The organism is Micromonospora marina, assembly GCF_900091565.1.
GTDB classification, from domain to species: domain Bacteria; phylum Actinomycetota; class Actinomycetes; order Mycobacteriales; family Micromonosporaceae; genus Micromonospora; species Micromonospora marina.
Genome location: NZ_FMCV01000001.1, coordinates 114,864 through 227,705, shown reverse-complemented (window position 1 = coordinate 227,705; position 112,842 = coordinate 114,864). Strand labels below are relative to the sequence as shown.

The 112,842-nt window shown below is 73.3% G+C and carries 103 protein-coding genes, 2 tRNA genes and 1 pseudogene (2 of these 106 running past the window's edge); 59 read left to right on the top strand and 47 right to left on the bottom strand.

Annotated elements, in window-relative coordinates:
- On the top strand, positions 1-256 hold the 3' portion of the coding sequence (locus GA0070215_RS01030) for a hypothetical protein (protein ID WP_244166823.1). It extends 86 nt beyond the left edge of the window; only the last 256 of its 342 coding nucleotides appear in the window; the start codon falls outside the window, past its left edge; it ends in the stop codon at positions 254-256.
- A gap of 108 nt (positions 257-364) precedes the next feature.
- Here GA0070215_RS01030 and valS read toward each other — a convergent pair whose 3' ends face one another.
- The 5 genes from valS to GA0070215_RS01005 form a co-directional block, all read right to left on the bottom strand.
- Positions 365-2,929, bottom strand: a complete 2,565-nt coding sequence (gene valS / locus GA0070215_RS01025) for a valine--tRNA ligase (protein ID WP_091040978.1) — start codon at positions 2,927-2,929, stop codon at positions 365-367.
- A 68-nt stretch (positions 2,930-2,997) separates the two neighbouring features.
- The gene (locus GA0070215_RS01020; RefSeq protein ID WP_244166836.1) at positions 2,998-4,830 is read right to left on the bottom strand and encodes an ABC transporter ATP-binding protein; all 1,833 of its coding nucleotides are present in this window, start codon (positions 4,828-4,830) and stop codon (positions 2,998-3,000) included.
- A 140-nt stretch (positions 4,831-4,970) separates the two neighbouring features.
- Positions 4,971-6,791 carry an ABC transporter ATP-binding protein gene (locus tag GA0070215_RS01015; RefSeq protein WP_091040973.1) on the bottom strand — a complete coding sequence of 607 codons (1,821 nt, stop codon included), beginning with the start codon at positions 6,789-6,791 and terminating at the stop codon, positions 4,971-4,973.
- A 37-nt stretch (positions 6,792-6,828) separates the two neighbouring features.
- A complete protein-coding gene (locus GA0070215_RS01010; RefSeq protein WP_091040970.1) occupies positions 6,829-7,341 on the bottom strand; it encodes a methylated-DNA--[protein]-cysteine S-methyltransferase in 513 nt (170 codons plus the stop codon).
- Positions 7,338-8,789 (bottom strand): AlkA N-terminal domain-containing protein, encoded by a 1,452-nt coding sequence (locus GA0070215_RS01005; RefSeq protein ID WP_091040968.1) that lies wholly within the window; start codon positions 8,787-8,789, stop codon positions 7,338-7,340. Before GA0070215_RS01005 ends, GA0070215_RS01010 begins: the two co-directional genes overlap by 4 nt.
- 242 nt (positions 8,790-9,031) lie before the next feature.
- On the opposite strand from GA0070215_RS01005, the gene GA0070215_RS28790 reads away from it, so the two are divergent.
- Positions 9,032-9,496 (top strand): hypothetical protein, encoded by a 465-nt coding sequence (locus GA0070215_RS28790; RefSeq protein ID WP_231394717.1) that lies wholly within the window; start codon positions 9,032-9,034, stop codon positions 9,494-9,496.
- A 149-nt stretch (positions 9,497-9,645) separates the two neighbouring features.
- Here GA0070215_RS28790 and GA0070215_RS28785 read toward each other — a convergent pair.
- Positions 9,646-10,467, bottom strand: a pseudogene (locus tag GA0070215_RS28785) (EamA family transporter); the annotation flags it as partial.
- A gap of 93 nt (positions 10,468-10,560) precedes the next feature.
- On the opposite strand from GA0070215_RS28785, the gene GA0070215_RS00995 reads away from it, so the two are divergent.
- The 3 genes from GA0070215_RS00995 to ychF are packed head-to-tail and all read left to right on the top strand — an operon-like array spanning position 10,561 to position 12,994.
- The gene (locus tag GA0070215_RS00995) at positions 10,561-11,073 is read left to right on the top strand and encodes a MarR family winged helix-turn-helix transcriptional regulator (RefSeq protein WP_091040964.1); all 513 of its coding nucleotides are present in this window, start codon (positions 10,561-10,563) and stop codon (positions 11,071-11,073) included.
- A gap of 30 nt (positions 11,074-11,103) precedes the next feature.
- The gene (locus GA0070215_RS00990; protein WP_091040962.1) at positions 11,104-11,850 is read left to right on the top strand and encodes a Type 1 glutamine amidotransferase-like domain-containing protein; all 747 of its coding nucleotides are present in this window, start codon (positions 11,104-11,106) and stop codon (positions 11,848-11,850) included.
- Between the two features lie 58 nt (positions 11,851-11,908).
- Positions 11,909-12,994: a redox-regulated ATPase YchF gene (ychF, locus tag GA0070215_RS00985; protein ID WP_018784691.1), complete on the top strand. Its 1,086-nt coding sequence runs from the start codon at positions 11,909-11,911 to the stop codon at positions 12,992-12,994.
- Positions 12,995-13,238: 244 nt separating this feature from the next.
- On the opposite strand, the gene GA0070215_RS00980 is transcribed toward ychF, so the two are convergent.
- The 5 genes from GA0070215_RS00980 to GA0070215_RS00960 form a co-directional block, all read right to left on the bottom strand.
- Positions 13,239-13,730, bottom strand: coding sequence for a GNAT family N-acetyltransferase (locus GA0070215_RS00980; protein ID WP_018784692.1), 492 nt, complete (start codon positions 13,728-13,730; stop codon positions 13,239-13,241).
- Between the two features lie 132 nt (positions 13,731-13,862).
- The gene (locus GA0070215_RS00975; protein ID WP_091040960.1) at positions 13,863-14,591 is read right to left on the bottom strand and encodes a class I SAM-dependent methyltransferase; all 729 of its coding nucleotides are present in this window, start codon (positions 14,589-14,591) and stop codon (positions 13,863-13,865) included.
- 207 nt (positions 14,592-14,798) lie between these two features.
- Positions 14,799-15,509, bottom strand: a complete 711-nt coding sequence (locus GA0070215_RS00970) for a SanA/YdcF family protein (protein ID WP_091040958.1) — start codon at positions 15,507-15,509, stop codon at positions 14,799-14,801.
- A gap of 23 nt (positions 15,510-15,532) precedes the next feature.
- On the bottom strand, positions 15,533-15,895 hold the full coding sequence (locus GA0070215_RS00965) for a PH domain-containing protein (RefSeq protein WP_018784695.1): 363 nt from the start codon (positions 15,893-15,895) through the stop codon (positions 15,533-15,535).
- 32 nt (positions 15,896-15,927) lie between these two features.
- Positions 15,928-16,236 carry a 4a-hydroxytetrahydrobiopterin dehydratase gene (locus GA0070215_RS00960; protein WP_018784696.1) on the bottom strand — a complete coding sequence of 103 codons (309 nt, stop codon included), beginning with the start codon at positions 16,234-16,236 and terminating at the stop codon, positions 15,928-15,930.
- A gap of 184 nt (positions 16,237-16,420) precedes the next feature.
- Here GA0070215_RS00960 and GA0070215_RS00955 point away from each other — a divergent pair, with 184 nt between their 5' ends.
- Positions 16,421-16,861: a (deoxy)nucleoside triphosphate pyrophosphohydrolase gene (locus tag GA0070215_RS00955; RefSeq protein ID WP_196806675.1), complete on the top strand. Its 441-nt coding sequence runs from the start codon at positions 16,421-16,423 to the stop codon at positions 16,859-16,861.
- A gap of 107 nt (positions 16,862-16,968) precedes the next feature.
- On the opposite strand, the gene GA0070215_RS00950 is transcribed toward GA0070215_RS00955, so the two are convergent.
- From GA0070215_RS00950 to GA0070215_RS00925, 6 genes are all read right to left on the bottom strand, one after another.
- Positions 16,969-18,075 (bottom strand): succinate dehydrogenase/fumarate reductase iron-sulfur subunit, encoded by a 1,107-nt coding sequence (locus tag GA0070215_RS00950; RefSeq protein WP_018784698.1) that lies wholly within the window; start codon positions 18,073-18,075, stop codon positions 16,969-16,971.
- A complete protein-coding gene (locus tag GA0070215_RS00945) occupies positions 18,075-19,988 on the bottom strand; it encodes a fumarate reductase/succinate dehydrogenase flavoprotein subunit (protein WP_091040956.1) in 1,914 nt (637 codons plus the stop codon). The genes GA0070215_RS00950 and GA0070215_RS00945 overlap by 1 nt, the downstream gene beginning before the upstream one ends.
- 10 nt (positions 19,989-19,998) lie before the next feature.
- Positions 19,999-20,820, bottom strand: a complete 822-nt coding sequence (locus GA0070215_RS00940; RefSeq protein WP_026267706.1) for a hypothetical protein — start codon at positions 20,818-20,820, stop codon at positions 19,999-20,001.
- A 227-nt stretch (positions 20,821-21,047) separates the two neighbouring features.
- The gene (locus GA0070215_RS00935) at positions 21,048-22,466 is read right to left on the bottom strand and encodes a TldD/PmbA family protein (RefSeq protein WP_018784701.1); all 1,419 of its coding nucleotides are present in this window, start codon (positions 22,464-22,466) and stop codon (positions 21,048-21,050) included.
- Between the two features lie 76 nt (positions 22,467-22,542).
- On the bottom strand, positions 22,543-23,979 hold the full coding sequence (locus GA0070215_RS00930) for a TldD/PmbA family protein (protein ID WP_091040954.1): 1,437 nt from the start codon (positions 23,977-23,979) through the stop codon (positions 22,543-22,545).
- Positions 23,980-24,130: 151 nt separating this feature from the next.
- The gene (locus GA0070215_RS00925; RefSeq protein WP_091040952.1) at positions 24,131-24,679 is read right to left on the bottom strand and encodes a Uma2 family endonuclease; all 549 of its coding nucleotides are present in this window, start codon (positions 24,677-24,679) and stop codon (positions 24,131-24,133) included.
- A gap of 240 nt (positions 24,680-24,919) precedes the next feature.
- On the opposite strand from GA0070215_RS00925, the gene GA0070215_RS00920 reads away from it, so the two are divergent.
- The 5 genes from GA0070215_RS00920 to GA0070215_RS00900 all read left to right on the top strand — a co-directional run bounded on the left by GA0070215_RS00920 (position 24,920) and on the right by GA0070215_RS00900 (position 30,895).
- The gene (locus tag GA0070215_RS00920) at positions 24,920-26,023 is read left to right on the top strand and encodes an ABC transporter ATP-binding protein (RefSeq protein WP_091040950.1); all 1,104 of its coding nucleotides are present in this window, start codon (positions 24,920-24,922) and stop codon (positions 26,021-26,023) included.
- Positions 26,020-27,042 carry an ABC transporter ATP-binding protein gene (locus GA0070215_RS00915; RefSeq protein WP_091040948.1) on the top strand — a complete coding sequence of 341 codons (1,023 nt, stop codon included), beginning with the start codon at positions 26,020-26,022 and terminating at the stop codon, positions 27,040-27,042. The genes GA0070215_RS00920 and GA0070215_RS00915 overlap by 4 nt, the downstream gene beginning before the upstream one ends.
- Positions 27,039-28,046 (top strand): ABC transporter permease, encoded by a 1,008-nt coding sequence (locus tag GA0070215_RS00910; protein WP_091040946.1) that lies wholly within the window; start codon positions 27,039-27,041, stop codon positions 28,044-28,046. Before GA0070215_RS00915 ends, GA0070215_RS00910 begins: the two co-directional genes overlap by 4 nt.
- A gap of 11 nt (positions 28,047-28,057) precedes the next feature.
- Positions 28,058-29,044, top strand: coding sequence for an ABC transporter permease (locus GA0070215_RS00905; RefSeq protein WP_091040944.1), 987 nt, complete (start codon positions 28,058-28,060; stop codon positions 29,042-29,044).
- 108 nt (positions 29,045-29,152) lie between these two features.
- A complete protein-coding gene (locus tag GA0070215_RS00900) occupies positions 29,153-30,895 on the top strand; it encodes an ABC transporter substrate-binding protein (RefSeq protein ID WP_091040943.1) in 1,743 nt (580 codons plus the stop codon).
- Positions 30,896-30,982: 87 nt separating this feature from the next.
- On the opposite strand, the gene GA0070215_RS00895 is transcribed toward GA0070215_RS00900, so the two are convergent.
- A complete protein-coding gene (locus GA0070215_RS00895; protein WP_091040941.1) occupies positions 30,983-33,127 on the bottom strand; it encodes a S9 family peptidase in 2,145 nt (714 codons plus the stop codon).
- An 85-nt stretch (positions 33,128-33,212) separates the two neighbouring features.
- Between GA0070215_RS00895 and mshB the strand changes: the two genes are divergently transcribed.
- From mshB to GA0070215_RS00880, 3 genes are all read left to right on the top strand, one after another.
- Positions 33,213-34,136 (top strand): N-acetyl-1-D-myo-inositol-2-amino-2-deoxy-alpha-D-glucopyranoside deacetylase, encoded by a 924-nt coding sequence (gene mshB / locus GA0070215_RS00890; protein WP_026267709.1) that lies wholly within the window; start codon positions 33,213-33,215, stop codon positions 34,134-34,136.
- A 17-nt stretch (positions 34,137-34,153) separates the two neighbouring features.
- Positions 34,154-34,627, top strand: coding sequence for a hypothetical protein (locus tag GA0070215_RS00885; RefSeq protein ID WP_244166822.1), 474 nt, complete (start codon positions 34,154-34,156; stop codon positions 34,625-34,627).
- A gap of 86 nt (positions 34,628-34,713) precedes the next feature.
- Entirely contained in the window at positions 34,714-35,178 is a 465-nt protein-coding gene (locus GA0070215_RS00880) for a hypothetical protein (protein WP_026267711.1), read from the top strand.
- Positions 35,179-35,189: 11 nt separating this feature from the next.
- Here the strand turns inward: GA0070215_RS00880 and GA0070215_RS00875 are convergent, their stop codons facing one another.
- Positions 35,190-36,221: a GNAT family N-acetyltransferase gene (locus GA0070215_RS00875; protein ID WP_091040937.1), complete on the bottom strand. Its 1,032-nt coding sequence runs from the start codon at positions 36,219-36,221 to the stop codon at positions 35,190-35,192.
- Positions 36,222-36,300: 79 nt separating this feature from the next.
- Here GA0070215_RS00875 and fdxA point away from each other — a divergent pair, with 79 nt between their 5' ends.
- The 5 genes from fdxA to GA0070215_RS00850 are packed head-to-tail and all read left to right on the top strand — an operon-like array spanning position 36,301 to position 40,048.
- The gene (gene fdxA, locus GA0070215_RS00870; RefSeq protein WP_007464872.1) at positions 36,301-36,627 is read left to right on the top strand and encodes a ferredoxin; all 327 of its coding nucleotides are present in this window, start codon (positions 36,301-36,303) and stop codon (positions 36,625-36,627) included.
- The gene (dapC, locus tag GA0070215_RS00865; RefSeq protein WP_036345218.1) at positions 36,624-37,733 is read left to right on the top strand and encodes a succinyldiaminopimelate transaminase; all 1,110 of its coding nucleotides are present in this window, start codon (positions 36,624-36,626) and stop codon (positions 37,731-37,733) included. Before fdxA ends, dapC begins: the two co-directional genes overlap by 4 nt.
- A gap of 1 nt (position 37,734) precedes the next feature.
- A complete protein-coding gene (locus GA0070215_RS00860) occupies positions 37,735-38,751 on the top strand; it encodes a prephenate dehydrogenase (protein ID WP_018784715.1) in 1,017 nt (338 codons plus the stop codon).
- Positions 38,752-38,756: 5 nt separating this feature from the next.
- Positions 38,757-39,398, top strand: coding sequence for an SIMPL domain-containing protein (locus GA0070215_RS00855; RefSeq protein ID WP_091040934.1), 642 nt, complete (start codon positions 38,757-38,759; stop codon positions 39,396-39,398).
- The gene (locus tag GA0070215_RS00850) at positions 39,398-40,048 is read left to right on the top strand and encodes a nucleoside/nucleotide kinase family protein (RefSeq protein ID WP_018784717.1); all 651 of its coding nucleotides are present in this window, start codon (positions 39,398-39,400) and stop codon (positions 40,046-40,048) included. Before GA0070215_RS00855 ends, GA0070215_RS00850 begins: the two co-directional genes overlap by 1 nt.
- A 4-nt stretch (positions 40,049-40,052) precedes the next feature.
- On the opposite strand, the gene GA0070215_RS00845 is transcribed toward GA0070215_RS00850, so the two are convergent.
- Both GA0070215_RS00845 and GA0070215_RS00840 read right to left on the bottom strand, forming a co-directional pair.
- Positions 40,053-42,638, bottom strand: coding sequence for a hypothetical protein (locus GA0070215_RS00845; RefSeq protein ID WP_091040932.1), 2,586 nt, complete (start codon positions 42,636-42,638; stop codon positions 40,053-40,055).
- Between the two features lie 91 nt (positions 42,639-42,729).
- Entirely contained in the window at positions 42,730-43,287 is a 558-nt protein-coding gene (locus GA0070215_RS00840; protein ID WP_091040929.1) for a sugar O-acetyltransferase, read from the bottom strand.
- A 140-nt stretch (positions 43,288-43,427) separates the two neighbouring features.
- Here GA0070215_RS00840 and GA0070215_RS00835 point away from each other — a divergent pair, with 140 nt between their 5' ends.
- Positions 43,428-46,766 (top strand): S8 family serine peptidase, encoded by a 3,339-nt coding sequence (locus GA0070215_RS00835; protein WP_091040927.1) that lies wholly within the window; start codon positions 43,428-43,430, stop codon positions 46,764-46,766.
- A 58-nt stretch (positions 46,767-46,824) separates the two neighbouring features.
- Here the strand turns inward: GA0070215_RS00835 and dapD are convergent, their stop codons facing one another.
- Positions 46,825-47,784, bottom strand: coding sequence for a 2,3,4,5-tetrahydropyridine-2,6-dicarboxylate N-succinyltransferase (gene dapD / locus GA0070215_RS00830; RefSeq protein WP_026267713.1), 960 nt, complete (start codon positions 47,782-47,784; stop codon positions 46,825-46,827).
- A 103-nt stretch (positions 47,785-47,887) separates the two neighbouring features.
- Here dapD and dapE point away from each other — a divergent pair, with 103 nt between their 5' ends.
- Positions 47,888-48,961, top strand: coding sequence for a succinyl-diaminopimelate desuccinylase (gene dapE / locus GA0070215_RS00825; RefSeq protein ID WP_091040925.1), 1,074 nt, complete (start codon positions 47,888-47,890; stop codon positions 48,959-48,961).
- A gap of 48 nt (positions 48,962-49,009) precedes the next feature.
- On the opposite strand, the gene GA0070215_RS28320 is transcribed toward dapE, so the two are convergent.
- Positions 49,010-49,171: a hypothetical protein gene (locus GA0070215_RS28320; protein WP_167361468.1), complete on the bottom strand. Its 162-nt coding sequence runs from the start codon at positions 49,169-49,171 to the stop codon at positions 49,010-49,012.
- A gap of 172 nt (positions 49,172-49,343) precedes the next feature.
- Between GA0070215_RS28320 and GA0070215_RS00820 the strand changes: the two genes are divergently transcribed.
- The 10 genes from GA0070215_RS00820 to nudC all read left to right on the top strand — a co-directional run bounded on the left by GA0070215_RS00820 (position 49,344) and on the right by nudC (position 63,722).
- The gene (locus GA0070215_RS00820) at positions 49,344-50,207 is read left to right on the top strand and encodes an LOG family protein (protein WP_091040923.1); all 864 of its coding nucleotides are present in this window, start codon (positions 49,344-49,346) and stop codon (positions 50,205-50,207) included.
- Positions 50,208-50,210: 3 nt separating this feature from the next.
- Entirely contained in the window at positions 50,211-50,756 is a 546-nt protein-coding gene (locus GA0070215_RS00815; RefSeq protein WP_091040921.1) for an LOG family protein, read from the top strand.
- 186 nt (positions 50,757-50,942) lie between these two features.
- Complete coding sequence (locus GA0070215_RS00810; RefSeq protein WP_208600269.1) at positions 50,943-54,464, top strand: ATP-dependent helicase; 3,522 nt, start codon at positions 50,943-50,945, stop codon at positions 54,462-54,464.
- Positions 54,461-57,859 carry an ATP-dependent helicase gene (locus GA0070215_RS00805; RefSeq protein ID WP_091040919.1) on the top strand — a complete coding sequence of 1,133 codons (3,399 nt, stop codon included), beginning with the start codon at positions 54,461-54,463 and terminating at the stop codon, positions 57,857-57,859. The genes GA0070215_RS00810 and GA0070215_RS00805 overlap by 4 nt, the downstream gene beginning before the upstream one ends.
- 204 nt (positions 57,860-58,063) lie before the next feature.
- Positions 58,064-58,267: a transcription antiterminator/RNA stability regulator CspE gene (cspE, locus tag GA0070215_RS00800; RefSeq protein ID WP_013288421.1), complete on the top strand. Its 204-nt coding sequence runs from the start codon at positions 58,064-58,066 to the stop codon at positions 58,265-58,267.
- Between the two features lie 179 nt (positions 58,268-58,446).
- Entirely contained in the window at positions 58,447-59,700 is a 1,254-nt protein-coding gene (locus GA0070215_RS00795; protein ID WP_018784729.1) for a DEAD/DEAH box helicase, read from the top strand.
- Positions 59,701-59,841: 141 nt separating this feature from the next.
- Entirely contained in the window at positions 59,842-60,120 is a 279-nt protein-coding gene (locus GA0070215_RS28780) for a hypothetical protein (protein ID WP_231394718.1), read from the top strand.
- Between the two features lie 10 nt (positions 60,121-60,130).
- A complete protein-coding gene (locus GA0070215_RS00785) occupies positions 60,131-61,441 on the top strand; it encodes a M16 family metallopeptidase (RefSeq protein ID WP_091040917.1) in 1,311 nt (436 codons plus the stop codon).
- Positions 61,438-62,778, top strand: a complete 1,341-nt coding sequence (locus GA0070215_RS00780; protein WP_018784731.1) for a M16 family metallopeptidase — start codon at positions 61,438-61,440, stop codon at positions 62,776-62,778. Before GA0070215_RS00785 ends, GA0070215_RS00780 begins: the two co-directional genes overlap by 4 nt.
- Positions 62,775-63,722 (top strand): NAD(+) diphosphatase, encoded by a 948-nt coding sequence (nudC, locus tag GA0070215_RS00775; RefSeq protein WP_091040915.1) that lies wholly within the window; start codon positions 62,775-62,777, stop codon positions 63,720-63,722. The genes GA0070215_RS00780 and nudC overlap by 4 nt, the downstream gene beginning before the upstream one ends.
- Positions 63,723-63,823: 101 nt before the next feature.
- Here the strand turns inward: nudC and GA0070215_RS00770 are convergent, their stop codons facing one another.
- The 3 genes from GA0070215_RS00770 to GA0070215_RS00760 all read right to left on the bottom strand — a co-directional run bounded on the left by GA0070215_RS00770 (position 63,824) and on the right by GA0070215_RS00760 (position 65,582).
- Complete coding sequence (locus GA0070215_RS00770; protein WP_018784733.1) at positions 63,824-64,093, bottom strand: hypothetical protein; 270 nt, start codon at positions 64,091-64,093, stop codon at positions 63,824-63,826.
- Positions 64,094-64,290: 197 nt separating this feature from the next.
- Positions 64,291-64,530 (bottom strand): DUF397 domain-containing protein, encoded by a 240-nt coding sequence (locus GA0070215_RS00765; RefSeq protein WP_013288410.1) that lies wholly within the window; start codon positions 64,528-64,530, stop codon positions 64,291-64,293.
- Positions 64,531-64,601: 71 nt separating this feature from the next.
- The gene (locus GA0070215_RS00760; protein WP_018784734.1) at positions 64,602-65,582 is read right to left on the bottom strand and encodes a helix-turn-helix domain-containing protein; all 981 of its coding nucleotides are present in this window, start codon (positions 65,580-65,582) and stop codon (positions 64,602-64,604) included.
- Between the two features lie 203 nt (positions 65,583-65,785).
- Here GA0070215_RS00760 and GA0070215_RS00755 point away from each other — a divergent pair, with 203 nt between their 5' ends.
- Positions 65,786-67,039 carry an MFS transporter gene (locus tag GA0070215_RS00755; RefSeq protein ID WP_091040913.1) on the top strand — a complete coding sequence of 418 codons (1,254 nt, stop codon included), beginning with the start codon at positions 65,786-65,788 and terminating at the stop codon, positions 67,037-67,039.
- A gap of 58 nt (positions 67,040-67,097) precedes the next feature.
- On the opposite strand, the gene GA0070215_RS00750 is transcribed toward GA0070215_RS00755, so the two are convergent.
- Positions 67,098-67,340: a mycoredoxin gene (locus tag GA0070215_RS00750; RefSeq protein ID WP_018784736.1), complete on the bottom strand. Its 243-nt coding sequence runs from the start codon at positions 67,338-67,340 to the stop codon at positions 67,098-67,100.
- 90 nt (positions 67,341-67,430) lie between these two features.
- Between GA0070215_RS00750 and GA0070215_RS00745 the strand changes: the two genes are divergently transcribed.
- The 3 genes from GA0070215_RS00745 (at position 67,431) to GA0070215_RS00735 (ending at position 70,436) form a co-directional block, all read left to right on the top strand.
- Entirely contained in the window at positions 67,431-69,554 is a 2,124-nt protein-coding gene (locus tag GA0070215_RS00745) for an ATP-dependent DNA helicase UvrD2 (protein ID WP_091040911.1), read from the top strand.
- Positions 69,555-69,683: 129 nt separating this feature from the next.
- Entirely contained in the window at positions 69,684-69,938 is a 255-nt protein-coding gene (locus GA0070215_RS00740; RefSeq protein ID WP_018784738.1) for a hypothetical protein, read from the top strand.
- 132 nt (positions 69,939-70,070) lie between these two features.
- Positions 70,071-70,436 carry a WhiB family transcriptional regulator gene (locus GA0070215_RS00735; RefSeq protein WP_026267714.1) on the top strand — a complete coding sequence of 122 codons (366 nt, stop codon included), beginning with the start codon at positions 70,071-70,073 and terminating at the stop codon, positions 70,434-70,436.
- Positions 70,437-70,758: 322 nt separating this feature from the next.
- Here the strand turns inward: GA0070215_RS00735 and GA0070215_RS00730 are convergent, their stop codons facing one another.
- The 3 genes from GA0070215_RS00730 to GA0070215_RS00720 form a co-directional block, all read right to left on the bottom strand.
- Positions 70,759-72,105: an ABC1 kinase family protein gene (locus tag GA0070215_RS00730; protein WP_091040909.1), complete on the bottom strand. Its 1,347-nt coding sequence runs from the start codon at positions 72,103-72,105 to the stop codon at positions 70,759-70,761.
- 10 nt (positions 72,106-72,115) lie between these two features.
- Positions 72,116-73,228: a hypothetical protein gene (locus tag GA0070215_RS00725; protein WP_141708145.1), complete on the bottom strand. Its 1,113-nt coding sequence runs from the start codon at positions 73,226-73,228 to the stop codon at positions 72,116-72,118.
- Between the two features lie 178 nt (positions 73,229-73,406).
- Positions 73,407-73,574, bottom strand: coding sequence for a DUF5679 domain-containing protein (locus GA0070215_RS00720; protein WP_007464795.1), 168 nt, complete (start codon positions 73,572-73,574; stop codon positions 73,407-73,409).
- Between the two features lie 475 nt (positions 73,575-74,049).
- On the opposite strand from GA0070215_RS00720, the gene GA0070215_RS00715 reads away from it, so the two are divergent.
- On the top strand, positions 74,050-74,571 hold the full coding sequence (locus GA0070215_RS00715) for a M48 metallopeptidase family protein (RefSeq protein WP_091040904.1): 522 nt from the start codon (positions 74,050-74,052) through the stop codon (positions 74,569-74,571).
- A 74-nt stretch (positions 74,572-74,645) separates the two neighbouring features.
- Entirely contained in the window at positions 74,646-75,251 is a 606-nt protein-coding gene (locus GA0070215_RS00710; RefSeq protein ID WP_091040903.1) for a hypothetical protein, read from the top strand.
- 183 nt (positions 75,252-75,434) lie between these two features.
- Here the strand turns inward: GA0070215_RS00710 and GA0070215_RS00705 are convergent, their stop codons facing one another.
- Positions 75,435-76,706 carry a zinc-dependent metalloprotease gene (locus GA0070215_RS00705; protein WP_081635901.1) on the bottom strand — a complete coding sequence of 424 codons (1,272 nt, stop codon included), beginning with the start codon at positions 76,704-76,706 and terminating at the stop codon, positions 75,435-75,437.
- A gap of 115 nt (positions 76,707-76,821) precedes the next feature.
- On the opposite strand from GA0070215_RS00705, the gene GA0070215_RS00700 reads away from it, so the two are divergent.
- From GA0070215_RS00700 to GA0070215_RS00675, 6 genes are all read left to right on the top strand, one after another.
- Positions 76,822-77,835, top strand: coding sequence for a YlbL family protein (locus tag GA0070215_RS00700; protein ID WP_208600256.1), 1,014 nt, complete (start codon positions 76,822-76,824; stop codon positions 77,833-77,835).
- A 127-nt stretch (positions 77,836-77,962) separates the two neighbouring features.
- Entirely contained in the window at positions 77,963-80,947 is a 2,985-nt protein-coding gene (locus GA0070215_RS00695) for a UPF0182 family membrane protein (protein ID WP_231394719.1), read from the top strand.
- A 145-nt stretch (positions 80,948-81,092) separates the two neighbouring features.
- Positions 81,093-81,602, top strand: a complete 510-nt coding sequence (locus GA0070215_RS00690) for a SigE family RNA polymerase sigma factor (protein WP_091040900.1) — start codon at positions 81,093-81,095, stop codon at positions 81,600-81,602.
- Positions 81,592-82,518: a hypothetical protein gene (locus GA0070215_RS00685; protein WP_091040898.1), complete on the top strand. Its 927-nt coding sequence runs from the start codon at positions 81,592-81,594 to the stop codon at positions 82,516-82,518. The genes GA0070215_RS00690 and GA0070215_RS00685 overlap by 11 nt, the downstream gene beginning before the upstream one ends.
- A gap of 50 nt (positions 82,519-82,568) precedes the next feature.
- A tRNA-Met gene (locus GA0070215_RS00680) sits at positions 82,569-82,642 on the top strand.
- Between the two features lie 115 nt (positions 82,643-82,757).
- Positions 82,758-82,834: transfer RNA gene (locus tag GA0070215_RS00675), tRNA-Met, on the top strand.
- 38 nt (positions 82,835-82,872) lie between these two features.
- Here the strand turns inward: GA0070215_RS00675 and GA0070215_RS00670 are convergent.
- Together GA0070215_RS00670 and GA0070215_RS00665 are read right to left on the bottom strand one after the other, a co-directional pair.
- Positions 82,873-83,448 (bottom strand): TetR/AcrR family transcriptional regulator, encoded by a 576-nt coding sequence (locus GA0070215_RS00670; protein WP_026267717.1) that lies wholly within the window; start codon positions 83,446-83,448, stop codon positions 82,873-82,875.
- Positions 83,435-84,967, bottom strand: a complete 1,533-nt coding sequence (locus GA0070215_RS00665) for an MFS transporter (RefSeq protein WP_091040896.1) — start codon at positions 84,965-84,967, stop codon at positions 83,435-83,437. Before GA0070215_RS00665 ends, GA0070215_RS00670 begins: the two co-directional genes overlap by 14 nt.
- Positions 84,968-85,069: 102 nt before the next feature.
- Here GA0070215_RS00665 and GA0070215_RS00660 point away from each other — a divergent pair, with 102 nt between their 5' ends.
- Positions 85,070-85,318 (top strand): hypothetical protein, encoded by a 249-nt coding sequence (locus GA0070215_RS00660; protein ID WP_018784751.1) that lies wholly within the window; start codon positions 85,070-85,072, stop codon positions 85,316-85,318.
- Between the two features lie 41 nt (positions 85,319-85,359).
- On the opposite strand, the gene GA0070215_RS00655 is transcribed toward GA0070215_RS00660, so the two are convergent.
- Positions 85,360-86,685 carry an ABC transporter substrate-binding protein gene (locus GA0070215_RS00655; RefSeq protein ID WP_018784752.1) on the bottom strand — a complete coding sequence of 442 codons (1,326 nt, stop codon included), beginning with the start codon at positions 86,683-86,685 and terminating at the stop codon, positions 85,360-85,362.
- 123 nt (positions 86,686-86,808) lie between these two features.
- Here GA0070215_RS00655 and GA0070215_RS00650 point away from each other — a divergent pair, with 123 nt between their 5' ends.
- Positions 86,809-87,642, top strand: a complete 834-nt coding sequence (locus tag GA0070215_RS00650) for a phosphoribosylaminoimidazolesuccinocarboxamide synthase (protein WP_018784753.1) — start codon at positions 86,809-86,811, stop codon at positions 87,640-87,642.
- 3 nt (positions 87,643-87,645) lie between these two features.
- Here GA0070215_RS00650 and glpK read toward each other — a convergent pair whose 3' ends face one another.
- Entirely contained in the window at positions 87,646-89,130 is a 1,485-nt protein-coding gene (glpK, locus tag GA0070215_RS00645) for a glycerol kinase GlpK (protein WP_026267719.1), read from the bottom strand.
- 64 nt (positions 89,131-89,194) lie between these two features.
- Between glpK and GA0070215_RS00640 the strand changes: the two genes are divergently transcribed.
- Positions 89,195-90,133, top strand: a complete 939-nt coding sequence (locus GA0070215_RS00640) for a ribose-phosphate diphosphokinase (protein WP_091040894.1) — start codon at positions 89,195-89,197, stop codon at positions 90,131-90,133.
- 6 nt (positions 90,134-90,139) lie between these two features.
- Here the strand turns inward: GA0070215_RS00640 and GA0070215_RS00635 are convergent, their stop codons facing one another.
- Positions 90,140-90,607: an ATP-binding protein gene (locus GA0070215_RS00635; RefSeq protein WP_091040892.1), complete on the bottom strand. Its 468-nt coding sequence runs from the start codon at positions 90,605-90,607 to the stop codon at positions 90,140-90,142.
- 115 nt (positions 90,608-90,722) lie between these two features.
- Between GA0070215_RS00635 and macS the strand changes: the two genes are divergently transcribed.
- The gene (gene macS / locus GA0070215_RS00630) at positions 90,723-91,844 is read left to right on the top strand and encodes a MacS family sensor histidine kinase (RefSeq protein ID WP_026267722.1); all 1,122 of its coding nucleotides are present in this window, start codon (positions 90,723-90,725) and stop codon (positions 91,842-91,844) included.
- 11 nt (positions 91,845-91,855) lie between these two features.
- Positions 91,856-92,488, top strand: coding sequence for a response regulator (locus GA0070215_RS00625; protein WP_208600268.1), 633 nt, complete (start codon positions 91,856-91,858; stop codon positions 92,486-92,488).
- Between the two features lie 4 nt (positions 92,489-92,492).
- On the opposite strand, the gene GA0070215_RS00620 is transcribed toward GA0070215_RS00625, so the two are convergent.
- The 3 genes from GA0070215_RS00620 to GA0070215_RS00610 all read right to left on the bottom strand — a co-directional run bounded on the left by GA0070215_RS00620 (position 92,493) and on the right by GA0070215_RS00610 (position 94,872).
- Entirely contained in the window at positions 92,493-93,065 is a 573-nt protein-coding gene (locus GA0070215_RS00620; RefSeq protein WP_091040888.1) for a DUF5709 domain-containing protein, read from the bottom strand.
- A gap of 80 nt (positions 93,066-93,145) precedes the next feature.
- The gene (locus tag GA0070215_RS00615) at positions 93,146-93,817 is read right to left on the bottom strand and encodes an ATP-binding protein (protein ID WP_091041326.1); all 672 of its coding nucleotides are present in this window, start codon (positions 93,815-93,817) and stop codon (positions 93,146-93,148) included.
- Between the two features lie 56 nt (positions 93,818-93,873).
- A complete protein-coding gene (locus GA0070215_RS00610) occupies positions 93,874-94,872 on the bottom strand; it encodes an SDR family oxidoreductase (protein ID WP_091040885.1) in 999 nt (332 codons plus the stop codon).
- Positions 94,873-95,064: 192 nt separating this feature from the next.
- Between GA0070215_RS00610 and GA0070215_RS00605 the strand changes: the two genes are divergently transcribed.
- Entirely contained in the window at positions 95,065-96,333 is a 1,269-nt protein-coding gene (locus GA0070215_RS00605; RefSeq protein WP_091040883.1) for a glycosyltransferase, read from the top strand.
- On the opposite strand, the gene GA0070215_RS00600 is transcribed toward GA0070215_RS00605, so the two are convergent.
- The 4 genes from GA0070215_RS00600 to aroA form a co-directional block, all read right to left on the bottom strand.
- Positions 96,216-97,181: a hypothetical protein gene (locus GA0070215_RS00600; protein ID WP_208600267.1), complete on the bottom strand. Its 966-nt coding sequence runs from the start codon at positions 97,179-97,181 to the stop codon at positions 96,216-96,218. The genes GA0070215_RS00605 and GA0070215_RS00600 overlap by 118 nt on opposite strands.
- A 60-nt stretch (positions 97,182-97,241) precedes the next feature.
- Positions 97,242-98,060, bottom strand: a complete 819-nt coding sequence (gene hisN / locus GA0070215_RS00595; RefSeq protein WP_018784764.1) for a histidinol-phosphatase — start codon at positions 98,058-98,060, stop codon at positions 97,242-97,244.
- A 54-nt stretch (positions 98,061-98,114) separates the two neighbouring features.
- A complete protein-coding gene (gene rsgA, locus GA0070215_RS00590; protein WP_091040881.1) occupies positions 98,115-99,050 on the bottom strand; it encodes a ribosome small subunit-dependent GTPase A in 936 nt (311 codons plus the stop codon).
- 162 nt (positions 99,051-99,212) lie between these two features.
- On the bottom strand, positions 99,213-100,514 hold the full coding sequence (aroA, locus tag GA0070215_RS00585) for a 3-phosphoshikimate 1-carboxyvinyltransferase (RefSeq protein ID WP_091041323.1): 1,302 nt from the start codon (positions 100,512-100,514) through the stop codon (positions 99,213-99,215).
- A gap of 102 nt (positions 100,515-100,616) precedes the next feature.
- Between aroA and GA0070215_RS00580 the strand changes: the two genes are divergently transcribed.
- From GA0070215_RS00580 to rsrA, 5 genes are all read left to right on the top strand, one after another.
- Positions 100,617-101,324, top strand: coding sequence for an SOS response-associated peptidase (locus GA0070215_RS00580; RefSeq protein ID WP_018784767.1), 708 nt, complete (start codon positions 100,617-100,619; stop codon positions 101,322-101,324).
- Between the two features lie 214 nt (positions 101,325-101,538).
- On the top strand, positions 101,539-101,931 hold the full coding sequence (locus GA0070215_RS00575) for a WhiB family transcriptional regulator (protein ID WP_013288375.1): 393 nt from the start codon (positions 101,539-101,541) through the stop codon (positions 101,929-101,931).
- Positions 101,932-102,029: 98 nt separating this feature from the next.
- Positions 102,030-102,641, top strand: coding sequence for an alpha/beta hydrolase family protein (locus GA0070215_RS00570; RefSeq protein ID WP_026267728.1), 612 nt, complete (start codon positions 102,030-102,032; stop codon positions 102,639-102,641).
- 228 nt (positions 102,642-102,869) lie between these two features.
- Positions 102,870-103,679, top strand: coding sequence for a sigma-70 family RNA polymerase sigma factor (locus tag GA0070215_RS00565; RefSeq protein WP_018784770.1), 810 nt, complete (start codon positions 102,870-102,872; stop codon positions 103,677-103,679).
- A 2-nt stretch (positions 103,680-103,681) separates the two neighbouring features.
- The gene (gene rsrA / locus GA0070215_RS00560) at positions 103,682-103,969 is read left to right on the top strand and encodes a mycothiol system anti-sigma-R factor (protein WP_026267729.1); all 288 of its coding nucleotides are present in this window, start codon (positions 103,682-103,684) and stop codon (positions 103,967-103,969) included.
- An 82-nt stretch (positions 103,970-104,051) separates the two neighbouring features.
- On the opposite strand, the gene GA0070215_RS29770 is transcribed toward rsrA, so the two are convergent.
- On the bottom strand, positions 104,052-104,126 hold the full coding sequence (locus tag GA0070215_RS29770) for a 50S ribosomal protein bL37 (RefSeq protein ID WP_369752275.1): 75 nt from the start codon (positions 104,124-104,126) through the stop codon (positions 104,052-104,054).
- 232 nt (positions 104,127-104,358) lie between these two features.
- Between GA0070215_RS29770 and GA0070215_RS00555 the strand changes: the two genes are divergently transcribed.
- Together GA0070215_RS00555 and GA0070215_RS00550 are read left to right on the top strand one after the other, a co-directional pair.
- Positions 104,359-104,574, top strand: coding sequence for a biotin/lipoyl-binding carrier protein (locus GA0070215_RS00555; RefSeq protein ID WP_018784772.1), 216 nt, complete (start codon positions 104,359-104,361; stop codon positions 104,572-104,574).
- The gene (locus tag GA0070215_RS00550; protein WP_091040879.1) at positions 104,571-105,083 is read left to right on the top strand and encodes a GNAT family N-acetyltransferase; all 513 of its coding nucleotides are present in this window, start codon (positions 104,571-104,573) and stop codon (positions 105,081-105,083) included. Before GA0070215_RS00555 ends, GA0070215_RS00550 begins: the two co-directional genes overlap by 4 nt.
- 51 nt (positions 105,084-105,134) lie before the next feature.
- On the opposite strand, the gene GA0070215_RS00545 is transcribed toward GA0070215_RS00550, so the two are convergent.
- Positions 105,135-105,710, bottom strand: a complete 576-nt coding sequence (locus GA0070215_RS00545; protein WP_018784774.1) for a TetR/AcrR family transcriptional regulator — start codon at positions 105,708-105,710, stop codon at positions 105,135-105,137.
- A 118-nt stretch (positions 105,711-105,828) separates the two neighbouring features.
- Here GA0070215_RS00545 and GA0070215_RS00540 point away from each other — a divergent pair, with 118 nt between their 5' ends.
- Positions 105,829-107,418: an MDR family MFS transporter gene (locus GA0070215_RS00540; protein ID WP_091040876.1), complete on the top strand. Its 1,590-nt coding sequence runs from the start codon at positions 105,829-105,831 to the stop codon at positions 107,416-107,418.
- Between the two features lie 198 nt (positions 107,419-107,616).
- On the opposite strand, the gene GA0070215_RS00535 is transcribed toward GA0070215_RS00540, so the two are convergent.
- Entirely contained in the window at positions 107,617-109,218 is a 1,602-nt protein-coding gene (locus GA0070215_RS00535) for a tetratricopeptide repeat protein (protein ID WP_091040874.1), read from the bottom strand.
- A 185-nt stretch (positions 109,219-109,403) separates the two neighbouring features.
- Between GA0070215_RS00535 and GA0070215_RS00530 the strand changes: the two genes are divergently transcribed.
- Both GA0070215_RS00530 and GA0070215_RS00525 read left to right on the top strand, forming a co-directional pair.
- Entirely contained in the window at positions 109,404-110,432 is a 1,029-nt protein-coding gene (locus tag GA0070215_RS00530) for an SIS domain-containing protein (RefSeq protein ID WP_091040871.1), read from the top strand.
- Between the two features lie 25 nt (positions 110,433-110,457).
- Positions 110,458-112,020 (top strand): PAS domain-containing sensor histidine kinase, encoded by a 1,563-nt coding sequence (locus GA0070215_RS00525; RefSeq protein ID WP_091040868.1) that lies wholly within the window; start codon positions 110,458-110,460, stop codon positions 112,018-112,020.
- Here the strand turns inward: GA0070215_RS00525 and GA0070215_RS00520 are convergent.
- Positions 111,995-112,842 carry the end of a glycosyltransferase family 39 protein gene (locus GA0070215_RS00520; RefSeq protein ID WP_091040867.1) on the bottom strand. The gene runs 979 nt beyond the window's last position, so the window shows 848 of its 1,827 coding nt (coding positions 980-1,827); the start codon falls outside the window, past its right edge; the stop codon is at positions 111,995-111,997. The two genes, GA0070215_RS00525 and GA0070215_RS00520, sit on opposite strands and share 26 nt — an antisense overlap.

Here is a 112,842-nt window from a genome sequence, read left to right as displayed (position 1 = left end):
GGCTGCCCTCAAGGAGGTGGCCGAGGCGGAGAAGATCGGCCCGCCGGCCGGCCACTCGGCAGTCAGCGCCCAGTACACGGCCGGCGCGGCCACGCTCTACACGCACGCCTTCACCGGCAGCGACGAGGTGAACGGCGCGGTGAAGGGGGTCGCCGCCGCCATGACCGACCTCGCCGACAGTTGGGCCAGGGCGCCGGACAAGGCGGATCTCACCGCCGCCCGGGACAAGCTCAAGGCGGCGTGCGCGGCCGACTGAGGCACGTATCCGAAGGGCCGGCCCGGCCGGCCCTTCGGGGCGTTAACAAGGGCCCCTTCTACAACGCCAGGCGTTAAGAAGGGGCCCTTCCTTACACCGGGGCGGCGGTCAGAACGCGCAGGCGATGACCAGTTCGGTGGTGCGGTCGGGCAGCAGGTCCAGCTTCGCGATCCGGCCCGCCGACCGCAGGTCGTCGGCGACGTCGCCCAGCCGGTCGAGCACCGCCGCCGGTCCGAGCGCCTCGGCCAGCGGCACGTCCGCCTTCATCGAAAGCTTCCGCTCCGATTTTGCGCGGCGCACCTGACCCAGCGCGTCCGTCGCCAACCGCAGCAGTTCCGGGTCGCCCGGCGCCGCCATCGCGCGGCCCACCTCGTACGTGGTGGGCCAGGGGGAGCGGTGCACCGAGCCGTACCGCCACCACGACCAGACCTCCTCGGTGACGAACGGCAGCACCGGCGCGAACAGGCGCAACTGCACCGACAGCGCGGTCGCCAGCGCCGCCCGGGCCGAGTCGGCCGCCGCCCCGGAGCCGTAGGCGCGCTCCTTCACCAACTCGATGTAGTCGTCGCAGAACCGCCAGAAGAACGCCTCGCTGGCCATCAGTGCGGCCGTGTGGTCGTACGCGTCGAAGGCGGTGGTCGCGGTCGCGACCACGCCGGACAGTTCGGCGAGCATCGCGGTGTCCAGCGGTTGGGTCGCCGCGGCCCGCAGCGCGTCGGCGGCACCCAGCCCGAGCGCGAACCGCGACGCGTTGAGCAGCTTGGTGGCCAGCCGGCGGCCCACCTTGACCTGGGCCGGGTCGAAGGCGAGGTCCATGCCCGGCTTGCCGTTGGCGGCCCAGTAGCGGACCGCGTCGGACCCGTTGCTCTCCAGCAGCGCCATCGGCGTGACCACGTTGCCCTTGGACTTCGACATCTTCTTGCGGTCCGGGTCGAGGATCCAGCCGGACAGCACCGCCGTGTGCCACGGCAGCGCGCCGTGCTCCAGGTGGGACCGGGCCACCGTGGCGAACAGCCAGGTCCGGATGATGTCGTGCCCCTGCGGGCGCAGGTCCATCGGGAAGACCCGGGCGAACAGGTCCGGGTCGGTCTCCCAGCCGCCGACGATCTGCGGCGTCAGCGACGAGGTGGCCCAGGTGTCCAGCACGTCCGGGTCGCCGGTGAAACCACCCGGCTCGCCGCGCTGCGACTCCTCGTATCCGGGCGGCGGCTCGCTCGTCGGATCGATCGGGAGCATCGCCTCGTCCGGTGTGAGAGGGTGGGACCAGTCCGGCTCGCCAGCGTCGTCGAGCCGGTACCACACCGGCACCGGCACGCCGAAGAACCGCTGCCGGCTGACCAGCCAGTCGCCGGTGAGGCCACCCACCCAGTGCTCGTACCGGTGCCGCATGTGCTCCGGCACCCAGCGTAGCTCCCGCCCCCGGGCCAGCAGTTCCTCGCGCAGGCCGGCGTCCCGTCCGCCGTTGCGCAGATACCACTGCCGGGTCGAGACGATCTCCAGCGGCCGGTCGCCGCGCTCGTAGAACTTCACCGGGTGGGTGATCGGCCGCGGCTCGCCGACCAGGTCGCCCGCGTCGGCCAGCAGTTCCACGAGCGTCCGCCGGGCGCCGTTGACGGTCTGCCCGGCCAGCACCGCGTAGGGCTCCGCCGGCACGCCGGCCGGCGGTTCCGGCAGCAGGCGGCCGTCCCGGCCGATCACCACGCGGGTGTCCAGCCGCAGCTCACGCCACCAGGTCACGTCGGCCAGGTCACCGAACGTGCAGACCATCGCGATGCCCGTGCCCTTGGCCGGGTCCGCCAGCGGGTGCGCGCGCACCGGCACCTCGACCCCGAACACCGGGGTACGCGCAGCCGCGCCGACCAGGTCCGCGTACCGCTCGTCGTCGGGGTGGCAGACGAGCGCCACGCAGGCCGGCAGCAGTTCCGGGCGGGTGGTGTCGATCAGCACCTCGCGGCCGTCCGGACCGGTGAACCGCAGCCGGTGGTACGCGCCGGGCCGCTCCCGGTCCTCCAGCTCCGCCTGCGCGACGGCGGTCCCGTACCCGACGTCCCACAGCGTCGGCGCCTCGGCCTGGTACGCCTCGCCCCGCGCCAGGTTGCGCAGGAAGGCGCGTTGGCTGGCCGCGCGGGCCGCCGACCCGATCGTGGTGTACGTCAGCGACCAGTCCACCGACAGCCCGAGCCGCCGCCACAGCGCCTCGAACGCCTTCTCGTCCTCGACGGTGAGCAGTTCGCACAGCTCGATGAAGTTGCGCCGGGAGATCGGTGTCGGGTTCTTCCGGGCCGCGTCGTTCACCGGCGCGGCCGGCGGGCGCCAGTCGCTGTCGTACGGCAGCGCCGGGTCGGGACGCACGCCGTATACGTTCTGCACCCGGCGTTCGGTGGGCAGCCCGTTGTCGTCCCAGCCCATCGGGTAGAACACGGTGCGCCCGCGCATCCGCTGGAACCGGGCCACCGTGTCGGTGTGCGTGTACGAGAAGACGTGCCCCATGTGCAGCTCGCCCGACACGGTCGGCGGGGGAGTGTCGATCGCGTACACGTCCGACCGCTCCTTCGTCCGGTCGAACGCGTACGTGCCGTCGGACTGCCAGCGGCGGGCCCAGGTCTCCTCGAGGCCGTCCAGGCTCGGACGCTCGGGGACGCCGCCGCGGACGCTCCTCGTCGTGTCGGTCATCAGCCGATGGTAGGCAGCCCGCCCGCCCCACTCCACGACTTTCCCCACCGCCGCGCAGGGAGGGAGAGTCACAGCAGCGAGTCGCGCCACTGGCGGTGCAGGGCGGCGTAGCGGCCGTCGGCGGCGATCAGTTCGGCCGGCGGGCCGTCCTCCACGATCCGGCCGTCGTCGAGCACCAGCACCCGGTCGGCGATCTCCACTGTGGAGAGCCGGTGGGCGATCACCAACGCGGTACGGTCGCGCAGCACGTTGTGCAGCGCCCGCTGCACCAGCCGTTCGGTGGGCACGTCGAGCGACGAGGTCGCCTCGTCCAGGATCAGCACCCGTGGGTCGGCGAGGAACGCCCGGGCGAACGCGACGAGTTGCCGCTGCCCGGCGGAGAGCCGGCCGCCGCGGCGGTGCACGTCGGTGGCGTACCCGTCGGGCAGCGCGGCGATGAAGTCGTGCGCGCCGATCGCCCGCGCGGCCGCGACCACCGTCTCGTCGTCGGCGTCGGGCCGGCCGAACCTGATGTTGTCGGCCACGGATCCGCTGAACAGGTGGGTCTCCTGGGTCACCAGCACCACCGCCCGGCGCAGCTCGGCGTCGGCGAGATCGCGCAGGTCCACTCCGTCCAGACGGACCGCGCCCGCGTCCGGGTCGTGGAAGCGGGCCAGCAGCTTCGCGACTGTGGACTTTCCGGCCCCGGTCGGCCCGATCAACGCGACGGTCTGCCCGGGCGGCACGGTCAGGTCCAGGCCGGACAGGATCGGCGTCCCGCGGCGGTAGCCGAAGCCGACAGCGTGGAAGGTGACCGCCCCGCGCGACGGCCCGGCCGGCAGCGGCACCGGCCGCTCCGGTTCGGCCACCGCGGGCCGCTCGTCCAGCACCCCGGCCAGCTTCTCCAGCGCGGCGGTCGCCGACTGGAGCGAGTTGTAGAACTGGCTCAGCTCCTCCATCGGCTCGAAGAACCGGCGCAGGTAGAGCAGGAACGCGGCGAGCACGCCCACCTCCACGCCGCCGCCCAGCACCCGCCAGCCGCCGTACCCGAGCACCACCGCCGTGGTCAGGTTGCCGATCAGCCGGATGCCCGGTGAGTAGATCGCGATCAGCCGGAACGCGCGCAGGCTGGAGCGCCGGTAGTCGTCGTTGACGGTGGCGAAGATGCGGTCGTTGCGCTCCTCGCGCCGGTACGCCTGCACGGCCCGGATGCCGCGCAGCGACTCGACGAAGTGCACGATGACCAGCGCCACCGCCTCCCGGGTGCGCCGGTACGCCCCGGCCGAGGCGCGGGCGAACCAGCGGGACAGCACGAACAGGAACGGGAACGCGAGCAGCGTCACCGCGGCCAGTGGCAGATCCAGCCAGAGCAGGATGCCCGCCACCGACAGCACTGACAGCCCGGCCATCACCAGTTTGTCGATGCCGCCGTCGACCAGCTCGGCGATCGACTCCAGGTCGCTGGTCAGCCGGGACACCATCCGCCCGGACGTGTAGCGCTCGTGGAACCCGACGTCGAGGCGGAGGAAGTGCCCGTACACCCGGCGGCGCAGGTCCAGCAGGACGGCCTGGCCGATCCGGGCGGCGAGGGTGAGGAACGCGCGCCGGGCCGCGTACTCGACTGCGGTGGCGACCACGAACGCGACGGCGACGGCGATCAGTGGGCCGGGGTCGCCGCCCCGCAGCGGGCCGATGCCCCGGTCGATGCCGAGCATGACCAGGTACGGCCCGGACATGGCGGCGGCGTTCTGGGCCAGCAGCAACGCCACCGCCAGCCCGAGCGCCCGGCGGTGCGGGCGCAGCAGTCGCCGCAGCAGGAGCCGGCTGCGGGTACGCAGCCGGGTCACCGCCGCGGGGGACGAGTCCTCGGCCCGGCTGCGGTCGGCGTCCGGATCGGTGGCCCGTCCCCGCCAGTGGGACAGGTCCGCACCGCCGTCGTCGTGCGCGCCGGTCGTCGCGTGGCCGCCCGGTGGGGCCGGGTCACCGCTGCCGCCGCGCGCGCCGGTCGTGCCGGAGCCGTTCGGCGCGTCGCGGGGCCGGGGTACCCGCGGCGCGCGGCCGGTCACGACCGCACCAGGCCGACGCCGTCGCTTCGTCGCTCCGGCTCGGCGGACAGCACCGCCCGGTAGGCGGGCACCCGCGCCAGCAGCTCCGAGTGGGTGCCGACGGCGACGATCCGGCCGTCGTCCAGCAGCGCCACCCGGTCCGCCAGGGCCACCGTCGAGGGGCGGTGCGCCACCAGCAGGGTCGTGGTGGCGGTGTCCCGCAGCACCCGGCGCAGGGCCGCCTCGACGAGCGCCTCGGTGTGCACGTCGAGCGCGGAGAGCGGGTCGTCGAGCACCAGCACCGCGGGCCGACCGAGCACCGCACGCGCCAGCGCGAGGCGCTGCCGCTGCCCGCCGGACAGCGACAGCCCCTGCTCACCCACCCGGGTGGCCAGCCCCCAGGGCAGCTCGTACGCGAACTCCGCCTGGGCCAGCGCCAGCGCGGCCCGGACCTCGTCCTCGCCCGCGTCCGGCCGCCCCAGGGTGAGGTTCTCCCAGACCGACATGGAGAACAGCGTCGGTTCCTCGAACGCCACGGCGACCAGCCGGCGCAACGACTCCAGCCGCAGGTCACGCACGTCGTGCCCGTCGAGCGTGATCCGGCCGCGCGTCACCTCGTGCAGCCGGGGGACGAGCGACAGCAGCGTGCTCTTGCCGCAGCCGGTGACGCCGACCAGCGCCATCGTCTCGCCCGCCTCGACGGTCAGGTTCAGGTCGCTCAGCACCGGCGCGGACGTGCCGGGGTAGCGGAAGCCGACCCCCTCGAAGCGGAGCCGGCCACGTACCTCGCCCCGGGCGAGCGGCCGGGCGTGCGGAGCGTCCACGATGGTCGGCGGCGTGTCCAGGACCTCCTGGATCCGGTCGGCGGCGGTCGCCGCCTCCTGGCCGTTGGCGATGATCCAGCCCAGCGACTGCACCGGCCAGATCAGCATGAGCTGGAGACTGACGAACGCGACCAGCGCCCCGATGGACAGCACACCGTCGGCGACCGCCGCGGCGCCGGCCACCAGGACCGCGCCGAGTGTCAGGTTCGGCACCAGGTCGAACAGCGCGGAGGTACGCGCCAGCAGCCGGGCCTTGCCGATCCCGGTGTCGTGCAGCCGGCGCGCGCCGACGGTGAACCGGGCCGCCAGTTCCGGCCCCCGCCCGTACGCCCGCATGGTGCGCAACCCCAGCGCGGTCTCCTCGACCAGCGTGGCGACGTCGCCCTGCTGATCCTGCATCCGGCGCGACGCGGCGTGGTAGTGGCGGGCGAAGCGGCGGCTGATCAGGAACAGCGGTACGGCGCTCGCCGCGACCAGCAGCCCCAGCCACTGGTGCAGCCGGATCAGCAGCGCCACCACCGCCGCGTAGGTGACCAGGTTGAGCACCAGGAACAGCAGCCCGAAGGAGAGGAACCGCCGGATCACCGAGAGGTCGCTGGTGATCCGGGACAGCAACTGGCCGGACTGCCAGCGGTCGTGGAAGCCGGCCGGAAGCCGTTGCAGGTGGGCGTAGATGTCGGCGCGGATGGCGGCTTCCATGCCCACCGAGGACGACGACTGCGTCCAGCGGCGGATGAAGATGAGGACCGCCTCGGCCACGCCGAGCAGCAGTGCCAGGGCGCCGAGCCGGACCAGCCCGGCCTCGTCGTGCCGGGCCACCGGCCCGTCGACCACCCGCTGCACCACCAGCGGAACGGCCAGGCTGGCCGCGGTGGCCGCCAGCGCCGCGATCAGCAGCCAGGCGAACTCCATCGCGTACGGGCGCAGGTAGGGCCGCAGCCGCCAGAGGTTGCGCAGCGGCTGGGACCGGGCGTCGGTATGCGCCGCGGGGTTGCCGTCGCTGGACGCGGGCACTACCCGACGGTAGCCGCCGGGGGTGACAGTCCGGCTGTCAGCTAGCCGTCACCCGTCCCTCATGCCCGAGAAGCCACTTCTTCACGTCCAACCCCCAGCGGTATCCGCCGAGCGAGCCGTCGGTGCGCAGCACCCGGTGGCAGGGCACGAACAGCGCGGCGGCGTTGCGCGCGCAGGCCGCCGCGGCGGCCCGGATCGCCGCGGGTCGCCCGGCCAGCGCGGCGAACCCGGTGTAGGTGACCGGGCCGCCGGGCTTCACGTCGCGCAGCACCTGCCAGGCGTGCGTCAGAAAGAGGCCGCCGCTGTGCTGCTCGACCGGCACCGCGTCGATCGCGGCCAGGTCGCCGTCCAGGTAGGCCCGCACGGCCGCGGTCACCGGACCGAGGTCGGCCCGTTCCCGCGGTGCGCCGCGCAGGCTCGGGTGGATCAACGGCAGCAGAGCGGCCGGGTCGGCGGTGAAGCCCGCCGCGCGTACCGCCCCGGTCGGGCCGGCGAGCACGCTCAACGGGCCGGCGGGTGTGCCGATGACGGTGCTGTCCACAGTGCTCATGCTGCTCTCCAGAGTCGGATGGTCGCGTACGACCGCCAGGGGCGCCAGTGGCCGGCGTACGCGGACAGGGTCTTCGGGTCGTCGGACAGGCCGAGCGCTGCTGCGCCGCGGCGTACGCCCAGGTCGGTGGTGAGGGCGACATCGGGGTCGCCGAGTGCGCGCATGGCCAGGTAGCCGGTGGTCCAGGGGCCGACGCCGGGCACCGCGGCCAGGAGCCGGACCGCCTCCTCCCGGTCGCCGCCGGGTTCCAGGTCGAGTTCGCCGCCGGCGACCGCGCGGGCGAGCGCCCGGAGCGTCTCGCGGCGTGCCGCCGGCATCCGGAACGCCGTGTCGGGCGCCGCGAGCAGCTCCGCCGGGCCGGGGAAGGCCACCAGGCCGTCCGCCGGGTCGTCGGCACCCGCCCCGCTCGCGGTTCGGGTGGCGGCGAGCAGGCGGGTGAGCGTGGTCCGCGCCGAGGCCAGCGAGACCTGCTGGGTGGTGACGGCGCGGACGGCCAGCTCGAAACCGTCGACCGCGTGCGGCAGCCGGACGCCGGGTTCGGCCGCGACGGCCGGGGCCAGTGCCGGGTCGGCGGCCAGTGTGGCGTCCACCGCGACCGGGTCGGCGTCCAGGTCGAGCAGGCGGCGGCAGCGGGCCACCGCGGGGGCCAGGTCGCGCATGTCGGCCAGCCGCAGCGTGGCGTCGATGTGGCCGTCGGCGGGGGTCAGCGCCACCGTGGCGGGACCGTGCGGCAGGCGCAGCCCACGGTGGTAGGTGCCGTCGCGGACCACCTCGACGCCGGGTAGCGCGCGCAGCGCGAGGAAGTCCAGCAGCGCGCCCGCGTGCAGCGGGGGCCGGTGTGCCAGCCGCAGCGAGAGCGTGCCCGCACCGGTGGTCGCCGCCGGGTCACGCCGGCCGGTCCGCAGCTCGGAGGGTGTGCCGCCGTAGACCTCGCGGACCGTGTCGTTGAACTGCCGGACGCTGCCGAACCCGGCGGCGAAGGCCACGTCGGCCAGGCCGAGGCCGGTGGTCTCGATCAGGAGCCGGGCGGTCTGCGCGCGCTGGGCCCGGGCCAGTGCCAGCGGACCGGCGCCCAGTTCGGCCCGGAGCATCCGGTGCAGGTGCCGTTCGGTGTAGCCCAGCCGGGTGGCCAGCCCGGGCACCCCGTCCCGGTCCACCACGCCGTCGGCGATCAGGCGCATGGCGCGGCCGACCAGGTCGGCCCGGACGTCCCACTGGGGTGAGCCCGGTGCCGCGTCCGGCCGGCACCGGCGGCACGCCCGCAGCCCGGCCCCCTGGGCGGCGGCGGCGGACGGGAAGAACCGGACGTTCCGCCGCTTCGGCGTCATCGCCGGACAGGACGGCCGGCAGTAGATCCCGGTCGACGTCACGCCGGTGTAGAACCAGCCGTCGAACCGCGGGTCGCGGCTGTCGACGGCTCGATAGCACCGCTCGAAGTCCAGCTCCATGCCACGATCCTGCCTCGCAGCTCCCGGGCGCGGCTGGCGGGATTCGGACATGACGTGCGGCGGTCGCGCCAGCCCGGGGAAGTGGCGGTGTCCCGGGCCCCGGGACACCGCCACTCCGCCGAGGTGGCGTGGATCATGGCCGACGGACCCGAGAAAGTGTCGTAAGTGGTCGGTAGCGTCCCGCCACCAACTCAAGAAGAGGTGCGGGGCATGGCGAGCGTGGCCGGGCGGGGTGTCCACTGATGCGATCGGGGCGGGCACCGTTGGACGCCGCGGTGGTGGAGGGCTTCTACGAGCGGATGCGGGTGGTGGCGCCGGCCGCGTACGGCGCGATCGAGCGCGACCGGGCAGGTGACCCCGGTCGCCCCTTCGCGGACACCGCCTGCGGGCGGCTGGCCGGTTCGCTCGACCCGGACGGGCTGCGCGCGCTCGGCATGTGGGCGCACCACTGGTGCATGCGCTTCTACGACGACGACACCCGGGTCGGCCTGCGGCTGGTCCGCGAGATCGCCGCCCGCTCGGGCCTGGGCTGGACCGCCGACGAGGTGCGCTGGCTGCTCGACCGGTCGTACGCGGCCGGTCCCGCCGCCGCGCACCGGTTCACGCTGCCGCTCGCGGCTGCGGCGCAGCTACCGGCCGGTGTGCTGCCCGAGGGCATCGCCGCCGACGCGTGGCCGGACGACTGGCGCCGGCTGCGGGCCGGCTGACCGCGCCGCCATCCGACCGACGCGTGGCCGGCCGGTGCCGCCGTCGGGCCGCCCGAACCGGCCCGCGTGCCGGTCGCCGTCGGCGCGTCCGCGTCGCCGCCCGGCTGCGGGCGCGACGATCGGTCCGGCATCTGGGCGAGCACCATGGCCCCCACTGCCACCGCGAACCCGGTGAGCTGGACCGGGTCGAGTGCCTGGCCGAGCACCGCCCAGCCGAGCGCCGCCGCGGTGAGCGGGCTGAGCGCGCCGAGCACCGACACCCGGGACACCGGCAGTCGCGCCGCGCCCCGGAACCACAGCACGTACGCCAGCGCGGTGCCGGCCAGCCCGAGCCACGCGTACCCGAGAAGTGCCGGTCCGTCGGGCACTGGTGGCGCGCCCTCGACGGCGGCGGCGACCGGCGCGATCATCAGGCCACCGGCGACGAGCTGCCAGCTCGTCACGGCGAGGACGCCCACTCCGGGCGGCCGGCCCCAGCGGCGGGTGAGCACCAGCCCGGCGGCCATCGTCACGGCCCCGGCCAGGCCGGCGGCGACGCCGAGCGGGTCGAGGCCGGCGCCCGGACGCAGCACCACGAGGGCCACGCCGAGCGGCGCGGCCACGGCGGCGGCCAGCGCCGGCCGGGTGGGGCGGTCGCGGAGCAGCGCGACGGTCAGGACCGCCACCAGGAGCGGTTGCGCGGCGCCGAGGACGGCGGCGGTGCCGCCGGGGAGCCGGTACGCGGCGAGGAACAGCAGCGGGAAGAACACCCCGATGTTCAGCGCGCCGAGCACTGCGGCTCGACCCCACCAGCGGCCGTGTGGTCGTCGGTGGGTCAGGGCGAGCAGCAGCAGACCGGCCGGCAGGGCGCGGATCGCCCCGGCCCAGAGCGGCCGGTCCGGGGGAAGGAATTCGGCGGTGACCAGGTAGGTGGTGCCCCAGGTGATCGGTGCGGCGGCGGTGAGCGCGACGTCGGTCCAGCGGGGGTTCACGGCGGCCCCTTTCTCGTTCCTAAGTATCTTAGCGCTAAGCTAATCAGGCCCGAGCGAAAAGGGGAAGTGGGACGTGCGGCACAATCGGCAGCCGTGACAGGCGACGAGGTGGACGCGATCGTCGAGCAGTGGCGGCGGGAACGACCAGGTATGCGGCCCGAGCCGATGGCCGTGTTCGGCCGCATCTACCGGCTGGCCCGGCTGGTCGGCGACGACCAGGAGAAGGCGTACGCGGGCTGGGGCATCGGCCGGGGCGAGTTCGACGTGCTCGCAGCGCTGCGGCGCTCCGGATCGCCGTACACGCTGGCGCCGAAGGCACTCGCCGCCTCGCTGATGCTCACCTCCGGCGGCATGACCGGGCGGCTCGACCGCCTGGAACGAGCGGGCCTGGTGCGGCGCTCGCCGGACCCGGCCGACCGGCGGGCGCTGCGGGTCACCCTCACCGACACCGGCCGCCGGGTGGTCGAGGAGTCGGCCGAGGCCGGGCTCGCGGTGCAGCGGCGGATCCTCGACGCGCTGCCGCCCGCCGACCGGGACCGGCTGGCCGATCTGCTACGCGCGTTGCTCGCCGCGGCCGAGGCCGGGCCCGCGGATCCGGCACAATGATCGGCACCGCCACCGCCCGGAAGGACAACCGTGCCCGCCACCGAACCGACGATCGTCGCCACCAGCATGGGATTCGCCAGCCGTCGCCGTGGCCCCTGGGACGCGCGGCCCAGCGCCCTGTTCGACCTGATGGCCGACCTGGCCGGGGCCGGTGACGCGCCCCGCGTCTGCTACCTCGGCCAGGCCACCGGCGACCAGCCGACCGGGTTCACCGTCTTCTACGGCGCCTTCGCCGGCACCCGGTTCCGCGCCTCCCACCTGGCGCTCTACCCGATGCCGAACGTCGAGGACATCCGCGCGCACCTGCTCGCGCAGGACATCGTCTGGGTCGGCGGCGGCAGCGTGGCGAACCTCTGCGCGGTCTGGCGGGTGCACGGCCTGCCGGAGATCCTGCACGAGTGCTGGCAGGCCGGCGTGGTGCTCGGCGGGGTCTCCGCCGGCTCGATCTGCTGGCACACCGGCGGCGCCACCGACAGCTACGGCCCGGCGCTGCGACCCTTCACCGAAGGGCTGGGCTGGCTCCCGTACGGCAACGGCGTGCACTACGACAGCGAGGAGCAGCGCCGTCCGCTGATGCACCGGCTGGTCGCCGACGGCACGCTGCCGGCGAGCCACTGCACCGACGACGGGGTGGGGCTGATCTACCGGGGCACCCGGCTGGCCGAGGCGGTGGCGGACCGTCCCGGCGTGGCCGCGTACGAGCTGGTCCGCGCCGAGGACGGCACCGCCCGGGAGACCCGGATCGAGCCGCGCCTGCTGTCCGCCGCGTCGCAGTGACCGGCGTCGCGGACCTGCCTGCCCGGCGTGAGCGGCGAACCGCGTAAGCTGGTTCGTCGTGAGTCTCACCATCGGCATCGTCGGCCTGCCCAACGTGGGCAAGAGCACCCTGTTCAACGCGCTGACCAAGAACGACGTGCTCGCCGCGAACTACCCGTTCGCCACCATCGAGCCGAACGTCGGCGTGGTCGGGCTGCCCGACGAGCGGCTGGCCAAGCTGGCCGAGATCTTCTCCTCGCAGAAGGTGCTGCCGGCGCCGGTCTCGTTCGTCGACATCGCCGGCCTGGTCCGGGGCGCGTCCAAGGGGCAGGGCCGGGGCAACGCGTTCCTCGCCAACATCCGCGACGCCTCGGCGATCTGCCAGGTGGTGCGCGCGTTCTCCGACCCGAACGTGGTGCACGTCGACGGCAAGGTCTCCCCGGCCGACGACATCGAGACGATCAACACCGAGCTGATCCTCGCCGACATCCAGACGCTGGAGAAGGCGCTGCCCCGGCTGGAGAAGGAGGCCAAGCTCCGCAAGGACCGGGCCGCCGCGGTCGAGGCGGCCAAGAAGGCGGTCGAGGTCCTCGACAACGGCGTGACCCTGTACGCGGGCGCCGCCGCCGCGAAGGTCGAGCTGGAACACCTGCGTGAGCTGCACCTGCTCACCACCAAGCCGTTCCTCTACGTCTTCAACGTGGACGAGGCTGAGCTGGGCAACGAGGAGTTCCTCGACGAGCTGCGCGGCCTGGTCGCGCCCGCCGAGGCGATCTTCATGGACGCCAAGATCGAGTCCGAGCTGGTGGACCTGCCCGAGGACGAGGCCCGCGAGCTGCTGGAGTCGATCGGGCAGTCCGAGCCCGGCCTGAACCAGCTCGTCCGGGTGGGTTTCCGGACGCTCGGGCTCCAGACGTACCTGACGGCCGGCCCCAAGGAGGCGCGGGCCTGGACCGTCCCGGTCGGCGCGACCGCGCCGGAGGCCGCCGGGGTGATCCACAGCGACTTCCAGCGCGGCTTCATCAAGGCCGAGGTGGTCTCCTACGACGACCTGGTCGAGGCCGGATCGATGGCGGCGGCCAAGGCCGCCGGCAAGGTCCGGATCGAGGGCAAGGAGTACGTCATGCAGGACGGCGACGTGGTGGAGTTCCGCTTCAACGTCTGACACCCGAGCTGGGCTATTTGGGGAAGATGAGCACGAGCAACGCCGGACGCCCATGGACCGCGGTGGACCCTACCGCCGCTCACGGCCCCTGAGTCACGAGCGATGAGCCCCTCTGCAAGCGACGCCGCCTTGGTGCGCCGTCACCTGGTCGGCGCCTGATCAACCCGGTGATCAAGGGGTTTACGTCATCCGGACCGCGCCGACCGGACACAAACTCCTTGATCATCGGAACCGGACCCGGGGGTCAGATCCTGGGGCTGCGGCGTTCGATCAAGGTGACGTCCCGCCAGGTGCCGTGGTGGCGGCCCACCCGCTCGCGGGTGCCGACCACCCGGAAGCCGCACGTGGCGTGCAGCGCGAGACTCGCGGTGTTCTCCGGGAACACGCCGGACTGGATGGTCCAGATCCCGGCCGCCTCGGTGGAGGCGATCAGCGCGTCCAGCAGCAACCGGCCGACGCCGCGCCCGCGCGCCTGCGGGTGCACGTAGACGGAGTGCTCCACCACGCCGGCGTAGACGCAGCGGTCCGATACCGCCGAGCAGGCCACCCAGCCGAGCACCGCACCCGTCTCGTCGAGCGCCACCCAACGGTGGCCGGGCAGCCGGGTGGCGGTGAAGCGCGCCCAGACCGGCGGCTCGGTCTCGAACGTGGCGTTCCCCTCCGCGATGCCGAGGCGGTAGATCTCCAGCACGACTTCGGCGTGCGAGTCGTCCATGGCGGCGACGGTGACGGTCATCGGCCCCTCCTGTCCGGACCCGGCGGTCGTCAGCGTAGTCGCGCGACTGCCCGAATCGAGGGCTTGAGGGTGGCCGCCGCCCGCCGGCCGAGGGGCCAGAGCGGTAGCGCCCGGCCCCTCGGCGTGCGGGCGCTACCGCCGGTAGACGGAGATGTGCGAGCGGCTGTCCTCGTCGAACGGCGTCCGGTCCCAGTCGGCGTACCGCTCGGTGAGCCGCAGCCCGGCCCGCTCGGCCAGCTCGTCGATCTGCTCCGGCCAGGCGTACCGCATGGCGAACGGCTTGAGGTGCACGCCGTCGGCGTCGAACGTGACGGTCTGGCGGACGAACGTCTGCGCCGCCCGGTCGTACCGGTGCAGGCGGATGGTGGCCGAGTCCTCGGCGACCTCCCGCACCTGGACCTGCTCGTCCCGGTCGAAGTCCGCCGGGTCGGGCACGAAGGTCTCGGTGACGAACGCCCCGCCCGGCGCGAGCACCCGGGCGACGTTGCGGAAGCACGCCGCCTGGCGCTCCTCCGAGACCAGGTTGAACAGGGTGTTGAACACCAGGAAGACCAGACGGTACGGCCCGGCGACCGGGACGTCCGCCATGTCGCCGACGGTGACGGGCATGTCCGCGCCGCCCGGCTTGGCGCGCAGCTGCGCCACCATCTCCGGGGACGCCTCGACGCCCTCCACGGCGAGGCCGCGGGCGGCCAGCGGCAGGGCCACCCGGCCGGTGCCGACCGCCAGTTCGAGCACCGGGCTGCCCTCGGCCAGCGGCGCGAGGAAGTCGACGGCCGGAGCGGGGTCGGGATTGCCGGGGCCGTCGTAGGTGGCGGCCCAGAGCCGGCCGAACAGGCCGGGATCGTCGAAGACGGACATCACGCGCTCTCCCGCCGGGCGGAAGGAACGCGACGCGGCGAGAGGTCAGTGACCTCCGCCGGAATGGGGTACGACAACACGAAGCCTCGTTTCGGATGGGGTGACGACGGGTCGGCTGGGCTTCGCAGCGTGTGGCATGGCGGTGCTCCCTCCGGTCGGCTTCGAAGGGTTCAGCAGACCAGCAACGGTGCCGGAGGGACAACCGGATTACGCCCGCAGCGCGTCGTCCACTCCGGCCTCCCGGCGGCCGAGGTGCACCGGGTCACGTCCGGTGAGCACGTCCACGGCGGCCTTGACGCACGCCCCGTACTCCCGGGTGGAGCTGATCCGCCACTGGCCGGCGTGCCGGCGGGCGGTGTCGTCGCCGACGCCGACGGCGTCGATGCCGGCGTCGCGGCAGAGCGCCACCGCGCGCGGCAGGTGGAACGACTGGGTGACCACAGTGGCCCGCCGCACCCCGAAGACGCGGTGCGCGCGCACGCACGAGTCGTACGTGTCGAACCCGGCGTGGTCCAGCACCGTCTTCTCCGCCGGGACGCCCCTGTCGACGAGCCAGCGCCGCATCGCGCCCGGTTCGTCGTAGTCCCGGTCCATGTTGTCGCCGGAGAGCAGGAGCACCTGGACCTTGCCGGCGGCGTACAACCGGCGGGCGATCTCCAGCCGGCCGGCCAGGAACGGTGCCGGCGTGCCGTCCGGCGCCACCTTGGTGCCCAGCACCAGGGCGACCGGCGTCTGCGGGACGTCCGCGGCGTCGAACAGGCGACCCTCGGCGGCGCCGCGGACCCAACTCACGCTGGCGACCGTGGCGGTGCCAAGCAGTACCACGGCGGCCATGGCGAGCACCAGGAGGCGGCCGGCCAGCCGTACGGCCCGCCGGCGGTCGCCCCAGGCCCGCCATCGCCCTGCCAGCCCTCGCATGGCGGCGATTGTGCCAGGCGGGGTCAGGAGATGTGGTGCAGGATGACGTTGTGCACGTGGTGGCTCTTCTCCGCGCCCCGGAACTCGACCTCGTAGGTGTGCGTGCCGACGTGCACCGCGATCGACCCGGTGGAGAAGAACGAGCCACCCCAGGACTTGTTGCTCACCACGCTCACGCTGGTGATCTTCGAGTACGGGATGCTGGTGATGGCGTACCGCTTGCCGACGAAGGAGCGGTCCTGGATGATCACCCGCCGGTCGGTCAGGCCGATGAATCCGGTGCCGGTGCCCACCGCGTCGTAGACGGCGATGATCTGCTCACCGGGCAGCAACCCGCTCTGGATCTGCTGGAACTGTTCCTTGCGGTCGTACGTGGGGCCAGACATGCACCCGAGGGTAGGCGGGGCGTGCCAACGGCTCAGGGTTCGGTGACCGCGCGGACCGCATCCTCGATACGTGCCGCGAGCAACACCTCACCCTCGGTCAGTGGCTCGCCGTCGCCGTGCCCGAGCCTGATCTGCGTACGGTCGGCCCGGCGGCTGATCTCGGGACGCAGTCGCAGTGCGTCGGCCACCACCGCCACCCGCTCGGTGAGCGCGGCGTGCTGGGTGTCGTCGAGGACGATGGTGCGGCGGATCTGTTCGCCCTCGCGCGTCCATCCGGACAGCAGGGCCAGTGCGTCGCTGAGGTAGTCGTGCTTCGCTCGGCCGCTGAACAGCACGCGCATCACCGCACCTCCCAGGCGTCGTTGCCGGCTTGTGGCCAAATCGTCGCCATCCCGTGTCCCAGTCGACGCCCTCTAGTCTCTCGCCGCTCAGATGGTGTGTCCACGCCCACACTTCCGTGTTCTGCTGACCTGACGGCGGACGCAGCTACCCAAACCGCCGATTGATCTGGCACGCTGGTGGCCCGTGCGGACCGAACGGGTTAGCGGAAGCGGGCAGGCCGACCGGCGGGAGCCGAGGGTGGTCGTCGGAGCGGCGATCATCGATGGCGGCCGGGTGCTGGCATGCGAGCGCTCCGCGCCCCCCGAGGTGGCGGGGCGCTGGGAGTTTCCGGGCGGAAAGGTCGAGCCGGGCGAGACCGAGGTCGACGCGCTGGCCCGGGAGTGCGCCGAGGAACTGGGCGTACGGGTGGCGGTCGGCGCGCGCGTCGGCCGGGACGTACGGATGGCGCACGGCCGGTCCGTGCTGCGCGTCTACGCCGCCCGTCTGCTGCACGGCGACGAGCCGAAGGCACTGGAGCACGCCGAACTGCGCTGGCTGTCCGCCGCCGAGCTGGACAGCGTCGCCTGGCTGCCGGCCGACGTGCCGATCGTGGCCGCGCTGCGGCCGCTTCTCGACGCCCCCTGAGCGAACGCGCCGCGGGCCGGTTCGCCCGGCGAACCGGACAGCCGGGCAGGGACGGGACGAGGGCCCGCGGCTCGTGCCGCCGGCCCCCGTCATCGTCGCGCTGCTGTTCAGTGCTTCGGCTCGTCCTGCTGCGGGTGAGCGAAGTTGAGGTGCTCCGGCGGCAGCGGGAACGTCACGTCGTCGCCGAACGGGGACGGCGCGGCGGCCTTGTTGAAGGTCAGCTCGGTCAGCGGCAGCTTGCCGCTGGCGTCCACCGCCGGGGCGGTCGGGTGCGGCACCTCGCGGTGCCAGTTGACGCCCTGCTGGGCCTGACGCTCGGCGGCGCTGTCGTGCGAGCCGCCCGCGTGCGAGTGCACTCCGCCGACGTGCGGACCACCGCCGTGCGCGTGCGCCCCGCCGTGCGTCCCTCCGGACGTGACGGCACCGCTCGAATGCCCGCTGGTCGCGCTGGTCTGAGGCACCTGACCCCTCCGGAAGATCTTGTTACCGAGCCACACAAGGGGATCGTACCTGCGGTCGACGACCCGTTCCTTCATGGGGATGATCCCGTTGTCGGTGATCTTGATGTGCTCGGGGCAGACCTCGGTGCAGCACTTGGTGATGTTGCAGAAGCCGAGCCCCATGTCCGACTGCGCGTACTCCCGGCGGTCGGTGCGCGCGTCGAGCGGGTGCATGTCCAGCTCGGCCGCCCGGATGAAGTACCGGGGACCGGAGAACGCCGGCTTGTTCTCGTCGTGATCGCGGATCACGTGGCAGACGTTCTGGCACAGGAAGCACTCGATGCACTTGCGGAACTCCTGCGAGCGCTCGACGTCGACCTGCTCCATCCGGTAGTCGCCGGGCGCCACGTCGGCCGGCGGCGCGAACGCCGGGGTCTCCCGGGCCTTCTCGTAGTTGAACGAGACGTCGGTGACCAGATCCCGGATCACCGGGAAGGTGCGCAGCGGGGTGACCGTGACGGTCTCGGACTCCTCGAACGTCGACATCCGGGTCATGCAGCCCAGCCGCGGCTTGCCGTTGATCTCCATCGAGCAGGAGCCGCACTTGCCGGCCTTACAGTTCCACCGGCACGCCAGGTCGGGCGCCTCGGTGGCCTGGAGCCGGTGGATCACGTCGAGGACCACCTCGCCCTCGTTGACCTCGACCGTGTAGTCCTTCAGGTCGCCGCCGGTCTCGTCGCCCCGCCAGATGCGGAACTGGCGCTTACTTCCCATCAGTTGTTCGCCTCCTCGGTGAGGGCGTCGAACTCGGCGAGTTCCTCGTCGGTCAGGTACTTGGCCAGCTCGGCCCGGTCGAACAGCCCGATCAGCTCCGGCCGCATCTTCGGCAGCGGCTTGCGGGTCAGCCGGACCGCGTCCCCGTCCAGCGAGCAGACCAGGTTGACGCTCCGCCACTTCGGGTCCATCGCCGGGTAGTCCTCCCGGGTGTGCCCGCCGCGCGACTCCTGCCGCTCCAGCGCCGCCATCGCGGTGCACTCCGAGACCACGAGCATGTTGCGCAGGTCCAGCGCCAGGTGCCAGCCCGGGTTGTAGCGCCGGGTACCGACCGCGCTCACCTTCGCCACCCGCTCCCGCAGCTCGGCCAGCCTGCGCATGGCGTCTTCGAGCTCACCCTCGCGCCGGATGATCCCGACCAGGTCGCCCATCACCGCCTGGAGGTCCTGCTGGAGCTGGTACGGGCTCTCACCGGTGTCCCGCTGAAGCGGCGCCAGCGCCGTCTCCACGGCGGCCTCCACCGCGGCCACCGACACCGCCGGGCGGGTGGTGAGCTGGTCGGCGTACGTGGCGGCGTGCCCGCCCGCGCGCTTGCCGAACACCAGCAGGTCGGACAGGGAGTTGCCGCCGAGCCGGTTGGAGCCGTGCATGCCGCCGGACACCTCACCGGCGGCGTAGAGACCGCGCACCGCGCCGTACGCCGCGCCGGAGTCCGGGTCCACCTCGACGCCGCCCATCACGTAGTGACAGGTCGGGCCGACCTCCATCGGCTCCCTGGTGATGTCGACGTCGGCCAGCTCCTTGAACTGGTGGTACATCGACGGGAGGCGGCGGCGGATCTCCTCGGCCGACTTACGGGAGGCGATGTCCAGGTAGACGCCGCCGGCCGGCGTACCCCGGCCCTCCTTGACCTCGCTGTTGATGGCGCGGGCGACCTCGTCGCGGGGCAGCAGCTCCGGCGGACGCCGGTTGTTGTCCGGGTCGGTGTACCAGCGGTCCGCCTCCTCCTCGGTCTCCGCGTACTGCTTGCGGAACACGTCCGGGACGTAGTCGAACATGAACCGCTTGCCCTCGGAGTTCTTCAGCACCCCGCCGTCGCCGCGTACCGACTCGGTGACCAGGATGCCCTTCACCGAGGGCGGCCAGACCATGCCGGTCGGGTGGAACTGGAGGAACTCCATGTTGATCAGCGTGGCCCCGGCGCGCAGCGCCAGCGCGTGGCCGTCGCCGGTGTACTCCCACGAGTTCGAGGTGACCTTGTAGGAGCGTCCGACGCCGCCGGTGGCCAGCACCACCGCGGGCGCCTCGAACAGGACGAACTCGCCGGACTCGCGGTAGTAGCCGAACGCCCCGGCCACCCGGTCGCCGTCGAGCAGCAGCTCGGTGACAGTGGTCTCGGAGAACACCCGGATCCGCGCGTCGTAGCTGCCGAACTCCTGCTTGTCCTCCTGCTGGAGCGAGACGATCTTCTGCTGGAGCGTACGGATCAGCTCCAGGCCGGTGCGGTCGCCGACGTGCGCCAGGCGCGGGTACTCGTGGCCGCCGAAGTTGCGCTGCGAGATCTTGCCGTCGGAGGTGCGGTCGAACAGCGCGCCGTACGTCTCCAGCTCCCAGATCCGCTGCGGCGCCTCCTTGGCGTGCAACTCGGCCATCCGGAAGTTGTTGAGGAACTTGCCGCCGCGCATGGTGTCCCGGAAGTGCACCTGCCAGTTGTCGCGCGAGTTCACGTTGCCCATCGCGGCGGCGGCGCCGCCCTCGGCCATCACCGTGTGCGCCTTACCGAACAGCGACTTCGAGATGATCGCGGTCTTCTTGCCGGCCAGCCGGGCCTCGATCGCCGCGCGCAGGCCGGCGCCACCGGCCCCGATCACGACGACGTCGTAGTGGTGTCGTTCGATTCGCGTCTCAGTCATGTCCAGGCTCTCAGTTGATGAACCGCAGGTCGTTGATCCAGCCGGCGGCGACCGCCATCACGTAGAAGTCGGTGAGCGCCAGGGTGCCCAGGGTGATCCAGGCGAGCTGCATGTGCCGGACGTTCAACCAGGACACCCCGGTCCACGCCTTGTAGCGCATCGGGTGCTTGGAGAAGTGCTTGAGCCGCCCGCCGATGATGTGCCGGCAGGAGTGGCAGGAAATCGTGTACGCCCACAGCATCACCACGTTGACCAGCAGGATGATGTTGCCCAGGCCGAAGCCGAAGCCCTCGGGGGAGTGGAAGGCGAGGATCGCGTCCCAGGTGTTGATCAGCGAGATGATCGCGGCGGCGTAGAAGAAGTAGCGGTGCAGGTTCTGGCCGAGCAGCGGGAACCGGGTCTCGCCGCTGTACGACTGGTGCCCGTCCGGCACCGCGCAGGCCGGCGGCGACAGCCAGAACGACCGGTAGTACGCCTTGCGGTAGTAGTAGCAGGTCAGGCGGAACAGCAGCAGGAACGGCAGGGTGAGCGCCGCGTCCGGGATGATCCACCAGCCGGGCAGGAACTGGCCGAAGTGCGAGGAGCCCTCGACACAGCGGTCGGTGACGCAGGGGGAGTAGAACGGCGTCAGGTAGTGGTACTGCTCCACCCAGTACCACTTGTGCATGAAGACCCGGACCGTCGCGTAGATGACCCACGCGCTGAGCCCCACCACGGTGATCAGCGGGGCGAACCACCATCTGTCGGTCCGCAACGTCTTCGCCGCGATGGCGGCGCGTGCCCGCCCTCCCCGCGGCTGCGGTCTCGGCGTCCTGGCCGACGTAGTTGTCATTCGAGTCATCTCCCTGACGTCACTGTCACGTCCTGCGCACGCGCGAGGCCACACCGGCGAACCGGTGCGGCTAAGTGACACACGTTACGCCGATCTTCACGGCCCGGCCGCGCAACGCAGTGTCCCGTGTGTCCCGCAGCTTGGAAAGAGTCGAATCATGATCAATGTGTTGGGTCGGCCGAACGGCGCGCCGACCGGTGGCCCGGCGCGCCCGGCGGCGCACCGGGTCACCCGGACGCACCGCCGGTGAAGTGCCAGGAGGACAGCCGCAGCGCGGGCGCCTCGTACCAGGAGCCGTCGACGCGGCCCGGCTGGCGCGCAGCCGTCCGGCCCAGGCCGAGCACCAGGCCCGACCCCAGCGCCCGGGGGTACGACTCGGTGAACCGGAAGTCGCGCACCGCCCGGGTCGGCACGCCGTCCTCGACCAGCCACACCCCGTTGCGGGTCAGCCCGGTGACCACCAGTTGCTTCGGGTCCAGCACCCGCGTGTACCAGAAGTCGCTGACCAGCAGCCCGCGCCGCATCCCGGCCACCAGCGCGGCGGTGTCCGGGTCGCCCACCGCCCCGGTCACGCCCGCGCTCACCGGCCCGGCGGCGACGGCCGCGCCGGCCCCGGCCCCGGCCGCCAGCAGGCGGATGTTGTGCGGGATCGGCCCGAACGTCGCGCTGCCCGGCATACCGTGGCCGGTGGACCCGGCGCCCGCCTCGGCGCCGCCGCGCCTGTCGTACGCCACCGCCCCTGTGGTGCCGCCCTCGACCAGTGGCAACGACCGGCGGGGTGTGCCCTCCAGGTCGAACGGCAGCGTGCTGGCGTGCAGCGGGTCGTCCACCAGCGTCACCGAAGGGTCGAACTGTGCGGTGCCCGGCTCGGCGAAGGACTGCCGTTCGGCGTACCGCTTGCCGTTGAAGCCGTACCAGGCCAGGTTCTGCAACAGGTCGGCGACGGCAGCCGGTTCGAGCACCACCTCGTAGTGCCCCGGCGGCAGCTCGACCGGTGCGGCCGCGGCGCGTGCCTTGGCCGCCGCGCGGGCGCCGAGCGCCGCGCCGTCGAGATCGGCCAGCCGGTCCGCACAGAGCCGCGCCACCCCGTCGGCGCCCCCGGCGCGCGCGATGCCGTCCATCGCCGCCTCGGCCGCCCGGCCCACAGCCGTGTGCCCGGCCGAGTTGGCGAACGCCCCCGACCGGTACGCGGTGCGGCAGTAACCGGCCGCCTCCAGGCCCTCGACCGCCTCGACGAACGCGCGTACCCGCTCGGCCCGCTCATCCGGCGAGGCGAACGCGGTCGCCTCGTCGGCGGCCGGGCCCGACGGCACGGGCGTCGGCGCGGTGAGCCCCGGCCAGGCCGGGTCGGGCGGCGCGAGCCGGGCCGCGGCCCGGGTCCGCTCGACGAGCACGGCCAGCCCGTCGGCGTCGACCCGGCTGCCGCTGCCGGTCGCGGTCCGCCCGTCCACGTGCAACCGCAGGTGCACCGAGACGCCGGTCTCGGACACGTTCTGGTGGATGAACGAGTTGGCGAACCGGGTCAGCGCCAGGTCGGAGCGGGTCACCACCACCTCGGCCTCGGCGGCCCGACCGGCCGTCTGCCGGACCAGGTCCACCACCCCGGCGGCGATCTCCAACTCGGCGCTCATGCCGCGCTCGCTCATGCCGTCACTCCGCTTCGCTCCGTGCCGTCATGAGGCACCTTTGCGCTGAGCTGGCTGATTCGCTCGCCGCGCTCGCTCATGCCCGCACCCCCACCCGGACGCCGCGGAACCGGGCCGGCGCGGCCGGGTGGCCGGTGTGCCCGACCTGCCCGGGCTGCCCCTTCCCGCAGTTGGGCGTGCCCCAGGCGACCGTCTCCGAGGAGAGCATGTCCATCGAGCGCCAGAAGACCGGCCCGATGCCGGTGTAGGTCGGGTTGCGCAGCATCCGCCCCCGGCGACCGTTGCGCACCTCCCAGCCGACCTCGCAGCCGAACTGGAAGTTGAGCCGCTTGTCGTCGATCGACCAGGACCGGTTGATGTCCATGAGCACCCCGTCGTCGGTGGCCGCGATGATCTCGTCGAGTGTGTGCGGGCCCGGTTCCAGGCCCACGTTCGTCATCCGCACCATCGGCAGCCGGGCCCAGCCGTCGGCCCGTACGCTGCCGCCGTAGTCCAATCCGGCGACGGCGGCCGAGTCCCGGCCGGCGAGCACCCCGACCCACCGCCCCTCGCGGACCGCGTCCCGGGCGACCGCCGGGGAGCCCTCGTCGTCGAAGCCGAAGCTGCCCAGCGCGCCCGGGATGGTGGGGTCGATCGTCACGTTCATCAGCTCGGACCCGTAGCGCAGCGAACCGAGGCGGGCCAGGTCGAGCCAGGACGTGCCGGCGAACGCCGCCTCCCAGCCGAGGATGCGGTCCAGCTCGATGGCGTGCCCGACCGACTCGTGGATCTGCAACGCGAGCTGCTCGCCGCCGAGGATCAGATCGGTCTCGCCGGCCGGGCAGAGCGGCGCGGTGAGCAGCTCGCGGGACTCCTCAGCGATCCGCGCGGCGTGCGCGCCCAGGTCGAGCGAGGTGACCAGCTCCCAGCCGGTGGTGCCGTACTGCCCGCGATAGCTCGGGTAGGACCGCCGCTGGGTCTCGCCGTCACCGATCGACGTGGCCGAGATGCCGCCGCCGCACTCCCGGATGCGCTGGTCGATCCGGTGGCCCTCGCTGGAGACGAACCACTTCGAGGTGTCCCAGATCTGGTAGAGCCCCTCGGCCAGGTCGGCGCCGTGCTCACGCATCGTCGCCGTGGCCCGGACCAGCAGGTCGCCCTTGTCCGACAGCGGCACCCCGAGCGGGTCGACCGCGCAGTCCGAGGCCCAGCTCGCCACAGTCGCCTCGGCCGGCACCAGGTCGATCGGCGGGCCGGGAACGCGCGCGCTCGCGGTGGCGATCGCCGCGGCGCGCCGGCCGGCGTCGCGGGCCGCGGCGTCGGACAGATCGGGTACGGCGTGGAAGCCCCAACCCGATCCGACGAGCGCGCGTACGCCCAGCCCGATGCTCTCGTCCTGGCTCAGCTCCTCGATGTCGCCGTTGCGTGCCGACATCGACTCGTAGCGGCGGTGCATGACGCGGGCGTCGGCGTACCGGGCGCCCGCGTCGAGAGCGGCCTGGACGGCGGCGGTCGCCGCGTCGAACTCGCTCATACGCTGTCCTGATGGGTCGCTCGCTGACGCTCGCTCATGCCGGCACTCCGCTGCGCTGCGTGCCGGCATGAGGCACCTTCGCGCTGCCCCGATGATTCGCTCGCTGACGCTCGCTCATGCGCCCGACCCTAGGCGAGCGGGCCGACATCCGTCAGGGGACGAGATCCTCCGGACGGATCGTGGCCCGGACGGGCTCGGTCAGCTCCAGCACGGAGCCGGGTTTAGTCACCGACACCTCCCGATAGTGCCGGCCTTGTCGCCGGTGGAGGTGCAGTGTGCCGGTCCCCTGCTCCACCAGCAGGTACCACTCGATGCCCGCGGCGGCGTAGTAGTGCATCTTGAGCACCTTGTCGGTTGCCGTATTGCCCGGTGAGATGACCTCACACACGAGCCGCACGTCCCGCGCCTCGATCATCGGCTCGTCGAAGTCGATCGGCTCGGTGACGACCAGGTCGGGAATCGGTATGCGGCCGGGCCGGAGCCGGACGTTCACCGTCTCCAGCAGTTCCAGGCCGGCGGGCCTGGCAGCGGCCTCCAGCAGATTGCCGAGGTTCCGCTGGATTCGCTGGTGCCGCGGAGTCGGTGCCGGTGTCACGTGCAGGCTCCCGTCGAAGAGTTCGACGCGTTGCCGCGTCTCGCCGAGGGCGAGGTACTCCTCTTCGGTCCACGGGCCGTCGTGGCCGAACACCGCCGCGGTCATTGGTCGCCTCCACCTCGTGCCGACAGGAATGGTCCCTTCGTCACCGGGACCATGGTCGCACCCTCGGTGCGACGACGAGGCCGGGATGCCCAATCGCCGCCGTGGATGTCCCAGGTGAGGGGAGTGCGATCGGGAGACCGAGTCGTTACGCTCGGTCCGCTGACAGACCGCTCGATGTAGCTTATTTTCGCCTGTGGGGATTTGCTGTAGGTTCTCTTCATTGCCGAGGGGAGGCGGTCAATGGGCAGATCGGAGGCGGTGCCGTCCGGGGAGCCGGACCGCCCGGAGGTGCCGGAGCAGCGCTCCGGCGACGGTCCCTATCTCCAGGTCAGGGATCTGCGGGTGCGGTTCGACACCGAGGACGGTGTGGTCAAGGCCGTGGACGGGGTGTCGTTCGCGGTGGAGCGGGGTCGCACGTTGGGTGTCGTGGGGGAGTCCGGTTCCGGTAAGAGTGTGACGTCGCTGGCGATCCTCGGTCTGCACAACGCGAAGCGCACGACCATCTCGGGGGAAATCTCGGTGGGTGGGCGTCAGTTGGTGGGCCGGGGTGAGGAGGAGATTCGTCGGTTGCGGGGCCGGGACATGGCGATGATCTTCCAGGATCCGTTGTCGGCGTTGCATCCGTACTACTCGGTGGGGAAGCAGATCGCCGAGGCGTACCGGGTGCACCACCCGGGGGCCGGGAGGCGAGAGGCCCGGGCGCGGGCGGTGGACATGCTGGGCCGGGTGGGGATTCCGCAGCCGGCGAGGCGGTTCGATCAGTTTCCGCATGAGTTCTCCGGTGGGATGCGGCAGCGGGCGATGATCGCGATGGCGTTGGTAAACGACCCCGACCTGCTGATCGCGGACGAGCCGACGACGGCGCTGGATGTGACGGTGCAGGCGCAGATCCTGGACCTGCTGGCGGATCTGCAGGAGGAGTTCCGGTCGGCGATCGTGTTGATCACCCACGACCTGGGTGTGGTCAGTCAGGTGGCTGATGACGTGCTGGTGATGTACGCGGGCCGGGCGGTCGAGCACGGCAGTGTGGCGCGGGTGTTGCGGGCGCCGCAGCATCCGTACACGTGGGGGTTGTTGTCGAGCGTGCCGTCGTTGCACGGTGACGCCGACGCGGACCTGCTGCCGATTCCCGGTAACCCGCCCAGTCTGATCAACCTGCCGTCGGGGTGCGCGTTCCATCCGCGCTGCCGGTGGGCCGGCGTCAACGGTGACCGGTCCCGTACCGAGGTGCCCGAGCTGCGGGAGGCCGGAGTGCCGGGTCACCTGGTGGCCTGCCATCTGTCGGCGGGGGATCGGGAGCGGATCTACCGCGACGAGGTCGCCCGGGTGGGGGTGGCCCGATGAGCGCCGAGGCCGAGCCGCTGCTGTCGGTGCGGGGTCTGACCAGGCACTTCCCGGTGCGTCAGGGCTTCCGTGCCAGGGGTGCCGTCCGGGCGGTGGACGGGCTGGACTTCGATGTGCGGCCGGGTGAGACGCTCGGCCTGGTGGGGGAGTCGGGGTGCGGGAAGACCACGACCGGGCGGATGCTGGTGCGGCTGCTGGAGCCCACCGCCGGCAGCATCTCCTTCGCGGGGCGGGACATCACTCACGCGAAACGGGGTGAGCTGCGCGGGCTGCGGCAGGATCTGCAGATCATCTTCCAGGACCCGTACGCGTCGCTGAACCCCCGCCACACGGTCGGGCGGATCGTGGCGATGCCGTTGCAGGTCAACCGGATCACCCCACCCGGTGGGATCAAACACCGCGTGCAGGAGTTGCTGGAACTGGTCGGGTTGAACCCGGAGCACTACAACAGGTATCCGCACGAGTTCTCCGGCGGGCAACGCCAGCGCATCGGCATCGCCCGCGCCCTGGCGCTGAAACCGAAACTGATCGTGGCCGACGAACCCGTCTCCGCTCTCGACGTGTCGATCCAGGCGCAGGTCATCAACCTGCTGCGCACCCTGCAACGCGACCTCGACCTGGCGTTCGTGTTCATCGCCCACGACCTCGCCGTCGTGCGGCACTTCTGCCACCGCGTCGCGGTCATGTACCTGGGAAAGATCGTCGAGATCGGCGACCGCGACACCATCTACACCCACCCGCAGCACCCGTACACCCGGGCGCTGCTGTCCGCGATCCCCGACGTCACCACCCTCGGCCCCGCCGGGCGTATCCGCCTCACCGGCGACGTCCCCACCCCCCTCAACCCACCATCGGGCTGCCGCTTCCGCACCCGCTGCTGGAAAGCCACCGACCGGTGCGCCGCCGAAGAACCCGCCCTGACCGTCCGCGACGGCGGCGGACAACTCACCGCCTGCCACCACCCGGAGAGCGGACCGGTCGGCGTGCCGACCGGCGAAACCGTGGAGGTGTCCCCATGAGCCTGTCGCCGGTCGAGGGCGTCGCGCTCGCCGAGATCGAGTCGCCCGATGAGGGCGACGACAGCGGCAGGACGGAGTTCGTCGGCCGGTCACCCGGCCAGCTCGCCCTCGCACGGCTCAAGCGGGACCGCACCGCGCTGATCAGCGGCGGCCTGCTGGCGTTCTTCGTGCTGGTCGCGCTCGCCGTCCCGCTCATCGAGGCGCTGTACGGGGTGGGGCCGAAGGAACAGTTCCAGAACCGCCTCGACGGCTACGGCATGCCGTTGGGCTACGCCGGTGGCGTGACCGGGGAGCACTGGTTCGGACTGGAGCCCGGTCTCGGCCGGGACATCTTCATCCGGATGGTGCACGGCCTGCGGACGTCGCTGTTCATCGCGTTCGCCGCAGCCGTGCTGACCGCCGTGATCGGCGTGACGCTCGGAACGCTCGCCGGCTACCTGGGTGGCTGGCTGGACACGGTGATCAACTGGATCACCGACCTGACCCTGGCCATGCCGTTCCTGATCATCGCGCTGGCCCTGATGCCGACCGTCGCGCTGCGCTTCTACGGCCAGCGTGAGGCCGTACCGGCGTACTTCCAGATCGGTGTGCTCATCGCGATCTTCGCCCTGTTCGGCTGGACCGGCACGGCCCGGCTGGTCCGGGGCCAGATCATCGCGCTGCGCGAACGCGAGTTCGTGGAGGCGGCGCGGGCCAGTGGCGCGGGCCTCGGGCACATGTTGTTCCGGCAGTTGCTGCCGAACGCCTGGGCGCCGATCCTGGTCGCCTTCTCGCTCGCGGTGCCGCAGTACATCACCAGCGAGGCCGCGTTGTCGTTCATCGGCGTCGGCCTCACCGACGAGACGCCGAGCTTCGGCCGCATGATCTACCGCAGTCTCGACTACCTGCAGACCGACCCGGCGTACGTCTTCTTCCCGGGCATCACCATCTTCGCGCTCGTGTTCGCCTTCAACCTCTTCGGTGACGCGCTGCGCGACGCGCTCGACCCGAAGTCGTCCCGGTAGGAGGCCGGACCATGACGCGATTCCTCATCCGCCGGCTGCTGTCCGCCGCGCTCACCCTGTTCGCGGTGAGCGTGCTCAGCTTCCTGATGTTCTTCGCGCTTCCCCGCGACCCGGTCACCGGCATGTGCCCGAAGAACTGCAACCCGGAGCGGCTGGAGCGGGTCCGCCAGGAACTGGGCCTGCGTGATCCGCTGATCAGCCAGTACGCCGGCTACATGAAGGGCATCTTCACCGGCCGGGACCTGGGCAGCGCGCAGGGCGGCCGGTGCGACGCCCCCTGCCTCGGCTGGTCGTACGTGTCGAACGAGGCGGTCTCGGACACCATCGCCCGGGTGCTGCCGGTGACGCTGAGCATCGTCATCCCGGCAGCGATCCTGTGGCTGCTGCTCGGCGTCGGCCTGGGCATGCTCTCGGCGCTGCGCCGGGGAAGCTGGCTGGACCGGGCGGCGATCGGCTTCTCGCTCACCGGCGCCTCGTTGCAGCTCTACTTCGTCGGCGCGGTGCTGCTCATCGTCTTCGTCTACAACCTGCGCCTGCTGCCGGTACCGAGCTACACCTCGTTGTTCGAAAACCCGCTGAAATGGACGAGCGGGCTGGTGCTGGCCTGGGTGGCGCTGGCGTTCCTCTTCTCCGCGATCTACGCGCGACTGTCGCGGGCGCAGATGCTGGAGACACTGTCGGAGGACTTCGTCCGGACCGCGCGGGCGAAGGGCCTGGCCAAACGCAAGGTGTACGGCCGGCACGCGCTGCGCGCCGCGATCACGCCGGTGGTGACGATCGCCGGTCTGGACGTGGGTGGGGCGCTGGGCGGCACGGTGATCACCGAGACGACATTCGGTCTGAACGGGATGGGGCGTACCGCTGTCGACGCGGTCCGTGCGGGCGACCTGCCGACCATCATGGCGACCGTGTTGATCGCGGCGGTCTTCGTGGTGCTGGCGAACGTGGTGGTGGACCTGCTCTACGCGGTGATCGACCCGCGGGTGCGGCTCGGTTGAACCGCGACGAAATTTATCGACAACTGTTACCCAACTCGTAGCTTTTCTTCTTTAGGATCCTCGGGACGTCGGCGGGAGCGCTCGGCGAACGGGTGGAGGAGGTAGGACATGCGACCACGCGCAGCGGCCGCCGCTGGCGGCGCCATCGCACTGGTTGTGGCACTCGGTGCCTGCTCGGAGAACACGGGCGAAGGCACCACTGTGGACACCAACCGGCAGCAGGCCGGGGTCATCGCGACCGACCCCAAGGACTCGCAGGGGCCGGCCGCCGAGATCGACGGCGCGGCCAAGGGCGGGACGTTCACCATCATCCGGGAGACCCCCATCTCCCACCTGGACCCGCAGCGGACGTACTCGTTCGCCGGCCTGATGGCCAGCCCGCTCTTCGCCCGCTACCTGACCACCTGGAAGGACGACGGCAAGGGTGGCCTGGTCCTGGTGGGTGACCTGGCCGAGAACCCGGGCAAGAACGTCGACAACGACTGCAAGGTCTGGGAATTCACCATCAAGGACGGGGTGAAGTTCGAGGACGGCAGCCCGATCACCTCCAAGGAGATCGCGTACGGCATCGCCCGCTCCTTCGACCCGGACCTCACCGGCGGCCCCACCTACATCCAGGAGTGGCTGGCCGACACCGCGCAGTACGACACCAAGTGGGACTTCAAGCAGAACAAGACGTCGCTGCCGCCGGGCCTGACCACGCCGGACGCCAAGACGCTGCGCTTCGAGTTCGCCAAGCCGCGCTGCGACCTGCCGTTCGCGGTCTCGCTGCCCACCACGGCGCCGCTCAAGCCGGAGAAGGACACCGGGGTCAACCTGGACCAGAAGCCGTTCTCGTCCGGCCCGTACAAGATCGCCAAGAACCAGGTCGGGGTCCAGCTCACGCTGGACCGCAACCCGAACTGGGACGCGAAGACCGACCCGGTGCGGCACCAGTACCCGGACCAGTTCGTCTGGAGCTTCGGCCCGACCGCCGACGCCGCCAACAACCGGGTGATCGCGGACAACGGTGCCGACCAGAGCGCGCTGGCGTTCAACTCGGTGCCGGCCTCGCTCGTGGCCAAGGTCGCCGGTGACCCGGCGCTGAAGCCCCGCACGCTGCTGTCCCCCACCCCGAGCGCCAACCAGCTCGTGATCAACACCCAGCGGGTCAAGGACCTGAAGATCCGTCAGGCGCTCAACTACGCGATCGACCGTGAGGGCCTGGTCAAGGCGCTCGGCGGCCAGACCGTCGCGCAGCCGATCACCACGCTGATGCCGCCGTCGACCATCGGCTACAAGGCGTACGACGCGTACCCGGCGGGCGCCAACGGCAACGTGGAGAAGGCCAAGGAGCTGCTCGGCGGCCAGACCCCCGAGCTGGTCCTCGGCGTCGCCGACAACACGACCGAGCAGGCGGAGGCGGTCCAGCTCAAGGGCAACCTGGAGCGCGCCGGCTTCAAGATCACGGTCCGGAACATCCCGGACGACGCGAAGCTGGACGAGATCAAGAAGAAGGACAACCCCTGGGACCTGTACATCGGCAACTGGGCGGCGGACTGGCCCAGCGGCGCGTCGATCCTGCCGGTGCTCTACGACGGCCGGACCATCAAGGCCGAGGGCAACAGCAACCAGTCGTACTTCAACGACGACGCGATCAACGCCGAGATGGACCGGATCCTGGCGCTGCCGCCGTCCGAGCAGGGCCCGGAGTGGGGCAAGCTCGACGAGCGGATCATGAAGGAGCACGCGCCTGTGGTGCCGCTCTACGTGGACGTGGCGTACAACGTGCACGGGTCCAGAGCGGGCGGAGTGTTCATCTCCTCCGTGTTCGGCTACCCGAACTTCGTCAACGCGTACGTCAAGCAGTAGCCGTCGTGGAAGGAAGGGCCCCTTGTTAACGCCGCGCGTTAACAAGGGGCCCTTCCTCTACCGCAGGCGTTAAAAGGGGGCCCTTCCTTACAAGTAGCGGCGGAGGAAGTCCAGCTCCAGGCGGAGCAGGCGCTCGGACACCCCGCCGGCGGCCAGGTGGCTCGCGCCGGTGAGCGGCAGCACCGCGTGCGGGCGGCCCGTCGCCAGCAGCGCCGCCGACAGCCGCAGCGTGTGCGCGGCGAGCACGTTGTCGTCGGCCAGTCCGTGCACCAGCAGCATCGGCCGGGCCTGCGCCGGGTCGCCCAGCGGCTCGGCGGCCAGCTCGACCAGCGAATGGTGTGCGTACACGTCCATCCCGTCGTCCGGCATGCCCAGGTAACGCTCGCTGTACGCGGTGTCGTACAGCGCCCAGTCGGTGACCGGCGCGCCGACGATCGCGCACGTGAACAACTCCGGGTGGCGCAGCACCGCGAGCCCGGCCAGCCAGCCGCCGAACGACCAGCCGCGCACCGCCACCCGTTCCAGGTCCAGATCCGGGTGCTTGTCGGCGAGTGCGGTGAGCGCGTCCACCTGGTCGGTGAGGATCACGTCCGCTACCCGGCGGTGGATCGCCTTCTCGAACGACGGCGCGATGCCCGGGGTGCCCCGGTTGTCGATGGTGACCACCGCGAAGCCCTGCTCGGCCCACCACTGCCGTTCCAGCCAGACGCTGCGGGCCGCCACCACCTCCTGGTGGCCGGGGCCGCCGTAGATGTCAAGCAGCACCGGCAGCCGGGTGCCCTTGACGTGTTCGGCCGGGTAGAGCACCGCGCTGGGCAGCCGCCGGTCGGTCACCCGGACCATCGTCGGCCGCGGCGCGTACGAGCAGGTGGCGGCGAACGAACGCAGCTCACCCACCTCACGGTCGCCGTGCCACACCCGCCAGCGGACCCCGGCGTGCTCCAGCGACGCGATGCCCACCGCCAGCGTGGACCCGCCGATCGAGGCCGTGTGCCAGCCCGGATCGCTGCCCATCCGGCGGGCGTCCATGCCGCCGCCGATCGTGGTCCGCACCCGGTAGAGGTGACGCTGGCTCGGTTCACCCTCGCTCGCCTCCACCAGCAGGTCCGCCGGCGCGTTCGGGCCGTTCGGCAGCCGCCCGACGACCCGCCGCACGTACAGCGACGGCGGCGTGAGCAGCGTGCCGTCGGCGAACAGGCAGCGGGCGTCGTACCCGTCGTGGGCCAGCTCGCCGCCGACCAGCACCCGTCCGTCGGGCAGGTGCGCCGGGGTGCCGGGGATCGGCTCGACCCAGCGCGGGTCGGCCAGCTCGGCGTGCACCTGCGTCTCGCCGGTACGCGGGTCCACCGCCAGCACCAGGCCGTGCTGCTGCGAGCGGCGCAGCACGGTGATGAGCGGTCCGCCCTCGGCCCAGTCCACCGAACTCAGGTACGGGTAGGTCTCCCGGTCCCAGTGCACGTCGACCCAGCCGCCGTCGAGGTCGAGCAGGTGCAGGCTGACCTCCGCGTTCGGCCCGCCCGCCACGGGGTACGCGAGCGACGTCGGCGGGGTCGCCGGGTCGGCCGGGTCGTGCAGGTACCAGCGTTCCAGGCGGGACTCGTCGACCCGGGCCGCCAGTACGCTGCGCCCGTCCGGCGCCCACCAGTACCCCCGGTAGCGGTGGAACTCCTCCGCGGCGACGTGTTCGGCCAGCCCCCAGGTGACGCCGCTGTCCTCCCCGGCGAGCAGGTTGTCGGTACCGTCCGGCTCCACCACCCGCAACTGGCCCCGGCGCACCCCCTCGGCGGCGTCGGTGACGTACGCCAGCCGCTCGCCGGCCGGGTCGGGTCGCGGGTCGATCACCGGTCCGACGGCCGTCACCTCGACCACGTCGCCGTGCACCAGGTCGGCCCGGAACAGCCGCCCGGCCAGCGCGAACGCGGCGACCCGTCCGGCCGAGTCCAGCGCGTACGAGCCGATGCCGCCGGAGCTGAGCCGCAACCGCTCGCGCAGTGCCCGCTCGCCGGGGGCGAGGCGGGCCGGTTCGGCGTCCGTGCCCAGCAGCACCGCCGGGTCCGCGACCAGTCGTTCCTCGCCGCTGTCGACGTCGAGCAGCCAGAGCGCGTCGGCCGGGTCCTCCGGTCCCGCGGAACGCAGGAAGATCACCCGGGCGCTGTCGCCCGCGACGGTGACGGCGCGCGGCGCCCCGTGGCTGAACCGACGGGTACGGGCGGCCAGCTCGGGAAAGTCCACGCCTGCAGCGTAGGCGGGCGCCGGAGGTGATGTGGCCGACCTGGGCGGACGCATCACCGTCGAGCGGGCAGGACCGCCGGTTAGAGTGACGGGCGTGACGACCCTGCCCGACCGGCGACTTCTGCTGGTCCACGCGCATCCCGACGACGAGTCGATCGGCACCGGCGCGACGATGGCGCACTACGCCGCCACCGGTGCCCACGTCACGCTCGTCACCTGCACCCTGGGCGAGGAGGGCGAGATCCACGTCCCGGCGCTGGCCGGGCTCTGCGCGGCCGAGGCGGACCAGCTCGGCGGCTACCGGATCGGGGAGCTGACGGCGGCCTGTGCCGCGCTCGGCGTCACCGACCACCGGTTCCTCGGCGGCGCGGGCCGTTACCGCGACTCCGGCATGATGGGCCTGGCCACGAACGAGCACCCGAGGGCGTTCTGGCAGGCCGACCTGGACGAGGCCGCCGCTTACCTGGTGGACGTCATCCGTGAGGTCCGCCCCCAGGTGCTCGTCACCTACGACCCGGACGGCTTCTACGGCCACCCCGACCACATCCAGGCGCACCGGGTGGCGATGCGGGCGGTGGAACTGGCCGCGGACGAGGGGATCGCCCCGGCGAAGGTCTACTGGACGGCCATGCCGCGCAGCGTGCTCGACGCGGGTCTGGAGACGTTCACCGAGTCCTCGGACAACCCGTTCGCCGGCATCGAGAGCGCCGACGAGCTGCCGTTCGGCACGCCGGACGCGGAGATCGCCGCCCGGATCGACGCCACCGACCAGTACGCCGCCAAGGAGGCGGCGATGCGCGCCCACGCCACGCAGATCCCGGCGAACTCCTGGCTGTACTCGATCGCCGGCAACTTCGGCGGCGAGTTCATGGGCGTCGAGTACTTCACGCTCGCCGTCGGCGACAAGGGGCCGGGCGCCGGCCCGTACGGCTGGGAGGGCGACCTCTTCGCCGGGATCGCCGTGGACGGCGCGCAGCGGTCTCCGGTCGCGGCGGCCGGTCTCCGGTGACGTTGCCGGCCGTACCCGTGTCGACCCTTCCCGAGCAGCCGCCGACGGCCGCGACGCCGAGCCCGGCGGAGCGGGCGCTCGACCGCGCGTTGCGGGTGGCCGGCGGTGTCGTGACGGTCTGGGCCGGCGTCCTGCTCGCGTTGCTCGAACTGATCTTCGCGACCTGGGCCTGGAACATCGTGCAGGGCCTCTCCGGCGTGCCGCAGGCGCTGGTCGGGATCGGCGCGGTGGCCGTCGGGGTCGCCGCCGTGGTGGCGTCGACTGTGCTGCTGGGCTCGTACGCGCGCCGGTCGACCGGTGGCCGCTGGGCGATCGTGCTGGCCGCGCTGCCGTGGTTTGTGGTGATCGTGGCGGGTGGTGTCCGTACCGTCGAGGGTGATCTCGCACTGGTCGGCGACAACGTGCTGGGCCTGGCGCTGATCGTGGCCGGCGCGATCACGTTCGCGGTGGTGGGCTTCCGGCAACTGGTGACGCCGCCGCCTGTCCGCTGAGGTGCTGACGGCGCACCGGCAGCGGTGGTAGACATTCCTGCCAGAGGGCCCGCCGAGGGAGCGGGCGGTACGGCGGGAGGCGTGCGATGGGTCAGCGGTGGCGTGCGGTGGGTGTGCTGGCAGCCGCGTTGTTCGGGGTGAACGTGGTGGCCCGGCTGGTGATCAAACTCGCGTTCCCGGACGACGACACCGCGACCGGCCGTGTCTCGCTCGCCATGTTCCTGGTCATCGGACTGATCCTGGCCGGCACCGCGTTCCGGTGGGGCGCCGACCGGCCGCTGGACCGCTGGGCCGGTGACCTGGCCGCCGCGGTCGCGGTCGCGCTGGCGCTCACCGTGTTCGTCGGCCCGCTGCTGGTCGGGGAGAACCCGTTCGGCGGCGGCGCGGGCCTCTTCTTCGCCCAGATCTGGCTCTACCTCGCGGCCAGCGCGGCGGGCGTGCTGGTCGGCTACCTGATCCTGACCGCACTGGGCCGGGACTACCGGTCCCGCCAGCTCAAGCGCTACGCCGAGATGAAGCGCACCCGGCCCCGCAAGATCGTCCGGCGCTGACCGTCCGCCGCTCAGGCCGTCGGGGCGACCCGGGTCAGGTAGGTGTGGTGGGTGGTGAAGCCGAGCCGCCGGTAGAGCGTCACAGCGCCGGTGTTGCTCTGTTCCACCTGGAGGAACGCGCGGGCGGCGCCCTCGTCCGCACCCCAGTCGGCCAGGGCGCGGACGACGGCAGTGGCGAATCCCCGCCGCCGCGCCTCGGGCAGCACTTCGAGCAGGCCGAGGCCGAGCCAGCGGCCCCCGCCGGTCACCGTCCCCCGGCCGATGGCGAGCAACCGGCCGTCGACGCGCAGCTCCGCGAAGCGGACCCGGTCGACGGCGGTGAGCACGTGCCGCGCGGCGTCCGGCAGGCCGCCCTTGCGGCCGGCGCAGATGGCCAGCCAGTCGTCGGTGGGCGTGCCGGTCAGAGTCACCGGCGGCGTCCCGGCGGGTGATGCCGGCGGCGGGGGGTCAGCGGCCGCCGGCATCGCGACGCGCCCGGGGTGCACGTCGGCGGGGACGGTCTCCGGCGGCGCGGTCAGGGTGCGCAGCGGGACGGTCTGCACCAGTACCGGAGGCCGGGACGTCCAGCCGCGGGCGTCCAGCTCCGCCCCGACCGGTGCGGCCAGCGGCAGCGGGGTGTTCACCAGGGCGGACCCGCCGCGCTCGGCGTACCAGCGCTGCACCGCGTCGAGCGCGGCGGGCAGCGGGCGGTCCGGGTCGCCGGCGGGTAACGCGCTGTTCGCCCGCCCGGTCCAGCCGTCGGCCCAGCGCAGCAGCCAGTCGCCGAGCCGTCCGCGTACCGGTGCGGGCCACGCCTCGTCGGCGGCCAGCTCCAGCGCGACCACGGCGGCGGCGGTGGGCCGGCGGGCCGGCGGCACCCGCTTGGCCCGATGCACCTCGGCCACCGGTACGCGCAGCGGCCCGGCGTCGGTGGACAGGGTGATGTGGGTCTCGCTCAGCTCCACGAGTTCGCCGAGCGCGTCGGAGAACAGCGTGCGGCCCTCTCGAATCCCCACAATCCGGCGGACCACGATCCGGTGTCCCACGTCCTGCTGTCGGAGCACGATCGACCCCCTCCCCGGCGAGATACTAGGCTCTTACCGTTGCGGTTGATCGCGACGAGTCTTGCGGAGGAGAAGACCGGTGACCTACATCATCGCCGAGCCGTGCGTGGATGTGCTCGACAAGGCATGCATCGAGGAGTGCCCGGTCGACTGCATCTACGAGGGCAACCGGATGCTCTACATCCACCCCGACGAGTGCGTCGACTGTGGTGCCTGCGAGCCGGTCTGCCCGGTGGAAGCGATCTTCTACGAGGACGACGTCCCGGAGCAGTGGAAGGACTACACCGGGGCCAACTACGAGTTCTTCGAGGACCTGGGCTCGCCCGGTGGCGCCTCGAAGATCGGCAAGGTGGAGAAGGACGCCACCTTCGTCGCCGCGCAGCCGCCGCGCGGCGAGGGCCACTGAACCGGCACTCGCCGGTCTCGGCACGGCTGCCCGACTTCACCTGGGACACCCTGGACGCCGCGGCCGCGACGGCCGCGGCGCACCCGGACGGTCTCATCAACCTGTCGATGGGCACGCCGGTCGACCCGGTGCCAGACCTGATCCGGCAGGCCCTGGCCGACGCGTCCGACGCACCGGGCTACCCGCTGACCGCCGGTACGCCCGCCCTGCGGGACGCGATCGCGGCCTGGGTCGCGCGGGCCTGCGGCGCGGGCGTCGACGGCCTGGGCGTGCTGCCGACGATCGGCTCCAAGGAGCTGGTGGCCTGGCTGCCCACGCTGCTCGGGCTCGGCCCCGGTGACGTGGTGGTGGTGCCGTCGGTGGCCTACCCGACCTACGAGGACGGGGCCCGGCTGGCCGGCGCGACGACGGTACGCACCGACTCGCTGACCGCCCTGGGCCCGGATCCCCGGGTCCGCCTGGTCTGGGTCAACTCGCCGGGTAACCCGACCGGCCGCGTGCTGCCCGCCGCCCACCTGCGCAAGGTGGTCGAGTGGGCGCGCGAGCGCGGCGCGGTGGTCGCCAGCGACGAGTGCTACCTGCCGCTGGGCTGGGACGCCGAGCCCGTCTCGGTGCTCTCGCCCGAGGTGTGCGGCGGCTCGTACGACGGCGTGCTGGCGGTGCACTCGCTGTCCAAGCGCTCCAACCTGGCCGGCTACCGGGCCGGGTTCGTCGCCGGTGACCCGGCGCTGGTGGCCGAGCTGCTCAAGATCCGCAAGCACGCGGGACTTATCGTGCCGGCCCCGGTGCAGGCCGCCATGGTGGCCGCGCTCGGCGACCAGGAGCACGCCGACGCCCAGCGGGAGCGCTACCGGGTCCGGCGGGAGAAGCTGCGGGAGGCGTTCACCGCCGCGGGTTTCACAGTCGAGCACTCGGAGGCCGGGCTCTACCTGTGGCTCACCCGGGGCGAGGACTGCTGGGAGACCGTGGACCGGCTGGCCCGCCGCGGCATCCTGGTGGCCGCCGGTGTCTTCTACGGACCGGCCGGTGCCCGGCACGTCCGGGTGGCCCTCACCGAGTCCGACGAGCACGTGGACGCGGTGGCCGGGCGGCTCGCCGGGGCCTGACGTGGCGGGCGGGCTGGCGCGGGCGGCGGTGGTCGGCACCGGACTGATTGGCGGTTCGGTGCTGCTGCGGCTGCGCGACGCCGGGCTCGACGTCGCCGGCTGGGATCCCGATCCGGTGGCCCGCCGGCAGATACGCGACCGGGGCGTCGACGCGCCCGACACGGTCGAGGAGGCGGTCACCGGCCGGGACGTGGTGTTCCTCTGCGGCCCGCTGCCCACGCTGCCGACGACACTGGCCCGGGTCGCCGCCGTGACCGACGAGGCCTGCGTGCTCACCGACGTGGGCAGCGTCAAGGCCGAGGTGAGCACCGCCGCCACCGTGCAAGGGCTCGGGCACCGCTTCGTGCCGGGCCACCCGATGGCCGGCGCGGACCGCGCCGGAGCGGGCGCGGCCAGCCCGGACCTGCTCGACGGCGCCGCCTGGGTGCTCTGTCCGGGGCCGACCGGCCTGGGTGCGTTCCGGCGGCTGGCGATGCTGCTGGTGGACGTCTTCCACGCCCGGGTGGTGCCCATGTCCGCCCCGGAGCACGACGGCGCCGCCGCGCTCGCCTCGCACGTGCCGCACGTGCTGGCGGGCGCGCTGGCCGGCACCGTGCACCGCTCGGCGCTGCGGGACGCGGTGCTGACGCTCGCCGCCGGTAGCTTCTCCGACGGCACCCGGGTCGCCGGCGGGCCACCCGAGCGGACCGCGAACATGCTGCTCGGCAACCGGGACCGCGTACTGGCCGAGCTGGACGCGCTCGGCGCGTTCCTGGACGAGCTGACCGAGGCGCTGCGCGGTGGTGACGCCGGTGCCCTGGCCGACCGGTTCGCCGAGGGGCGGGACGTTCGCTCCACGCTGCGGGCCCGTACGTTCACCGCGCACCGGCGGGAGTTCCCGGCGGCCGCCGACCACGCGGGCGAGCTGGCGTACCTGCGGGAGCTGGGCACGGCGGGCGGCCACCTGAGCGAGGTCCGGGAGACGGCCGGCGCGGTCACCTACACGGGACACCTCCCGGCCACCCCGCCGTTAGGCTGAGCGGCATGGCGGACGCACCGGTCGTGGCGGTACGCGGTGAGGCGTACCGGGAGACGGCTCCCGAGCTGGCCCGGTTCACGGTGACGGCGGTGGCGCGCGACCGGGACCGGGAGACCACGCTGACCCGGCTGGCCGAACGCGCCGCCGCGGTGCGCGCGCTGCTGGACGCGGCCGAGCCCGCGGTGGAGCGCCGGGAGACCGGCCAGGTCCACGTCCGGCCGGTGACGAAGCGCTCCGGCGACCGGGTGGTCGCCTACCAGGGCAGCCTGAGCACCACCGTGACGACCACCGACTTCACCGCGCTCGGTGACCTGATGCTCCGCCTGGCCGACCAGGATCAGGTCGAGGTGGCCGGGCCGGTGTGGTCGCTGCGGCCGGACAGCCCGGCGTACCGGGAGGTGCGGCAGGCCGCGATCGCCGACGCGCTGGTCCGGGCCCGGGAGTACGCCGAGGCGCTCGGCGCGCGGGTGATCGCGTTGCGCGAGCTGTCCGACACCGGGATGAGCGCCGGCCCGCCGATGATGGTCAAGGCGGCGTACGCGCGGTCCGGCGAGCCGGAGCCGGAGCTGGAGCTGGACCCGGCACCGCAGCCGGTGCACGCGGCGGTCGAGGCGCGGTTCACCATCAGCGAGCCGGTGCTGGGCTGATGCCACCGGCGGAGGTGCTCGCGCTCGACGAGCTGATCGCCCGGGCCCGTGCACTGGCCGGGGACGGCCCGCGGCAACTGCTCGGCATCGCCGGGGCGCCGGGGGCGGGCAAGTCGACGCTGGCGGAACGGATCGTGGCCGCGCTCGGCCCGTCCGCCCGGCTGGTCCCGATGGACGGGTTCCACCTGGCCGGGCCGGCACTGGCGCGGCTCGGCCTGGCCGGGCGCAAGGGCGCGCCGGACACGTTCGACGTCAACGGCTTCGTCTCCATGCTGCGCCGGTTGCGCCGCCTGGAGCCGACGTCGGTGTGGGCGCCGGAGTTCCGCCGCGACCTGGAGGAGCCGGTCGCCGGGTCGATCGAGGTGCCGCCCGAGGTGCGCCTGGTGGTCACCGAGGGCAACTACCTGCTGCTGCGGGACGACCCGTGGGAGGAGGTGCGCACGCTCGTACACCAGGTCTGGTTCCTCGACCTGGACGCGGAGCTGCGGCTGCGCCGGCTCACCGCCCGGCACGAGGCGTACGGGAAGTCGCCGGAGCAGGCCCGCGCCTGGGCGCTGGGCAGCGACGAGGAGAACGCCCGGCTGGTCGCCGGCACGGCCGGGCACGCCGACCTGGTGGTACGCCTGGCCGACCCGCCGCAGGCGGCCTGACCGGTCAGCCGGTCCGCTGCCGGGGTGAGGGCACGGTGCGGCGCAGCAGCCGGGCCACCACCGACCGCTCCCGGGTGAACTCCGTCGCCTCCGGGTAGCCGCTGTGGCTGCGGATGGGCGGGTCGGCCACCTCGCCGCCGGACGGGTGCAGCGCCTCCGGGTCGGCCACCGGCACGTCCCGCTGACCGGCGCTGACCTGCCAGCCCAGCGGGTCGGTGTCCCGCCAGAAGTTCGTCCAGGCCACGTGCCCGCCGGGCCAGGTCAGCGCGCCGGCGAGCGCCCGCAGCCGTTCCGGTCCGAAGTAGGACGGGAAGACCCGCCCGTAGAGCCGGGTGAGCTGGCAGCCGTAGGAGAAGAACCAGGTCCGCAGCCGCCACCGGCGGGGAAGTTGCAGCAGCACCGCGGCGCAGATGACGGTGCCCTGGCTGTGCCCAGAGAGGATGACGCCGTCCATCCGGGCGCTGTGGTGCGGCGGCAGCGCCAGCAGTCCCGCGACCCGGGTCTGGAGTTCCGGTACGGCGCGTTCGGCGTAGCTGGGCGGCGCGAGCGGATGCGCGGCCCGGGGCCAGAACGTGCACACGTCCCAGACCACCCCGACCGAGCGGCGTACCGAGTCGGTGCGGTAGACGAGCAGCCCGAGCGCCGCCATCACCACCGGCAGCCAGCCGAGGACGGTGTCGCCGCGCTCGGCGGTCCAGTGGATGGCGGTCTGCCAGCCGGACGGGGACAGCGGGCTGGGCCGCTCGCCGGACAGCGCGGCGGCGCAGCAGAGCGTGACCAGGATCGCGCAGAACGCGGCGTAGCAGCCGAGGAGCCGTACCGCGTGCTCGCCGACCAGCCGGTGCAGCGCGCGGTAGGTGCTGACGTCGCGGCAGCGCCGCAGGTCGTGGGCGGACAGGCCGGGTGTGGCGGCGAGCCGGGCGTACTCGACGCGGCGCAGCCGGTGCAGCAGGACGACGGCCCGGATCAGCAGCACGATCAGCGCGGCCAGGCCGATCGCGCAGGCCAGCCCGGCCCAGAAGACGGCCAGCGGCGGCACGACCCGGCTCGGGCCGCTCGGTTCGGCGGACGCGTCGAGCCGGTCGCTGACCCAGTAGAGCAGCCCGGCGCAGTACGCCACCGCCATCATCCAGCCGAATCCGGCGATGACCGCCGGGGCGCAGCCGCGCCAGGCGAGATCGGTGTACGCGCCGAGCGGCTGGGTCGGCACCGACGCCCGCAGGCGGGGCAGGAACAGTCCGGCGGCGGCCAGCGCGACGGCCGGGCCGACGAGCATCCAGGTGCGCAGCGCGTCCGGCGCGGCGGGCAGCGCGGGCAGGCCGCGTTCGATCCAGGCCGCGCCGAGCGGCAGCAGCAGCATCCCGGCGGCGGGTCCGGTCAGTGCCCGGCGGCCGGAGCGGTTCGCCGCGGCGATGGCGAGCAGCAACAGCACCTGGTACGCGACGAGCCAGGCGATCGCGGTGTCGTACCCGGGCAGGGACCGGTCGGCGTGACAGCCGCCGGTGTCCGGCCCGGCCACGCACCCGTCCGGCGGCCGGTACGTCGACAGCGGCTGCCCGGCCGCCCCGTCGGGAAGCAGCAGCAGGAGGAACGCTCCGGCCAGTCCGAGGGCGGTGAGCGTCGCGACCGCCACGCTCCACCGGCCGAGTGGGGTGGCGCCCTGCCGCCGGCTCAGCCACGGCCGGGCGACCGCGACCACGGCGATCACCACCACGGCGGCGAGAAGCGCCACTGTGGGCCATGCGACGGCGGCCCGTACCCCGCGCGGCGGGTCCATGACCAGCACCGCGGCGACCGGTACGGCTGCGGCGCTGACCGCGCCGGTGCACAGGTGCAGCACGGCGGCCCGGCGCAGTTGTCCCTCGCCGTGCCAGAACGTGGGGTCCTGCAACGGGTTCTGCGAGGGTTCAGGCGGGTTCGGGTGCCCGTCCGGTTCCCCGTCCTCCCGGGCCGGCGCGTGGTGGTGCGGGTCGGCGGGCATCTGCGCCTCGTACTGGTAGGTGCGGAAGGCGACGAGCCCGATCGCGGCCAGCACGAGCAGCGGCAGCAGCAGCCCGAGCGCGAGCGCCCGGGTGTCCGCGCGCCACCAGGAGTCGCCGAGGAACTCCCACGGGCCGGGCAGTTGGCTGAGGCAGGCCGCCTCCACGCACTGCCAGCCGACCAGGTCCACTCCGACGCCGGTCACGGTGACGACGAGCGTGCAGGTCAGGCTCAGGCAGAACAGGCGGATCAGCCAGGCGGTGATGCCGGACCGGCTGACCCAGCGTTCCTGGTCCGGGTCGGGCGGGATGCCGGCGCGGGCGTGCAGTGCGACGTTCGCGAGCGCGAACGGGAGCATCAGCGTCCACAGCGCCCGTTCCACGTCCCGCCGGGTCCGCGCGCCGGAGGTCAACTGCCCCCAGCTGTACGCCTCGACCGTGATCGGGTCGTCCCGGCCGGCGGTGCTGGACCGGTAGAAGCCGGTCACCTGACCACCGGCGACGAGCGCTGGTTGCGCACCGTCACCGTTGACGGCGGCGGTCAGGCCGAGCAGCTGATCCGGCGGAGTGTTGGAGACGCCGTGCACCCGCAGTTCGAGGACCCGTTCCATTGTGCCTCCTGGTGAACGCTCTACTACCCAGAGTGCGCGAAGGGTCGGGAATTCGCATCCGCTGGAACGATTGTTCCCGCAGCTCAGGCGGCTATGTCAGAGTCCTGATTGGGCGAGCGGGATTACCCACCGCCACCACATTGGCCGGTAGGTCACGGGTGACCACAGCACCGGCGCCGACCACCGTGTTCTCGCCGATGGTCACCCCGGCCAGCACGATCACGCCTCCGCCGAGCCAGACATTGTCACCGATGGTGATCGGCTGGGCCGACTCCCACTTGGCTCGGCGCGCCTCCGGCTCCACCGGATGGGTGGCGGTGAGCAGTTGCACGTTCGGCCCGATCTGGACGTCCGCGCCGATGGTGATGCGGGCGACGTCGAGGAGGACCGCGTTGCAGTTGACGAAGGTGCGCGGGCCGATGTGCGTGTGCGAGCCGTAGTCGCAGTACAGCGGCGGCCGGACCCAGGCGTCCTCGCCGAGCGAACCGAGCAGTTCACGCAGCGCCGCGAGGCGGCCGGGAGGGTCGTCGGCGGAGCTGCGGTTGAAGCGTTCGCCGAGCCGGGCCGCGCGCTGCAGGTCGGCGATGATCGCGGGGTCGTCGGCGATGTACTGCTCGCCGGCCAGCATCCGGTCCTTCATGGAGGTCATCGCTCGATCGTCCCGGCCCGCCCGGGAGTGGGGTGGTGGTTCCGTCGGATCGGCGACTTCCTGTTGCATACCTGGTATGCAATCCTGATATCCGCGTCGATGTGTCTCTCATCGATGAAACGCCTGACGAAGGAGGAAGGTTGCTCCGGAACCGCAGAAAGCTGACGGCGGTCGGCCTCGGCCTGGCGCTGGCGCTCGGCCTGCCGGTGCCCGCGCCGGCCGCCGCGCCCACCGGCCCGTCCGCGCCCACCGGCCCGTCCGCCCAGACCGGCGCCGGTCCGGTCACCGTCACCCTGATCACCGGCGACCGGGTCACCGTCGCCCCCGGCGGTCGTGCCGCGGTACGCCCCGGCACCGGCCGTGCCGGCATCCAGTTCCTGGTCGGGCGGGAGCGTGACCGGCTCACCGTGCTGCCCCAGGACGCGCTCCCGCTGGTCCGCGCCGGCAGACTCGACCGGCGGCTGTTCGACGTGACCGGGCTGATCGAGGCCGGGTACGACGACGCGCGCCGCGGCACCGTACCACTGCTCGTGACGTACCGGCCGGGAGCAGCCCGGCGGGCGACGGCCCCGCTCGCCGGCGCGCGGGTGACCCGCGACCTGCCGGCGATCGCCGGCGCGGCTGTCGTCGCCGACAAGGGTGACACCGGCGCGCTCTGGAAAGCGGTGAGCGCGGACCGCTCCGGTGCCCGGCTCGACGCGGCGGGGGGTGTCGACCGGATCTGGCTCGACGGCCGGCGGCGGCTGACACTCGACCACAGCGTGCCGCAGATCGGAGCGCCGACCGCGTGGGCCGCCGGCTGGACCGGTAAGGGCGTGCGGGTCGCGGTGCTCGACACCGGCGTCGACCTCACCCACCCGGATCTGGCCGGCAAGGTCGCCCAGTCGCGCAACTTCACCGAGGAGGCGGACCCGGACGACATCGTCGGCCACGGCACGCACGTGGCCTCCACGATCGCCGGCACCGGCGCCGCCTCCGGTGGGAAGTACCGGGGCGTGGCGCCGGACGCCACGCTGCTGTCCGGGAAGGTGTGCGAGGTCTTTGGCTGCACCGACTCGGCCATCCTGGCCGGCATGCAGTGGGCCGCGGCGGAGCAGCGGGCCACCGTGGTCAACATGAGCCTCGGCGGCGGCGACACCCCGGAGGTGGACCCGCTGGAGGAGGCGATCGGGACGCTCACCGAGCAGTACGGGACGCTGTTCGTGATCTCCGCCGGCAACGACGGCGCGGACGGTTCCGTCGGCTCGCCGGCCACCGCCGACGCAGCCCTCGCGGTCGGCGCGGTGGACCGGAACGACGAACTCGCCGACTTCTCCAGCCGCGGACCCCGCGCCGGCGACGGGGCGATCAAGCCGGACATCACCGCGCCGGGTGTGGAGATCGTGGCCGCGCGGGCCGCGAACGGCCAGATCGGCGACCCGGTGGGGGACCGGTACGCCTCGCTGTCCGGCACGTCGATGTCCGCCCCGCACGTGGCCGGCGCGGTCGCGCTGCTCGCCCAGCAGCACCCCGGCTGGACGCCGGCCCGCTACAAGGCGACGCTCATGGCGTCGGCGAAGCCGCACCCGGAGCAGACCGCGTTCCAGCAGGGCGCGGGCCGGGTCGACGTGGCCCGTGCGATCACCCAGCAGGTGACGAGCGAACCGGCGTCCGTCTCGTTCGGCCTCGCGACCTGGCCGCACACCGACGACCAGCCGATCAGCCGGACGGTCACCTACCGCAACGGCGGGAACGCCCCGCTCACGCTGGACCTGAGCACCCGGTTCACCGGACCGGGCGGACGGACCGCACCGGCCGGCATGCTCACCCTCAGCACCTCCCGGCTCACCGTCCCGGCGGGCGGCACCGCCCAGGTGACGGTCGTGGTGGACACCCGGCTCGGCACCGACGGCTACTGGACCGGCCGCCTGGTCGCCCGCGCCGGCGACTCGGTGGCGGTGACCCCGCTCGCGGTCGACCGCGAGGTGGAGAGCTACGACCTCACGGTGACGCACCGCGACCGCTCCGGCGCACTTACCGGCGGCTACTACACCAGCCTGCTGGGGCTCGACGACGTCAGCTACCGCGACGTGTACGACGCCGACGGCGAGGCCCGCATCCGCGTACCGAAGGGCCGGTACGGCGTGCAGAGCCTGATCTTCGTGGACGGTGACCAGGGCTGGTCGGAGGTCTCCTTCCTGGCCCAGCCGGAACTGGTGGTGACCGGGAACCAGCGGCTCACGCTGGACGCCCGGCGGGCGAAGCCGATCCGTACCACGGTGCCGCAGCGTGGCGCGGCGCCACTGCTGATCGACCTCTCCGCCGCCTGGGGATTCGGTGACTACTACAACACCTTCGGGCTCTGGACCGACAGGTTCGAAGGTCTCCACTCCGCCCAGCTCGGCCGCACGGTCCCGGACAAGCTGTTCGTCGGTTCGCTCGCCAGCCAGTGGGCCGAGCCGACAGCGCCCGAGCGCAGCCCGTACTTCTACGGCCTGAACGAGCTGTTCCCGGGCCGGTTCCCGACCGGCTTCGTCCGGCACTACCGGCCGGCCGACCTGGCCACCGTCGCGAACCGGTTCGCGGCCGGCTACACCGGGATGGACACCGAACTGGTCGTGTACGCGGAGCCCGACTACAACATGGGCGGCTCGGCGATCGTCCTGCCCGTCCGGGTGCCGGGCAAACGGATCCACCACCTCAGCACCACCCGGACCCGCTGGAGCGCCGAACTGTCCTTCGGCGAGCGGGACGAGCAGGGGTGGCTCCAGCCGCGGGCGGTGCTGGGGTCGGTGCCCATTCGCTACCGGGCCGGGCACACCTACCGCGACGAGTGGAACAAGGCCCCGTTCGGCCCGTCGTTCCCGCAGCCGCGGTGGCCGGAGGAGGGCATCACCCGTATCGGCGACACCTTCGTGGTCTTGCTGCCGGTGCACAGCGACGCGGCCGGGCACCCGGGCGGCTCGCTCAACGACACCGAGCAGACCCGGCTCTACCGCAACGGCAAGCTGGTCGGTGAGTCGCCCTACCCGGGCTACGGCGAGTTCACGGTGCCGCCGGGGACGGCGAACTACCGGCTGGAGACGAGCGCGACGCGCGGCTTCACCGACCTGAGCACCGAGGTCTCGGCGACGTGGACGTTCCGCTCCAAGCGCGTGCCGGGCGACGTGCCGGCCCGGCTCCCGGCCATGGCGGTCCGGTTCACGCCGCCGCTGGCGGTGGACAGTTCCGCCCCGGCGGGCCGGACGTTCACCGTGCCGGTGACGGTGCAGCGCCAGCCCGGCGCACCGTCCGGCCGGGTCGTGGCGCTCACCGTCGACGTCTCCTACGACGGCGGCAAGACCTGGCGCAAGGCGGCATCGAAGAAGCAGGGCGGGGGGTGGACGGCGACCGTCCGGCACCCGGCCGGCCCGGGGTACGCGTCGCTGCGGGCCACCGCCCGTGACGACGCCGGCAACACCGTGACCCAGCGGATCATCCAGGCGTACCGCCTGCGGTGAGCCGGCCCGTCCGGGTCCGCGCGGCCGTCGCCGTCGCGGACCCGGTCGGGGGTACGGCTCAGTCGTTCGCGTGCAGCGCGGCGTTGAGCGCGATGCCCTGGCCGGTGCGGGGCTTCGCCTCCAGCGCGCCGGTCACCGAGTTGCGCCAGAACAGCAGCCCGTCGACGCCGGACAGCTCGCGGGCCTTGACCGTCCGGCCGTCCGGCAGCGTCACCTTGGAGCCGGCGGTGACGTAGCAGCCCGCCTCGACCACGCAGTCGTCGCCGAGCGAGATGCCGATGCCGGCGTTCGCGCCGACCAGGCTGCGCTCACCGATGCGCACCTTCTCCGTGCCACCGCCGGAGAGCGTCCCCATGATCGAGGCGCCCGCGCCGACGTCGGAGCCGTCGCCGACCACCACGCCCTGCACGATCCGGCCCTCGACCATCGAGGTGCCCAGCGTGCCGGCGTTGAAGTTGCAGAAGCCCTCGTGCATCACAGTGGTGCCGGACGACAGGTACGCGCCGAGCCGGACCCGGTCCGCGTCCGCGATCCGCACGCCCGACGGCACCACGTAGTCGGTCATCCGGGGGAACTTGTCCACCCCGTACACGGACAGGTGGCGCCCGGCGGCCCGCTCGATGACGCGCAGCTCGTCCACCCGTTCCGGCGGGCACGGCCCGGCCGACGTCCAGGCGACGTTGGCCAGCTTGCCGAAGATGCCGTCGAGGTTCACCTCGTTGGGCCGCACCAGGCGGTGGGAGAGCAGGTGCAACCGCAGGTACGCGTCGGAGGCGTCCTTGATCGGGTCGTCCAGCGAGCCGATCACGGTGGTCACCTCGACCGTGCGCAGGCCGGGCAGCGCCCGTTCGCCGATCGCGCCCGGAGGCAGGTCGAGCACGTCGGCCCGGTCCTCGCCGGGCACCAGCGGCAGCTCGCCCAGACCCAGCTTGCCGGTCGGGTACCAGGTGTCGAGCACCTGGTCCTGAGCGGTGACGGTGGCCAGGCCGATGCCCCAGGCGGATGGTGCGGACGTCACGGTGTCACCCTTCTCCTCCGGCGGCGGCGTCCGCCGCTGCCCGCGTCCGGGGGCGCGGCACGTGTTCATCGCGCCCACCGAGGTTGACGGTACCGTGCGAGACATGCAGAACCCGTTGACCCCCGAGGTCCTGGCCGATCCGGTGGCGCTGACCCGCGCCCTGGTCGACATCGAGTCGGTATCCCTCAACGAGAAGGCCATCGCCGACTGCGTCGAGGAGGTGCTGCGCGGAGTGCCGCACCTGACCACCTACCGGCACTCGAACACCGTCATGGCCCGCACCGACCTGGGCCGGGCGCAGCGCGTGGTGCTCGCCGGCCACCTGGACACCGTTCCGCTCAACGGCAACTTCCCCTCGACCATGCGCGGCGACCTGATGTACGGCTGCGGCACCTCCGACATGAAGTCCGGTGTCGCCTTCGCGCTGCACCTGGCGGTGACGCTGCCCGACCCGCGCTACGACGTCACGTACTTCTTCTACGAGGCCGAGGAGATCGAGTCGAGGTACAACGGCCTCACCCTGGTCGCGCAGAGCCACCCCGAGTGGCTGGAGGCCGACTTCGCGGTGCTGCTGGAGCCGACGTACGGGATCGTCGAGGCGGGCTGCCAGGGCACCATGCGGGCGGTGGTCACCACGCACGGCGAGCGGGCCCACGCGGCGCGCTCCTGGCACGGCGTGAACGCCATCCACGGCGCGAGCGAGGTGCTGCGGCGGCTGACCACGTACGAGGCCCGCTGGGTGACCATCGAGGGCTGCGACTACCGCGAGGGTCTCAACGCGGTCCGGATCACCGGCGGGGTCGCCGGCAACGTCGTCCCCGACCGCTGCGAGATCGAGATCAACTACCGGTACGCCCCGGACCGCGACCCGGCGGGCGCCGAGGCGCACCTGCGCGAGGTCTTCGCCGGCTTCGATCTGGAGGTCACCGACGCGGCGGCCGGTGCGCCGCCCGGACTGGAGAGCCCGGCGGCGCAGGAGTTCCTGGCGGCGGTCGGTGCCGCACCGATCGGCAAGCTGGGCTGGACGGACGTGGCGCGGTTCGCGGCCATGGGCATTCCGGCGCTGAACTTCGGCCCCGGTGACCCGAACCTGGCGCACCACAAGGACGAGCACGTCGAGCTGACCAAGATCCGGGACGGCGCGGCGACGCTGCACCGCTGGCTGGCGCCGGCCTGACGCGTTGCGATCGCGGGGCCCGCGCCCGCCTCGCGGGCCCCGGGATCGTCAGACGGTCGTCGTCAAGGGTGCGTCCGCCTCGCCGGTCTCGGCGGTCAGGTCGGACCGGTGGGTCTCCATCATCCGGGCGCGGCGGCGCTCGGCCACCACGTCACGGATCCGCCGCTGCATCTGACGGCGAATCCGGATCATCTCGCTGTTACTGATCAACGCTGGCTCCTCCCCCGAAGGCGCGTCGCCCGGGGTATACCGGGTATGTGAATAGTAAGACGTACGTGCGACCGATTTAGTTGCCCGGATCCAAAGATTTCTCCGGCTTCCGGGCCTGCGCGCCGCGCCGGAGCCCCTCTACTACGGTGACCCCATGGGCGAGAGCAGGGAAATGCCTGCCGGGGACGGCCGGCGGGAGGAGCGGAACCGGGGGGAGCGTCACCGCGGCGCGGTGACGTTGCGCAATCGGGCGATTCCGACGAGTACGGCGGATCAGCGGCTGCTCGACTCCCGGGGCCGCAGCGACTGGAAGACCAAGGACGCCTGGCGCGCGCTGCGGATCCTCTCCGAGTTCGTCGAGGGCTTCGACACCCTCGCCGACCTGCCCCCGGCGGTGAGCGTCTTCGGCTCCGCCCGGAGCAAGCCGGACAGCCCGGAGTGCCGGATGGCCGAGGAACTGGGCGGCGCCCTCGCCCGCGCCGGGTACGCCGTGATCACCGGCGGTGGCCCCGGCGTGATGGAGGCCGCCAACCGGGGCGCCGGTGAGGCCGGCGGCCTCTCCGTCGGGCTCGGTATCGAGCTGCCGTTCGAGCAGGGCCTCAACGACTGGGTCGACCTGGCAATCGACTTCCGCTACTTCTTCGCCCGCAAGACCATGTTCGTCAAGTACGCCCAGGCGTTCGTGGTGCTGCCCGGCGGCTTCGGCACCCTGGACGAGCTGTTCGAGGCGCTCACCCTGGTGCAGACCGGCAAGGTGACCCGCTTCCCGGTCGTGCTGATGGGCACCGGCTACTGGCGCGGGCTGCTCGACTGGCTGCGCGGCACGATGGCCGCCGAGGGCAAGATCGGCCCGGCCGATCTGGACCTGATCTGCCTCACCGACGACGTCAACGAGGCGGTCCGGCACATCGTGGAGGCCGAGGCCGTACTCTCCGCCGAGCAGGAGGCGGTCCGCGAGGAGGCGGTCGCCCGGGTGGCCGCCGACCAGCGCGCCGCCGCCGACGCCGCCCCCGACGGCCCGGCGGGACGGAGCTGATCCGTGGCCAACGTCTGTGTCTTCTGCGCGTCCTCCCGTACTCTCGACGCCCGCTGGCTGGCGCTCGCCACCGAGACCGGCGAGGAACTGGCCCGGCGCGGCCACACGCTGGTCAGCGGAGGCGGCTGCGTCGGGATGATGGGCGCCGTGGTGCAGGGCGCGCGGGCGGCCGGCGGTCGCACCGTCGGCGTCATCCCGCAGTCCCTGGTCGACCTGGAAGTGGCCGACCTGGACTCCGACGAGCTGCTGGTCACCGACAGCCTGGCCAGCCGCAAGACGCTGATGGACGAGAAGTCCGACGCGTTCGTGGCGCTGCCCGGCGGGCTCGGCACACTGGACGAGCTGTTCGAGGTCTGGACCACCGCCACCCTGGCCCTGCACGCCAAGCCGATGGTGATCGTCGACGTGGACGGGTTCTACCGGCCGCTGCTCGACTGGATCCGCGGGCTCGGTGAGCAGCGGTTCCTCAAGCCGGCCGCGCTGGACCTGCTGATGGTCGCCGACGGCGTCCCCGCCGCGCTGGACCTGGTCGACGCCCGCCTCACGTGACGCGCGCCCGGTCGGCCGCCCGTGCGTGATCGACACCATCTCGCGGAGGTGGTGGTGTCCGGGCTTGTGGGGTGTGGCCATTTCCCCGTGGTGGTGTTGATCTAGGCGCTGCATGCGGGTGAGCTGGTGACGGGCCGGACGGCGGTCGGTTCCCGGGTGTCGTACCGGCATGGTGGGATGTCGGTGATGCAGGCGTACCGGTTGGTGCGCCGGCCCGGTGGCGCGGAGGCGGGGGTCACCCACGACGCCGGGGCGGGGCAGGGGGTGGGTCGGTCCGGTGGACCGGCCGAGGCGGAGCCGCGATCCGGGGGGTCGGCGGGCGGTGCCGCGCACCCGGAGCCTGGCACGAACGCCGACTCGGTGCAGGCCGAGGTGGTCGCGCACACCGACGGGCCGATGCTCGTCGTGGGTGGACCGGGCACCGGGAAGACGTCCACTCTGGTCGAGGCGGTCGCCGCCCGCGTGGCCGAGGGTGTCGACCCGGAGCGGATCCTCGTGCTCACCTTCGGCCGGCGCGGTGCCACCGGACTGCGCCACCGGATCGAGGCGCGGATCGCCGGGGACGGGCACCGCGTGGTCCGCGAGCCGCTGGTGCGCACGTTCCCGGCGTACGCCTTCGGGCTGCTGCGCCGCGCGGCGGCTGAACGCGGCGAGCCCTCGCCCCGGCTGCTCACCGGCCCGGAACAGGACCTGATCATCCGCGAGCTGCTCGACGTGGTGGGGGAGGAACCCGGCGACGACCCGGTCGGCTGGCCGGAGGACCTGCGCCCCGCGCTGCGTACCCGGGCGTTCGCCCAGCAGCTCCGCGACCTGCTGATGCGTGCCGCGGAGCGCGGCGTCGGCCCGGTCGAGCTGGCCCGGCTGGGCGAGAAGCTGGGCCGCACCGACTGGCCGGCCGCCGCGCGCTTCCTGCGGGAGTACGTCGCCGTGCTCGCCCTGCGCGACGTGAGCAACCGGGGCTCGGTCGCGTACGACCCGGCGGAACTGGTGCGTGCCGCCACCGGCATGCTGCTCGACGATCCCGAGTTGCTCGCCGCCGAGCGCCGTCGCCTGGCCCACGTGTACGTCGACGAGCTGGCCGACACCGACCCGGCCCAGCTCGACCTGCTCGCCGTGGTGGCCGGGGGCGGGCGGTCCCTGGTGGCGTTCGCCGACCCGGACTCGTCCACGTACGCGTTCCGCGGTGCCGACCCGGCGGGCGTCACCACGTTCCCGCACCGGTTCCGCACCGCCTCCGGTGCGCCGGCGGCCCAGGTCACGATGACCACCTCGTACCGGGCCGGGCCGGAACTGCTCGCGGCGACCGCCCGGCTGGCCCGGCGGCTGCGCGGCCCGGCGGCGCACCGGCGGCTGCGCCCGTTTCCCGGGGCGCCCGCGGGAACTGTCGAGGTACGGACGTTCCGGTCCGCCACCAGCGAGTCGGCGTGGCTGGCGCACGCGTTGCGTGAGGCGCACCTGCTCGACGGCGTGCCCTGGTCCCGGATGGCGGTGCTGGTCCGCTCCACCGGCCGGCAACTGCCATCGCTGCGGCGGGCGCTGCACACGGCCGGTGTGCCGACCGTGGTGCACGGCGAGGACCTGCCGTTGCACCTCCAGCCGGCGGTCGCTCCGCTGCTGCTCCTGCTGCGCTGCGCGCTCGAACCCGACCGGCTGGACGAGGAGGCGGCGGTCGCGTTGCTGCACTCGCCGCTGGGCGGGGCCGACCCGCTGGCCGAGCGGCGGCTGCGCCAGGGCCTGCGGGCGCTGGCGCTGGCCGGCGGCGACCGCCGTCCCTCCGGCGAGCTGCTGGTGGAGGCACTGCGCGACAGGGCGGAACTGGCCACCATCGAGCGTCGCTGGGCGGCTCCCGCGCAGGCGGTGGCGCACCTGCTCGCGACCGCCCGGGAGACGGCCGGCCGGCCCGGCGCCACGGCCGAGGACGTGCTCTGGGCGGTGTGGCGGGAGAGCGGGCTGGCCGAACGCTGGGCCGGGGCGATCACCCGGGGGCGGGCGGCCACCGGCGAGCACGAGACCGCCCAGCGGTGGCGGGCCGAGGCCGCCGACCGTGACCTGGACGCCGTGCTCGTCCTCTTCGACGCGGCGGCCCGGTTCGCCGACCGGCTGCCCGGCGCGCGTACCGAGGTGTTCCTCGACCACGTCCTCGGGCAGGAGCTGCCCGCCGACACGCTCGCCGCCGCCGCCGACCGGGGTGACGCGGTACGCCTGCTCACCGCGCACGCCGCCAAGGGGCTGGAGTGGGATCTGGTCGCGGTGGCCGGGGTGCAGGAGGGCGTCTGGCCGGACCTGCGCCTGCGCGGCAGCCTGCTCGGCTCGGAGCGGCTCGTCGACGTGCTCGCCGGTCGCGCCGACGGCGCCGGGCTGCGGGCCAGCCTGGTCGGGCAGACGTCAGCGCTGCTCGACGAGGAGCGGCGGCTGTTCCACGTGGCGATCAGCCGGGCCCGGCGGCGGCTGCTGGTCACCGCCGTCGCGTCCGCCGCGGTCGGCGGGGACGACCACGAGGAGCAGCCGAGCCGCTTCCTGCACGAGCTGGCCGCCGCCGACCCACCCGCCACCGGCGGAGGCGGCCCGAACCCGACGGGGAACGGACCGACCGGCCCGGCCCGGCCCGGGAACGGCCCGACCGGTACGGCCACGCGCGGAGGCACCGCGGACGGGCCGGTGCCGCACGGGGACGAGCAGCCGCAGGACGGGCCGCCCGCGGCGCTCCCGGTCACCCTGCCGCCGCGTGGGCTCACCCTGTCCGCGCTGGTGGCGGAGCTGCGTACCGCCGTCACCGACCCGGCGACGCCGATCACCCGGCGGCACGCGGCGGCGGGTGAGCTGGCGCGGCTGGCCGCCGCCGGGGTGCCCGGCGCGCACCCGGACGACTGGTGGGGGCTGCGTGGCCTGTCCGACGACCGGCCGCTGGTCGACGAGGGCGAGCCGGTGCGGGTCACGCCGTCGGCGATGGAGAGCGCGTTGCGGTGCAGCCTGCGCTGGCTGCTGGAACGGCACGGCGGCAGCGCGCCGGCGAGCGCCGCTCAGGGCGTGGGCAACCTGGTGCACGCCGCCGCGATGCTCGCGGAGGACGCGAGCGTCGACCGGGAGGCGTTGCTGGAGTACGTGGCCGCCCGGTTCGACGCGATCGAGCTGGCCGCCCGGTGGATGGCCGGCCCGGAACGGCAGCGCGCCGAGGCGATGGTGGACAAGCTGCTGCGCTGGCTGGCCGGCAACCCGCGCCGGCTGCTCGCGATCGAGCACGAGTTCGCGGTCCGCCTCGACGACCCGTCCCGCCCGATCGAGCTGACCGGCCGGGTCGACCGGCTGGAGGTCGACGACGACGGGCGGCTCGTGGTGATCGACCTGAAGACCGGCAAGTCGACGGCTGTCACCGAGCGGGAGGTGGCCGAGCATCCGCAGCTCGGGGCGTACCAGGCGGCGGTGGAGGCGGGCGGGTTCGCCGAGTTCGGCGAGGAGACGGGCGGGGCCGCGCTGGTGCAGCTCGGCACCGGTGCGCGCGACGCCAAGGAGCAGACCCAGGCGGCTTCCGGGGAGGGCCCGGAGGCGGGGTGGGCCACCGCGCTGGTGCGCCGTACCGCCGACACGATGGCCGCCTCGACGTTCGCCGCCGTGGCCAACTCCAAGTGCCGGGTCTGCCCGGTACGCACCAGCTGCCCGGTCTCCGGCCAGGGCCGCCAGGTGGTCGAAGCCCCACCGGAAGAGTCATGAGCGTTCAGCCGGCGCTGTTCGGCGCCTCCGCCACGCCCGCGCCGCGCACCGCCGACGCCGGGCCCCGCTACACGCCGGTCGAGCTGGCCCGGCTGCTGCGGCTGCCGGCACCGACCCGGGAGCAGGCCGCGATCATCGCCGCGCCGGTGGAGCCGCTGCTGGTGGTCGCGGGCGCCGGCTCGGGCAAGACCGAGACGATGGCCGCGCGGGTGGTGTGGCTGGTCGCCAACTCCTACGTACGCCCCGAGCACATCCTCGGCCTCACCTTCACCCGCAAGGCGGCGGGTGAGCTGGCACACCGGGTCCGGACCCGGCTCGACCAGCTCATCCGGCGGCTCGGCCGGCCGGGGCGGGATCCGCACGACGACCCGCTGGCGGGCGAGCCGACCGTGTCCACGTACCACTCGTACGCCGGGCGGATCGTCACCGAGCACGGGTTGCGCGCCGGGTACGAGCCGACCACCCGGCTGCTCACCGAGGCGTCCCGCTGGCAACTGGTCGACCTGCTGGTGCGCAACTACGACGGCGACATGTCCGAGGTGGACCGGATGCCGTCGACCATCACCGACGCCGTCCTGGCGCTCGCCGGTGAGCTGGACGAGCACCTGGTCGACCCGGACGAGCTGGCCGCCTGGACCGGTCGGTTCTTCGCCGACGTGCAGTCCCGGCCGGGCCGCGTCTACGCCGACGTCCGCAAGGCGCTCCAGCTCCAGCGGACCCGGCTGAAGCTGCTGCCGCTGGTGCGCGCGTACGCCCGGCGCAAGGACGACTTCGAGGCGATGGACTTCGCCGACCAGCTCGCCCGCGCGGCCCGGGTGGCGCGGGACCACCCCGGCGTCGGCGTGATCGAGCGGGACCGGTTCCGGGTGGTGCTGCTCGACGAATACCAGGACACCAGCCACGCCCAGGTGGTGCTGCTCAACGCGCTGTTCGGCGGCGGCCACCCGGTCACCGCCGTGGGTGACCCGTGCCAGTCCATCTACGGCTGGCGCGGGGCCAGCGCCGGCACGCTCGACCGGTTTCCGGCCGAGTTCGCCCGCACCGACGGCAGCCCCGCCGACGTACTCAGCCTGACCACGAGCTGGCGTAACCGGCCGGAGATCCTCGGCGTGGCGAACACGCTGTCGGTGCCGCTGCGGGCGGCCGGCGCGCGGGTGCCGGAACTGCACGCCGCGCTCAGCGTCCGCGACCCGATCCCGCACCGCACGCCGGGCGGGCAGGCCGGCGGCACCGTGCACTGCGCGCTGCTCCAGACGTACGCCGACGAGGCCGACTGGATCGCGGACAGCGTGCTGGCGGCGTGGCGGGGCGCGGCCGGGACGACGGGTGCGCTGCCCGAGCACATCCCGGCCGACCGCCGCCCGACCACTGCGGTGCTGGTGCGGCTGCGCAGCCAGATCCCGGCGATCGAGGCGGCGCTGCGTGCCCGCGGGCTGCCGGTCGACGTGGTCGGCCTGGGTGGGCTGCTGGACACCCCGGAGGTACGGGACGTGGTGTGCACGCTGCGCGTGCTCGCCGACCCGGCTGACGGGGCGGCGCTGCTGCGGCTGCTCACCGGTGCGCGCTGGCGGATCGGCCCGCGTGACCTGGTCGCCCTGCACCGCCGCGCCCGCGCCATCGCCCGCAGCCGCCGCGAGTTCACGGGCGACGAGGGCCCGGAGATCACCGTGGACGCGCTGGACGAGGCCACGCTGGTCGAGGCACTGGCGGACCTGGGGCCCGCGCAGGCGTACTCGGCCGAGGGCTACGCCCGGCTGCGCTCGTACGGGATGGAGCTGGCGCTGCTGCGCTACCGGCTGGACCAGTCGCTGCCGGAACTCATCGCGGACATCGAGCGGACCATCGGCCTCGACGTCGAGGTGGCGGTCCGGGCCGGGCGGGACGGCGCGGGCGACGCCGGACTGGCCCGCGCCCACCTGGACGCGCTCGGCGACGTGGCGGCCCGGTTCAGCGGCGAGACACCCGGCGCCACGCTGGCCGGTTTCCTCGCCTACCTGGCCGCCGCCGAGGACGAGGAGCGCGGGCTGGCGCCCGGCGAGGTCGAGGTGGTGGCCGGCGCGGTGCAGGTGCTCACCGCGCACGCCGCGAAGGGCCTGGAGTGGGACGTGGTGGCGGTGGCCGGGATGACCCGGGGCGTCTGGCCGGGGCCGGTCCGCAACTCCGACCACTGGCTGGGCGGCCTGGGTGTGCTGCCGTTCCCGTTGCGCGGCGACGCGGACGGGCTGCCCGACCTGGCTCTGCCGGAGGCGGAGGACCAGCGCGGCGTGGCCCGGGCGCTGACCGACTTCACCGACGCCTGGCGGGCGCACGACGAGCGGGAGGAGCGCCGGCTGGCGTACGTGGCGGTGACCCGCCCCCGCCGGTTGCTGCTCTGCTCCGGCTACTGGTGGGGGGAGGGGACCAAGCGGTTCCGCGGCCCGTCGGTGTTCCTGCGGGAGGTGCACGACGCCTGCCTGGCGGGTGCGGACGGGCACGTGGTGGACGCGTGGACGCCCGAGCCGGCCGGGGACGCGGCGAATCCGACCACCGAGACGGTGCTGCGGGCCGAGTGGCCGGCCGACCCGCTGGGCGCCCGCCGTCCGGCGCTGACCGAGGCGGCGGCGCTGGTCCGCCGCTTCCTGGCCGACCCGGAGGCGGCCCGGCGCGAGGCGGCAGTGCTCGCCACGACCGGGGAGGACGCCGCTGTGGCCCGGTGGCGGCGCGAGGCCGATCTGCTGCTCGCCGAGCGGGCGGAGCTGGCCCGGCAGGCCGAGGCGGTCGAGGTCGAACTACCCGGCCAGCTCTCGGTGACCCAGCTGGTGGCGTTGCGCCGCGACCCGGAGGCGCTGGCCCGGACGCTGCGCCGCCCGATGCCGACGGAACCGAACCCGTACGCCCGGCGGGGCACCGCGTTCCACGCCTGGCTGGAGCAGCGCTTCGGCGCCGACCGGCTGCTCGACGTGGACGAGCTGCCCGGCGCGGCGGACGAGGACGCGGCCCCGGACGAGGCGCTGGCCGAGTTGCAGGAGCGGTTCCTCGCCAGCGAGTGGGCCGACCGGGTGCCGGTGGAGGTGGAGGTGCCGTTCGCCACCGTCGTCGCCGGGGTGGTGGTCAGGGGCCGGATGGACGCCGTGTTCGCCCGCCCGGGTGGGCGCTACGACGTGGTCGACTGGAAGACCGGTCGGCAGCCGGCCGGCCGGGAGGCCGACGCGGCGGCGGTGCAGCTGGCGATGTACCGGCTGGCCTGGGCGGAGCTGGCCGGGGTGCCGGTGGACCGGGTCGGTGCCGCGTTCCACTACGTGCGGGACTCCGCCACGGTCCGCCCGGCCGACCTGCTCGACGCCGAAGGGCTGGCCGCGTTGGTGGCCGCCGTGCCGGAAATCCCGGCGGATCTCCCGCAGCGCACGAATCCGTGATACGTTGACGGGGTTGCAGTTTTGGTTTCCAGAGACTCTGTGTGCGCCTGGCGGATTGTGGCCCCAGGCGCTCTTTGTTGTGTCCGGAGTTCTCCGGGCGGGGCGACCAGCAGCGACAGGCACGCCGCGTATTCCACGCGCGGGGTGCTCCTCTCCGGCCCGCAACACGTGCGGGCCGACCGTTCCGTCAAGGAGACGAAACACATGGCAATTGGCACCGTCAAGTGGTTCAACGCTGACAAGGGCTTCGGCTTCATCACCCCGGACGACGGCGGCGCCGACGTCTTCGCCCACTTCTCGGCGATCCAGACCTCCGGCTACCGGAGCCTGGACGAGAACCAGCGGGTCGAGTTCGAGGTGACCCAGGGCCAGAAGGGCCCGCAGGCGGAGAACATCCGTCCGCTCTGATCTTCGGATCAACCAGCACCACCATCGCGCCCCTTCGGGCGTGGTGCACGGGCCGGCCCGCCTCTGCCGGGCCGGCCCGTCCCTTTCGGTTCGTGCTTGTGACCACCGGTGACCACCGGTGACGCGCCGCTGTCCGGCGCCCTTCCTCGACACGTGCCGCGTCGAGGAAGGCTTTCCGCATGACCACGACCCTGCCCACGTTCGCCGCCACCGGCCTGGCTCCGGCGCTCGTCTCCGAGCTGGCCGCGCAGGGCATCTCCGCGCCGTTCCCGATCCAGGCGGCCACCATCCCGGACTCGCTGGCCGGCCGGGACGTGCTCGGCCGGGGCCGGACCGGCTCCGGCAAGACGCTCGCGTTCGGGTTGCCGCTGCTGCACCGTACGGCCGGCCGCCGGGCCCGCCCGGGCCGCCCGCTGGCGCTGGTGCTCGTGCCGACCCGGGAACTGGCCGCGCAGGTGACCGACGCGCTCGCTCCGTACGCCGCCGTGCTCGGCCTGCGCTGCGCCACTGTGGTCGGCGGGCTCTCGCTGACCCGGCAGGCGGCCGCGTTGCGTGCCGGCGCCGAGGTGCTGGTGGCCACGCCGGGCCGGCTGCACGACCTGATCGACAGGGGAGACGCCCGGCTGGACCAGGTGGCCATCACCGTGCTCGACGAGGCGGACCAGATGGCCGACATGGGCTTCCTGCCGCAGGTGACCAAGCTGCTGGAGCAGGTCGCGCCGGGCGGGCAGCGGATGCTGTTCTCGGCCACCCTGGACCGGGGGGTGGACCGGCTGGTCCGCCGTTTCCTGGCCGACCCGGTGACGCACTCGGTCGACCCGGGCACCGCCACCGTCACCGCGATGACGCACCACGTGCTGCACCTCGACGCGGAGGACAAGCCGGCCGCGCTGGCGCACATCGCCGCCCGCGAGGGCCGCACCATCGTGTTCATCGCCACCAAGCACCGCGCCGACCGGGTGGCCCGTCAGTTGCTCGCCAAGGGCGTACGCGCGGCGGCGCTGCACGGCGGCAAGTCGCAGCCGCAGCGCACCCGCATCCTGGAACAGTTCCGCACCGGCCAGGTCACCGCGCTGGTGGCGACCGACGTGGCGGCCCGGGGCATCCACGTGGACGGGCTGGACCTGGTCGTCAACGCCGACCCGCCCACCGAGGCCAAGGACTACCTGCACCGGGGCGGCCGGACCGCGCGGGCCGGCGAGTCGGGCACTGTGGTGACGCTCGTCCTGCCGGACCAGCGCCGCGACGTCGCCCGGCTGATGAGCACCGCGGGCATCAACCCCAAGACCACGCGGGTACGCCCCGGCGACAGTGAACTGAGCCGGCTCACCGGTGCGCGGGAGCCGTCCGGCGTGCCGGTGACCATCACCGCGCCCGCTGCCGCGCACCCCGCTCCGGGAACCCGTCCTCGCCGGCGCCCGCGCCGCCGCTGACCGTGCCCCGCGTCCGCCCGGTCCTGAGTCGGGAATCAGTCGACTTTCGGTCGGCTGCCCGACTGCGCGACCGGAACCCGACCGCGATGCTGCTGCTCGGGAGACCGGTCGGGGGGTCGGCCGGACGCGGAGGGAGCGGTCATGGCGCGGGACGCCGGATCGAGCGGAGCGCGGGAAGTGGTGCTGGTGCTCGCGGTGGCGGGAGCCGGCCTGGCGCTCGCCGCGGTGGCCGCGTTCGGGCCCTGGCAACCCTCCTACGACGGCCCGCAGGGCCGTGGCGCCACCCGAAGCTTCACCCCGGGCACGAGCGCCGAGCACAGCGGCGCAGGGGAAGCCCTCTCGTCGAATGTCCAATCCGCAGTGTTCGGTCGACCGTTCGGCCAGGGCACACCGGCGGTAGAGCCGGTACCGAGGCGCTAGTGTCGATCTCGTGCCGACGCGTAGCGCGAAGATCCCAGCGACGAAGTACCCGGTCGAACGGTTCACCCTCGACAACGGCCTGCGCGTGGTGCTCACGCCGGACCGCAGCGCCCCGGTCATCGGGGTGGCGGTGGTCTACGACGTCGGTATCCGCTCCGAGCCGGAGGGACGCACCGGGTTCGCCCACCTCTTCGAGCACCTGATGTTCCAGGGCTCGGAGAACCTGGAGAAGCTGGCCCACTTCCGGCACGTCCAGGGCGCGGGCGGGACGTTCAACGGCTCCACCCACCTGGACTACACCGACTACTTCGAGACGCTGCCCGCCAACGCACTGGAACGGGCGCTGTTCCTGGAGGCCGACCGGATGCGCGGCCCCCGGCTGACCGAGGAGAACCTGCGCAACCAGGTGGACGTGGTGAAGGAGGAGATCCGGGTCAACGTGCTGAACCGGCCGTACGGCGGGTTCCCCTGGCTGACGCTGCCCCCGGTGATGTTCGACACCTTCCCCAACGCGCACGACGGCTACGGCTCCTTCGTCGATCTGGAGTCGGCCACCGTGTCCGACGCCGCTGACTTCTTCCGCCGCTACTACGCCAGCGGCAACGCGGTGCTCGCGGTCAGCGGCGACATCGACGTGGCCGAGGCGACCACGCTCATCGAGCGGCACTTCGGGGACGTGCCGGCCCGGCCCGCCCCGCAGCGGCCCGACTTCGCCGAGCCCGACCTGACCGCCGAACGGCGCAGCACGTACACCGACGCGCTGGCCCCGCTCCCGGCGGTGGCCGGCGCGTGGCGGGTGCCCGACCCGATCGGCGACTTCGCCGCTTACCTGCCGTACGTGGTGCTGGCCGAGGTGCTCACCGACGGCGACGCCTCCCGGCTGGTCGAGCGGCTGGTGCAGCGCGACCGGTCGGTCACCGGCCTCGGCGGGTACGTCGGCTTCATGGGCGACCCGTTCGACGTGCGCGACCCCACCGCACTGCTGCTCCAGGCGCACCTGCCGCCCGGCGGTGACGTGGACAAGGTGCTGCGCACGATCGACGAGGAACTGGACCGGCTGGTCACCGACGGGCTGACCGAGGGGGAGCTGGCGCGTACCCAGGCCCGGATGGCCACCCACCTGCTGCGTGACACGGACGCGGTACTCGGCCGCGCGCTGCGGATGGCGGTGCTGGAACAGCAACGCGGCGAACCCGGCCTGCTCAACGACCTGCCCCGGCTGGTCGGCGAGGTGACCGAGGAACAGGTCCGCGCCGCCGCCACCACCCTGCGGCCCGAGCGCCGCGCGTCAGTCGAGGTCGTCGCCGGAGGAGCCCGATGAGCACGGGTACGACCACCGCCGCTGTGCGGCCGCTGCCGGCACTCGGCCCGAACCGCCGCCTCAAGGTGCCCAAGCAGGCCGAGCGCACGCTCGGCAACGGTCTCACCGTGATCGCGGTACGCCGGTCCGCAGTACCGCTGGTCGAGCTGCGGCTGTGGATGCCGTTCGGGCGCACCCACCTGGCCCGCGGCGCGATGCTGGCGCAGACCATGCTCTCCGGCACCGAGGCGCACAGCGCCACCGAGCTGGCGGCCGAGTTGCAGAAGGTCGGCGGCGGGCTGACCGCCGGTCTCGACCCGGACCGGCTGATGCTCTCCGGCGCGGGCCTGGTCACCGGTCTGGACCGGATGCTGGAACTGCTCGCCGAGGTGCTCACCGGGGCCTCCTACCCGGCCGACTGGGTGGAGACCGAACGGGAGCGGCTGGTCGACCGCATCCAGGTCGCCCAGAGCCAGCCGTCCCACCTGGCCCGCACCGCGCTGCTCAAGCGGGTGTACGGCCGGCACCCGTACGCGGAGCAGACGCCCGACCCGGACCAGGTCCGGGCCGTCCGCCCGGCCCCGTTGCGCCGGCTGCACACCGAGCGGGTGCATCCGGCCGGCGCGGTGCTGGTGCTCGTCGGGGACGTCGCGCCGGACCGGGCGCTGGACGCGGCCGAGCAGGCGCTGTCCGGGTGGCGCGGTGACGGCCACGTCGCCGAGGTGCCCCCCGCGCCGCCGCTGGAACCCGGGCCGCTGCTGCTCGTCGACCGTCCCGGCTCGGTGCAGTCCTCGGTACGCCTCGCGCTCCCAGCGGTGCCGCGCACCCACCCGGACCACGCCGCCCTGCAGCTCGCCAACCTGATCTTCGGCGGCTACTTCTCCTCCCGCTGGGTGGAGAACATCCGCGAGGACAAGGGCTACACGTACGGGCCGCACTCGCTCGTGGAGCACTCGGTGGCCGGTTCGCTGCTCGTCGCCGGCGCCGAGGTGGCCACCGAGGTGACAGCGGCGGCGCTGGTGGAGACGACCTACGAGCTGGGCCGCCTGGCCACGGTGCCGCCGAAGCCGGAGGAGTTGGAGCAGGCCCGCCAGTACGCCCTCGGCACCCTTCAGCTCGGCATGTCCACCCAGGCCGGCCTCGCGTCGCTGACCAGCGCGTACGCCGGCAACGGGCTACGGCTGGACTTCCTCGCCGAGCACGCCGCCCGGCTGGCCGCCGCGACAGTGGACGACGTGGCCGAGGTGGCCGCCCGCTACCTGGCCCCGGCCCGCGCGGTCACCGTTGTGCTCGGCGACGCCGAGCGGGTGGCCGACTCGCTCGCCACGCTGACACCGGTGCGTACGGAACCGGCATGAGCGGCGAGTCCGCCCCGCCGCTGGCCCGGTCGACGCTCGACCGGGCCGCGCACCGGCGTACCGATCCGGGCTGGCTGACCGAGGCGTGGGAGCGGGCCCGGGTGCTGGTGCTGGACTCCGCGGCCGAGGGACGGGCGCTGGTCCGGGGCGCGGCGACCCCGCCGGAGCTGGTCCTGATCGGCCCCGGTGAGCTGGCCGAGGTGCCCCGGTCGGTACCGATGTTCCTCGGCGTCGAGCCGGACGGCGTACCGGTGTTCGCGGTGGACGGGCCGCTGCCGGCGCTGCCGGACACCCGCCCGGTCCACCTGCGCGAGGTCGGCCACCTGATGACCGACCGGGACGCGGGCCTGTTCACCACCGCGTTGGCGCTGCTCAACTGGCACCTGCGGCACGGGTTCTCGTCGACGACCGGCAAGCCGACGAGCGTCGACGAGGCCGGCTGGTCGCGGATCGACCCGGACGGCGGGCGGGTCTGGCCGCGTACCGATCCGGCCATGATCGTGCTGGTGCACGACGGGGTGGACGGCCCGGAGGGCCGCTGCCTGCTCGGCAACAACGCGGCCTGGCCGCGCACCCCGGGCCGGCGTCGCTACTCCTGCCTGGCCGGATATGTCGAGCCGGGCGAGTCGGCCGAGGCCGCCGTGCTGCGCGAGGTCCGCGAGGAGGTGGGCGTCCCGGTCGAAGAGATCGCGTACGTGGGCAGCCAGCCCTGGCCGTTCCCCGGCTCGCTGATGCTCGGCTTCCTGGCCCGCGCCGACGCGGACGCGCCGATCCGGGTCGACCTGGCCGAGATCGCGCACGCGCGCTGGTTCACCCGCCGGGAGGTCGGTGCGGCGCTCGCGGACGAGCCGGTGCCGGTGGGCGAGGGAGACCGGCTGGTCCTGCCGCCGCCGTCCTCGATCGCGTTGTTCCTGGTGCACCGCTGGCTCGACGGCCACTGCTGACCGTCCGTCGCCGCCGGGTTGCCGTCGTCTCCGCCGGTGGGACACAGCCACCTCGCCGAACTGGCGAGGCCGGTCCGGCCACGACGGACGTCAGCGTCCGGTCATCCGCCGTCCCAGCGGTACGGGTGGCCGGGGGCGGGTTCCTCGATCGGCAGCACCTTGACCCGGTGCCGGCCCGCGCGCACCGCACCGACTGCTGACAGTGCGCGGGCGAGCAGGAGTGCGGCGTCCCGGTCCTCGGCGTGGACGACCTGGCGGCGGGGTTCCGGCGTGCACGTCTCGTCCCGCAGGCGGCCCCCGCCGGCCCAGGCGGCGGCGATGTCGGCGTCGGCGACGGTGCGGATCTCGGTGCGGACGATCAGGAACCGCATGGTGTCCCCCGGACAATCGGCGGTTACACGCTGGAACTTCCACGTCACTCCCGCGTCATGTTACGCCGATGTGTCCGCCCGGCAAGGGGAACGCGCCAGCTCGACCGAACGGGGGATCCCAGGTCAGCGCCGTTGTCGGGGCTGGACGCGCGGAGGGCCGCCGGCTCGCGCCGACGGCCCTCCCGTGGTTCGCCGGATCAGTCCAGATCGAACTGACCGCTCTTCGTGCCGGCGAGGAAGCCGAGCCACCCGGCCCGGTCGAACAGCAGGACCGGTCCGCTCGGGTCCTTGCTGTCCCGCAGCGCCACTGTGGCCGGCCCGGAGCCGAGCGGCGCGACCTCCACGCAGTTGGAGGTCTGGCTGCGGGTGCTCTTGCGCCAGGCGGCGCCGGCGAGCCGTCCCGAGCGGGCGGTCGTGCTGGTGTGGATCTCGTTCATGGTGCTTGCTCCTGGTGAGGTGCTCCGATGGGACCGAGCGACGCCGGAGCGCGGGCGGTGTCCGTGCCGGTTCACCGTTCCGTGGTGAGGCGTCCCGAGTCCCGGCGACGTTGGGTCGGCGCCGTTGCCGGCCCGTACGCCACCGTGGACTCGACTGCCGTGCCGGTCGGCCGTCCCGTCGCCTCGATCAACCAGGAGAGGGTGTCCGATGCGGAGAGCGCCGACGAGCATAGCCACTCGAACACCACTTTATAGCGATTTAGGGTGTTTGCCTCGGTCGACATGACGTCGGTGAACCCACAGTCGATGGCGAGTGTCTCCGGATCGAGGGGATCGGCGAACCGGTAGACCGAGAACGCGGTCGGCGGCAGGTACCAGTCACCGACCCGGGTGTCCCGCAGCAGCAGACGCAGCGTCACGTTCGGCAGCAGCGCCATCTCGCACAGGTGGACGAGCTGCTCGTGCAGGACCTCCGGCGGGCCGGCACGGCGGCCGAGCGCCGCCTCCTCCAGCACCGCCGTGTAGCGGGGCACCTCGGGGGAGCGGGTCAGCAGCGACTGGCGGGCCTGCCGCGCGCGTACCTCGGTCTCGGGATCCTCGGTCTCCGGGTCGCCGGCCTCGGCGGCGACCTGCGCGGCGGACATGATCCGGTGCCGGGCGTACCCGGGCGTCTGCAACAGCCCCGGCACCAGCACCGGGTTGTACTCGGAGATCTCCGCGCAACCGGCCTCAAGCTCGGCGAAGGCGCGCTGCTGCTGGGTCATCACCGGGAAGTTGCGCAGCCAGCCGCGCATGTCGCCGGCCTCGTGGGTGATCCCGGTCAGCTCCGCGCGCTGCTCCTCGTCGGCGCCGTAGAGCGTCAGCAACACGTCCACGTCGTCCGGGTCGGGACGGCTGCGGCCGTTCTCCAGACGGGACAACTTGGATGCGGAGGCCCAGCCGATCCGCTCGATGACCTGGTCACCGGTCAGACCGGCCTGTTCGCGGAGCCGACGCAGCTCGGTGCCGAGTCGGCGGCGGCGCAGAATCGGGCCTGGTACGGCAGGAGGCACGGCGTCCTCTTTCCCGTCGACCGCCGCTTGACGCGACGGTAACTGTATGAAATTCGCCCCCCACGGTCAGTATGGACGGCGCGACCGGCGCCGGAGGTTCCGGCACGGGCGTGTCACGAGACAAAAAGAGGACCGTGGAGGGTGTCTTCACCAGCGCCCGCCCCCGACGCGCCCTGGTGGCGCACCCCGCCGGAGGGAACCCGATGCGCACCGTCCTGCGCCGCCCCGACTTCCGTCTCCTGTTCGCCGCGCTCGTCGCGAGCATGGCGGCGGAGTCGGTCCTGTTGCTCGCCCTGGCTGTCTGGGTCAAGGATCTGACCGGTTCGGACAGCATGGCCGGGGCGACCATCTTCGCGGTCATCGCGCCGATGGCCCTCGCCCCGCTGGTCGGCTGGGTGGTCGACCGCTACCGCAGGCGGCCGTTCTTCATCGCCGCCAACCTGGTCGCGGCCGTCCTGCTCGGCCCACTGCTCACGGTCCGGGACCGGTCCGACGTCTGGGTGATCTACGTGGTCGCCGCGCTCTACGGGCTCTCGTACATCACCCTCACCGCGGTGCTCAACGGACTGATCCGGCATCTGGTTCCGCCCGACCTGCTCGCCGACGCGAACGGGGTGCTCCAGACCGTCCGGCAGGGGCTGCGGCTGATCGGGCCGCTGGCCGGAGCCGGTGTCTACGCCGCCGTCGGCGGCTGGCTGCTGGTCCTGCTGGCCATGACCGGCTTCCTCGTCGCGGCGGCGGTGGTCGGGCGGCTGCACGTGCGGGAGGGCACATCGTCCCGGCCGGGTCGTCGCGGGCCGTCCGAACTGGGCGCGGGGCTGCGGCACCTGACCGGCGAGCCGGCGCTGCGCCGGGCGCTGCTCGGATACGGGCTCGGCTCGCTGGTGATGGGCTTCACCGAGTCGCTGATCTTCGCGTACGTCGATCTCGGCCTGCACCGCGACGCCGCGTTCGTCGGCGTGCTGGTCATGGTGCAGGGCATCGGCGGGCTGGTCGGCGGCCTGTTCTCGGCCGCCGTGGTCCGCCGGTTCGGCGAGGTCGGCGCGCTCGCCGCGGGCGTGACGTTCTTCGGGCCCGCCGCGCTGGCGCTGGCGTACCCCCGGTTGTGGCTCGGGGTGGTGGCGCTGCTGCTGGCCGGCCTCTCGCTGCCGCTGACCATGGTGGGGTTGAACACGCTGATCCAGCGGCGGACGCCGCCGCGGCTGCTGGGCCGGGTGACCGCCGCGTCGGAGGCGCTGGTCAGCGGGCCACAGGCGCTCTCCATCGGCACCGGCGCGCTGCTCGTCGGCGTGTTCGACTACCGGCTGCTGTTCGCCCTGGTGGGGGCCGTCACCACGGCGGCGGGCCTCTACCTGTGGCGGGGCCGCGGGCTGAGCGCACCGGTCGCCGGGCCGGTCCGGATCCCGTCACCCCGCCAGCCCGCCGACGACGGGGTGCTCAGCCGCGGAGGTGCCTGAACGACGGCGAGCGGCCGTACCCGGATCGGGTACGGTCGCTCGTGGCGTCGCGGGCGGATCAGCCGGGCAGCGCGGCCAGGTGCTGCTTGACCTGGGTGATCGAAGGGTTGGTCAGGGCGCTGCCGTCGGCGAAGCGCAGTGTCGGGACGGTCTGGTTACCGCCGTTGACGCTCATCACGAAGTCCGCGGCCGTCGGGTCCTGCTCGATGTCGACCACCTCGTACGCGATGCCCTCCCGGTCGAGCTGCGACTTCAGCCGGTGGCAGTAGCCGCACCACGGGGTGGAATACATCGTCAGCATGGTCTGGTCCTCCAAGGGTGGCTCGCGCCCGGTCCGATCAGGCCAGGCTAACCGCTGCAACGTCACCCGATGCTGGGATGATTCCCTGCTGTGGGCGTTCACTCAGCGGCGGAACGGGTGCTGGCCGGGCTGGATCCGGAGCAGCGCGCAGCGGTGACCGCACCGGCCGGCCCGGTCTGCATCCTGGCCGGCGCCGGCACCGGCAAGACCCGGGCGGTGACCTCGCGGATCGCCTACCGGGCGCTGACCGGCGACATCGCCGGCCGGCATGTACTGGCGGTCACGTTCACCGCCCGCGCCGCCGCCGAGATGCGCAGCCGCCTCGGCGTACTCGGGGTGCAGGGGGTGCAGGCGCGCACGTTCCACGCCGCGGCGCTGCGGCAGGTCCGCTACTTCGCGCCCCGGCTGCTGGCCGGGCGGGGCATGCCGGAACTGCTGGACAGCAAGGTGCGGGTGGTCACACTCGCCGCCGCCAAGGTGGGGCTGCGCGCCGACCGGGCCGCCGCGCGGGACCTGTCCGCCGAGATCGAGTGGGCCAAGTCGTCGCTGGTCGAGCCCGGGGAGTACGTGGTGGCCGCGGCCAAGGCGCTGCGCGAGACGCCGTACGAGCCGGCCCGGGTGGCCGACGTGTTCGACGCGTACGAGCGGCTCAAACGCGGTAACGGGGTGATCGACTTCGAGGACATGCTGCGCGCCGCGGTCTGGGGCATCGAGGAGCACCCGGACGTGGCCGAGCAGGTGCGCAACCAGTACCGGCACTTCGTGGTCGACGAGTACCAGGACGTCAACCCGCTCCAGCAGCGGTTGCTGGAGGCGTGGCTGGGCGGCCGGGACGACCTGACGGTGGTCGGCGACGCCAGCCAGACGATCTACTCGTTCACCGGTGCCACCTCGTCGTACCTGGTCGACTTCCCCCGGCTGCACCGGGGCGCGACTGTGGTCCGGCTGGTCCGCGACTACCGCTCCACCCCGCAGGTCGTCGGGCTCGCCAACGCGGTGATCTCGCAGGCCCGGGGCACCGAGGCGCGGCTGCGGCTGGAGCTGCACGGTCAGCGCCGGCCCGGCGCCGAGCCGGAACTGCGGATCTTCACCGACGAGCCGGCCGAGGCGAACGCGGTAGCGGCCCGCTGCCGGGCACTCGTGGCGGGCGGCACCCCGGCGCGGGAGATCGCTGTGCTGTTCCGCACGAACGCGCAGTCCGAGGCGTACGAGAAGGCGCTCTCCGAGGCCGGGGTGCCGTACGTGCTCCAGGGCGCGGAGCGGTTCTTCGAGCGCCCCGAGGTGCGCCAGGCGATGATCGCGTTGCGCGCCGCCACCCGGTCGGCCGACGCGGGGACACCGCTGCCGGCCGCCGTGGTCGAGGCGCTCACCGCTGTCGGCTGGGCCCCCGACGCACCCCCGCCGGGCGGCGCCGCGCGCGAGCGGTGGGGGGCACTCGCCGCGCTGGTCCAGCTCGCCGAGGAGTACGCGGCGGACGCCGAGGCGGAACCCGGCCTGACCGGCTTCTGCGAGGAACTCGCCCGGCGGGCCGCCCAGCAGCACGTGCCCACCGTCGAGGGGGTGACGCTCGCGTCGCTGCACTCGGCGAAGGGGCTGGAATGGGACGCGGTGTTCCTGGTCGGGCTGGCCGAGGGCACGCTGCCCACGACGTACGCGAAGACCATGGAGCAGGTCGAGGAGGAACGCCGGCTGCTCTACGTCGGGATCACCCGGGCCCGGGAGTGGCTCTGGCTGTCGTACGCCACGGCGCGCTCACCCGGTGGCCGGGCCCGGCGGCCCTCCCGGTTCCTGCCCCAGCTCGACCGGTCCGGCGGTGGTGAGCGGGCCGGAGGTGCCGGGCCGGCCCGGCGGGCCGAGCGGCGCCGTCCGCAGGTGGTCTCGTGCCGGATCTGCGGCGCCACGCTGCTCGCCGGCGCGGACCGCAAACTGGGCCGCTGCCCGACCTGCCCGTCGGACATCGACGACGAGCTGTACGAGCGGCTGCGCGAGTGGCGGCAGCGGGTGGCGGGCGCGCAGAAGGTGCCGGCGTACGTGGTCTTCACCGACGCCACGCTCACCGCGCTGGCCGAACGCAAGCCCGGGCGCACCGAGGAACTGGTGGCGATCGCCGGGATCGGGCCCCGAAAAGTCGGGCTATACGGGGATACGGTGCTCGCGCTGGTGGCGGGTGCCACCGTGGACGAGGTCTGCCCACAGAAAACTTCTGAAAAGTAGCCGTAAATCGTTTGCCCTCCCCCGAGGGCGAGGAATAGCCTCATGGCACACCTCGCGAGCGGCGCCGTTCTGGCTGCTCAACGGGGATGAGTCCACGGTCGCACGAGGAGAGTCAGGGAGGTGGCACCAATGGAGATCTTCACCTGTGAGCGTCTTGCGGCGATGCCGTCTGCCGTCGCTCCGCTGTCGTCCGTCCGGGTGGCCCTCGCCGCTCGACCGTCGGCTCCGCAGGTGCACCAGGTCCCGGTTCAGGCCGAGCTGAATCTGACCGTCGCGCCGATCACCGGAGTCGAGGGGACCAGCGGCTTCGCGGGCAAGGGCATCGATGGCGCCAAGAAGCGCACGGATGTCCGCGGCGTTCCACCTCGAGGTAGACCGGTCTGATCCATCAGACCACCGGCTCACCTCGAGGCCGCGGAACCCGCATACCGGGATCCGCGGCCTCAGTTTTTTGCCCCGCCGAAGTACGTCGGAATGCGATCCACGAGATCGAAGTGAGAGAGAGGTGACCGGAGGATGAGTCTGGCGTTGGCCCCACTCGACGTGAGCGTCGAGGTGGAGGCGAACCTGCCCTGCCGGAAGTTCGACCCCGACCTGTGGTTCTCCGACTCGCCCGCCGAGCTCGAGCTGGCCAAGTCGCTCTGCGGGGACTGCCCGCTGCGCGTCGAGTGCCTGGCCGGTGCGGTCGAGCGAGCCGAGCCCTGGGGCGTCTGGGGCGGCGAGATCTTCGAGCGTGGCGCGGTCGTCCCGCGCAAGCGGCCCCGTGGCCGTCCGCGCAAGTCCGACCTCGCCCGTGACGCGCAGCTCCGGGTCGAGGCGGAGGCGCGACTGGCGGCCAGCGGGCTGTCCGAGTCGCGGAACTCCGTCCGGCTGGCAGCCTGACACACCTACGTTCCGAGCCCGAACCGATGCCGGTGTCCCTCCACCGGCCGACCTGAGAGAGAAATTCTGATGCTGAACCTGCCGAACGGATTCGAGATGCAACTACTCCACGAAGCGTTGTCCAGGGCCCGAATGCGCCGGCCTCAGGCCGGTCGCACCACCACGAGCACTGAGGCAACCCGTTCCGCCCGTACCGTCGCCATGCGGGGTCGCAGCCGGTCGGCCCGCGACCTGGGCGTCCTGTAGCACGACCGAGTGAGGAAGGGGCGGTGACCGACAGGTCACCGCCCCTTCGCCGTGCCGCTCGCCGGTCCGCTCCCGCTCAGCCCACCGGCGCGAAGCCTGGTAGCCAGCGTTCCAGGATCGACCGGTAGGACGCCTTCGCCTCCAACTGGCAGAGCACCCCGATCGAACCCAGCGTGACCCGATGGATCATCAGATACGACGGGGGCAGGTTGAGCTGCCGGCTGAGCTGGTAGGCGGGGGAGCGAGGGGTGGCCAGCCGGGTCGCCTCGGCGCGCAGCCAGGCCCGGGTGAAACGGAACTCGTCGGCGGCGATCGGCTCCAGCATCGGACGGAGGAAGTCGAGCACCGCCGGGGCGTCGATCGACTCGGTGCGGCTGACGAAGCCCTCGTCGCGCAGCCCGTCCACCACCGCTTCGGCGTCCCCGCGCAGCGCCAGCGCCGCGATCCGGCCGATCGGCTCAGGCGTGCCCTGCGGCATCCGGGCCACCGCCCCGAAGTCGATCACGCCGAGCCGCCCGTCCGGGAGCAGCCGGAAGTTGCCCGGGTGCGGGTCGGCGTGCAGCAGCCCGGCCCGCTCCGGCGCGGACAGGTGCAGCTCGGCCATCAGCCGGCCGGCCTCGTTGCGCTGCTCCTCGGTGCCCTCCCGGATGATCTGGGACAGCGGGATGCCCTCCACCCACTCGGTGATCAGCACCCGCGGCGCGGCGTCGAGCACCTCCGGGATGAAGATGTCCGGGTCGTCGGCGTACGCCGCGGCGAAGGCCCGCTGCGACTCCGCCTCCAGTTCGTAGTCCAGCTCCTCGGTGATGCGCTCGCGCAGCTCGGCCAGGAGCGGCTTCACGTCCAGCCCCGGCTGGATGGCCCGGAACATGCCGCCGAGCCGGGAGAGCTGCTTGAGATCGGCGAGCAGGGCGTCACCGGCCCCCGGGTACTGGATCTTCACGGCCACGTCCCGGTGCAGCGGGCCGCCGTTCGGGCCGTACCCGGGGTCGCGCCAGACCGCGCGGTGCACCTGGCCGATGCTCGCCGCGGCGGCCGGGGTGTCGTCGAAGGAGACGAACCGGTCGCGCCAGTCCGGGCCGAGTTGCTCGGCGAGCACCTTGTGCACTGTCGCCGCCGGCAGCGGCGGCGCGGCCTCCTGGAGCTTGGTCAGCGCCTGCCGGTAGGGGGCGGCGACCTCCTCGGGCAGCGCCGCCTCGAACACCGACAGGGCCTGGCCGAACTTCATCGCCCCGCCCTTGAGCTGCCCGAGCACGCTGAACAACTGCTCGGCGGTGCGCTGCTGGATCTCGGCGGAGATGACGTCGGACGCGAGGCCGGTCACCCGCTTTCCCATGCCGAGGACGGTTCGACCGGCGAACCCGAGCGGCAGGGCGGCGAGTTTGGCGGTGCGGGACACGGCCCGGCGCGGGATGTCGGTCACCCGGCCATTGTTACCGACTCGGGGCCTCCGCTGCTGCAGTGCGGCGGGTAGCGGCCGGGGCCGACCGGATCGGGCGACGCCGGCAGCAACCGCAGGAGGAGTGTGGCGGCCACCGTCGGTAGCGGACCCGGCCGGGACCGCGGATCTCCACCGCGCCGCCGAGTGTCTCCGGCTGGGCGCCGTCGAGGTGGGCCAGCACCTCGGCCGTGGCGAAGGCCACCGCGGCGAGCCCGGTGGCGGTGGCGCAGGCCCGCTCGCCCCGGTCGGCGGCGAGCTGGGCGGCGAGCGCGGGCCAGTCCGGATCCCGGTCGCCGCGGTGCAGGTCGAGGCAGCGAAGGCAGGGACCGGCGGGCGGGCGGACCAGCGGACCGATCACCGGTACGCCGCCGCGCAGGTCGAGCAGCAGGTGAGGCTGACGGCGGCGGGCGTACCCGGTGGCCAGCAGCTCGGCCGGACGGTCCACGCCGAGCTGGACCACCAGATCCGGTCGGGTCGCGTGCGACGGGCCGGTGACGGTTGCGGGCGCGCACCGCTGAAGCGCCGCGCGTACCGCCGGGGCCAGCGGACGGCCCAACTCCGCGGCGGTCAGGCCGGTCCCGACCAGGTCACCGGCGCCGACCGGCCCGGCCAGATCGGGTACGACGTGCCCGACCCCGGCCTGGGCCAGCGCGACGGCGACCGCCGCGCCGAGGCGTCCCGTGCCGGTGACCAGCACCCGGGCGGCACGGCGGCGGCGCAGCAGCCGGGCCGGTGTGCCCGGCAGGTCGGGTGACGCGAGCGCCAGCGCCGCGGCCTCGGCGGCCAGCCGGGCCCGGGCGGCTCCGGCCAGGTCACGGGGCAGCAGGGCCTGGGCCGGCACCACCAGTCCGGCGTCGCGGAGCGTGTCGAGCAGGGCGCGTGCCTCGTCGGGCGGAACCCGGGCGGCGCCCGCCGCGGCCAGCACCGCGCGTTCGCTGCGGGTGCCGTCGAGCAGGTCGAGCAGGCGGGCCGTCCCCGGCGAGGACATCTCCAGCAGTACCGCGCGGCCGGGCGGCTCGCCGAGCTGGAGCGTGTGCCGGTCGCGCCAGAGCCGGGTCAGGCCGGGCAGCAGGACGGGACGGACGAGCGGAGTCGGATCGGTCACGCCACTGATCGTGACCGTTTCCAAGCGCTCCGTCGCTCGTTATCCACAGGTGTGGCGAGCCGTGGCCAGCGTTGTCCACAGGATCTCGCCGGTTTTCCACAACCAGCCGGTAACCCTGTCGGCTACCCGACGGGGGAGGACGGCCACCGGCCGTCCTCCCCCATGTCCGCCGTACGGGTCAGACCTTGGCCTTGCCCAGGATGCGGTTCACTGTTGTGCCGCACACCGGGCACTTGCCCTTGGCCATGTTCATGCCGGTCTTCGAGACCTCCACGTGCCCCTCGAAGTCCCGCTTCTCCTTGCACTTCACGCAGTAACCGTTGTAGGTCTGGGCCTGGTCGGCCACGGTAGCCTCCTCGTCTCGTCCGCCGGAGGTGTCCCGGCGGGTCTCCCTGCGGCGGCCCACGCGTGGCACCGGCGCCGGGGGGTTCTCCACGGTCAGTCACCTGACCGTGGTTGGCGGACCCTACCCAGGTCTGGGCGGTTCCATGTCAGCTGTACGCCGACTCTGTGAGCAAGTCGACGTCGAGAGTGTGCATGCCGAGTAACGTCGGATAAGTCAGTTTCGCGCGGACACGCCGGATGAATGCACCCAGATCCGCTTCGCGTGGCCCCGCCGGTAGTCACTCGTCGTAGATCACTTAACGTGAACAGGGCCGGTCAGGTGATGGTCAGCTACCGTCGCAAAGAATTTTTTCCGGACTCCTGACAATCAACCGCCATTTTCCGGGCGCGTGTCGTCGTGTTGACTCTTGCGGAGTCCTGGTCAGAACGCATTAGCTTTCCATCGTGACAGTCAACCGAGGCTGCGCGGACCGGTAATGGCCGTGACGCGGAAGCCCGTGGTCGAGGTGCGGCGCAGCCAGCGTCGGCGGCGCACGGTGTCCGCGTACCGGGACGGGGAGCGCGTCGTCGTGCTGATCCCCGACCAGTTCTCCCGGGCCGAGGAGAGCGAGTGGGTCGACCGGATGCTCGCCCGGCTCGCCGCCCGCGAGGGCCGGCTGGCCCGCTCGGACGCCGAGCTGCTCGCCCGCGCCGCCCGCCTGATCGACCTCTACCTGCCCGAACACGGGTCGGCCGCCGCGCCTGCGAGCGTCCGCTGGGTGACCAACCAGAACGGCCGCTGGGGCTCCTGCACGCCCGCCGACCGCACCATCCGGATCTCGCACCGGGTCCAGGACATGCCCGACTGGGTGATCGACTACGTGCTGCTGCACGAGCTGGCCCATCTCATCGTGCCCAGCCACAACGCCGAGTTCTGGGCGCTGGTCGCCCGCTACCCGAGGTCGGAGCGCGCCCGCGGCTACCTGGAGGGCGTGGCAGCCACCGCCGCCATCCCCTGAACCCCCTTCGTGCGTCGATCATGAAGTTGTTCCGGTGTTCCGCCCGTGTGCTGGTGTGGGGTTAAGGTCGGCGGATGTCGCGACGTGTGGTGGTGGCGCTGCTCGGCCCGGTGACCTGGTCGCCGCCCGGAATCGATCCGGCGCGATGGCGTACCGCGCTCGCCGAGGACGTGGTGGACCTGCTCGCCACGCTCAACGAGGTGGAGACCGCCGTCGCGGTCACCGCCCGGGACCGATGGCTGGCCGACGCCGTGGTCTGGCCCGGCACCGGTGTGTACGAGGTGAGCGCGCCGACGCCGAACGCGGTGTTCGCGGCGGTGGCGGCCGGCTACGACCAGGTGGCGGTGGTGGCGGCGGACGCGCCGGACGTGCCGGGACTGACGCTCGGTAAGCTGCTGCGCCCGCTGACCACCCGGCCGGTGGCGGTGGCCCCGGTCGAGGGAGGCGGGGCCGGGCTGCTGGGAGTGGCGGCGCGGCTGCCCGTACCGGCGTGGCTGCCCGAGCTGGATCTGGGCACTGCCGAGCCGGCCGAGGTGCGGCGGTCGGCACCGAGCCCCGGGGACGTGGCGGTCACCGCCGGCTGGCACCGGATGCGCGGCCCCGCCGACCTGGCCGCCCTCGATCCGGCCGTCGAGGGCTGGGAGGCCACCCGCGCCCTGCTGTCCGGCCGCCCCGTCTGACCCGCCGCCGGCCGATCGAGGAACTCCCGCCCGCGCCGCCCGAAACCTCTGCGATCTTGGAGTTGTGGTGCCCGGCAGACGCCACACTCAGGACATGCTGAGCGCCGCAACTCCAAGATCGACGGGCGGGGACGCGGGCGGGGCCCGCACGGTGATCCGTGCGGGCCCCGTGTCGCGTACGTGTCAGCGCTTGTCGTCGTCCTCGCCGGGGGACTTCTCCTCCGGGGCGCCGGGGGCGGAGAAGTCGAAACTCGCCAGCTCGTCGTCGAGATCGGTGCTCGTCCTGGCGAACGCCTCCGGGTCGGCGAAGTCGTCGTCGGAGGGCAGCAGGTCCGGGTGGCCCCAGACCGCGTCCCGGCCCGCGATGCCGCGGTGCTCGGTCAACGCCGCCCACAGCACCGTCGCCTCGCGCAGCCGGCGGGGCCGCAGTTCGAGGCCGACGAGCGCGGCGAAGGTCTGCTCGGCCGGGCCACCCGCGGCGCGGCGACGGCGGAACGCCTCGCCGAGCCGTACGACGTTGGGGAGGCGGTCACCGGCGGCGCTGTCGACGACGTGGCAGACCCAGCCCTCGACCAGGGCGAGTACGGTCTCCAGCCGGGCCAGCGACGCCTTCTGCGCGGGAGTGTCCTCCGGCGTGAAGATGCCCTCCAGCGCGATCGCCTGCATCGACTCCGGGTCGGTCGGGTCGACCCGGCCCATCGCCTCCTCGATCGCCTCCCGGTTGACCCGGATGCCCGCGGCGTAGTTCTCCACCGCCGTCAGGACGTGCCCGCGCAACCACGGCACGTGCTGGAACAGCCGCTGGTGGGCGGCCTCGCGCAGGGCCACGTAGAGGCGTACCTCGTCCTCGGGCAGCTCCAGGCCCTCGCCGTACACCTTGATGTTGGCGGGGACGAGCGCGGCGGTGCCGGCCGGGCCGAGCGGCAGGCCGATGTCACCGGCGGAGAGCACCTCGGCGGCGAGCGAGCCGAGCGCCTGGCCGAGCTGGCCGCCGAAGAGGGCGCCGCCGAGCGTGGCGACCATCGACTGCATCGGACCGAGCTGGGCGCGCGCCTCCGGCGGCACCAGGTCGCCCATCGCGCCGACCATCCGGCTGGCCACCGGGTCGCAGAGCTTGCGCCACACGTCGAGCGTCTTGAAGATCCACTCGTTGCGGTTCCAGGCGACCGAGGTGCGGATGCCGGAGGGCCACGAGGTCGACGGCTCCAGCCAGAGGTCGGCGATGCGCAGCGCCTCCTCGACCGCGTTGCGTTCGAACGGCGACACCGCCGGGTCGCCGGCGGCGGCGAGCTGACTGGCGGCTACCTGCCGGGCGAGGTCCCAGTTGACCGGCCCGCTGCCCGGCGCCGAGAGCAGGTGCTGCAACTGCGACATGAACTGCTGCATCGCCACGGGATCGTTGGGGTCTGGTGGTTGACCACCCGGGAGCGCGAAGCCGAACGGAATATCAGGCACGACCTCTACGGTACGCGGGCCCCGCCGCAGGTCGTGTCACTCGGCGTTGCGCTGAGGGCGAAGTCCTCGGGTCACCGCGCCGGATGGCAGGGCACGGATCGGTACGCTCTGGCGCATGAGACGTCGCGGCGTGACCGTCCTGCTCGGTGCCCTGCTCACCGCACTGCTCAGCGTCGGCGTGCTGAGCGTGCCGCTGCCGTACGTGGTGCTCGGCCCCGGTCCGACGGTGAACACGCTGGGCCGTGAGGACGGCAAGGAGGTCATCCAGGTGACCGGCCGCGCGACGTCCACCTCCGCCGGTCAGCTCCGGCTCACCACCGTCGGTGTGCAGCCGACCGTGCGGCTGCGGTCGGCGCTGGCCGGATGGTTCTCCGCGGACGAGGCGGTGGTGCCGCGGGAACTGGTCTACCCCCCGGGGGAGTCGCAGGAGGAGGTCGAGCAGCGCAACACGGAGGACTTCCAGAACTCGCAGACCAGCGCCGAGACGGCGGCGCTGCGCGAGCTGGGCTATCCGATCAAGGTGCTGGTCAAGGCGGTCACGCCGGGCGGCCCGTCGGTCGGCGTGCTGCGGCCCGACGACGTGGTCACATCGGTCGACGGGGTGCCGGTGACGAGCGCGGCCAAGCTCACCGAGCTGATCCGGTCCAAGCCGGCGGGCACCGCGCTGACGATCGGCTACACCCGTGGCGACACTCCCGGTACGGCCACGGTGACCAGCAGTGAGCAGGACGGCCGGCCGCGCATCGGGGTGGAGATCGACCAGCAGCAGCCGCACCCGTTCACCCTGAAGATCGACCTGGGCGACATCGGCGGGCCGAGCGCCGGGCTGATGTTCTCGCTCGGCATCATCGACAAACTGGAGCCCGCCGATCTCACCGGCGGGAAGATCATCGCCGGTTCCGGCACCATCGACGACGAGGGACGCGTCGGCCCGATCGGCGGTATCGCGCAGAAGCTGGTCGGCGCCAAGGACGCGGGCGCGAAGGCGTTCCTGGTGCCCGCCGACAACTGCGCGGAAGCGGTCCGCAACCCGCAGCCGGACCTGCCGCTGCTGAAGGTCGCCACGCTGGGTGAGGCATTGACGGCACTCGAGACGCTGCGGGCCGGGGGGCAGCCGACGCGCTGCTGAGGCGGGCCGGGGGGCGGTAACCGGGCGGATCGTGACGTGACCTTGACCCGACGTGCTCAGGAACACCCCGTACTCTTGGTGCCTGGTCGGAGCCGATCACATCGAGCGTGCGGAGCCAACAGTGGTCATGCGTAGCAGTCCCTTGCCGAGGATGAGCCGGCGCGGACGCGTCACCATCGGTGTCCTGATCGGGGTGTTCATCTTGTTCACCCTCCTCGGCTGGGGCGTCAACGCCTGGACCGACTGGCTCTGGTTCGACGAGGTCCGCTACACCCAGGTCTTCACCGGCGTGCTCACCACCCGCCTGCTGCTGTTCCTCGTCGTCGGCGTGGGCATGGCGCTGCTCGTCGGCGGCAACCTCTGGCTGGCCCACCGGCTGCGGCCCAGGATGCGTCCGCACTCGGCCGAGCAGGCGACGCTGGAGCGCTACCGGATGCTGCTGAGCCCGCGGCTCGGCATCTGGATCACGCTCGCCGCCGCCGTCGTCGGGCTGTTCGCCGGCCTCTCCGCGCAGAGCCGCTGGGGTCAGTGGCTGCTGTTCCGCAACGGCGGCGACTTCGGCGTGAAGGACCCGGAGTTCGGCGTCGACGTCGGCTTCTACGTCTTCCAACTCCCGTTCTGGCGCTACCTGCTCGGCGTCGGCTTCACCGCCGTGGTGCTGTCGCTGCTCGGCGCGCTCGCCGTGCACTACATCTTCGGCGGCGTGCGCCTGCAGGGCGTCGGCGACCGGATGACGAACGCCGCCCGCGCCCACCTGAGCTCGCTGATCGCCGTGTTCGTGCTGCTCAAGGCCGTCGCCTACGTGCTGGACCGGCGGGCCATGCTGCTGGAGTACAACGAGGGCGCGAAGCTCTACGGCGCCGGCTACGCCGACGTGAACGCGCTGCTCCCGGCGAAGGAGATCCTCGCCTGGATCTCCGTCCTGGTGGCGCTGGCGATCATCGTGTTCTCCAACGCGGTCATGCGGAACCTGGTCTGGCCGGGCATCTCGCTGGCCCTGCTGGGCGTCTCCGCGGTGGCGATCGGCGGCATCTACCCGTGGGCCGTGCAGACCTTCGAGGTGAAGCCGAGCGCCCGGGACAAGGAGGCGCCGTACATCGAACGCAGCATCAAGGCCACCAGGTCCGCGTTCGGCCTGGAGGGTGCGAAGACCACACCGTACGCGGCCAGCAACCTCGTTCCACCCGCCAGCCTCGCCACCGACACCTCGGTGGTGTCGAACATCCGGCTGCTCGACCCGCAGCTCGTCTCCGAGACGTACACGCAGCTTCAGCAGGTCCGCGGCTTCTACGACTTCGGCTCGAAGCTGGACATCGACAGGTACTCGGCCAACGACAAGACCTCCGACTACGTGGTCGGCGTCCGTGAGATCAACTACGGCGAGCTGACCGACCAGCAGAGCAACTGGATCAACCGCCACACCGTCTACACCCACGGGTACGGCCTGGTGGCCGCCCCGGCGAACCAGGTGGTGTGCGGCGGCCAGCCGTACTTCGTCTCCGGCTTCCTCGGCGAGAAGGCGCAGGAGGCGTGCTCCGCGCCGACCGAGGAGATCCCGGCCCAGCAGCCGCGGATCTACTACGGCGAGCGGATGGAGCAGAGCGACTACGCGATCGTCGGGCAGACCGGCGACCGCAACGTCGAGTTCGACCGGCCCACCTCCACCGGTGGCGAGCAGTACTACACCTACACCGGCGAGGGCGGCGTCGAGATCGGCTCGTTCCCGCGCCGGCTGCTCTACGCGATCAAGGAGCAGGAGACGAACTTCCTGCTCTCCGAGGCGGTCAACGAGAACTCGAAGCTGCTGTACGTGCGTAACCCGCGCGACCGGGTGGAGAAGGTCGCACCGTTCCTCACGCTCGACGGCGACCCGTACCCGGCGGTGGTCGACGGGCGCGTCCTGTGGATCATCGACGGCTACACCACCTCGGCGACCTATCCGTACGCCGAGCGGGTCAACCTCCAGGCCGAGACCGCCGACGAGCTGACCGGCCGGGGCACGTTCCAGCTCGCCCGGGAGAACGTCAACTACATTCGCAACTCGGTGAAGGCGACTGTCGACGCGTACGACGGCACGGTCAAGCTCTACTCGTACGACGACACCGACCCGGTGCTCAAGGCGTGGAACAAGGCGTTCGGCGGCGATCTGGTGCTGCCCAAGGGCGACATCCCGGCCGAGCTGGCCGAGCACTTCCGCTACCCGGTCGACCTGTTCAAGGTGCAGCGCAACCTGCTGACCAGGTTCCACGTCACCGACCCCGGCGACTTCTACTCCGGCCAGGACTTCTGGCAGGTGCCGAACGTGCCGGACGCGCCGGACAGCGACCAGAAGCAACCGCCGTACTACCTGTTCACCCAGTTCCCCGGGCAGGACGGGCCACGCTTCCAGCTGACCTCGGCGGTCACCCCGAACGGGCGGCAGAACCTCGCCGCGCTGGTGTCCGGGTCGTACGTCGACGGGCAGCCGAAGCTGGAGGTGCTGGAGCTGCCGGACCAGACCCGGATCTCCGGGCCGACGCAGGTGCACCAGCAGATGACCAACAACGGCGACATCCGGCAGCAGCTCAACCTGCTCTCCTCCAACCAGGCGCAGGTGCAGTACGGCAACCTGCTCTCGCTGCCGTTCGCCGACGGCATGCTCTACGTCGAGCCGGTGTACGTGAAGAGCAGCAGCCAGGACGCGTACCCGCTGTTGCAGAAGGTGCTGCTCTCCTACGGTGACGGCGGCTCGTACGTGGTGCTCGCCAACAACCTCAGCGACGGCATCAAGCAGCTCGTCGACCAGGGCAAGCGGGCGCCGAACAACAACCCGCCGCCCAGCACCGACGACAACCCGCCGCCGCCGACCGGGGGCGACAACAACACGCCGCCGCCGATGAGCGGGGAGCTGGCCCAGGCGGCCGCCCGGGTGCAGACCGCGATCGCCGAGGTCAAGGCCGCGCAGACGTCCGGCGACTTCGAGCGGTACGGGCGTGCGCTGAAGGCGCTGGACGAGGCGATGAGCGCGTTCCAGCAGGCCCAGGCCGCGGCGAACGGCTCGGGCAACCCGGCGCCGTCGGGCAGCGTCTCGCCACCGGCGCCGACGTCGCCCGCGCCGACACCGGGCGGCTGACGCCGAGCTGACGAGCCCGTGGTCCGGGACCGCAACGGTCACCCGGACCACGGGCTCGTGTCGTGAAACCGACCTCCCGGGCCGCAACCCCGCACCCCACCGCGCCGTCAACAGTGCAGGTGAACATGTGGGGGCGGGAGGGCACATGCGGGACGCGGACAGTTTCGACGACTTCTACCGCAGCACGTCGGGGCGGGCCGTCCGGTACGGCTACGCGGTGGCGGGCGACCCGGCCGAGGCCCAGGATCTCGTGCAGGAGGCGTACGCCCGGGCCTGGCGGCAGTGGGCGAAGCTCGCCTGCCATCCCGCGCCGGAGGCGTGGCTGCGGCTGGTGATCAGCCGGCTGGCGACCGACCGGTTCCGGCGGCTGCGCGGGTGGCGCCTCGCGGCCGGCCGTACCGGCCCGCCGCCCGACGTCGAACCGCCCGGCGAGGACACCGTGCTGCTGGTCGCGGCGCTGCGGCAGCTGCCGACCCGGCACCGGCAGGCGCTCGCCCTGCACTACCTGTTCGACCTGCCGGTGGAGGAGATCGCCCGGGAGGCCGGCGTACCCACCGGCACGGTGAAGTCCTGGCTGTCCCGGGGACGGGCCCGGCTGGCCGAGCTGTTGCCCGGTGTCACCGCCGAGGAGCTGGAGGTCAACGATGTCGCGTGAACTGCACCGCTACTACCGCTCCCTCGCCGCCGACACCGACGAGCGGGTCCTGCCGGCGCCGGACCGGCTGCGCCGCAGCGCCGACCGCTGGGCCCGGCGCCGCGCCGCGATCACCGTCCTGGCCGCCGCCGGGCTGGTCGCGGGCACGGTGGCCGGAAGCCAGCTGGTGCTCGCCGCCGGGCCGGGGCCCGATCCGGTTCCACCCCCCGCGGGTACGCCCACCCCGCAGCCGTCGTCCGCCGCGCCCTCGGTCGCCCCGTCGCCCACCACGCCGTCGCCGTCGGTCGGGCGTACCCCCGGCTCGCGGAGCCCGGTCGTGACCACCACGTCTCCGGCCGCGGCGACCCCGGTCACCATTCCGGACCGGGCGTTCTTCGTGCTGCCCGCCGCGAACGACGCCGGCACGGGCAACTACTTCGGCCCGGGACCGGTCCTGCCGGCGCTGTGCGGCGCGACGCCCGGAGACGAGCGGGTGGTGACGCAGCGGGCCCGGTCGCTGCCGTACCGCCGGACCGGCGCGGCGGCGGACGAGGTGCCGTCCGGCACCTACCGGCACAGCATCACGATCTACCGTGCCGGGGGTGCCGGCGCCGCGCTGGCCGAGCTGCGCGCGGCGGTGCGGGCCTGCCCCGAGCAGCCCGCCCGGGGCACGCCGCCGGTGACGGTGCGGCAGCGGCTGCTGCCCGACAGCGGGTACGGGGACGAGTCGGTGCTGTTCGAGACGCGGACGCCGTACCGGGACGCCAACGGTGATCCGAGCGGCGGGGACGAGGTGCACCTGGTACGCGCGGTGCGCTCCGGCGACGTGGTGACGGTGCTGTGGGAACAGGGCTGGGAGAGCACCTCGACCCAGCGCGCCCAGTTCGACGCGGACAGCCGCCGGGCGGTCGAGGCGATCCGGCGGTGGCTGGACTGAGTACCCGTTTTGCGCCTCCCCCTGTCGGTGCGCTACGGTTGTCGAGCCGACGCGGGGTGGAGCAGCTCGGTAGCTCGCTGGGCTCATAACCCAGAGGTCGCAGGTTCAAATCCTGTCCCCGCTACTCGTGACGAAGGCCCCGGATTTCTCCGGGGCCTTCGCCGTTTCCGCCCGACGCCGGCGGGATCGGGTACCCGGCTGATCTCCAGGATCGGGGTGCGATAAGCTGTACGAGCCGACGCGGGGTGGAGCAGCTCGGTAGCTCGCTGGGCTCATAACCCAGAGGTCGCAGGTTCAAATCCTGTCCCCGCTACCACCGTTCAGGCCCGGAATCCACGGATTCCGGGCCTGAACTCATTCCGGGTACGTCTCGGTGAGGGCGAGCAGTTCCGCGCGGGCCAGCCGGAGCTGCTCGTCGGTGACATAGGCGGTGCCGAGGCCGATGGCGATTCCCTCCGCGGCGTACCGGACGGCCCAGACGCGGCCCGGCGGCAGGCCGTCGGCCTCGAAGGCGCGGTTCCAGCGCGCCGGGTCCTCGGGGTCCACCGCGAGCACGTGTTCCATGCTGTCGATGCCGAGCTGCGCGAGCAGGCCGGTGGCGCTGCCCAGTTCCGCCAGGTACGCGCTGTCTCCGGTGAGGGCGCGCACGTAGCCGCGGGTGAAGGCGCCGGGCCGGTCGTCGCCGGGGTCGACGTGGGCGTCCACCTCCTCCCGGAAGCGGATGATCACGTGCTCGACCAGGGCGGCGAACAGGTCCTCGCGGGAGGGGAAGTGATGCATCAGGCCGCTCTTGGTGACACCCGCCTCCTGGGCGATGGCGGCCAGGCTGACTTTGGCGCCGTGCTGCGTGATCACCCGTTCGGCGGCGTCCAGCACGGCCCGCCGGGTACGTGCGCGATCGCGGACCGGACGACGTTCAGTGCTCGGCACGGACACCTCCGGCAGGCACGGGCTCGGAGGGGATGATCCTCCAGGCCACCACCGAGGCGCCGACCAGGATCACGGCGGCGACGAAGGTGGCGGACTGCATCGCCTGGGCGAAGGCGTCCTGCGCCGCGGCCACGACGCCGGGCGACGGTGACCCGTACACGGCCGCGGCCAGGGAGTCCTCCGCCAGCGCCCGATCGGCGGCGGTGGTCCCGGCGGGGAGGGTCAGCGACGAGCGGTAGAGCAGCCCGTGCAACGAGCCGAGGACGGCGATGCCGAGCGCTCCGCCCAGCTCGTACGCCGTCTCGGCCACCGCCGACGCGGCGCCCGCGCGTCGCTCCGGGACGGCGCCGACGACGGCGTCCGTCGAGAGTGTCATGGCGACACCGATGCCGAGCCCGATGACGGCGAGGCCGATGCCCAGGCCCCAGTAACTGCGGAGGTCGACGCTCGCGCCCATGACGGCGAGCCCGACGGCGGCGACCAGCAGTCCCAGCGCGATCGCGCGGCCCGCCCCCAGCCGCGACAGCAGGATGCCGATCAGCGCCACGACGAGCACCGCGGCGAGTGTCCCGGGCAGCTCGGCGACGCCTGCCTGCAGGGGACCGAAGCCCCGGACCAGCTGGAGGTACTGGGAGAAGAAGAACAGCAGCCCCAGGAAACCGAAGATGGCCAGCACGTTGGCGGCCAGCGCGCCCGAGAACGCCGGCACCTTGAACAGCGAGACGTCGAGCAGCGGCACCTCCAGCCGGTTCTGCCGCCGCACGAACCACCATCCGGCCAGCAGCCCGGCCGCGGCGGCTGCCACGGTGAGGGCGTCGGCGCCGTCACTGAACAGGCGCTTGAGGGCGAGGACGAGGGGGACGATCGTGACGATGGACAGCGCCGAGGAGCCGACGTCGATCCGTGCCGGCGCCTCGCCCTTCGACTCCGGCAGCAGCAGCCATCCGGCCACCAGCGCCAGCACCATCACCGGCACGTTGATCAGGAAGACCGATCCCCACCAGAAGCGCTCCAGCAGTGCGCCGCCCACCAGCGGGCCGAGCGCGGCCCCGGCGGTGGCCCCGGCCGACCAGAGCGCGATGGCCCGGGCCCGCTGCGCGCGATCGGCGAACATCGACCGGACGATGGAGAGCGTCGACGGCATCAACGTGGCGCCGGCCAGGCCGAGAAGCGCGCGGGCCGCGATCAGCACTTCCGGGGTGGTGGCGAAGGCCGCCAGCACGGACGCCGAGCCGAACCCCACCGTGCCGATCATCAGCAGCCGCTTGCGGCCGATCCGGTCGGCCAGGTTGCCCATCGTGATCAGGAGCCCGGCGAGCACGAAGGCGTAGATGTCCCCGATCCACAGGATCTGCGTCGCGGTGGGCCCGATGTCCGCCGTCAACGACGGGACCGCGAGGTAGAGGACGGTCCCGTCGACGGCCAGGAGAAGGACCACGAGGACGAGTACCACGAGGGCTGCCCATTCCCGCTTTCCGGCGAGGGCCGGTGCGGGGATCGAGGGCCGGGTGGAGGTCACCAGGGAACCTTAACAGTCCAAATGGACGGCTATTTTGTCGTGCCCGGCGACATCCGCCCGGTCCGCCGTGCCCCGGTTGCGGGTCTCGGCCAGGATGGGGTCATGTCTGCATGGAACAAGTGGTGGGGCCGCCTGGGCGCGGTCCTCGGTACGGTCGTGCTCTCGGTCTTCGTACCGGTCGCGGCCTGGGCGTCGTCGGGCACCGGCGAGATCGTGGTGGAGGCGGCGCGCCGGCGCTCCCGTGGCGGGTTCGGGCTCCTCGGCCTGCTCTGCTGCCTCGTGGTGGTCGGCGGCATCGTCCTGCTGGTGGTGCTGCTCACCCGCAACCGGCGCAACCGCCCCCCGCGCTGACGCCCTGCCCGCCCCGCCCGTGCCGGGCGGGGTGGGGCGGGTCACCGGGCGAGCGCGGCGTTCGCCTGGGCCATGAAGCGGGAGGTCGCGGTGCGGGCGCCGGACCGCTTGCCGCGGATGCTCTCGGCCGCGTCGATCAGCAGCGTGCGCACCTCGGCGTGACCCTTGGGCGGTGGTGCGGGCGACGGGCCGGCCAGGTCGTCCAGCTCGGCGCCGAGCGCGGCCATGCGCTTCTCGGCCCGGCCGGTCACCTCCGCGACGACGAACGAGCGTACCTGCCGGCTGGCGTTCAGACCGCGCTCGACGCCGAGGAGCCGGCCGGCGGCCACGTTCGTGGTCAGGAAGCCGAGCACGTCCACCACCGCCTCCGGGTGGCGGGTCCCCCGGAAACCGGCCCAGTACATCGAGGCGCGCGGCCACTGGGCGGCGGGCGTACCCGGGAAGGCGACCGCGCCCAGCTCGTCCTCGGTCAGGTTCTGCAACTCGGGCAGCTGGTGCGACCAGGCGAAGGACGCAGCGGTGTGCCCGGTGACCACGAGCTGGCGGGCCAGCTCGCCGCTGTCGGCCTGCTCGACCAGGGCGGCGCTCGGTGTGGCCCGGTCGAAGCGCGCCACCTCCCAGAACTCGAACCAGGCGAGCAGCTCGGCGGAGCTGAAACCGAGCTGCCGACCCCGGTACAGCTCGCGGCCCTGGCCGCGCAGCCACAACCAGAACGCCCGATAGTCGCCGGAGGCGTCCATGGTGCCCGCGACCCGGTTGCCGGAGGCGCGCGTGACCCGGGCGGCCCAGGTCACGTACTCCTTCCAGGACATCCCGGTGCGCGGCTCGGGCTGGCCCAGCCGGCGCAGCAGCCGGCGGTTGAACACCAGCGCCGCGCTGGTCTGCGCGGCCGGCACGCCCACCGTGCGCTCGTCCACCCGGCCGTAGCGGGCCAGCTGCTCCGGCACCTCGCGCAGGTCGAGCCGCTCGTCGGCGACGTGCCGGGTGAGGTCGAGCAGGATGTCCCGGCCGGCGTACTCGGCGAGCACCGTGTCGTCGATCTGGAACAGGTCCGGCGCGTTCCCGCCGGTGGCCTGGGTGGCGATCCGGTCGTAGTAGCCGCCCAGCCCCTGCCAGGTGACCCGGAAGCTGACCCGCGGGTTCTGCTGCGAGTACAGCCGCAGCGCCTGCTCGGTGGCCGCGGCCCGGCGGGCGCCGCCCCACCAGAACACGGACAGCTCGATCGGGCCGTCGTCGGCGGCCACCTCCTCCGGGCTGCACCCGGCGAGCAGCGGCAGCCCGCCGGCGGCGAGCGGCAGCCCGGTGAGCGCGCCGAGGAACCGTCGCCGGGCGAGCCCGGGACGGGGTACGGACTGCGGAGCGCGCACGGGTCTCTCTCCGAAGGTGGGGTGGACGGATCATTTCACCGGTACCCGGCCGGGTGTCAACGCCGGGCGGGACGGCTGGTGGGCGCGCCCGGCGGCCCACGCCGGTCATGGTGTACTAGCGCCGTGGAACTTCTGCACTCGGGCAAGGTCCGGGACGTCTACGCCGACGGCGAGGACCTGATCCTGGTCGCCACCGACCGCGTCTCCATCTACGACGTGGTGCTGCCGACCCCGATCCCGGACAAGGGCCGCCTGCTCACCGCGCTGTCGCTGTGGTGGTTCGAGCAGCTGGCCGACCTGGTGCCGAACCATGTGATCTCCGCGACGGACGTGCCGGCCGAGTTCGCCGGCCGGGCGATCCGCTGCCGGCGGCTGGAGATGGTGCCGGTCGAGTGCGTGGCCCGGGGCTACCTGACCGGCAGCGGCTTCGCCGAGTACCAGCGCACCGGCTCGGTCTGCGGTGTGCCGCTGCCCCGCGGCCTGGTGGAGGCGTCGATCCTGCCCGAGCCGATCTTCACACCGACGACCAAGGCGCCCACCGGCGAACACGACGAGCCCATCACGTACGAGCAGGTGGCGGACAAGGTCGGGCCGGAGGTCGCCGAGCGGCTGCGGCAGATCACCGTCGACGTCTACCGGCGCGGCGCGGAGATCGCCGCCGAGCGGGGCATCCTGATCGCGGACACCAAGCTGGAGCTGGGCTGGGCGGCGGACGGCACGCTCGTCCTCGGCGACGAGGTGCTCACCTCCGACTCGTCCCGGTTCTGGCCGGCCGAGTCGTACCAGCCGGGCCGCGCCCAGTTCTCCTACGACAAGCAGTACGTGCGGGACTGGGCCACGGCGAGCGGCTGGGACAGGCAGCCGCCCGCCCCGGAGGTGCCGGTCGAGGTCGTCGAGGCGACCCGGGCCCGCTACGTCGAGGTGTACGAGAAGCTGACCGGCAACAGCTGGGACTGACGCTCAGTCGACCCAGTCGAGCGTGCGCCGGACCGCCTTGCGCCACTGGCGCAGCTCGCGCTCCCGGTGCGCCGGGTCCATCGTCGGCTCCCATTGCGCGTCCGAGCGCCACTTCTCACGCAGCGTGGCCAGGTCCGGCCAGAACCCGACGGCCAGGCCGGCGGCGTACGCGGCGCCGAGGCACGTCGTCTCGGTGATCCGGGACCGCACGACCGGCACGTCCAGCACGTCCGCGAGGAACCGCATGAGCAGCTCGTTGCCGGTCATCCCGCCGTCGACCCGCAGCCGGCGCAGCGCCACGTCGGAGTCGGCGTTCATCGCGTCCACCACCTCCCGGGTCTGGAAGGCGGACGCCTCCAGCACCGCGCGGGCCAGGTGCCCCCTCGTGATGTAGCCGGTCAGCCCGGCGATCACGCCCCGGGCGTCGCTGCGCCAGTGCGGGGCGAACAGGCCGGAGAAGGCCGGCACCACGTAGCAGCCGCCGTTGTCGTCGACGGTGCGGGCCAGCTCCTCGACCTGCGGGGCGGTGGAGATCAGGCCGAGGTTGTCGCGCAGCCACTGCACGAGCGAGCCGGTGACCGCGATGGCACCCTCCAGTGCGTACACGGCGGGCTGGCCCTCGATCCGGTACGCCACAGTGGTGAGCAGGCCGTGCCGCGACGGCACCGGGCTGGCGCCGGTGTTGAGCAGCAGGAAGCTGCCGGTGCCGTAGGTGCACTTGGCCTCGCCGGGCTGGAAGCAGGTCTGCCCGAACAGCGCCGCCTGCTGGTCGCCGAGCGCGCTCGCCACCGGCACCCCGGCCAGCACCCCCCGGGCGGTGCCGTACACCTCGGCCGAGCTGCGGATCTCGGGCAGCATCGCGGCCGGGATCCGCAGCGCGTCGAGCAGCTGCGGGGCCCAGTCGAGCGTCTCCAGGTCCATCAGCATCGTGCGGCTGGCATTCGTCACGTCGGTGACGTGCCGGCCGGTCAGCTTCCAGATCAGCCAGCTGTCCATGGTGCCGAACAGCACCTCGCCGCGTTCGGCGCGCTCGCGCAGCCCGTCGTTGTGGTCGAGCAGCCAGCGCAGCTTCGGCCCGGCGAAGTAGGTGGCAGGGGTCAGGCCGGTACGGGCCCGCAGCCGCTCCTCGTCGTACGTCTCGGTCAGCTCCCGCAGCAGCGGGCCGGTGCGGGTGTCCTGCCAGACGATGGCGTTCGCCACCGGGCGGCCGGTCTCCCGGTCCCACACCACAGTGGTCTCCCGCTGGTTGGTGATGCCCACCGCGGCCAGCATCTCGGTGCCGATGTCGGCGCTCGCCAGCGCCTCGCGCACCACGTGCTCGACGTTCGTCCAGATCTCCTCGGCGTCGTGCTCGACCCAGCCGGGGCGGGGGAAGATCTGCCGGTGCTCGCGCTGGGCCACGGTGACGATCTCGCCGGCCCGGTCGAAGACGATGCAGCGCGAGGACGTGGTGCCCTGGTCGATGGCGGCGACGAACTCTGCGGTCACGGCAGCACCGTACCCGCCGCGAGCGGCCACCGCCTCCCTCCGGCGCCCCGTACGATCATCAGACGTGCGTGACATTGCCGTGTTCAGCGGGTCGGCCCATCCCGACCTCGCCGCCGAGATCTGCGCCCACCTCCACGTCCCGCTGCACCCGGTACGGGTGTCCCGGTTCGCCAACGACTGCCTGGAGGTGCAGTTGCAGGCGAACTGCCGGGAGCGCGACGTCTTCCTCATCCAGCCACTGGTGCCGCCGGTGCAGGAGCACCTGGTCGAGCTGCTGCTCATGATCGACGCGGCCCGGGGCGCGTCGGCCGCGCGGATCACCGTGGTGCTGCCGCACTACGCGTACGCCCGGTCGGACAAGAAGGACGCGCCGCGCATCTCCATCGGCGGCCGGCTCGTCGCCGACCTGCTCACCTCCGCCGGTGCCCACCGGGTGCTGGCCATGACGCTGCACTCGCCGCAGGTGCACGGCTTCTTCAGCGTCCCGGCGGACCACCTGCACGCGTTGCGCGAGCTGGCCGCCCACTTCAAGGGGTACGACCTGAGCAACGCGGTGGTGGTCTCGCCGGACCTGGGCAACGCCAAGGAGGCCGCCGCGTTCGCCCGGATGCTCGGTACGCCTGTCGCGGCCGGTGCGAAGCAGCGCTACAGCGACGACCGGGTGCAGATCAGCACGATCATCGGCGACGTGACGGACCGGGAGGTGATCGTGCTGGACGACGAGATCGCCAAGGGCAGCACGGTGATCGAGCTGATCTCGCACCTGCGCGGGCGCGGGGTCCGCTCGATCCGGCTGGCCTGCACGCACGGCCTGTTCTCCAGCGGCGCGCTGGAGCGGCTGAGCGCGCAGGAGGGCGTCCTGGAGATCGTCTGCACCAACACGGTGCCGATCCCGGCGGAGAAGCGGGTGCCGAAGCTGGAGGTGCTGTCGGTGGCGCCGGCCCTGGCCGAGGCGATGCGGCGGATCCACAACGGGGAGTCGGTGAGCGCCCTGTTCGCCTGACGCGGGTCAGCCGTCCAGCGGGCGGGTGGCGGGCCGGCGGGTGGCGAGCGCGGCGGTAATCCGGACGACGGTTCCGGCGTCGCCGCTCTTCACCTCCATCGCGTCGCTCAGCTCCCGGGCCAGCCAGAGACCCCAGCCGCCGGCGGTGTCCGGCGCGGGCCGTTCGCGGTGGCGCAGCCGCCGTTCGCTGATCCCGGGCCCGTGGTCGGCGACCTCGCAGACCAGCCCGCCGTCCCGCTTCCAGAGCCGCAGCCAGCCCTGCCCGCCGCCGTGCCGGACCGCGTTGGTGATCAGCTCGTTGACCGCCAGCACGAAGTCGTCCAGCCGCTGGCCGGACAGGCCCGACCCGTGCGCGCAGGAGGTGACCGAGTGCCGCAGCCCGGTCACCTGCGCCTGGTCGAAGGCCGTGGCGAGAAGCAGGGAAGGTTCGATGGGCACAACCGTACGCGGTGCGGGGAGCTCTGCGTCTGTCATGACCCTGTCCCGACGATGGTTCTCGACGACTTTCGCGGCATTTCCACCGTACGTCAGGGTTTCTCGGGCCGCACCGCCCGGGGTGCCCCGGACCGGCTGTGACAGGGTGTCGCACATGCCGTCGTCCTCCGGCCTCGAGGGCCCCTTCTGGCGATCGATAGCGGTGTTCCGCTTCGCCGCGCTCGCGTACGTCGGACTGGTCGTGCTGCGCGACGCGGACCGCTACGCGCACCCGGTCGCCGCGGGCGGCGTCCTGCTGGCGATGCTGGCGTGGAGCGGCGTGACGGCGGCCGGTTACGGCCGCCCGGCCGGGCGGCGTTGGCCGCTGCTCCTGGCCGACCTCGGCGTGGTGCTGGCGATCATCCTGGTCACGCCCTGGGTGGTGGGTCGCGCGGCGCTCGCCGCCGGGGTGCCGATGCTGACCGCCGCCTGGCTGGCCGGGCCGGTGCTCGCCTGGGCGGTGTCCGGCGGTCGGCGGCGGGGCACGGTGGCCGCGCTCGTGCTCGGCGGCGCCGACCTCGCCACCCGGGACCGGATCAGCCCGTCCGCGCTGACCGGGGCGATCCTCATGCTGCTGGCCGGCGTGGTGGTCGGGCACGTGGCCCGGCTGGCGGTGCGGGCGGAGGAGCGGTTGCAGCGGGCGGTGGAGCTGGAGGCGGCCACCCGGGAACGGGAGCGGCTGGCCCGCGACATCCACGACTCGGTGCTCCAGGTGCTCGCGCTGGTCCGGCGGCGCGGCGCGGACCTGGACGGCGAGGCGGCCGAGCTGGCCCGGCTGGCCGGTGAGCAGGAGGAGGCGCTGCGGGCGCTGATCGGCCGGACGGGAGTGCCGCCGGACCCGGCGGGCGACGAGCAGGACCTGCGTGACCTGATCGACAGGTTCGCCTCGGCCACCGTCGTGGTGTCCGCGCCCGCCACACCGGTGCCGCTGCCGGCGCGGGCCGCCGGTGAGCTGGGCGCCGCGGTCGGCGCGGCGCTCGACAACGTGGCCCGGCACGCCGGCGGGCGGGCCTGGGTGCTGATCGAGGACGAGGAGGAGACGGTGACCGTCTCGGTACGCGACGAGGGGCCGGGCATCCCGGAGGGGCGGCTGGCGGAGGCCGCCGCGCAGGGGCGGCTCGGGGTGGCGCAGTCCATCCGGGGCCGCGTGACGGACCTGGGCGGCGAGGTGCGCATCGTGTCCGCGCCCGGCGCCGGCACCGAGATCGAGCTGGTCGTGCCGAGGAGGCGCCGGTGAGCATCCGGGTGATGGTGGTCGACGACCACCCGATGTGGCGCGAGGGTGTGGCCCGCGACCTCACCGAGGCCGGTCACCAGGTGGTGGCGACCAGCGGTGAGGGACGGCAGGCGGTACGGGTGGCCGCGGCGGCCCGCCCCGACCTGGTCGTGCTCGACCTCCAGCTGCCGGACATCTCCGGCGTCGAGGTGATCCGGGGTCTGCGGGCCGCGCTGCCCGACGTGCGGGTGCTCATGCTGTCGGCCAGCGGCGAGCCGCAGGGCGTGCTGGACGCGGTCAAGGCCGGCGCCACCGGCTACCTGATCAAGTCGGCCGCACCGGCCGAGTTCCTGGACGCGGTACGCCGCACCGCGGCCGGTGAACCGGTGTTCACGCCCGGCCTGGCCGGGCTGGTGCTGGGGGAGTACCGGCGGCTGGCCGCGACGCCGCCCGCCCCGCACGACGACGCACCCCGGCTCACCGAACGGGAGACCGAGGTGCTGCGCCTGGTCGCCAAGGGGCTGTCCTACAAGCAGATCGCCGACCGGCTGGGCCTGTCCCACCGGACCGTGCAGAACCACGTGCAGAACACCCTGGGCAAGCTCCAGTTGCACAACCGGGTCGAGCTGACCCGGTACGCCATCGAGCGGGGCCTGGACGACTGAGCGGTCAGCGCGCGTCCGGCGGCCGGGTCTCGTGCACCGCCAGTTCCTCCGCGCTGGCCCCGCCGCCCGCCGCGCCGGCGTCGTAGGCGACGTTGTCGGTCTCCTGGTCGGTGTGTGCGCCCTCGTCCGGCTCGACCAGCCGGCCCACCTGGTGGTCGGCGACGGTGCCGAGCTGGCCGTGGTCGTACACGGAGACCGGGGAGTCCGGGTCCGAGACCGGGCCCGGGTCGATCACGTCGGCGTCGAGCTGGGCCTGCGCGGCGGCCTCCTCGCTGTCCGCCTCGGCGGCGATGTCCGGGTCGACCGGGCCGGCGAGCGGATCGTCGGCGGGGCGCTCGTACCGCTCACGCTGGAGCTTGTAGTCCAGCGACTCGCCGTCGAGCTGCTCCTCCGCCGTGGTGCCGAACTGGTCCACGGCGACCGGCACGCGGTCACCGGGCAGCTGGGCCGGCTCGGGGCCGTCCGCCTCGCGCCCGGTCAGCACGTCGTCGTTGGCGGTGGAGTCGTCGTCGGCGGTGTCGGGCAGACCCTCCGCCTCGGGATCGGACACGGGGGTGGGGTACTCGTCGTCGCGCATGCTCGGGAACTACCCACTGCCCTCGCCGCCCTAACCGCGACCGGCCGGGTGGATCGGGAGCAACGGGGCGAAACGGCACCTCAGTTGCGGAACGCCACCTCGTCCTCGGCGTACAGCACGCACCACACCACCTTGCCGTCGGGCAGCGCCGTGCTGCCCCAGCGCCGGGCCACCGTGTCGATGAGCAGCAGCCCTCGCCCGCCCACCGAGTCCACCGGCGCCGGACCGCCGTACGCGGGCCGCCCGGCCGAGTGGTCCCGGACGGCCACGTGCAGCGCGCCGTCACGCGGAGCCAGCCGGAGCGTCATCGGCGTGACGGCGTGCGCCACCACGTTGTTGACCATTTCGGTGACCGCGATGCAGGCCGGCTCGGTCAGCTCCGGCAGGCCCCACGTGACGCACCCGCCGGCTACCAGCACACGTGCCTCGCGGGCCGCCTCGACCACCGGGGACAACTCGGCGTCGAGCGGCTCGGGCGGCGTGTCCGGTGGCGGCTCGTCCGGATCGAGCAGCAGCTCGGCGGCGGGCCAGTCGGCGACCGCCCGGCAGACCTCGTCCAGCGCGTCCCGGGCCAGCGGGTCGGTGATCCGCACCCCGGACAGGTCCACCAGCAGCAACCCGGGCCGCTGCCACAGCCGGGCGAGCAGCGCGTCCCGTACGGCCTCCACTCCGGCCCGGTCGAGCACCCCGGTCAGCCGGACCGTCGGGGAGGACTCGTCGGTCTCCACCAGGCAACGCGCATCCGTCGGCATGATCGCCCCATTGTGCACGTCTGCCCGCGACCACGCACCGGTCCGGTCGACGGGACTCACGGCCGGGCACCCCTGGTGCGGCGGCTGATCGCCGCCACCGCACCGGCGGCGGTGCCGGCAGCCAGCCCGACCGCCGCGCTCAGCCGCAGCACCTGACCGCGCCGGCCGGACCACCCGTCGGTCCGCTCTGCCGCCGCGTCGGGTGTGAAGAGACCCCCCGTGGAGTCGGCGCGTACGCCGGGGCCGAGTTGGGTGCGCGCCGTGTACCAGCCCAGCACCCGCTCGGCCAGCGCCGGAGCGAGCCGCCACTGCAGACCGATCAGCCGGGCCGCGCCGCCCGCGTACGCCTCGCGCCGGGGCCGGCGCAGCAACTTGACGATCGTCTCGGCGACCATCTCCGGCGGGTACACCGGCGGCGGCGGGGTCAGCTCCCGGCCGGAGTGGTTGGCCGCGTGCCGGAAGAACGGCGTGTCGATGGTGGCGGGCAGCACGGTGCAGATCGAGATGTTACCCCGGCCGGTCACCCGCAACTCCTGCCGCACCGTGTCGGCCAGCCCGCGGATCGCGTGCTTGGTCGCGTTGTACGCCGACTGGTACGGCATCGCCACCTCGGCCAGCACCGAGGCGTTGTTGACCAGCACCCCGCCGCCGGCCGCGCCCAGCCAGGGCAGCGCGGCCCGCGTCCCGTACACGGTGCCGAGCAGGTTCACGTCCACCACCCGGCGGAACTCGGCCAGCGGGATCTCGTCGAACAGCCCCACGGTGCCCACGGCCGCGTTGTTGATCCAGGCGTCGATCCGGCCGAACTCGGCCACCGCCCGCTCCGCCAGCCGCCCGACGGCCTCCGGGTCGGTCACGTCGGTGGGTACCACGAGCGCCTCCGCGCCCAGCTCCCGGCAGTACGCCGCGACCCGGCGCAGCGCCGACTCGGTCCGGGCGGCCAGCACCACGTCGGCGCCCCGGCGGGCCAGCGCGTACGCGGTGGCCACGCCGATCCCGCTGGAGGCGCCGGTGATGACGACTGTGGCGTCGGAGAGGCTGCGAGTCAGCGGCATTCCCCGTCGGTACCCCCGGTCGGGACAGTCATGCCGACCGTTTTCGACGCTGATCGGGTTCGGTCGGCTGTCCCGTCCGCGGGACGCCGTGGCCGGGTGGCCCCGATCTGCCAGGTTTGGGCGCACCGGACCTGGGTTAATGGGACGCTCTGACCGGAGACCCCGCTCGCGAGAAACGCATGGAGGTGCACCATGCGCGTCGGCCTTGTATGCGCGCACGCCGGCTCGTCCACCGACGGTCCCACCGTCGGGACGCAGGAGCACATTGCGCGCGTGGCGGCGGAACTCGCCGCCCGGGGCCATGACGTCCGCGTCTACGAGCGCCGTGCCGCGTCCGACCAGCCCGCACTGACCGAACTCGACGGCTACCGGGTGGAACGTGTCCCGGTCGGCCCGCCCGACATGCTCTCCACCGCCGAGCTGGTGCCGTTCGTCGCCGAGTACGGCCGCTGGCTGGCCGGGCAGTGGGCCGGGGACTGGACTCCCGACGTGGTGCACGGGCACTACTGGGTCGGCGGGCTGGCCGCCGCCCACGCGGTACGCGCGACCGACATCCCGGTGGTGCAGACGTTCCACTCGCTCGGCGTCGAGCAGTTGCGTCACCTGGGCCGGGAGTACTCCGGGCCGGGGGAGCGCATCCCGCTGGAGCGGGCGCTGACCCGGGCCGTGGACGTGGCGGTGGCCCAGTGCAACGACGAGGTCGACGAGCTGACCCGGATGGGCCTGCAACGCACGTCCGTGGCGATGGTGCCGACCGGCGTGGACACCGGCCAGTTCCACCCGGACGGCGAGGCGGCGCCGCGGGACCAGCGGCCCCGGATCCTCTCCGTCGGCGGGCTCTCGCCCGGGCACGGCCAGGACGACCTGATCCGGGCGATGCGGCTGGTCGGCGACGCGGAACTGGTGATCGCGGGCGGCCCGCCGGCCGGGCGGCTGGACGGGCACGCCGAGGCGCGCCGGCTGCGCGAGCTGGCCGAACGGGCCGGCGTGGCGGAGCAGGTGAAGCTGGTCGGCGCGGTGCCGCACGACCAGATGGCCACCTGGTACCGCTCCGCCGACCTGGTGGCCTGCACCCCGCACTACGCGTCCGCCGGGCGGGTGTCGCTGGAGGCGATGGCCTGCGGCGTGCCGGTGGTCGGCTACGCCATGGGCGGCATCGCCGACGCGGTGGTGGACGAGGTGACCGGCAAGCTGGTGCCGCCGGGTGACGTTCGCACGCTCGGGGTCACACTGCGCCGGCTGCTCTCGGACAACGCCGGGCGGTTCGCGTACGGGCACGCCGCGGTGGACCGGGTCCGGTGCAGCTACACCTGGGAACGGACCGCCGCCGCGCTGGAGCGCCTCTACGAGCGGGTGATCGGGCGGCGCCGTCCGGCCACCCCGATCGAGCCGACGCCGGTCGAGGTGACGCCGTCGGTCGAGGTGGTCGTCTCCGAACGCGGTCCGGTCGAGGCGGCCTGAACCGGCACCATCCCGGCGCCCACCAGCGCGTTCTGGCGGACGCCGGCGTGGTGGTGCTGCGGTTCGGCGTACCGGGTCAGGCCGACCACCGCCGCGAGCGTCACCAGGAAGCCCAGACCGGCCAGCCACTCCCGGCCGGGCCAGATCTTGTCGTTGAGCAGCAGCAGCCCGACGATCGCCGCGGGCACCGCGCCGGCGGCGTCCATCGCCGCCACCGCCGCCGTGGTCGACCCGCGCTGCATCGCCAGCCCGAGCAGCAACTGGCCGACCACCGAGTGGACGATCAGCAGGTAGAGCAGCGGGTCGCGGGCGAACGCCTCCACCGATCCGGCCGAGGCGAGCGGCCGGGCGGCCACCGCCGCGGCGGAGAACGCCATCCCGGCCAGTGAGCCGAGCACCACCGACCCGGGCGCGCCGTGCAGCCGGGCGGCGAAGAAGCCGGAGCCGGCTATCGCGACCACCGCCACCGCCAGGCCGACCAGCCCGGCGGTGCCGAGCTGCCGCGACGGCGCCGGCTGGGCCGACAGCACGAGCGCGGTGATGCCGGCGAACAGCAGCACCAGCAGAACCACCTCGGCGGCCGGCAAACGCCACTTGAGCACCAGCACGCCGAGGACGGCGGTCACCCCGAGCCCGGCCGCCACGCTGGCCTGGACCAGGAACAACGGCAGGTCCCGACGGGCCAGGAAGGCGAACACGAAGCCGACGACCTGGCAGGTCAGACCGATCAGGTACGTCCGCTGCCCGGCGAGGCGCAGCAGCAGCCCGGGATCGAACGTGTGGTGCACGGTTGTCCGCGCGGCCGCGACCGACTGGAGGAGGTTGGCGAAGCCGTACGCGATGATCATCGCCGCGAGGAAGCACCAACCGGAGGAAACCACCTGGCGAGGATAGAGGCTTCCCCCGGGTCAACGCTCGGCTGGACGGCCGAGCCGGGCCAGGATGTCGTGGTGCAGCGCCCCGTTGCTGGCCACGGCGCTGGTGTCGGCGGAACCGGCACCGGCCGGCGCGGGCCGTCCGGCCAGATCCGTGATCCGGCCACCCGCCTCGGTGACGATCGGGACCAGCGCGGCGATGTCCCACAGCGACAGCTCCGGCTCCACCATCACGTCCAGTGCCCCCTCGGCCAGCAGCATGTAGCCGTAGAAGTCGCCGTACGCCCGGCTGCGCCAGGTGTCGCGCATGAGCTGGAGGACCGCGTCCAGCCGGCCCGCCTGCTCCCACCCGGTCAGCGACGAGTAGCAGAAGCTCGCGTCGGCGAGCGCCGTCACGCCGGAGACCTGGATCGGCGTGCCGTCCGCCGGGCCGGTGCCGGCGAACGCGCCCGCGCCGAGCGCGCCCCACCAGCGGCGGCCCAGCGACGGGGCGGAGACCAGGCCGAGCACCGGCCGGTCGTGCTCCAGCAGCGCGATAAGCGTCGCCCAGACCGGTACGCCCCGGACGAAGTTCTTCGTGCCGTCGATCGGGTCGATCACCCAGCGCCGTCCGTCGGGACCGGCGGGCGGCTGCTCGCCGTACTCCTCGCCGAGCAGGCCGTCGCCGGGACGGTGGGCGGCCAGCAGCGCGCGGATCTCCCGCTCGACGGCGGTGTCCGCGTCGGAGACCGGGGTCAGGTCCGGCTTCGACTCGACACGCAGGTCGAGCGCGCGGAACCGGGCCGAGGAGACGGCGTCCGCGGCGTCGGCGAGCAGGTGGGCGAGGGCGAGGTCGTCGGCGTACCCGGTCATGACCGACACGCTAGTGGCGGCGGCCCACGGCCGGCGACGGCGGGTCGCCGCCGGTCAGGAACCGGCGAGCGGGTCGCCGGGGTTGCGCTCCGGCTCGCGCGGGTCGCCCTCGCCGCTGCGCGAGGCCAGCAACCGGCGGTACGAGGCGAGCCGCCGCGCGTCGGCCTTCCCGGCGGCCACCCAGGCGTCGAGCGCGCACTCCGCCTCGTCGGCGGTGTGCGGGCAGTTGGCAGGGCAGTCGACTGTCGCCTCGACCAGGTCGGGGAAGCCGTGCAGCAGGCTCTCGGCGGACACGTGGGCCAGCCCGAAGCTGCGTACCCCGGGGGTGTCGACGATCCATCCGGTGTCGCCGCCGGCCCCCGGCTCGACGGGCAGGCGCAGCGCCACCGCGCTGGTGGAGGTGTGCCGGCCCCGGCCGATGGCGCTGACCGTGCCCACCGCCCGTTCCGCCTCCGGAACGAGGCGGTTGACCAGCGTCGACTTGCCCACCCCGGAGTGTCCCACCAGCACCGAGACCCGGCCGGCGAGCAGCGCCCGCAGTGCGGCCAGGTCGGAGTCCGGGCGGATCAGCACGTACGGCAGCTCCAGCTCGGTGTAGTAGCCGAGCACCGCCTCCGGGCCGGCCAGGTCCGCCTTGGTGAGGCAGAGCAGCGGCTCGATGCCGGCGTCGTACGCGGCCACCAGGCAGCGGTCGATGAACCCGGTACGCGGCGGCGGGTCGGCGAGCGCGCTGACGATCACCAACTGGTCGGCGTTGGCCACCACGACCCGTTCCAGCCGCCCCTCGGCGGTGGTCTCGTCGTCGTCGGCGGTACGCCGCAGCACCGAGGTCCGTTCGGCGATGCGCACGATGCGGGCCAGTGCGCCCGGCGCCCCGGAGGTGTCCCCGACCAGCCCCACCCGGTCGCCCACCACCACCGACTTGCGCCCCAGCTCGCGGGCGCGCATAGCGGTCACGACCGGCGTGTCCGGCCCGGAGCCGGGGAGCACACAGGTGTAGCGGCCCCGGTCGACGGCGATGACGAATCCGTCGACGGCGTCGGCGTGCCGGGGCCGGGTGCGCGTACGGGGGCGCGACGACCGGCCCGGTCGTACCCGGACGTCGTCCTCGTCGTACTCGCGCCGCTTCGTCGCCAGGACGTCCCCCCGCTGTCAGTTCTTGCCGGTCACCATCCCCGACCATAGTGCCGGGAACTCCGGCATGGTCTTGGAGGTGCACGCCACGTCGTCGACCTCGATGCCGGGGACGGCGAGCCCGGCCACCGCCGCCGCGTGCGCCATCCGGTGGTCGGCGTACGTGCGGAACGTGCCGCCGCGCAGCGGGCGAGGCCGGATGTCCAGTCCGTCGCGGGTCTCGGTGATGTCCGCGCCGAGCGCGGTGAACTCCTTCGCCAGCGCGGTGACCCGGTCGGTCTCGTGGCCGCGGATGTGGCCGATCCCGGTGAGCCGGGAGGGGCTGTCGGCGAGCAGCGTGAGCGCGGTGAGCACCGGGGTCAGCTCGCCCACGTCGCAGAGGTCGGCGTCGAGCCCGCGCACGGTGCCGGTGCCCCGCACGGTCAGGCCGTCGGTGCCGAGGCTCACCTCGCCGCCCATCCGGTGCAGCAGCTCCCGGAGCCGCTCGACCGGCTGGAGGCTGCTGCGCGGCCAGCCCTGCAGCGTCACCTCACCGCCGGTGACCAGCGCGGCGGCGAAGAACGGCGCGGCTCCGGACAGGTCCGGCTCGATCTCCCAGCCGCGCCCGGACAGCGGGCCCGGCTCGACCGACCAGACGTCGGGTGTGGTGTCGTCGACGGCGGCGCCGGCGGCCCGCAGCATCTGCACGGTCATCCGCACGTGCGGCGCGGAGGGCACCGGCGGCCCCTCGTGCCGGACCACGACGCCCCGGTCGAAGCGCGGCGCGGCGAGCAGCAGCCCGGAGACGAGCTGGCTGGACGCGGAGGCGTCGATCACGACCTCACCGCCGGTGACCCGGCCCGCGCCGAGGACGACGAGCGGCAGGCTCCCGGCCGGGGGCGCGTCGACGCGGACGCCGAGCGTGCGCAACGCGCCGATCAGCGGCCCGAGCGGGCGGGTCCGGGCGTGCGGGTCGCCGTCGAACGTGACCCGGCCGGCGGCCAGCCCGGCCACCGGGGGCAGGAACCGCATCACGGTGCCGGCCAGGCCGACGTCGACGTGCGCCGGGCCGGCCAGCGGATAGGGCCGGACCAGCCAGCGGTCGTCGTCCGAGATCGACATGTGGGCGCCGAGTGCGCGCAGCCCGCCGGCCATCAGTTCGGTGTCCCGGGCGCGCAGCGGCCGGGCCAGTGTCGACGGCCCGCCGGCGAGCGCGGCGAGCACCAGGGCCCGGGCGGTCATCGACTTGGAGCCGGGCAGGCGCAGCGTCGCGGCGACCGGGTCGCTCGCGGTCGGCGCGGTCCACTGCTGCGGCGGACGCGTCGCGGTCGGATTGCTCACGGTCACATTCTGCCAAGCTCCCGGGCCGGTGGAGGGGTCCGGCGCCGCTGCTCCCGTTGGGCGGGACAGCCGGAACGTCCGGATGGGGCTAGCGTGGGCGCCATGTGCGGGAGGTACGCCACGACCCGGAGCGCCGCCGACCTGAGCGCGATCTTCGAGTCGGCCGACGAGACCGGCGGGGTGACGCCGGACTACAACGTCGCGCCGACCGACCCGGTGCCGCTGGTCCGGCTCGCCCCGGAGGGGCACCGGCTGCTCTCCCTCGGCCGCTGGGGCCTGCTCCCGCAGTGGTCGCGCAGCGCCTCGGGAGCCGCCCGCATGATCAACGCGCGGGCCGAGACGGTCGCCACCAGCCGGGCGTACGCGCCGTCCTTCGCCCGCCGCCGCTGCCTGGTCCCCGCCGACGGGTGGTACGAGTGGGTCCGCCTCGCCGACGGCGGACGCCAGCCCTACTTCATGACCCCGCGGGACGGCTCGGTCCTGGCCTTCGCCGGCATCTGGTCGGTGTGGGAGTCGGCCGGCACGGCCCGGCTGACGTTCAGCGTGCTCACCACTGCGGCGGCCGGCGAGCTGGCCGAGGTGCACGACCGGATGCCGCTGCTGCTGTCGCCGGAGCGCTGGGCGGGATGGCTCGGTCCGGCCGAGGAGCCGGCGGAACTGCTCACGCCGCCGGACGCCGGCCTGCTCGCCGGGCTGGAGATCCGGCCCGTCTCCCGGGCGGTGGGGGACGTCCGCAACGACGGCCCGGAGCTGATCGCCGCGGTGGCTCCGGCGGGGGGCGAGACGGCTGCCGGGCCGACGCTGTTCTGATCACGCTCCGCCACATTCGCGCGTGCCCCTTTGTCGGGTTTCGACCGGAAAAGTCGCCCGGACGTTCAGTCAGTTTCATTGAAGACCCTTGTCCTTACGCATGCGAATGCGATAGAACACAGCGCCGGTGATGGGCGTTCTGTTCGCACGGGGCGGATGACACCCATCGATCTTGTAGAGATCTACGCCGGTTCCCACGGGGGAGGTGGGTGTATTGACACGGGCACGTATGCCGCGTCCGCACGAGGTGGCCGCCGCGCGGCGCGATCCGCGACTGCTGCGGGCGCTGAGCGAACGACGCCAGGACGACGCGTGGCGCACCAGAGGCACCTGTCAGAACGTCGATCCGGAGACGTTCTTTCCGGCACCGAACGAACCGGCCGACGCGGCGGTGGCGCTCTGCCGCACCTGCGACGTCCAGGGCTCCTGCCTGGCCTGGGCGCTGGAGGTGGGCGACTGCCACGGCGTCTGGGGCGGCACCACGCCGCGTGAGCGGCGCGCCATGCTGGTGGCCTGGCGCAGCGAGGTGCAGCCGGATCCGGACGCGCTCGACGACGCCGGTCCGCCGGTGCGCGACCGCCTGCTCACGCTGGTCCCGCTGAGCTGATCCCGACATCGCCCGTGGCCCGCTCCGGCAGGCCGCCGGGCGACGTCCGTGTCCGCGCCCGGTCACCGGCGGGCCGGCGGGCCGCGCAGAATGAGCCGGTGCGGCACGACGACGAGATCGACACCCCACGGGGGCCCGCCCGGCTCCGGTTCGACATGCCCGCCGACGGCACCACGGTGCTGGTGCTCGGTCACGGCGCCGGTGGTGACGTGGACGCGCCCGACCTGACCGCCGTGCGGCACGCGGTGCTCGCCGCCGGGGCCGGGGTGGCCCTGGTGACCCAGCCGTACCGGGTCGCCGGGCGACGCGCGCCCGCCCCCGCCGGGCACCTCGACGAGGCGTGGACGGCGGTGCTGGCCGACCTGCGCCGGCGTGCCCCGAGGGTGCGCCACTGGGTGGTCGGGGGCCGGTCCAGTGGCGCCCGGGTGGCCTGCCGTACCGCCGCCGACGTCGGCGCGGCCGCGGTGGTGGCGCTGGCGTTCCCGCTGCACCCGCCGGGGCGGCCGGAACGATCCCGGGCCGGGGAACTGCTCACCGGGCTGCCCACGCTCGTCGTCAACGGCGACCGGGACCCGTTCGGCGTGCCCGGGCCCGGCCCCGGCATCGAGGTGGTGGTCCGGCCGGGGGAGCGCCACGACCTGCGCGGCGACCCGGCCGGCACGGCCGCCGTGGTGCGGGACTGGCTGCGCGTACACGGGTGGTCGTCCTGACCGTGCGGCGCGCGCCGTGACCGTCCGGCGCGGCGGGTCGTTGCACCGGTTGGTGCCGGCCGCCCGGTTCGGGCGCGCCGGGGCCACCCTCCCAGGCCCTTCCTGGTCCCAGCGTCGGTCGCGGCCGAGGCCGGGACCAGGATCGGGTGGGGCCGGCGGAATGCCACGCCCCGCAACTCGCGTTACCTCCCTTGGACGACGACAGAGCCAGCGCGAGGGGGGTGACCGGTGCCGATCGAGACACGGAGCCGGGAACGGGACGAACGGGACGAGCGCCGGCTCCGGCGGCTGCTCGACGCGCCGGAGTGGCCCGCGGCGGCGTCGGTCGTGAGCACCGGCACACACTCCGGAAGTGAATCTGCCGGCAAGCGGGTACGCGTATCCTCGGCGGGGAAGCATCCGACGCGAGGGGATGTGCGGTTGACCACCGAGAAGACGGACGAGCGCAGGGCCCGCTTCGAGCGGGACGCGATGCCCTTCGTCGATCAGCTCTACGCTGCCGGGCTGCGGATGACCCGCAACCCGGCGGACGCGGAGGACCTGGTCCAGGAGACGTACCTGAAGGCGTACGCCGCCTTCCACCAGTTCGAGCAGGGCACGAACCTGAAGGCCTGGCTCTACCGGATCCTGACCAACACCTACATCAACACGTACCGCAAGCGGCAGCGCCAGCCCATCCAGGCGCCGACCGAGGAGATCACCGACTGGCAGCTCGCCGAGGCCGAGTCGCACACGTCCAGCGGCCTGCGCTCGGCCGAGACGGAGGCGCTCGACCGGCTGCCGGACAGCGACGTCAAGGAGGCCCTCCAGCAGTTGCCGGAGGAGTTCCGCCTGGCCGTCTACCTGACCGACGTCGAGGGCTTCTCCTACAAGGAGGTCGCCGACATCATGGGCACGCCGATCGGCACCGTGATGTCCCGTCTGCACCGTGGCCGACGTAATCTGCGGAAGCTGCTGGAGCAGTACGCGGCGGAGCGGGGTTTCAGCGCCGCCTCGTCGAAGAAGGGCTCGACCGCCGCCGCCGGCCGGGAGGTGTGACCGTGAGCTGTGGACAACCGCACGAGACGGACTGCCGCGAGGTGCTCGCCGAGGTCTACCTCTACCTCGACCTGGAGTGCGCCGAGGAGCGCCGGGTGCTGATCCGGCACCACCTGGACGAGTGCGGGCCGTGCCTGCGCGAGTATGGCATCGAGCAGGAGGTCAAGGCGCTCGTGGCCCGGTGCTGCGGCAACGAGGCGGCCCCGGAGAAGCTGCGTGAGCGGCTGCGCCTGCGGCTGACCGAGCTGGTGGTCTTCGAGACCACCGAGTCCCGCGAACTGGCCGACTGAACAAGCGACGCGAACGGCCCGGCTCCGATCACGGACCCGGGCCGTCTCGCTGTCCGGCGACTGCGCCGCGCTGATCGGATGATCAGGAGTTGGGGCGCTTGCCGTGGTTGGCGCTGCTCTTCTTGCGGGCCTTCTTCTTGCGGGCCTTCTTCGCCATGCTCTGCCTCCTTGTGCTGGTCACGGTTCCGTCCGCGGCTGGGCGCGGCGGAGGTCGCGGTGTGGCCCCCCGGCTCGCCGGTGGCCGACCCGCACGATGCTAGTGCCGTCACCGCCCACCGGGGCGCGCCGGGGCGGATCGCGCGTGGTGGTGCGCGGTCCGGCGTGACCGGCGTCATGATTGGATACCGTTCGCAGGATTGTCGGGAGCTGTCGGGAGAGGGAGGGTCGAGATGGCCGAGGAGATCCGCGCCGAGATGGTGGCGAACGTCTGGAAGGTCGTCGTGTCCGCAGGCGACACGGTGTCCGAGGGCGACACCCTCGTCATCCTGGAGTCGATGAAGATGGAGATCCCGGTGGTCGCCGAGTCCGACGGCGTGGTGCAGAAGCTGGCGGTCGACGAGGGCGACGTGGTGCAGGACGGCGACCTGATCGCGGAGATCGGTTGAGCGGCCTGCGGGTGCGCCGCGCCGAGCCGGCGGACTTCCCGGCCGTGGCCCGGCTGACCGTCGCCGCGTACGAGGCGGACGGCCAGCTCAAGGACGAGAGCGGGTACGCGCCGGTGCTCGCCGACGTGTCCGGCCGCGCCGAGACCGGCGAGGTTCTGGTGGCTGTCGACGACGTCACCGGCCAGGTGCTCGGCGCGGTGACGTTCGTGCTGCCGGGCACCCCGTACGCGGAACTGGCCGGCCCGGGCGAGGCCGAGTTCCGGATGCTCGCTGTCGATCCGGCCGCGCAGGGCCGGGGCGCGGGTGCGGCGCTCGCGTCCACGTGCGTGGCGCGCGCGACGGAGCTGGGCTGCACGGCCGTGGTGATCTGCGTACGCGCCGGGATGGCGGCGAGCGCACACCGCCTCTACGAGCGGCTCGGTTTCGTCAGGTACCCGGAGAAGGACTGGACGCCGCTGCCCGGGATCGACCTGCGCGGCCTGCGGCTGGACCTGACCGCGGCGGGCTGAGTCCGACTGCGGCAGGCCGGCTCCGGCCGTGGCTGGCTGCGGCGGCTCGGCTCAGCCCTGGCCGGTCTCGCCGATCTTGGCGAGCAGTTCGTCGGCCACCTGGAGTGCGATCCGCTTGCGTTCGTCGTCGGTGATGCCCGGCGCGCGCACCGCGAACCAGCTGCTGTGCACGGCGAACAGCGTGAGCGCGGCGCGGAGCTGGGCGGCGGGTGAGTCGTCGCCCCGGCACAGCTGGTGGGCCAGCCGCATCATCCGGTCCCGCATCTGCTGACCGGCGACGAGGCTTTTGAGCACCGTCTGGTTCTGCTCGAAGAAGCGCATCACCTGGGGCAGGTCGCCGTCGAACATGCTGTCGGCGTACCGGCCGATCAGGGCCCGCCGGGTCGCCAGCGTGGGCGGCTGGTCGGCGGCCCAGGCGATCAGCTCGTCCATCCGGCGCAGCCGGTCGTCGACCAGGCTGGTGACGATCTCGTCCTTGCTCTTGAAGTGGTAGTAGAGCGCGGCCTTGGTCACGCCCAGCCGCTCGGCGATCTCCCGCAGCGATGTCTTCTCGTAGCCCTGCTCGGTGAAGAGTTCCAAGGCGACGGCCTGGATCCGCTCCCGCGTGCCACCTGTGGTCTCCCGCACCGGCCGACTTCCTTCCACTCCGCTTGACGTGTGCCCTTCGTCAGCTTACCGTCCGGCTAGTAAGCAAACTAGCCGGGCGGCAAGTAAGTCGATCATCCGATCTGCGGGGAGCCTACCGATGAAGCAACCAGCCCAGGTGGCCACGAGACCCAATGTCCGGTTCGTCCTGTTCGGTCTGATGATCGCGATGATGCTCGCGATGCTCGACAACATGATCGTCAGCACCGCGCTGCCGCGGATCGTCTTCGAGTTCGGTGGCGCCGACCACTTCACCTGGGTGGTCACCGCGTACGTGCTGGGCACCACCGTCTCCACGCCGATCTGGGGCAAGCTCGGCGACCTCTACGGCCGCAAGACGGTCTTCCTCACCGCGGTCGTGGTGTTCCTGATCGGCTCCGCGCTCTGCGGCATGTCCGGCTCCGGCGTCTTCGGCGGCGCCGACACCGGCATGACCGAGCTGATCGCGTTCCGTGCCGTCCAGGGCCTCGGCGCCGGCGGGCTGATGGTCGGCGTCATGGCGATCATCGGTGACCTCGTCCCGCCCCGCGAGCGCGGCCGCTACCAGGGCATGATCGCCGGCATCATGGCCATCGCCATGGTCGCCGGCCCGCTCGTCGGCGGCTTCATCACCGACAACCTCTCCTGGCGCTGGGCGTTCTACGTCAACCTGCCGCTGGGCGGCGCGGCGCTGCTCGTCCTCGCCACCACCATGCACCTGCCGAAGTACCGCACCGAACACAAGATCGACTGGCTGGGCGCGGCGCTGCTGTCCGTCGGCATCACCGCGATCGTGCTGGTGACCACGTGGGGCGGCAACGAGTACGACTGGGTCTCGCCGCAGATCCTCGGCCTCGCCGTGCTGGCGGTGCTCGCGCTCGCCGTGTTCGCGCTGGTGGAGCGGCGCACGCCGGAGCCGATCCTGCCGCTGAGCCTGTTCGCCAACCGCAACTTCGCCCTGATCTCGGTGATCGGGTTCCTGCTCGGCTTCGCCATGTTCGGCGCGATGAACTTCCTGCCGCTCTACCAGCAGACCGTGCAGGGGGCGTCGGCCACGAACAGCGGCCTGCTGCTGCTCCCGCTGATGTTCGGCATGCTCGTGGTGTCGCTCGTGGTCGGCCGGACCATCACCAGGACCGGCCGCTACCGCGTCTTCCCGATCGTCGGCGGCGTGGTGATGGCCGCCGGGATGGGTCTGCTCAGCCTGCTGGACGTGGACACCAGCAAGACGCAGTCCTCGCTCTACATGCTCGTGCTCGGCGTCGGCATGGGCTTCCTCATGCAGACCTCGATGCTCATCGCGCAGAACAGCGTGGCACAGAAGGATCTCGGCGCGGCAAGCGGCGCGGCCACCTTCTTCCGGTCCATCGGCGGCTCGTTCGGCGTCTCCCTCTTCGGCGCGATCTTCGCCAACCGTCTCGCCGGCTCCGCCGCCGGTTCCGCGTTCGCGGGCTCGGGCGGCGAGGGCGGCGCGATGGACCTGGAGGCCCTCAAGAAGCTCACCGGAGCGATGCGGGAGGCGGTGCTCGGCGGCCTCTCCGACGCCATCTCGCACGTCTTCTTCTGGGCGGTCCTCTTCACAGTGGCCGTACCGGTGCTCGCCTGGTTCATCAAGGAGGTGCCGTTGCGCGCGACGAACGACGTGCCGCCGGCCGGCGCCACCCCCGAGGACGGGGCCGAGGCCGCGCTCGGCAAGGCCCCCGTCGCCTGACGCGCCGCCGCGCCCCCATCGGGAGGTACGCGGGGCCGCCGCGTGTCCGTTTCCGTGGGGCCGTGGTCGCCGCCAGTTCGGGGGAGTGGTGGGGTCCGGGGCGAGTTGATCGCGCCACCTCGGCGAAGTGGCGGCGCTCGGCGGGGCGGGGGAGGGGGCGGACATGGCTCGGAAACGGCGTCCGCAGGGGACGGGCGGTCAGCCGCTGCGGAACAAGGCGGTGAGGCGGCGCCAGAGACGCCGCAGCGGCCCACCCTCGGCACCGGCGATCAACCGGTCGGCGGTGGCGCGTGCCGCCGGGTCGAGCGCCGGGGTGGCCCGTGCCAGGTACGCGAGCGACACCACCACCGGGTCACGCCGGGCGGGACCCGCCGCCGCCTCGGCGATCCGGCCGGACACCAGCGCAGCCACGTCGGCGCGGGTTTCCGGGTGCACCCAGGCGGCGGTGACCAGGGCGAACAGTGCCGCCTCGGCGGCCGGGCCGAGATCGCCGGCGGCGAGTTCACCCAGCACCCGCCGCCGGGTCGACCGCTCCCACGGCTCGTCGGTGCGGTGGTGCAGCAGGCCGAGGCAGGCCCAGACCTGGGCGCAGCGCGTCCACAGTGCCGGATCCTGCCCGCCGAGCACGCGGCCCAGCGCCGTCGCCGGCGCCTCCGGCGGGTGTGCCAGCAGGGCGAGCAGGTCGGCGAGGTCCAGGGTGGCCAGCCCGACCGCGGCGTCGTACGCGGCCGGTGGGTGCGCCCACGCCGGGTGCGCGAGTTGCTGGAGTCGCCGAACCGCTGCCGCCGATGCAGCGGAACCGTCAGGGGCCGGGGCGTCGTCGCCCGCCGGGGTGACCTGCCCGAGCCAGGGGCGGCCCCGGCAGCACTCGGCGAGGTCGCCGTGCTCGTGCGTGTCGTCCGGATGGTCGCGGACGAAGTCGGCGAGCGCCACCAGGTGGTCGACGTTCCCGTCGCGCAGGTAGCGCAGCCGGTGCGCGGTGTGCACCGCGCAGTCGAAGGTGGGATCCTTCGCCAGCGCCCGGTCGACCCAGCCCAGTGCCGCGTCGAGGCGGCCGTGGTCGGCCAGCGTGCCGGCGATGTCCGCGTAGACCGCGAGGTCGTCGGGGTCGAGCGCGACAGCGCGTTCCAGTGCGGCGAGCGCCTCGGCGGTCCGGCCGGCGCTGCGGTACGCGTACCCGAGCCACACCTCGCCGAGTTTGGTGGGCTGTGCGCGTACCCCCCGGGTGGCCCAGGTGACGGCGAGGGTGACCTCGCCGAGGCGCCGGGCCAGCGCGGACGCCGCGCCCAGCAGCAGCGGATGGGCCGGGTGGACGGTGATCGCGTTGCGGGCCAGCGTGAGGTACGGCGCGAGCGGCTCGCGCAGCCGTCGCGGCGCGGGGTCCGGCGCCGCCGCGCAGACCTGCATGAGGATCCGGGCGGTGCGTTCGGGATCGAGGCGTTCCGGCAGGTCGGCGGCGGTCACCCAGGGTACGGCGGCCCAGGGCGTCACGGGCGCGTAGCCGGTGGCGGCGGCCAGCAGGTCGAGCCCTTCGGCGGGGCGGCCGGCGGCGGCGAGCAGGTGCGCGCGGGCCACCACGGCGCCGACGAACGCCTGCTGACCGAGCGGGAAGAGGTCCAGGTCGCCGCCGCTCGCCGCGTTCAGCCGGGCGAGTGTCTCGTGCGCCTCGGGCAGCGTGGGGGAGCGGACCAGCGCGGCGGCCACGTGGTCGGCGGCGTGCTGCAGGTCGCCCTCGCCCAGTGCCAGCCGGGCCAGCGTGAGTTCCTCCTCCGCGGAGAGCGCGGCGTCGTCCTCGGGCACGTCGTCCTCTCGGCGGGTCGGGTCGGTCAGCCGGGCAAGCGTAGGGGATCTTCCGTCGAATAGTGATCCACTGCGCACTCCTGCTCGTTGCATTGAATATGGCCGCTCAAACGTGCAAGACTGAGCATCTAACGCGCGGAAAACGCGCAGAGGGAGGTTCTGGAGTGACGCGTCCAGGGGCCGGTATGGCCGCCGACATCGACGAGCAGCCGGCCGGTTACGAGCGCCTGCTCTCCACCGGGCACGCGGCGGCCATCGCCGAGGTGGCGGCCGTCGTCGCGCGACGCCGCCCCCGGCACGTCGTGTTCACCGCCCGGGGCACCTCCGACCACGCCGCGCTCTACGCGGCCTACCTGACCGAGATCCGCCTCGGGCTGCCCGCCGGGCTGGCCTCACCGAGCGCGATCACCGTCTTCGGCGCCCGGCCCGACCTGTCCGACGCGCTGGTCGTCGGCGTCAGCCAGAGCGGCGGCTCGCCCGACCTGGCCGAGGTGCTGCGGGTCGCCCGCGCCTCCGGCGCGCTCACCCTCGCGGTCACCAACAACCCCGGCTCGCCGCTGGTGGAGACCGCCGAGCTGAGCGTCGACATCGCCGCCGGCCACGAACGCGCGGTCGCCGCCACCAAGACCTACACCGCCGAACTGCTCGCGCTGCTCATGCTGATCGAGGGCGTACGCGCCGGCGACGGTGTGCTGCCCGCGCAGGAGCACGCCGCCCTGAGCCGCCTGCCCGAGCTGGCCGCGCAGACGCTCGCCGACGACACCCCGGCCCGGCTCGCCCCGCGCTACCGGTTCGCCGCCCAGCTCGTCACCACCGGCCGGGGGTACGCGTACCCGACCGCCCGGGAGGCGGCGCTGAAGCTGATGGAGACCTCGTACCTCCCGGCGCTCGCCTTCTCCGGCGCCGACCTGCTGCACGGCCCGCTCGCCATGACCGACCCGGACGTCCCGGTGCTCGCCGTGGTCGGCTCCGGCCCCGGCGGCACGTCGATGCGCGAGGTGCTGCCCCGCCTCGGCGAACGCCGCGCCGACGTGGTGGTGGTCGGCTCCGCCGAGGTCGGCGAGACCCGGATGGCGGTGCCCGAGGTCGACGAGCGGTACGCGCCGCTGCTCGACATCCTGCCGCTGCAACGGCTCGCGCTGGCCCTGGCCCTGGCCCGGGGCGAGGACCCGGACGCGCCGCGCGGCTTGAAGAAGGTCACGGCGACGATGTGAGGCCCGGCGTGGCACGCTGTGGGGCGTGTCCACCCTCCGTGACCTCGCCGAGGAGCACACCGCGCTCCGCCCGGCCGACATCGACCACCTGCACCGGATCGCCGGCGACTGGCAGCTGCTGTCCGACCTGTCCTTCGCCGACCTGCTGCTCTGGGTTCCGGTGGACGGCGAGGGCACGTACCTCTGCGTGGCCCAGGTCCGTCCCACCACCGCGCCGACCGCCTACCTGGACGACCAGGTCGGGCGCATCGTCGGCGGGGCCGAGGTGGCCCACCTGGAGGTGGCCCACCGGCAGGGGCGGATCTGGCGCGAGGGTGACCCGGTCTGGTACGGCGACGTACCGGCCCGCCACGAGGCGATCCCGGTCCGGCTGCGCACCGGCGACGGTGAAGCCGGCGAGGTGATCGCCGTGGTGGGCCGGGACACCAACCTGTCCACCGCGCGCACCCCGAGCCAGCTCGAACTGAACTACCTGACCACCGCCGACGACCTCGCCCAGATGATCGCCGACGGCACGTTCCCGCCGCCCCGGCACCCGGGCGAGACCACCTCGGCGCCCCGGGTCGGCGACGGACTGGTGCGGCTCGACGCCAACGGCAAGGTCACCTACGCCAGCCCGAACGCGCAGTCCGCGTACCGCCGCCTCGGCTACGCCTCCCACCTCGTCGGGGAGGACCTGGCCAAGCTGCACCGCAGGCTCGCCGACGACCCCCTGGAAGGCACCGACGCGGGCAACGCCGTGCTCGCCGCGCTGCGCGGCGAGGCGCCACCCCGCCGGGAGATCGACGCCCGCGGCGCCACCATGCTCACCCGGGCGCTGCCGCTGATGCCCGCCGGAGTGCCGATCGGCGCGCTGGTGCTGGTCCGCGACATCACCGAGGTACGCCGCCGCGACCGCGCCCTGATCACCAAGGACGCCACGATCCGGGAGATCCACCACCGGGTGAAGAACAACCTCCAGACCGTCGCCGCGCTGCTGCGCCTCCAGGCCCGGCGCGTCGCCATGCCCGAGGCGCGGGTCGCGCTCGAAGAATCGGTACGCCGGGTCGCCTCGATCGCGCTCGTCCACGAGACGCTCTCCCTGTCCAGCGACGAGGCGGTCGAGTTCGACGGCATCGTGGACCGGGTCGCCAGCGCCGCCACCGAGGTCGCCGTCACCGAGGTCAGCGTGGGCATGCGCCGGTGCGGCACCTTCGGCGTCCTGCCCGCCGAGATCGCGACCTCGCTGGTGATGGTGCTCAACGAGCTGCTGCTCAACGCCGTGGAACACGGCTTCCCGTCCGCCGGCGAGGACGCGGAGCCCGCACCGGCGGACGCGCCCCGGCCCGAGGTGGTGGTCTCCGCGCACCGGGCCCGCAAGCAACTGCACGTCTCGGTCACCGACAACGGCCGGGGCCTGCCCGAACAGTTCGACGCCGAGCGCGGCGGCAACCTGGGCCTCCAGATCGTCCGGGCGCTTGTCACCGGCGAGCTGCGCGGCACCATCGACCTGCGCAACGGCGCCGACGGCGGCACCGAGGCGGTCATCGTCGTACCGCTGGCCCGCGGCACCACCGACCGCCTCACCGGACGAGCAGGGCCACCGTGATCCCCGGCCGGGGCCACACCTGCCGCACCGTGTAGCCCGCGCGCAGCGCGGCTCCCTTCGCGCCCGGCACCGCCGCCAGCGGGTCCGCGCGGCGGCCGGTGACCACCAGCCAGACCCGCTCCACCCCGGCCAGGCACCGTGCCGGGTCGTCGCACTCCACGGCCCACAGGCTCGCGTCCTGACGCTGGTCGCGGACCACCAGCACGTCGCGCGGCAGTCTCGGCCCCAGGTGGTACGCCATGCCGAGATCCGGGAACAGCCACCCGTCCCGGGGCGAGTAGACGATCGCGTCGCCCGGCCTCTGCTCGGCGCGGATGATCCGGGCGGCACCCGCGTAGTCGACGGGTGCGCTGCGCGGCCACTCGTGGGTGCGGCGCAGGGCCACCTGTTCGGGCAGCCCGAGCAGCCCGGCCAGCGCCACCAGGGCCAACGCCGCCCCGAACCGCGCCCCGGCCGGAGCGGTCCCCGCCGGACCCGTCCCGCTGACTGCGGTGCCGGCCGGCGTGGATGCGGTGGGCGCGGTTCCGGGCGGGGCGGGTCCGGTCGGGGCGGCTCCGGTCGGCGGGATCCGGGTCGGTGTCGTGCCGGCCAGGGCCGCGCCGGCGAGGAGGCAGGCGAACGGCACGGTGAAGACCAGGTAGCGAGTCACCCAGAGCGGCACCACCGTGCCGGCCGCGAAGAGCAGCAGCACCGGCAGCAGCACGGCGGCGCCGGGCAGCAGCGCCCGCCGGCCCAGCCGGACCGCGCCGAGCGCCGCGAGGGCCAGCAGGAAGCCGCCCACCACGCCGCTCTGCGCCAGCCCACCGGGCAGCGCCGCCAGGT

Excerpts from the sequence above, each read along its gene's own strand:
- GA0070215_RS00765 (WP_013288410.1), bottom strand. The coding sequence starts at position 64,530 with ATGAACGAGATCCACACCAGCACGACCGCCCGCTCGGGACGGCTCGCC.
- GA0070215_RS00610 (WP_091040885.1), bottom strand. The coding sequence starts at position 94,872 with ATGCCGCTGACTCGCAGCCTCTCCGACGCCACAGTCGTCATCACCGGC.
- GA0070215_RS00850 (WP_018784717.1), top strand. The coding sequence starts at position 39,398 with ATGCCACCGGCGGAGGTGCTCGCGCTCGACGAGCTGATCGCCCGGGCC.
- GA0070215_RS00880 (WP_026267711.1), top strand. The coding sequence starts at position 34,714 with ATGGGTCAGCGGTGGCGTGCGGTGGGTGTGCTGGCAGCCGCGTTGTTC.
- GA0070215_RS00970 (WP_091040958.1), bottom strand. The coding sequence starts at position 15,509 with ATGCGAGGGCTGGCAGGGCGATGGCGGGCCTGGGGCGACCGCCGGCGG.
- valS (WP_091040978.1), bottom strand. The coding sequence starts at position 2,929 with ATGACCGACACGACGAGGAGCGTCCGCGGCGGCGTCCCCGAGCGTCCG.
- GA0070215_RS00915 (WP_091040948.1), top strand. The coding sequence starts at position 26,020 with ATGAGCGCCGAGGCCGAGCCGCTGCTGTCGGTGCGGGGTCTGACCAGG.
- GA0070215_RS00940 (WP_026267706.1), bottom strand. The coding sequence starts at position 20,820 with ATGACAACTACGTCGGCCAGGACGCCGAGACCGCAGCCGCGGGGAGGG.
- GA0070215_RS00975 (WP_091040960.1), bottom strand. The coding sequence starts at position 14,591 with ATGTCCGTCTTCGACGATCCCGGCCTGTTCGGCCGGCTCTGGGCCGCC.
- GA0070215_RS00770 (WP_018784733.1), bottom strand. The coding sequence starts at position 64,093 with ATGCGGTTCCTGATCGTCCGCACCGAGATCCGCACCGTCGCCGACGCC.
- GA0070215_RS00580 (WP_018784767.1), top strand. The coding sequence starts at position 100,617 with ATGTGCGGGAGGTACGCCACGACCCGGAGCGCCGCCGACCTGAGCGCG.
- dapE (WP_091040925.1), top strand. The coding sequence starts at position 47,888 with ATGCAGAACCCGTTGACCCCCGAGGTCCTGGCCGATCCGGTGGCGCTG.
- GA0070215_RS00600 (WP_208600267.1), bottom strand. The coding sequence starts at position 97,181 with ATGATCATCGCGTACGGCTTCGCCAACCTCCTCCAGTCGGTCGCGGCC.
- GA0070215_RS00900 (WP_091040943.1), top strand. The coding sequence starts at position 29,153 with ATGCGACCACGCGCAGCGGCCGCCGCTGGCGGCGCCATCGCACTGGTT.
- GA0070215_RS00715 (WP_091040904.1), top strand. The coding sequence starts at position 74,050 with ATGGCCGTGACGCGGAAGCCCGTGGTCGAGGTGCGGCGCAGCCAGCGT.
- GA0070215_RS00950 (WP_018784698.1), bottom strand. The coding sequence starts at position 18,075 with ATGGGAAGTAAGCGCCAGTTCCGCATCTGGCGGGGCGACGAGACCGGC.
- GA0070215_RS00605 (WP_091040883.1), top strand. The coding sequence starts at position 95,065 with ATGCGCGTCGGCCTTGTATGCGCGCACGCCGGCTCGTCCACCGACGGT.
- macS (WP_026267722.1), top strand. The coding sequence starts at position 90,723 with ATGCCGTCGTCCTCCGGCCTCGAGGGCCCCTTCTGGCGATCGATAGCG.
- GA0070215_RS00700 (WP_208600256.1), top strand. The coding sequence starts at position 76,822 with ATGAGACGTCGCGGCGTGACCGTCCTGCTCGGTGCCCTGCTCACCGCA.
- GA0070215_RS00750 (WP_018784736.1), bottom strand. The coding sequence starts at position 67,340 with ATGCTGACGATGTATTCCACCCCGTGGTGCGGCTACTGCCACCGGCTG.
- GA0070215_RS00735 (WP_026267714.1), top strand. The coding sequence starts at position 70,071 with ATGAGTCTGGCGTTGGCCCCACTCGACGTGAGCGTCGAGGTGGAGGCG.
- GA0070215_RS00820 (WP_091040923.1), top strand. The coding sequence starts at position 49,344 with ATGCCTGCCGGGGACGGCCGGCGGGAGGAGCGGAACCGGGGGGAGCGT.
- GA0070215_RS00780 (WP_018784731.1), top strand. The coding sequence starts at position 61,438 with ATGAGCACGGGTACGACCACCGCCGCTGTGCGGCCGCTGCCGGCACTC.
- GA0070215_RS00530 (WP_091040871.1), top strand. The coding sequence starts at position 109,404 with ATGGCCGCCGACATCGACGAGCAGCCGGCCGGTTACGAGCGCCTGCTC.
- nudC (WP_091040915.1), top strand. The coding sequence starts at position 62,775 with ATGAGCGGCGAGTCCGCCCCGCCGCTGGCCCGGTCGACGCTCGACCGG.
- GA0070215_RS00685 (WP_091040898.1), top strand. The coding sequence starts at position 81,592 with ATGTCGCGTGAACTGCACCGCTACTACCGCTCCCTCGCCGCCGACACC.
- GA0070215_RS00960 (WP_018784696.1), bottom strand. The coding sequence starts at position 16,236 with ATGCGCGTGCTGTTCAGCGGCCGAGCGAAGCACGACTACCTCAGCGAC.
- cspE (WP_013288421.1), top strand. The coding sequence starts at position 58,064 with ATGGCAATTGGCACCGTCAAGTGGTTCAACGCTGACAAGGGCTTCGGC.
- GA0070215_RS00980 (WP_018784692.1), bottom strand. The coding sequence starts at position 13,730 with ATGACCGTCACCGTCGCCGCCATGGACGACTCGCACGCCGAAGTCGTG.
- GA0070215_RS00690 (WP_091040900.1), top strand. The coding sequence starts at position 81,093 with ATGCGGGACGCGGACAGTTTCGACGACTTCTACCGCAGCACGTCGGGG.
- GA0070215_RS00755 (WP_091040913.1), top strand. The coding sequence starts at position 65,786 with ATGCGCACCGTCCTGCGCCGCCCCGACTTCCGTCTCCTGTTCGCCGCG.
- GA0070215_RS00945 (WP_091040956.1), bottom strand. The coding sequence starts at position 19,988 with ATGACTGAGACGCGAATCGAACGACACCACTACGACGTCGTCGTGATC.
- GA0070215_RS01010 (WP_091040970.1), bottom strand. The coding sequence starts at position 7,341 with ATGAGCACTGTGGACAGCACCGTCATCGGCACACCCGCCGGCCCGTTG.
- GA0070215_RS00840 (WP_091040929.1), bottom strand. The coding sequence starts at position 43,287 with ATGACCTCCATGAAGGACCGGATGCTGGCCGGCGAGCAGTACATCGCC.
- GA0070215_RS00925 (WP_091040952.1), bottom strand. The coding sequence starts at position 24,679 with ATGACCGCGGCGGTGTTCGGCCACGACGGCCCGTGGACCGAAGAGGAG.
- GA0070215_RS00910 (WP_091040946.1), top strand. The coding sequence starts at position 27,039 with ATGAGCCTGTCGCCGGTCGAGGGCGTCGCGCTCGCCGAGATCGAGTCG.
- GA0070215_RS28780 (WP_231394718.1), top strand. The coding sequence starts at position 59,842 with ATGGCGCGGGACGCCGGATCGAGCGGAGCGCGGGAAGTGGTGCTGGTG.
- GA0070215_RS00710 (WP_091040903.1), top strand. The coding sequence starts at position 74,646 with ATGTCGCGACGTGTGGTGGTGGCGCTGCTCGGCCCGGTGACCTGGTCG.
- GA0070215_RS00615 (WP_091041326.1), bottom strand. The coding sequence starts at position 93,817 with ATGCCGACGGATGCGCGTTGCCTGGTGGAGACCGACGAGTCCTCCCCG.
- GA0070215_RS00555 (WP_018784772.1), top strand. The coding sequence starts at position 104,359 with ATGGCCGAGGAGATCCGCGCCGAGATGGTGGCGAACGTCTGGAAGGTC.
- GA0070215_RS00855 (WP_091040934.1), top strand. The coding sequence starts at position 38,757 with ATGGCGGACGCACCGGTCGTGGCGGTACGCGGTGAGGCGTACCGGGAG.
- GA0070215_RS00660 (WP_018784751.1), top strand. The coding sequence starts at position 85,070 with ATGTCTGCATGGAACAAGTGGTGGGGCCGCCTGGGCGCGGTCCTCGGT.
- GA0070215_RS00695 (WP_231394719.1), top strand. The coding sequence starts at position 77,963 with ATGCGTAGCAGTCCCTTGCCGAGGATGAGCCGGCGCGGACGCGTCACC.
- GA0070215_RS00935 (WP_018784701.1), bottom strand. The coding sequence starts at position 22,466 with ATGAGCGAGCGCGGCATGAGCGCCGAGTTGGAGATCGCCGCCGGGGTG.
- GA0070215_RS00845 (WP_091040932.1), bottom strand. The coding sequence starts at position 42,638 with ATGGAACGGGTCCTCGAACTGCGGGTGCACGGCGTCTCCAACACTCCG.
- GA0070215_RS00540 (WP_091040876.1), top strand. The coding sequence starts at position 105,829 with ATGAAGCAACCAGCCCAGGTGGCCACGAGACCCAATGTCCGGTTCGTC.
- GA0070215_RS00965 (WP_018784695.1), bottom strand. The coding sequence starts at position 15,895 with ATGTCTGGCCCCACGTACGACCGCAAGGAACAGTTCCAGCAGATCCAG.
- GA0070215_RS00795 (WP_018784729.1), top strand. The coding sequence starts at position 58,447 with ATGACCACGACCCTGCCCACGTTCGCCGCCACCGGCCTGGCTCCGGCG.
- GA0070215_RS28790 (WP_231394717.1), top strand. The coding sequence starts at position 9,032 with ATGCGATCGGGGCGGGCACCGTTGGACGCCGCGGTGGTGGAGGGCTTC.
- GA0070215_RS01005 (WP_091040968.1), bottom strand. The coding sequence starts at position 8,789 with ATGGAGCTGGACTTCGAGCGGTGCTATCGAGCCGTCGACAGCCGCGAC.
- GA0070215_RS00625 (WP_208600268.1), top strand. The coding sequence starts at position 91,856 with ATGGTGGTCGACGACCACCCGATGTGGCGCGAGGGTGTGGCCCGCGAC.
- GA0070215_RS00920 (WP_091040950.1), top strand. The coding sequence starts at position 24,920 with ATGGGCAGATCGGAGGCGGTGCCGTCCGGGGAGCCGGACCGCCCGGAG.
- GA0070215_RS00810 (WP_208600269.1), top strand. The coding sequence starts at position 50,943 with ATGCAGGCGTACCGGTTGGTGCGCCGGCCCGGTGGCGCGGAGGCGGGG.
- hisN (WP_018784764.1), bottom strand. The coding sequence starts at position 98,060 with ATGACCGGGTACGCCGACGACCTCGCCCTCGCCCACCTGCTCGCCGAC.
- GA0070215_RS00620 (WP_091040888.1), bottom strand. The coding sequence starts at position 93,065 with ATGCGCGACGACGAGTACCCCACCCCCGTGTCCGATCCCGAGGCGGAG.
- GA0070215_RS00805 (WP_091040919.1), top strand. The coding sequence starts at position 54,461 with ATGAGCGTTCAGCCGGCGCTGTTCGGCGCCTCCGCCACGCCCGCGCCG.
- GA0070215_RS00905 (WP_091040944.1), top strand. The coding sequence starts at position 28,058 with ATGACGCGATTCCTCATCCGCCGGCTGCTGTCCGCCGCGCTCACCCTG.
- GA0070215_RS00930 (WP_091040954.1), bottom strand. The coding sequence starts at position 23,979 with ATGAGCGAGTTCGACGCGGCGACCGCCGCCGTCCAGGCCGCTCTCGAC.
- GA0070215_RS00740 (WP_018784738.1), top strand. The coding sequence starts at position 69,684 with ATGGAGATCTTCACCTGTGAGCGTCTTGCGGCGATGCCGTCTGCCGTC.
- GA0070215_RS00635 (WP_091040892.1), bottom strand. The coding sequence starts at position 90,607 with ATGACAGACGCAGAGCTCCCCGCACCGCGTACGGTTGTGCCCATCGAA.